This window comes from Nitrosovibrio sp. Nv6, from assembly GCF_900110495.1.
Lineage (GTDB): Bacteria > Pseudomonadota > Gammaproteobacteria > Burkholderiales > Nitrosomonadaceae > Nitrosospira.
The window spans coordinates 1,153,433-1,268,775 of sequence record NZ_FODX01000001.1; the positions used below are offsets into that span (position 1 = coordinate 1,153,433).

Here is a 115,343-nt window from a genome sequence, read left to right on the forward strand (position 1 = left end):
CGCTTGCGCTAATACGCTTTTTTCTCCTTTCAATGCATTTTTCACTTTTCAGAGTAGCGGTATCAACACGGCAATTTTCGCGCTCCTTTTAGCGCCGTTCGCCGGTCTGCTTCTGGGAATGATCTTTGGTGCGCTCGCATTCCCGCTGTACAGGTTACTGACCACTCATAGCCAATTCCTTGCTTCTCTTTCAGGCACATTTCAGGAAATACCGAATGGCCCAGCGAATGAGCCTGTTACTAACGACTAACCGTACTACACTGCAAAATCTGTCCAGTAAGGAGTTCCCATTGAAAGTTAAAGCGACCTTTGAAGAAGTATTTTCCCGCATCCCCGGTCCTGTTACCGTCGAATGGCCGATGGGGGAGCGTTTTGCGGTGGCTCTTGCTCACGGCACCATGTCGGTCGAATATTACGCCCCCATCGGCCACGATCCGCAAACTCCCCATGAACAGGATGAGGTTTATTTCATCCATCGGGGAACGGGCGAGCTTGTCATCAGCGGCAATCGACACTCGTTCAAGGCGGGTGACTGCCTTTTTGTTGGAGCTAACGTTGAACACCGGTTCGAGAATTTTTCCAGCGATTTTGGGACCTGGGTGGTATTCTGGGGACCGAAAGGTGGTGAAAATCGTGTTGAACGCTCGTAATTGACTGCTGATCCAATGAATTGCGACAGGCGAGGAAGTCATGAAGAATCTTCCACTTGATCAACTTGGTCCCCACGAGTCCGCGCCCGGCATGGTGGATTTCGGAATATTGCTGCCGTGGGTTTCGGCTACGCTGGGCAATCGACTGTTTGTAAAGATCATTCACGAGCGCGATCAGTTCATCCAGGCAATTCAGCCGCTATCTTTCGAGTTGCAGCACGGTATCAATGCCGATTATGGCGATATATGGTCGGTAAAGGTGGATTTCAACACCGTTCACGATTCTCAATCGGGTTCGCATTTTGGTTCACCCAGCCGGCACGTCTACCGCTTCGAACTGCATAATCCGAACGTTGGCATACTGGATTGGATTGTCGATCCTTTTGCGCGCGAATACGCTGCCGGTAAGCTGTCCGCGTTCACACTCGGCTATATTCCTTATGTCTGGAGCACTGAAGAGGAAAGCTGGAAAACACCCGCGCTGCACGACCTGATTCTGTATGAATTGAACCTCGCCGAATTTGGCGGCAGTTTGGAAGAGGCCATCGACCGACTGGCCTATCTCGCCGACCTTGGTGTGAACGCGTTATCGGTAATGCCCGTCAGCAATGTTTCGTTGGAGGTCGATTGGGGCTATCTGCCGCTGGGTTACTTTGGAGTCGATGAACGTTTCGGGCGAAGGGACGATTTTCAGCGCTTCGTCGACGAGGCGCATCGGCGTGGGCTGGCGGTAGTTGTTGATGTGGTTTACGGACATACCGGAGAAGACTTTCCTTACGCCGACCTCTACCGGCGCCTCCAATACCATGAAAATCCTTTCATGGGCTCGTTTACCAAGGACTATTTTGGTGTCAGCACTGATTTTAACCGTGACCTGACCCGCGATTTTTTCTATAGTGTCAACCGGCACTGGCTGGATACCTATCACGTCGACGGCTTCCGCTACGACTGCGTGCCGAACTATTGGGATGGCGCACTGGGCATAGGTTACGCCAACCTGGTTTTCCATACTTACGAATACGTAAGAGATTCGCTTGACGGTCTTACCCGGTTCGACGCACCGGAAGGCCCGCGGCTGATCCAGATCGCCGAGCAGTTGGAAGCGCCGGAACAGATTCTTGAGCAGAGCTATAGCAATACGACATGGCAAAATGCGACTTTTAGCGCGGCAACAGCCTGTGCTCGCGGCGCGGCGGGTGCGATAGAGAATCTCGGCCATCGGCTTGGCGCGCTGGGCTATATCGAACAGGCAACGCAGAATGGAGAAACCTTGGTCAAGGCTCCCCTGCAATATATCGAGAACCATGACCACAGCCGTTTTCTATGTGAATTTGGTCTCCATCATCGCGACTGGAATCCGTTATTTGCGGAAGGAAACCGGGCGAACTGGTATCGGCTCCAGCCTTACCTGATTGCGTTGCTAGCCGCAAAAGGCATCCCTATGTTGTGGCAGGGCCAGGAATTCGGGGAGAATTATTTCGTCCCGGATAGCGGCCTTGGTCGGGTATTGTTATTGCGGCCCTTGCGCTGGGATTACTTCTACGATGAGGCCGGTAAAAACCTGGTCAAACTGACCCGCAGTTTGGTAAGCCTGCGCAAGAATTGCACCGAACTGCGCCGGGGCGATCATTATTTCCATAATGATTACGACCGCTATCTATCGCGTGGGATTTTGCTTTTCCAGCGTGAAGATGCCGCTGCGGTGAGCCTGATCGCTGTGAATTTCACTGGTATCGAGCAGAGGGTGCCGTTCGTATTCACGCGCGCAGGCAACTACATCGAGCAACTTCACGGACAGGATAATTTTGCGGTCGAGGAAAGGCAGGAGCGTTGGTTGACTGTGCCGTCCAATTACGGCCGTGTTTGGCGAAGCGCGTAAATCTATCCGGTTAGCTGAAGCTCGCTGCCTCCACTTGGGGAGACACATTGAAACACAAAAATTGGCATTACTCTTGCTGGGGGGATACAATCTGAACGCCATGAACAAGCGTTGCCATACCTATTCCGTCATGCTTGTACTGTTCGTCTGTATGATGACGAATGCTTTTGGCTGGGCGTTTAATGGCGAAGTATTTGCTCACGAGCTCGATCATGAACATCATGTTCTCTCTCTCGATCCGGCGGCTCACCTTGAGGCTCATCAGCATGCGGTATTAAACGACGACGGTCATCTGGACGCTGCGACCCATATGTGCCTGCACGCAGCCGGACAATACCAGCCCTTTTTCTTCACGCCCCCCCTGATCGTACCTGCTTCCATCGGTATGGAAGTTCTGGCGGTATTTGTTTCTGTCGTCATTCCCGAGTCCATTCCGGATTCACCTCTGCATCCTCCCCGAAGCATTTTCTCAAGCTAGATTGTCGGTCACCTTTGACGTTGTTACCGGTGCAGTTCAGACGTGTGTGTCTATGAAGCCGGATCAAGCACGTTCCCGTCCATTTTGACAGACGGCAGGACGTTCTCATTATGACGCCATTGGCATAATCTGCGTGTAACTGAGCGTAATTAAGTGCGCAACTGAGTGTCTCACACAACACTTGCGGAGGATTTGAATGAACTTTGATCGGTTGTTCATGGCGCCAGGATATCTGGCGCCATGCGGATGGCTTGTTCTTGCGCTGAGTTGGCCCTCTTCAGCAATCGCCGAAAACAGCTTTGCGGGTGCCATCCCGGACAGAGAAGACAGAGACATGAGCTTCTCTATGGGGTCTCCGCTTGAAGCAAGGGGCGACCTGACCATGAAAAACGCGGTACGCCTCGCGCTACAGCACAATCCTGAACTGGCGGCTTTCGACAAGGAAATACGCGCTCTGGAAGGCGCAACGTTGCAAGCCGGTCTGCTGCGCAATCCGGACTTGTCGGTAAATGTCGACAATGTCGGAAATATGGGGATCAGTCAGAGGGGTGGCGCACCGATAGGCACGAGCATCAAGGAAAACGTCGAGCAGCAGGATTTGATTTTCCGCATCAGCCAACTCATCGAACTTGGCGGAAAACGCTCAGCCCGGGTTAATGCGGCATCGCTTGGCCAGGAATTGGCGGGCAAGGATTTTGAAACTAAACGGCTGGAACTCATCGCCCGTGTAGCAAACACATTCATGGAAGTGCTGGCCGGTCAGGAGCAGTTACGGTTAGCCGAAGAGAGTCTGCAACTGGCGCAGAGCGTGGTGGATACCGTAAAGAAACGTGTTCAGGCGGGAAAAGTACCTCCCATCGAGGAGACCAAAGCGGGAGTTGCTTTTTCCACCACACAGATTGCTCAGGGACAGGCACAGCGGGAACTGACGGCTGCCCGCAAGCGGCTGGCGCTGCTCTGGGGCGACACTTCGCCTCATTTCGTAAAGGTCCTTGGAAATCTGGAGTCTCTCACCGCTTTGCCAAACTTCGAGGCACTCACGGAAGGTGTTCTGGCAAGCCCGATGGCGGACCGTGCCAGGAAAGGGATAGAACATCGCAAGGCGCTGCTGGAAGTGGAGCAGACACGCCGCGTGCCAAACATCACCATCGGGGGCGGCATGATCAAACACTGGGAATCGGGCGGAACAACGGGCATTGTCGGACTCTCCATGCCACTGCAGTTTTTCGACCGGAATCAGGGAAATGTGCGGGAAGCCCATCAGCGCGTGAATAAGGCACTTGATGAACAGGCTGCCACCGACTTGCGCCTCAAAACCGAGCTAGTGCAGGCTTACGAGACGTTATCGGCGGTGCAGAACGAGATCACGATATTGCGCAGCGAGATATTGCCCGCTGCAAAAAGCGCTTTCGAAGTTACCAATAAGGGCTACGAACTCGGCAAATTCGGCTTTCTCGAGGTGCTCGATGCGCAGCGCACTCTATTCCAGAACCGGGTCATGTATGTGCGCGCGCTCGCGAACCACCACCGCCTGGTCAATGAGATCGAGCGCCTTACCGCGGCGCCGATTGACGACATTGCCAGTGCGTCGGACGATGGCCCCCCCGATCTGCAATATAAGGAGTAGACGGTGGAGAACAAAAAACGACTCGTTCCAATCATTGCCGTGATCGCCTCAGGAATTGCACTGGGCGGTTTGATTCTCACATTGGATAAATCGGCACAACCTACCTCAACAGAATCCGCCGCCGATGCCGAAGCTGATGCAACTGGCGTCCAGGAGCCTGTGGGTACGCGCGGATCGCCGGGTGGCGAAACCGGGTCTCAATATCGCGAGGGACCCAAAGGCGGCAAGCTGTTCTCAACCGATGGCTTTGGACTGGAAGTAACCATTTTCGAAAAGGGTGTTCCGCCACGATTCAGGCTTTATCTTTATGAAAATGGCAAACCGCTTCCACCTTCCGCCGCCAAGGTCACCCTTACGCTGTCACGGCTTGGCGCACCTGCCCAGGTTTACAAGTTCAAGCCTCAGGCCGATTACCTGGTGGCTGATCAGATAGTGGAGGAACCTCATTCGTTCGATGTTTCAATTGCCGCCGAGCGGAAGGACAAAACATTTCACTGGAAATATAGCCAGGTCGAAGCCAGGGTGAAAATGCCCGACGAAATGCTGAAAAGCATCGGCGTCGAAATACTTACCGCCGGACCCGCAATCATCAAGCCCACGCTCAAGCTGCCCGGCGAGATCATCTTCAACGAACACACCATCGTGCAGGTAGTGCCCCGTTTGCCGGGAATCGTCACGTCGGTGGAACGTCATCATGGCCAGCAGGTAAAGAGGGGAGAGGTTCTTGCGGTAATCGAGAGCCAGATGCTGGCTGAACTGCGCAGCCAATATCGGGTAGCCCGGAAGCGATTGGCACTGGCACGAAGTACCTATGAGCGAGAAAAGCGGCTCTGGGAAGAAAAGATTTCCGCAAAACAGGATTATCTCGTCGCACAGACGTTGTGGAGCGAAGCCGAGATCGCGCTGGATCTGGCTTCGGTAAAGCTGCGTGCGCTGGGGGTACAGCCCGAACCGGGCTCCCACGGAAACAACCTGGCGCGCTATGAAATCCGAGCGCCAATTTCGGGGCTCATCATCGAGAAATCCATAGCGCTGGGTCAAACGCTCAAGGAAGACGAGCGTATTTTCACTATTGCCGACGTATCGACAGTGTGGACGGCAATAACGGTTTACCCGAAAGATCTGGGCACGGTCAAGGTCGGTCAGAAGGCAATCGTCAAGGCGGCTGCATCCGATATCGAGGGAAAAGGAGCTGTCACCTACATAACCGCCCTCGTTGGGGGACAAACCCGCAGCGCCACCGCGCGAATCGAACTTGAGAACAAGGACGGGAGATGGCGTCCCGGCATGTTCGTAACCGCGGAACTGGTGACCGAAGAAATCCAGGTTCCCGTCGCGGTATCGACGACCGCTATTCAAACAGTCAATGACTGGACAGCGGTGTTCGGCCGCTACGGGCAATACTTCGAAGCGCGTCCGTTGGAACTGGGCCGCAGCGACGACAAAATGGTAGAGGTGCTGGAGGGACTTCGGTCAGGAGAACAATACGCGGGGGGCAACAGTTTTGCCATCAAGGCGGAGCTGGGCAAATCAGGCGCAACTCATGACCACTGATCAATCACTACCCGAGAATCTCACCTTTCCATGCGCGAAAAGACCCGCATGAACCCATATCATGATTGAACATATTTTACGAATATCGATCCAGCAGCGCGGCCTGGTCCTCATGGCGGTAACAGGAATGGCCATGCTTGGGTTCTACAGCTATCAGAAACTATCGATTGATGCGGTGCCGGATATTACCAATGTGCAGGTACAAATCAACACGCACGCACCAGGCTACTCTCCTGTCGAGGCGGAGCAGCGCGTAACCTTTCCGATCGAGATTATCATGGGCGGACTCCCCAATCTCGAGTATACGCGTTCGCTCTCACGCTACGAATTGTCGCAGGTCACCGTTATTTTCAAGGACGGGACCGATATCTATCTTGCTCGGCAGTTAGTGGGTCAACGAATTGAGGAAGCAAAAGACCGGCTACCCGCCGGCGTCGAGCCAACAATGGGCCCTATCTCGACAGGACTGGGCGAGATCTTCATGTGGTCCGTCGACGCCGAAAAGGGAGCGACCAGACCGGATGGCTCGGCATACACCCCGACCGATCTGCGTGAAATCCAGGACTGGATCATTCGGCCTCAACTACGCCTGGTGCCGGGCGTCACGGAAGTCAATTCCATTGGCGGTTATGTCAAGCAGTTTCACGTTGCCCCCTACCCCGAAAAACTGATCTCCCTGGGATTAACCCTGCAGGATGTGGTCACTGCTCTGGAACGCAACAACCTCAACGTTGGCGCCGGTTATATTGAAAAAAGCGGCGAACAGTATCTGGTTCGCTTGCCTGGGCAGGTAACTGATCTGGACGAGATCGGCAACATCACCCTCGGTTCCCGGCAGGGAATACCCATACGCATCCGGGATGTCGCAGACATACTGATAGGCAAGGAATTGCGCACCGGCGCCGCCACCCAGAACGGGAGAGAGGTGGTTCTCGGCACGGCGCATATGCTGATCGGCGAAAATAGCCGTGCCGTTGCTCAGGCAACGGCGGCAAAACTGGCGCATATCAACCGGACTCTGCCCAAAGGCGTAGTCGCTACTCCTGTCTATGACCGCACTATCCTGGTGGATAAAACCATCCGAACCGTCGCGACCAATCTGCTTGAAGGCGCCGTATTGGTAATCGTCGTGCTGTTCCTGTTTCTGGGTAATCTGCGGGCGGCGATCATTGCTTCGCTCGTCATCCCGCTTTCTATGCTGTTCACCTTCAGTGGCATGGTGGCAAGCGACGTCAGCGCCAATCTGATGAGTCTGGGCGCGCTTGATTTCGGCCTCATCGTGGACGGCGCCATCGTCATCGTCGAAAACAGTATGCGCCGCCTGGCTCATGAACAGATACGGCTCGGGCGGGAGCTCACGGCCACCGAGCGCATGGCCGCGGTATTTGACGCCACCAGGGAAGCACGGCGCGTGCTCATCTATGGCGAGCTTATTATCATGATCGTTTACTTTCCCATCTTCACGCTGTCGGGAGTGGAAGGAAAAATGTTTCATCCGATGGCCATCACAGTGGTAACAGCCCTGCTGGGTGCGATGATTCTTTCCGTAACATTCGTGCCGGCCGCGATCGCGCTCTTTCTCTCCGGCAAGGTGGCGGAAAAGGAGAGCCCTGCGGTCGTATGGGCGAAAAAAGTTTATGCGCCGGCTTTAGATGCGGCAATGCGCAACAAGGGCTTGACGGTGACGATAGCCGTGGTGATCGTGACGCTATCCGGCCTGCTGACGACAAGAATGGGTAGCGAATTCGTGCCCAGCCTCAACGAGGGAGATATCGCACTCCATGCGATCCGTATTCCCGGCACAAGCCTGACGACGGCTATCGAAATGCAAGATGAACTGGAGAAAACAATCAAGACGTTTCCCGAAGTGGAGCGGGTTTTCGCCAAGATAGGAACCGCCGAGATTGCGACCGACCCCATGCCGCCGAGTGTCGCAGATACTTTTATCATTCTGAGACCAGAATCGGAATGGCGTGAACAGTATCGGACAAAGGCGGAACTGGTTACCGCCCTGGAACAAGCGGTCCTGAAAGTGCCAGGCAACAACTACGAGTTCACCCAGCCCATACAGATGCGTTTTAACGAATTGCTGTCGGGCGTGCGCGCCGATGTCGCGGTAAAAGTGTTCGGTGATGATATGGACATGCTATTTGCCGTAGCAGGGCAGATAGAGAAGCTCCTGAAAACGGTTCCCGGGGCGGCTGACGTGAAAATCGAGCAACTTACCGGCTTGCCAGTGCTTACGGTTCAATCTGACCGTGCAAAACTGGCGCGCTACGGTTTGAATGTAGCCGACGTACAGGATGCGGTAGCCGTTGCGGTCGGCGGACAGAATGCCGGCACTATTTTCGAGGGGGACCGCCGCTTCGAGTTGCAGGTCCGGCTCCCGGAGCAACAACGCAGCGATATCGAGGCACTCAAGCGTTTGCCGATCGGCCTGCCCGCTCCAGGCGCGGGCAGCGCAGCAAATGTCCAAAATACGTCTTTAGCCGGCTCGCAAGCTTACGTTAGACTGGACGAGGTGGCCAGCCTCGAGGTTGTCCAGGAACCCAATCAGGTGAGCCGCGAAAATGGCAAGCGCAGAGCAGTCGTTACGGCAAATGTGCGTGGCCGCGACCTGGGCTCCTTCGTTGAGGAAGCGGAAAAGCTCGTCGGAGAAAAAGTGCAGGTTCCGCCAGGATATTGGCTGGCATGGGGCGGCCAATTCGAACAGATGATTTCCGCTGCCGAACGGCTACGAATAGCCATTCCCCTGGCGCTGGGACTGATCCTGATGCTGCTTTATGCCATGTTTGGAAATTTCCGCGATGGGTTGCTGATGTTTACCGGAGTTCCATTTGCTCTCAGCGGCGGGGTATTGGCATTGTGGTTGCGCGATATCCCATTGTCCATTTCCGCCGGCGTCGGATTCATCGCGCTATCCGGCGTAGCAGTGCTGAACGGTCTGGTCATGCTGTCGTTTATCCGGGATTTACGGGCACAGGGCCAACCCCTGGATGACGCCATTAAAAATGGAACGCTCGTCAGATTGCGCCCGGTATTGATGACGGCACTGGTGGCGGCCCTGGGGTTTGTTCCCATGGCCCTGGCCACGAGCATCGGCGCTGAAGTGCAACGGCCGCTGGCAACGGTAGTCATTGGAGGCATTCTCTCGTCCACCGCGCTGACCCTGCTGGTATTACCGGTCCTGTACCGGGTCGTCCATGGCCGGGACAAACTGAACACAACCGATGGTAGCCTGAGCCTTTCCTGATTTTATCCGTATGGGGTTCGGAGTTCACTCACTGTCCGGCCGATCTTGCGGCGAAGAAGCGCGCGCAGCGTGGTGCCATCCGCATAACCGACCTGAGCGGCAATAACATCCATGCCGTCGCTACTGGTCCTCAAGAGATGAACCGCCCGCTCAACACGAAGATCCTGAAAATATGAAAGTGGAGACTTGCCCAGTACCGCTCTAAGACGCCGGGAAAGCGTTCGCTCGCTCGTCCCCACGGCGCTGGCTGCTTCGCTGAGCGAAAAGCCTTCACCCAGTCTGCGTCGTGCCCAGCGCTCGAATCGCTCGACCAGCGGGTCCGTATGTGCAAGGTGATCAGGAATCGCAAAAACCGCCTGCGACGACCGCGGTTCGATCAACAGAAATCGAGCGGTCAATTCCGCGAGCGTCGGACTGCTGCGCCTTATCAGCCATAGCGCAAGATCAATATGTGCCAGCGCTGCCCCGGCGGTGACAAAACCGGATGAGCTTACCACCATGCGAGACTCTTCCAGTCTCACATGGGGATAACGCTCCCGGAACATAGGCGCAAGCCACCACGAGGTAGTGGCGCTTTGCCCATCAAGCAGCAAGGCGTCGGCGACAACAAACGTCCCGGTGCATGCGGCCCCTACCAGAACACCGTTGTCAGACCAGTTCCGCAAAACCGCGCCGGCGTCCGCCACGTCGGGCCGCTCAAGCGCCTTCCGCAGCGTTTCCGGCATTTTTGCCCCAAGTGCCGGGACCAATACCACATCTGGAGGTTCACATCTTGTCGCTGCCATCACGGGCACGGAAAATCCCTGGCTGGTGCGTACGCGGCGGCGAACACTAATCACAGTCACGTCGAAACGCGTCGAAGCCGCGCCGGCAGAATTTGTAAGGTCGTTCGCGACCGCCAAGGTATCGAGAAGAGTGGATAGCCCAGTGTCAAAAACCTCGTTAAGGGCAAGAATGTGAATACGCATGGCGAGAATTATATCAAATTTGTCGATCTTGCCACTTGGCAAGTGTTGATATGCCAGCTAAAGTCTTCCCTCCCGTTGTTCAACTTCAGAAAGGAAAATCAAAATGGTAAAAGTTGCTCTATTTGTACGATTACAGGCCAAGCCAGGAAGAGAAGCCGATGTAGCCAATTTCCTTGAACAGGGGCTTGCACTGGCAAATCAGGAAACCACTACTCCGGTCTGGTTTGCGCTGCGCCTGGGGCCGTCGACTTTCGGCATTTTTGACGCCTTCGCCGATGAGACAGGGCGATCAGCGCATCTCTCCGGTCCGATTGCCGAGGCATTGATGGCAAACGCAGCCGATCTATTGTCCGAGCCCCCACAAATTGAGCACGCAGACGTTCTTGGCGTCAAACTCCCAGGCTGAGATCACCGGTGGGAAAGTGAATTCGCCGGTTACCAACGATAAATTCGGAGCGAACACCCTTTGCTCCTCGCTTACCCGACTATTTCGCGTCTGCGAAAGACATGAATGCAGCTATCTGAGTATGGGGAAGGAATGCAGTAAGTCCAATAGGGCTTGGCTTGGGAATACGACTATGACATTTTTGCTATGTCAACGACATGGGAAGAAGGTGCCAGAGAATGGACCAATCACATGCTTAACCATGTACCTCCGTTTTGATACTACTCATTTAAGGTGAATTCTTACGTGTCGATAATGTCAATATCACGCGACCGCCTGAAGTGCGGCTGAGGTGCAGCTTTGGGCATCACAAATTCCTCAGCAGATTGGCTGCGTGTCAATTTTTCTGCCGAAACCATCTCGCTATTATTGGGATTGTGATTGGGGTTGGAACTAGAATCACCACGAAGTCGGTTGAAATCGTCGTATAACCTGGAGTATAAGATTCCTTTTTCATTGTATTGCCCAACGTTACAAAGGCACGAAGTTACGAACGAATAAACGCACCGTGGAAGCCAAATGGCACGTGCTGGGGAACACCTGCACGGGCAATTTCCGACAAGTCACGCGCATCGAGTAGCAGCAGGTACGAGTTGTTCGCAGCAGCATCCAGAACCACCGTCAGCAATATGCCATCGTCCTCGGATTGGGCGTCCGGCCGCCCCACATATACGGGCTCGCCAGGGTATTGACCGTCCTGCCGCCACTCCTTGACGTCGCCCGCCAAATCAAACTTGACGACAGTATCAAGGAAGGCGGATTCACCCTGTCTTGCGATGCCGTTTGCGTAAACATACTGGTAAGTTTTGCTGTTGTACTGCCCATAATTAATGCGCGGCAGTTCGGCTGAGCGGTCAATCAGTGTGCGGGAGCTAACGGTGCCGGCGGACACGTCGATAGCAAATCGCCGTAATTCGTTTTTGGGGTAGGCCTCATGGTTCGGCCTATTGAGCAATGAGTTCAGGTAGAAGTACTGCACCACATCGGCATTTGGATACACAATAATGTCGAGGTCTATTTTGCCGTCACGATCGACTGCATTAACGTGGTGAAAGCCGAACCAGGCTTCGTCAGTGTGCCCATATTTGACTTCGCCCGTGTAGCGGTCCACAAGCGAGAAGCGCGTCCCGCGCTGGGGCTCCCATGTGTAGTTTGCGATAAATGGCTTACCTCTCACCAACATGCTTATTGGATTCACCACTAACGGGAATTCCATCAAAATCACGTATTTTTGACTGAGCCCGAAGCTGTGCATATACGATGGTCTGTCTGTGCTGTAGCTGCCGATCAGTTGGCGCTTTTTGCTGCCATTGGGTAATGCGTAGATGTTGTATGTGGATTTACGGCCAAAACTGAGCAGATAATTAAACGCTTCGCGACTGTCTTGATCGTAATGCGGGTGAGCGGTTGTCAATTCGCCCTTTAGCTTGTCGCTATAGCTGGCAATACCGATAGTCTTCAGGGTGTCTTTATCGAATGCAACAGGCAGGGGAGTTTCGGTTTGAGCTACAAACTCTTCGGCAATCCTGCCGATTGATACATTAGCGTTGGCGCCAGATGTGGAACCTTTAAAGACTTGGGTAATGCGCTTAAACAAAGTGCGGCAGGGATCAGTGGCAAATTCTGCATATTTCATTTTTCCGTCTTTAGCCGCTCGAAGAGCGGGAGTGTCGAGAAATTTATTCGCGTAGCTGACATGGCCGTTGGCAATGTCGAACCTATGCAGCATCGCCAGGCCGTCGAACCAGTGGTTAAGTGTCTTGTCTTCCAGGCGGAAGCGGGCAGGACCGTTACGCACAAGAGTGCCGGATAGCCAGTCGGGAATAACACCCTCTACCGCTAGCGAAGGAACGATTATTTCTTTTGTTTGATCTGCAAACCCTTGTCTATAGTCACCTCTCATTTCGGTATCTCCTTTCACTCCTGCATTGAAACTCCTTAAAAAAGTTCAAATGCCTTTAACCTCATGATGCAGGTAGAAACCGGTCTGATTACATCCTTGGTCTGAAAAAATCCACTAGCCGGAAATAACGTGACATTTAAACTGCTAGTTTTTACTCTAGGACAGTTATGTTCAATTATGAATCTCATTCTACTACGTCAAACATTGCCCGGCCTCGTTCCAACCTGTCGAATTAGGTTAAAATATTTTTTTGATCCTAAAGGACGCCCACCTCATGAAAAAACTTCGCGTCCCTCATCGCATCAAGTCTCCGCGGGTGGTGCAGGAGCTTTCTCGGCTGGCGGCGGGTCTTGCTGCTTCCGGCAGCCGTATAGAAGACGCATTCTGGGAGAACCGGCTCGCGGTAAAGATCGCGGCCCAGTTGCGCACGGGCGATGATCAAAACCTGGAAGCCGCGCTGGATCAGCTTTATGACGCCGATCCCGCTGGTTATAGCGAGTTTATTTACGCCATAGAAGCGGCAATTGAATGCAGCATATTGACCCACGAGGACCGCCGCTATGATGTACTGATGTTCGCCGTGCCGGTACTGACCTGGTCGCGTTTTTCGATTCCTTCGGGACCTGTAACCGAAGCAGTGCTCGCGAAATTGCGGGTACAGCTGCAGACCCATGTGCTGGCCGCGAATGTACAGTTCGTGCTGGCCGATTGCCTGTTCAGTCCCGACCAATTGCCGCGCGGCTATCACCTTACGCATGAGTTGGCAGGCAAACTATGGGCAGCGGCGGTGGCGGGTGAACGTGACTTGCATATGAATCCACGCCAATTGGCCGAAACGGGACGCTTTCTTTCCGATACCCGTTATCTCCTCGGCGGCATTGCCGTGCCTCAGGGAAAGCCCATGTTCCGCTGGCAGGCCGACGGAACCGGTGAGACTAGAGGCGGCAGTTCACTCGTTCCGAAGTTTTCAAAAGAGGAAATAGTGCAGGCATGGCAGATTCACGGCGCGGAAGCTCTGCGGCCCCTATTCCAGGGTTGCGCGTTCGAATTGCTGATACCCGATGGCTTTTTTTCCGCATGGCGCATGGCGGATCGGCTGGCCCGGCCCTATTCCATGCACGCCACTGTCGATTTCCTGCAAACCACCCTGAATATACCGGCATCCAGGCTGCGTGCGGTGGTAGCGCCTTTTTATGACCAGTGGCTGGAGGAATATCGTATAAGTTTTACCCTCAAGGAGCGTGACGATGTGCTCTATGGGATAGTCTGGACATTGGTTGGCGATGAAGATGAGAACAGCGATATCGTGGGGCAAATCGAAGCCACTCTACGAGAATGCGGCATAACCAATACTACGCTGCTGCAAAACCGTTTCCTTCTTGACTATTGCGAAGAGTGCGGCGCCCCGCTGTTTCCAAGTCCGGAAGGCGAAGTGGTACATGCCGAATTTCCTGAAGAAGGTGAAGTGGCGCCAGTTCATCTACACTGAGATATACTCTTCAAGCACACCCTCGGAATACTACTTTCACGTTGCGTTAATTTTTGGAGGGAAAGGAGCTATGAGCGGCAAAATTGCAAAATCGGAACAGGAATGGAAAACGCAGCTTGCGCCTCAACAGTATCATATCTGTCGTGAAAAAGGCACGGAACCCGCTTTTACGGGCGAATACTGGAACTGCCACGACCAGGGGGTATACCGTTGCGCTTGCTGCGGTGCGGCATTATTCGGTTCGGATACCAAATTCGATTCCGGCACCGGTTGGCCTTCTTTCTGGCAGCCCATCGATCCGTCCAATGTTGCTGCCGAGGCAGATAACAGCCTTTTCATGCGACGAACGGAAGTTTTATGCGCTCGCTGCGACGCGCACCTGGGCCATGTGTTCGAGGATGGTCCCGCCCCCACTGGTTTGCGCTACTGTATCAATTCCGCGTCGCTCAAACTCGATCGCGGGTCTGATGGTCAGGAACGGGCCAATTAATAAAGTAGAGGCAATTCAGGGCTGCTCGTCTATGTCCAGCCTTCTTGAGCCTTCTAAACCAGGACGACATCAATGACAGATTATATTCATGGCCGTCAAAGCGTGTAGATCACGTGCCTATCGCTTTAACCAGCAGGAAATTCAATAGATTTTTCTCTTCGTAACCGCGATAATCAGCTCATCAGCCAACCGCTGGCGGCATCGTTCCAAATTATGAAATTTCTTTTTGATCTTTTTCCCGTAATCCTTTTTTTCATTACTTTCAAGGTCTACGGCATCTACGCTGCCACCGCTGTAGCCATTGCCGCCACTTTTGTCCAAATCGGCTGGGTTTGGTACCGCCACCGCAAGGTTGATACGATGCTGTGGGTAAGCCTGGTTCTCATTGTCATCTTCGGCAGTGCGACACTGATCCTGCAGGACGAGACTTTTATCAAATGGAAACCATCGGTGCTTTATTGGCTTTTCGCCGTCGCACTGCTGTTGGCCCATGCGATTTTCAAGAAGAATTTGATCCGTACGATGATGAAAGAACAGATCACGCTGCCAGACCCGGTGTGGAGCCGGCTGAATGCCAGTTGGGCGGCGTTTTTTGCATTGATGGGCGTAGCCAATCTCTACGTAGCGTTCAATTATTCCACGGAAACTTGGGTCAACTTCAAGCTGTTCGGGTTTATGGGTATGATGCTGGCTTTTGTCATATTACAGGGATTGATGCTGGGAAAATACGTTGAAAACGATGAGGATAAAGAGACATGATGCTCTACGCGATAAGCGGTGAAGATGTTTCTGACAGCCTTGAAAAACGGCTGGCAGCACGTCCCGCGCATCTGGAACGTATCAAGGCATTGCAGAAAGAGGGACGTCTCATCCTGGCGGGGCCATATCCTGCGATTGACAGCCCCCATCCCGGTCCCGCGGGATTTTCCGGCAGCCTGATCGTAGCTGAATTTGAATCGCTCGAAGCAGCGCGGGCCTGGGCCGAAAGCGATCCCTACGCCACTTCAGGCGTATATGCCAAATTGATAGTCAGGCCATTCAAGAAAATCTTGCCATCATAAATAGTAAACCGATGAGCACGCCCGAATTGATCAAGCAGAAGCTTTCCGTGCTTGAACCCGAAGAGGTGGAAATTGTGGATGATAGCTCGCGGCACGCCGGCCATGAGGGGGCCAAAGGCGGCGGCGGACATTATTTGCTCACCATTGTCTCCTCCAAATTTGCCGGCAAATCCGCATTGGAACGGCACCGTCTGGTCTATGCGGCGCTGCACGAGATGATGCACAAGAATATTCACGCGCTGAGTGTAAAAGCGTATACTCCTGAAGAAATTTAACTTTCCACTGACAAGGAAGCCTCTATGCAATTTATGAAACTTGCTCAACTAATATCACTCGGTATTTCCGGACTGATTGCCGTAACGGCTGTTCAGGCTCAATCCGGCTCAACCATGGCCAAGGTGAACGGTGTAGCAATTCCTCAGTCGCGCCTCGAATTCATTGTGAAAGCGCGTACCGCCCAAGGCCAGCCGGATAGCCCGGAATCCAGAAAGGCCTTGCGCGAAGATCTCATAACCGAAGAGGTAATAGCTCAGGAAGCCAAGAAACAGGGACTCGACAAAGATCCCGATTTCCAGACTCAACTCGATATGGCGCGCCAGACAGCTCTGGTCAGGGCATATCAGGTGGATTATATAAAGAAGCACCCGGTCAGCGATGAAGAGTTGCGAAAAGAATACGAAGCACTGAAAACTCAGATGGGCGATAAGGAATATAAAGCGCACCATGTTCTCGTTGCTACCGAGGAAGAAGCTAAAGATATCATCGCTCGTATCAAAAAAGGCACCAAGCTTGAGAAGATCGCCGAGGAAAAATCCCTTGATACGGGCAGCAAAAGCAAAGGTGGTGAACTCGACTGGAGCCCTGCTGCAAGCTATGTACAGCCCTTTGCGGAAGCCTTGACGAAATTGAAAGAAGGCCAGCTTACCCAGCAGCCGGTAAAAACCCCCTTTGGCTGGCACGTGATTCGCCTGGATAATGTGAGGCCGCTGAAAGTTCCGCCATTCGAGGAAGTAAAGCAGAACCTGGCCCAGCGTGTGCTGCAAAAACAGTTCGCGTCATCGGTCAATGATCTGCGTTCCAAAGCGAAAGTCGAATGAATCCCCGAAAGCCGAAACAAATAAAAAAGGCAGCCTCGGCTGCCTTTTTTATTGGGTTTACGTTACCTTCTGCATTCGCGGCGCCAAGGCACATAGCAGCTCATAACCCACTGTACCGGCTGATTGCGCAACCTCATCGACCGGCATGCCCTTTCCCCAGAGTGTAACCGGGCTGCCTACCCCGGCATCCTCTATATCGCTCAGATCCACGTGCAGCATGTCCATTGATACACGCCCGATGACACGAGTACGCTTGCCGTTCACCATTACAGGGGTGCCCGTCGGCGCATGACGAGGGTAGCCGTCGGCGTAACCTCCTGCAACAACGCCAACCCGCATCGGTTGGCCGGCGCGGAAAGTATGGCCATATCCGACGCCATCCCCCGCTTTAAGCGATTGCACCGCGATGATTTTGCTTGATACCGTCATTGCCGGATGCAGATCCAATTCTTCGGCAGTCGCGTCAGTAAATGGCGACGCTCCATAAAGCATGATGCCAGGGCGCACCCAATCGGCATGTGTTTCAGGAAAGCGCAGAATGGCGGCCGAATTGGCCATTGAGCGAGGCAGATATCGTCCTCCGGCAATTACGTTGAAACGTTGTAGCTGAGCCGCAATGTTTTCACTTCTGTGGGACTCGTCGGCGCGAGCAAAATGCGTCATGAGCGTAATGTGCTCCACGGCAGAATTAGCTTTGAGGGTTTCCAGCACGGCGGGAAATTCCTCAAGCGTGAATCCAAGGCGGTTCATGCCGGTATTGAGCTTTAGAAATACGTCCAGTCTCCGACGCACCTTGGATGCAGACAACATGGCAAGCTGCTCGCGGTGGTGAATTACCGTGCTTAAATGATACTGCTCGATCAAAGCCAATTCGTCTACATCAAAAAAACCTTCCAGCAGCAAAATGGTCTGGCGATAGCCCGCGTCCCGCAGCCGCACGGCGGCATCGAGCTCAAGCATGGCGAATCCATCTGCGCGCGCTAGCGCCTCGGCGGCGCGGAGCAGCCCATGACCATATGCGTCAGCCTTGATAACCGCCATTACGCGCGAGCGGGGCGCATGACGACGAACTACGGACAGGTTATGTTCGAGCGCAGAGAGATCAATCCGCGCCTGGATAGGGCGCGGCATCTCAGGAGCCAGGGACTTTGATCATTAGTGCGTGAATCCGGTGGATTCAATTGGGTGGCATGAGCGGTTTGATGATATAGCCTGGATGAGCATTGTATAATTCCGTGCCTGAGGATAAACAAGTTTCTGGAAGGAGAATAGTTTGAAACGCGGATTTTATACCATTATGGCAGCGCAGTTTTTTTCTTCACTGGCGGATAATGCACTGCTGGTGGTTGCGATTGCACTTCTGGTAGAACTGCATGCTCCCGCTTATCTCACCCCGATGCTCAAGTTTGTATTCGTTTTGTTCTATGTGGTTCTCGCCCCGTTTGTTGGGGCTTTCGCAGACTCGATGGCCAAGGGACGTGTGATGTTCATCAGCAATGCCATCAAGATCGTGGGCTGCAGTCTGCTTTTTCTGGCATCGCACCAGTATTTCGCCCTTGCCGCGTATGCGGTTGTCGGACTGGGCGCAGCCGCCTATTCTCCCGCGAAATACGGGATACTGACTGAACTTCTTCCCCCCGAAAAGCTGGTCATTGCCAATGGCTGGATCGAAGGCTTAACCGTTGCTTCTATCATATTGGGCACGGTATTGGGCGGGTTGCTGATCTCTCCCGCAATAGCCGCCATATTTCTGGCGTTTGATTTCCCCGTTATAGACACAGGCGTGGACACAATTCCGGAAGCCACCATACTTCTCATTGCCATATTTTATACCACTGCCGCGATCTTCAATCTGTACATTCCCAATACGGGGGTTGACCACCGTATTCTCAAGAAAAACCCGGTGTTCCTGGTGCATGAGTTCGCACATTGTTTGAGGCTGTTATGGAAAGACAAGCTCGGACAGATTTCGCTGGCCGTTACAACATTGTTCTGGGGCGCAGGTGCAACCCTGCAGTTTATTGTGTTGAAATGGGCCGATGCCGCGCTGGGTTACCCGTTAAGTAAAGCGGCACAGTTACAAGGCGTGGTCGCCGTCGGGATTGCGATAGGCGCGATTGTTGCGGCACGGGTGGTGTCGCTGCGTCAATCAGTGAAAGTCATTCCTCTTGGCATCGCGATGGGTGTTGTGGTTATGGCCATGATTCTGGCACAAGACCTGTGGATTGCGATCCCTCTTTTAATGCTGATCGGCGGATTGGCCGGATTTTTTGTCGTGCCGATGAATGCTTTGCTGCAACACCGAGGGCACATCCTGATGGGCGCAGGCCACTCTATTGCGGTACAGAATTTCAACGAAAATCTGAGTATTCTCACGATGCTGGCGCTGTACGCGATATTGGTGAGCTTCGATGTCCATGTTTATACGGTTATTGTTCTTTTCGGTCTATTCGTCGCCGTGATCATGGCGCTGATACGTCAGTGGCATCTGCGCAACCAGAGCATTGAAGATTCCCTTCATCTCATCGGTGCGCACAAAGGACATTGAGCGATCGTTACAGGATAACGGGCCTATCAGATAGCTCATTTTGCCCGCCTTCCCGCTCTGCCGGGAAATGTTCCCGTAAGTGATCGCCGATAGCCCGGATTCCTGCAATTACTCCTGCTTCGAACTGTCCCCGACGAAAAGCACCTTCCATTTCACGGCATATTTTTTCCCAATTGCCACCACCGACCCTGACGTCGATCCCCCGGTCGGCAATAATTTCAACGTCATGATCGGCCAGCAGCAAATAAATCAGCACGCCGTTATTATGTTCAGTGTCCCAGACCTTGAGTTGGGCAAACGCCTCTATCGCCCGCTCGCGTGCCGGCTGATTTGCAAGCAGAGGCAGCATATTCAGGGCTGGCTCCACGGCAAAACGGATCTCTCCGTCATGACCGGCTTCAGACTGTTTGATAGCTTGTTCGATTGCGATCAGGGCTGAACCGGGAAATAGTCGCCGTACCGCCAGAGGTCCGGTAAAAAGATGCCGCAGTATGCGTGAAAAATTCATTTACCATCTCCCCGATGCGCCGCCGCCGCCAAAGCCGCCACCACCCCCACGGAAGCCCCCGCCCCCAAATCCGCCGCCTCCAAAACCGCCTCTTCCTCCCATTCCGCCGAAGCCGCCCGGCCAACCGCCCCGCCCTCCTCTGGAAATTCCCCCGCCTGGGTTACCGAACAAGCTTATAAAAAACGCGCCGACAGCAACAACCAGGGCAACGATGATTGAAGAAAATACGAGCCAGCCTATGAAACCAGCCGCCGCGCTCATCAATGTGGCGCCTATAAAGCGTCCGACGAAGGACTGCAATATCCTGGCGATGATGATGAGTACAATAAAAACGAAAATAATATTATTCAGGAAAACATCCGCAGCCGCGCCGGTACTGTCGCCGCGCCTGATATTTCTGGTTTGAGGCGGCGGCAGCGGCTCACCTTCGATCACACGCGCTATCCGCTCGATACCCGCATCAATGCCGCCCGCAAAGTTTCCCTGTCTGAGTTCGGGAATGATTATCTCTTCGGTTATGCGCTTTGCAATAGCATCAGGCAGCACGCCTTCCAGACCATAACCCACTTCGATGCGCATTGTTCTGTCCTGCTTTGCAATCAGCAGCAGGATTCCATCGTCGATACCCTTGCGTCCCAGCTTCCAGGCCTCGGCAACACGAATGGAATATTGCTCGATGGTTTCAGGCTGGGTGGTGGGAACGATCAATACCGCAATCTGGCTACCTTTCCTGGCTTCAAACGCCGCCAGTTTCCGCTCCAGTTGCACAGTCTCATTCGCGGATAGCGTGCCGGCAAGATCAGTGACAGGGGATTTGAGGGGCGGAATCGTCACATCCGCCATCGATAAAGAGGCGGAAAAAAGCAGGGCAATGAATACAAGAGCTTTTCTTCCAGCTTGCATCATAAATAAATGTACCTATGAACCATTCCAGTTTGACGGCTATATAACCTGGGTAGCTGGGTAGGATGGGTGGAGCGCAGCGTAATCCATCAAGACGTACGACACATTAAACCAGGACCAAGAACCAGCGCGATTGCAGTTTGGTGAGATGTGGGAATAACCAAACGATGGTTGCGCTCGTTTCATCCATCCTACTGAAAAACGCACAGCCGCATATAAATAAAAGAAATAAAAGCTGACGTGCGGTTTAGGTTCCTTGGTCAGCTTAGGCGTAATCGTTAGCGAGATACACCAGCTACTACAGCTTATCTTCGAACAAATTTTTGGAACGGCCGTTTTCCCGTTATGGTTTGCTGAAATCCACATTGGGGGCAGTGGAAATTGCTTTCTCGTCTTCAACGGTGAGGCTAGGCTTCACCTGGAAGCCGAATACCATTGCCGTGAGATTGCTGGGGAACGAGCGCACCACGATGTTATATTCCTGAACTGCCTTGATATAACGATTTCGGGCAACGGTGATACGATTCTCCGTGCCTTCCAGTTGTGCCTGTAGATCGCGAAAATTAGCATCCGATTTCAGTTGGGGGTAATTCTCGGCCACTACAAGCAAGCGCGACAGAGCACTCGACAATTCTCCCTGGGCACGCTGGAATTTTTCGAGCGCCTCCGGATCGTTGATGAGCTCTGGTGTGGCCTGAATGCTTCCAACCCTGGAGCGGGCATTGGTCACTCCCAGCAGCACTTCTTTTTCCTGCGCGGCGAAACCTTTTACGACGTTGACCAGGTTGGGAACCAGGTCGGCGCGACGCTGATACTGATTCAGGACTTCTGCCCAGCTCGCTTTAATCTGTTCGTCCGTCGACTGTAAGGTATTGTAACCACAGCCGCTCAAGGTAAGGACAAGAAACAACGTCAGCGTCCGCATCAGGTTATGCATGAAATTCTTCCTGGAATAAAGTGTTGCCTCACATGGATGAGTAAATGGGGGCTGATTACCCGATTGCAAGGACCCTGAAGGAGCAATCCATGGAGCATCCATTGATCAAGCAGGTGGCAGAATCGAGATGATCAAAAGGCGCAATGTAGATCGTAGCTTAGTCTACGATGCCAGGGAATGCAAAGCGTCGAGCACTGATTCTGGGGTAACGCAAGGGATGACAAGAACTTATCCGGAGGTTCCCAAAGCCTCCATTGTGCTTCTGGCAAAGCATAAATCCTCCCACGCCTTGGCTTTGGCAGGCAGTGTGCGCAGCAGATAGGCCGGATGATAGGTGACAATAACAGGGATGCCGGAATGCTGGTGCAATCTGCCCCGAAGACTGCCTAGACTGGCATCGGTATGCAGAAGATTCTGCACGGCTGTCTTCCCCAATGCAATAATAAGCTTGGGTCTGATCAGCTCGATTTGGCGCGCAAGATACGGCTCGCAACACTGTGCCTCATCTGGACGGGGTTCCCGGTTGCCGGGTGGGCGGCATTTTACAATATTGGTGATAAAAACATTGCGGCCGCGCTTCAGGCCAATGGCGGTCAACATGTTGTCCAGCAGTTTCCCGGCCTGTCCGACAAATGGCTCTCCAGTGGCATCTTCCTGCGCACCCGGCCCTTCGCCTATGTACAGCCAGTCCGCACTTTGATCACCTACGCCAAATACTGTCCGCGTGCGAGAGTGGCATAACCGGCATGCGATGCAACCCGCTACGCTCGCCTCAAGTTCTTCCCAACCCATCTGCAGAATTTTCGAACGCCGGTCTTCCAGTGCACTCACTGCACCGACAGAGGAGTCGCTGCAAACCTGCTCTCCGGACTCGGCCTGCATCGCAGAAGCGGCGGGAAGCGGTGGGGGCAGTGGCGCCGCCTGGCGCTCCTGGGACAGTTCGGGCGGCTGGGGCATACTGGCCGGTCTAGCCGGTCTAGCCGGTCTAACATGCCACAAAGGCGTCAAACCCAGCTCTTTAAGTATCTCCCTGCGTCGTTTGCCCTTCTGTGCATTCCCCCCAGCAGTCATAAAACCAACTCCATCACCAAGGAATCCTCGCGACCTCCCATCGCAGGATAATAATCCCTGCGTCTGGCAATCTGTATGAATCCGATGCGTTCGTATAGCCGGGCAGCTGCATGGTTGGATTCCCGCACATCCAGAAACATCGTCAGCGCGCGCTGCTCCCTGGCGATATGAATGAAACGTCGCAGCAATTTTTCACCCCAGCCCTTGTGCTGCGCGCTTGCAGCAATGCTGAGAGTCAGCAAATGGGCTTCTTCCGCTCCGATCGACATAACGCCATAGCCAAAAATATCACCACCCTGCTCCAAAACCAGACAGTAATAGCCTGAATCGATAGAGTCGGAGAAATTGCCGCGTGTCCAGGGAAACAGAAAAACTTCCCGCTCTATGGCTACCACCGCATCCAGGTCTGCCGGAACCATTCGCCTGATTTGCGGCATATCCTGCAATTGGGCGCTCATCGCTCTTTCTCCTTCAGAGCTACTTTATTACGGACATAAAGCGGCGCGGCATCAGCAGGGCGGATACCCAACCCCTTTGCGAGTCTAGGCGCGGCCAGCCGAGCCATTGCACGCGCATTAGGCCGCAGGTCGCCGATAATGTGGCTGACGCGCCCGCCGTAGCGGTTGCGCAACACTTCATTGTAGATATCAAAGCCACTGCCGCAGCCCGTCCAACTGGATCCCGAGACGCCTGGCGCATTGAACGGTAAGCAAAGGGCCGGTTCGCTTACCTCTTGCCATCCGTCCACCGTTTTCTCATAGGCGGCGTGATAAATCTCCTTCATGCGGGCGTCAAGCGCCGCAATTACTCTATTTTCCCCGGCCTCCTGTGCCAGCGCTTCCAATGTGCATATTCCCACAACCGGCAGGTCCGCGCCAAAAGCCAGACCCTGGGTTATGCCGCATGCAATGCGCAGACCAGTAAAAGATCCAGGACCAGCACCGAAAGCGATACCGTCCAGTTGCACCAGCGCCAGTCCAGCTTCGCCTAGCGCCCGCTTTACCATCGGCAAAATCAGCTCGGAATGCCTCTGTCCGGCAAACACCTCCTGATCCAGTATTTCGCTATCCAGCAATATCGCGACCGAGCAGTACTCGGTAGATGTATCGAGAGCAAGAATTTTCAATGTAAAGTCGAGCGAATATCAGGCATCATATGATTCCAGGTAACCTCTGGCGGCGGAAACTTCCGCCGGGAATTCAATGTCCATTGTTGAGTAGCACCTACCTCGTTTTACTTTACCATTATCGCAGGGAGGAGTCATGAGCATCACGTGGATTCTCGTCGCAAACGCAAGCGCAGCATACCTTTACGCAAATTACGGACCAAAAAAAGGACTACAGAAAGTCAAGGAATTCAGACACGACGCCAGCAGGGAAAAACGGGTGGGCCTGGTTTCAGACCGTCCCGGCTATAACAAAAGCAACGGCAATGGCTGCGGCGCCTATGTACCGGCCACCGATCCCAAACAACACGAGGCGCACAATTTTGCGTGCAGATTAGCGAGGGAACTGGAACAGGGGCGCACGACCAATAGCTACCAGCGTTTGATCCTGGTTGTGTCAGCTCCGTTCATCGGTTTGATCAACAGCAGTTTGGGAAGCCACGTGCGTAACCTCGTAAGCGATACTTTCGAAAAGGATTACACCAGGGCGAGCGAGAAAAATCTGACCAGACATCTGGAAAGCTGCATTTACCTTTAAGTAGTCGGACTCAGGAATCCAAAGACCAGCGGCCAACAGGTACGTACACCGATCCGTCGCTGGTTTGTTCCGATTTAACCAGCGCCCACTCGCGCACACGCCATGCTATGGGTTCCATCAATTCAGGCAAAGTCTGGCACGAAGCATTTCTCATCAACGTTATGTGGGGCCTGTAAGCTCTCTGCTCCAATGAAAAGCCGGCATCGGACAGCCCATCCTGTAATGCGGCTACCAAATTCATCAGTTCTTGTGGAATTCTACCAATTTCCCCATAAACGATACCCTTGTGTTTCCAATAGCATATTTTTTCAACAACAAGATCGAAAGCATGCGCCCCGGAATCCCTGATTCCGCTGGCCACCCGGCATAGGATTTCCAACTTGTCGGGGTGCACTTCTCCCACGAACACTAGCGTGAGATGAATGTTTTCCGCTTTCGTTTTTCGTCCGCCGCAGAGCGTCTCCAATCGCAACCGCTTTACGAGCCCGCCAAGTTGCCTTTGCGCCTTGCTGTCGGGCCATATCGCAAAAAAAACCCGGACCGTTCGTCGCCCGATTTCGGTGTTGTCTTTAGTCCGCATCATCCATTCGCTTGATCAGGCATACCGCCTCCGCCTCTATTCCTTCCCCCCTGCCAACGGGGCCAAGACGTTCGGCCGTCTTGGCCTTGACATTGACATCTCCCGATCTCATCCGAAGATCCTGCGTGATGTTGATAACCATGGCGGGAATGTGCGGCGACATTTTAGGCGCCTGCGCCAGGATAGTGGCATCTATGTTCACTACCCTGTAATGATGCTCCGCCAGCAGGCGATAAACGTTATGCAGCAGTACGCGGCTGTCGATATTCTTGTAGCGCGGGTCGGTATCGGAAAAATGCCTGCCGATGTCGCCCAATGCCGCCGCCCCCAGAAGAGCATCACATATTGCATGCAACAACACATCCGCGTCGGAATGTCCGAGGAGGCCTTTTTCATAAGGAATGGTTACTCCGCCGATGACAAGTTTGCGGCCTTCCACCAGTTGATGTACATCAAAGCCTTGCCCGATTCTGAAATTACTCACGTTTCCTCTCTCAACTCTACTTGCAGCCACACTATATCCGCCCACTGCGGCACGTTATCATTTAAGGGTTTCCCAGTATCAGCTCCGCTAAAACCAGATCCTGTGGATATGTAACTTTCAGGTTGCGGGCATCGCTCAGAACAAGCTTGGGGCGGAGCCCAAGCGCCTCGATTGCGCCCGCATCATCGGTCATCGCCACGCCGCCGCTCATACTCAATGCTTCCATAAGCAACTTGTAACGAAACATCTGCGGCGTTTGCGCCTGCCATAAATTTTCCCTGGATTCTGTACGTTCAACCCGGCGGCCGGTATCGCCGCGCTTCAACGTGTCCGCCACTGGAACTGCGAGTAATCCGCCTACTTCGTCGTCCGCCAGCTCATCCGTCAATTTGTCGAGCTGCGCTGCCCCCAAACAGGGACGCGCAGCATCATGCACCAATATCCAGTCGTCACCCCTGACGGATGAGGCTTCCCATGCGGCCTTCAGGCCATTGAGCACACTCTCGGCGCGGGTTGCGCCGCCGCATTCCAGCACGACGAGCTTGCCCGAGAATTCTGACCAGTCATGCCGCGCCCATTCGCCATCATTTGGAGCAAGCACCACGAATACACTGACAATCCTCGGCGCATCGCACAGCGTCTTCAGAGCATGATAAATCATCGGCTTGCCAGCCAGCGTCAAATACTGTTTGGGAAGTTCGTCTCCCATGCGTGAACCGGAGCCCGCCGCGGGAATCAGCGCAAAAAAATTTGCCATAGGTGTGCAACTGGAGTTGGTCTAATTGATCTGGTAGAAAACGGGGATATTAAATTGAACAAGCTTTAACCAGGCAACATAGGCCAGTCACCGAGATCAGTTTGAAGGCTGCATGAGTCGGAAAATTAAAAGGATGCGCTAAAAAACCACAGGAACCTGCGTCGCAACAGGAAAGCCTAAAAGCAATTGTCGATTCCATTGAATCGGGATGCCTTCATAGCGTGCAGAAAGTCAATTCAAACTCTACATCTTCTTCATAAACTTTGGTTTTTTGTCTCGAGCCGGAGATGACGAAGCGAATGTTGAGCGCATATTTGTTGGCGCTGATTTCCGGCACGCAAGGCCGGCTGTCGTCCACCTTCAAGCACAGCATGTGCGCGATCCGTCCTGGCCCCATCTGCTGGAATACGCCACGCTGAGCAACATGCCGGAACGTTTTTCCGCTATTCCGCAACAGGTGCAAAACAATGCTGAATCCCCTTTCGATCGGCAACAGCGGCTCGAGCCACTCGTTGAGATCACTGCGGCGGACCGACGGATCCTGATGCAGCCAATAATGATAAGACGGCAAGTCAAATTCACATGCGCCTCCCGGTATCCCGACACGCTGCTTGATACTCATCAGCCACTCGTTCTCGCGCATGAGCTCCCCGATTTTCCCCGGCATACCCAGCATGCTCTGAGAGGCAACCTGTATATTACTTAACACCTGATTCAACGCGCCCTCGGAAATTTTCGGACTCCCCCGCAGTAACTCCAATGCTTGCTTCTGCCGCTCCAGTTCCTGCAGCAAATCGGACTTCATGTCCGCACGACCCGTTACATCGAGGATTTCAAATAATGTGACAAGCGCCGAGTGATGCTCGAAAGCATCTTCTCTTGCTGAGAAGAAAGCCACCTTGTCAAATAAATCCTCAAGCCGCAGCAGGGTGCGAATACGTTCGTTAAGTGGGTGCTCGTAACAAATCACGATAGGTTAAATTGAAAACTGGCCAAAAACAGGATAACTGATGGTGATATTGCGCTATAAATCGTCATTTTACAATCAAACGGGCACGTAATTAAATGGAAGTGCCAATAAGAAACTAATTCCCGCTGGCCAACGCTAGATATTTCTCATGTAACACGCCTACTTGCCGGGCCAGATGTGGCAAATCAGCATCATTGGTAATCACATCGTCCGCTTGTTGCAGTCGTTCCTCGCGTGAAAGTTGTGTGGCCATGATAGCGCGCACAGTTGATTCATCCAATCCGGTGCGAGCAGTGGCACGGGCAATCTGGTCACATTCGTCGCAATCCACCAGCAGGATGCGGTGGATCAACTCGCGGTACTGACCGGTTTCAAGCAGCAGCGGGACGACTACTATTCCGTAGGGGGCGGAGAACAACGCGGCGCGGCGCGACGCCTCATCTCGGATAAGCGGATGAAGAATCGTTTCAAGCTTGCGGCGTGAACCGCTATCGGAAAATACCAGCCGGCGCATTTCTTCTCTATTCAAGGCCCCCTCCGCCGTGATGAATCGATCGGTAAAAGTTTGTCGAATGGCATCAATCGCTGCCCCCTTTGGCTGGGTCAGTTCATGCGCAATCACATCGGTATCAACAATATCAATACCGAGAACGGAGAAGAAATTTGCAGCACTGGTTTTGCCGCTGCCAATTCCTCCGGTTAAGCCGATTATCAAGGTCATCCGGCTAAAGCCAACGCGAAATACGCGCTGTTGATCTGATTTCCCCAGAGCAATGCAAGCATGCCCCCACTGGCAAGATACGGCCCGAAGGGAATGGGAATATGGCGCTCGTGCTTTGCTACCAGTACCAGTCCGATTCCAGTCAGCGTGCCCACAACGGAAGAAAACACGATTACAAGCGGCAGCATTTGCCATCCGAACCAGGCTCCAATGACTGCAAGCAGTTTGAAGTCGCCTTGACCCATGCCTTCCTTGCCGGTGATGAGTTTGTAAGCCCGATATACCAACCACAATACAAGATAACCCGCAACCGCGCCTATAACGGCGGAATGGATATCAGTGAATATATCATCTAAATTGACCAATAATCCTGCCCATAAAAGCGGTAAGGTAATGTCGTTGGGAAGCAGTTGAGTATCCAGGTCGATAAATGCCAACGTAATCATCGCCCAGGCGAATGCCAAGGCGGCGAATGCCTCAAAACCATAGCCGAAATGCCAGGCAATAAAACCGCTGATGAAGCCGGTCAATGCCTCGATAGCGGGATAGCGCACGGAAATGGTTGCGCGGCATTGGGAGCAGCGACCCCTCAGAACCAGATAACTTATTAATGGAATATTTTCGAGTGCGGGTATTCTATGCCCACAATCGGGACAGGTGGAACGAGGCGCAACGATATTATATGGCGGCGGCGCCTCAACGGCTTCACCATGAAGCTCCGCACATTGCTCCCGCCATTCCCGCTCCATCATTTTCGGCAGGCGGTAAATAACCACATTCAGAAAACTGCCCACTGCCAGGCCAACGATAGAGCAGAAGAATATAAAAAAAGTCGCCGAATTCTGCAGCAGGTAAATAAATGACATCTAAGCTCGGGTGTCAGAATTACTGGCCTTTATACTCACTCGCCGGCTCCTGCTCAATTTGCGTTGAAGTGGCGAAGATTCGTACAACTTTGACCACCCGGTCCTGCGTCTGAATGATTTCCACCGGATAGCCGGCGATTTTAAGGCTGGTGCCTGCTTCAGGAATATCCTGAAAGTACTCCAGAACCAGGCCATTCAGGGTTTTTGGCCCGCCCAGGGGCAGTTGCAGGCCAAATTTGCGGTTGAGATCGCGCAGCAGGGTACTGCCTTCCACTATCAGGCTACCATCTTCCTGTTTCACGAACGTACCCGCTTGCGTCGGCGCGTGCGTAGTGAATTCGCCGATAATTTCCTCGATGATATCCTCCAGCGCTACCAGTCCCATCCATTCACCGTATTCATCTACTATGAGCCCAACTCGCTCGCGGTTTTCCTGAAATAGTTGCAGCTGCGAAAACAAGGGGGTACCCGATGGAATAAAGTATGGCTCGCGCATGATTTTCTCGAGTATCGCCGCCGTCACCTCTCCGCTTCTCATCTGGTTCAGCACTTTACGCACATGAATGATACCGATCACGTTATCGAGTGTTCCCCTGTATACCGGCAGGCGGGTGTGATGGCACGTGAGCAATTGATTGTGGATGGTTTCATCGTCCTCCTCCAGATCTATGGCTTCAATCTGGCCGCGAGGCACCATGACATCGTCAACGGTGATGGTTTCGAGATCGAACAGGTTGAGCAACATGCTCTGGTGTTTTTTCCGAATGAAATGCCCCGCTTCCAGGACCAGCGTTTTGAGTTCTTCCATGCTGATTTTTTGTGCGGCATTATCCGCTGCGGGCTTCAGGCGCAGAATAATAAGCAGCGCCTGTACAAACAGATTGACGAACCATACCACCGGATAAAAAAGCTTGAGTAATGGTGTCAGCACGTAACTCGAAGCCAGCGCGATAGGCTCCGCATACGCGGCCGCGATGACCTTGGGCGTAATTTCGCTGAAAATCAGAATGGCAAAAGTCACGGCCACCGTCCCGAAAAACAGGGCCAGATCGCTTTGACCGAAGGAAACGGAAACAATCACCGCCACCAGCGTCGCAGCAGCGGCATTCAGCAGATTATTACCTAGCAGGATTACGCCCAGAAGCCTGTCGGTATTCAATAGCAGCTGGGTGGTCAGCCGGGCGCCCCGATTTCCCTGTTTTGCAAGATGTTTCAACCTATAACGGTTGATCGCCATCATGCTGGTTTCAGAAAGGGAAAAAAATGCAGATAAAATCAACAGAGCAGCCAGCGCTATCAGCAGCACGTACAACGGCATGTCTTCCAAGAGAAACGCCTTTATGCAAGTAGAAAAAATTCAGGATCGGAAGACGGCGGCGTGCTTGCGATATGCTTCTGAATTGAACACGCTATCGCCTCAACCACATCCGTTTTCTGGCGCACAAATGTACCGCTAGCGCCGCAATATCACTTCCAGTACAAACTTGCTGCCAAGATAAGCCAACAGCAGAATGATGAATCCTGCCAGCGTCCAGCGGATGGCGATGCGTCCACGCCAGCCGTAGAGTTGCCTGCCCGCCAGCAGGGCGGCGAAAACGCCCCATGAAATGAAGCCGAACAGGGTCTTGTGAGTGAATTTTACCGGCTGACCAAACACTTCCTCCGAGAAAACAACTCCGCTGATGAGCGTTAGCGTAAGCAACACGAACCCTACCCAGATGACACGGAACAGCAATGTTTCCATCGCCAGAAGCGGAGGCAGGTTAGTCAGCACCGAAGGCATGGCCGGATGATGGAGGCGTCGCTCCACCACTGCCATCAGCAACGCGTGGAGCGCGGCAATGGTTAGCAGGCTGTATGCCAGCATCGCGATTGAAATATGTGCCTTGAAGGCGGGAAACTCCGTATTGGCCAGAGGGTGCAGGGAAGGAAACGCCAGCGGAAGCAGTACCGCCACGGCCGCCACCGGCGCAACCAGGATTTGCAAGCCTTCCAGGCGGTAGAAAAAGCCGGACAGCCAGTAAATCGTGGCTGTGAGCCAAACGATAGAGGAAACGGCGCTGCCCACGCCGAAGTTTAATCCGACGCCAGCGAATACGGACTCATAAAGCGTATAGCCGTGCAGCACCAGCGGTGCGAGAATGGCGTAGCGTTCCCATCCCGCAGCCATTGCTGCGCCGCCCGCGATATTTGGAGGCGCGTTCCATCTGGTGCGCCAGAAGTGCCAACCGATCAGCGCATACAGCAGGAAAGCAACGAGATAGGCTAGAATACCGGACATGACATTGCAGATTAAAACGGAACGTCCGTTTAGTCTACACCAATTTTTCCCGAGAGGCATTTTGCATGTTCGACAATCTTACCAACCGTCTGTCCGGGGTCATCAAGAACCTCCGAGGTGAAGCACGACTGACCGAAACGAATATACAGGAGGCGTTGCGCGAAGTGCGCATGGCGCTGCTGGAGGCCGATGTTGCCTTGCCGGTAGTTAAGGAATTCATTGCGCGCATCAAGGAAAAAGCTGTCGGCAAGGAAGTGATAGGCAGTCTTTCACCGGGGCAGGCACTGGTAGGGGTAGTGCATCAGGAACTGATTGCCCTTATGGGAGGGGAAAAAGCCGACATCAACCTGTCTACCGTGCCGCCAGCGGTCATCCTCATGGCAGGGCTGCAGGGAGCGGGCAAGACTACCAGCAGCGGCAAGCTGGCGAAGTGGTTGATGGAACAAAAAAAGAAAAAAGTGTTGCTTGTTTCCTGCGACACTTATCGCCCCGCGGCCATTCAGCAATTGGAACTGCTGGCCCGGCAAACGGGCGCGGAATTCTTTCCTGTTCAAGCAGGCCAACAGCCGAAAGAAATAGCTGCTGGCGCACTGAATTTCGCCCGCAGGCACTTCCACGATGTAATGATTGTGGATACCGCCGGGCGATTGGCAATCGACGAAGCCATGATGGCGGAAATCCGCGAACTTGAAACGCTGTTGAATCCCATCGAAACGCTGTTCGTCGTGGACGCAATGCAGGGACAGGACGCCGTCAATACCGCCAAAGCGTTCGCCGAAGCCTTGCCACTGACCGGCGTGATTCTTACAAAACTCGATGGCGATGCCCGGGGAGGCGCGGCGTTGTCAGTGCTTCACGTCACCGGCAAGCCGATAAAATTCGCGGGAGTAGCCGAAAAGCTGACTGGATTGGAGGCATTCCATCCGGACCGGATGGCCTCACGAATTCTGGGCATGGGTGATGTGCTGGGATTGATCGAGGAAGCCCAGCGGGGTGTGGATCAGCACGAAGCCGAAAAACTTGCCAAAAAGATGAAATCCGGCAAAAGCTTCGATCTGGACGATTTTAAAATGCAATTTCAACAGATGAGAAACATGGGCGGCATGAGCGCCATGATGGACAAACTGCCCAGCCAATTGAGTCAGGCGGCGCAGAACGTAAAAGTCGACGATAAAGTCATGGGCCGCACCGAAGGCATCATTAATGCCATGACACCTCAGGAACGCGCCAAACCCGAAATCCTGAAAGCATCACGCAAACGCCGTATCGCCGCTGGGGCGGGTGTCACTGTACAGGAAGTAAACCGCTTGCTGGCGCAATTCGAGCAAGCGCAGAAAATGATGAAGATGATGAGCAAGGGTGGGATGGCAAAAATGCTTCGAAGCATGAAAGGGATGCTTCCAGGCATGCGCTGAAGCGTCAGGAAGCGGGTAAGATTGGAGAAATCCCGCACCTGCGATTCCGGTTATTCCGCTGCGGGCACTTTCTCAAGTCCGGTGACCCTCTCACCCGGCTTCACCTTTCTTGCCGCAAACCACCCCCGGTTCACCTCCACCGCATATTTCGACGCGCCTGCAGAACGATGCCCCGTTGCCGTACGGGGCGCCATATCCTCAATGTTCAGAATCACGCCCTTCTCATCAAGAAAGGCGACACTCAGCGGTATGTCAGTATTCATCATCCACATGCTGTGGCGTCCGGGCTCGGAAAATACAAACAGCATCCCGTTGTTTTCACCCAGCGACTGCCGGTACATCAATCCCTGCGAACGGGTAGCTTGAGTATGCGCGACTTCGACAGAAAGCGGATGGCCTGAAATCCTGAGTTGGCGCACCGGCATTTCTGCACTCATTACGAAGCCCGCTGGCGAGGATAAAAGAAAAAACAGAAACACGGCAAGGGTACGCATCAGTGCTTACCCGTGCTGCCAAAGCCATTCGCTCCGCGATGGCTTTGCTCAAAGTCATTTACCACGTTGAAATCGACCTGAACTACCGGCACAACCACGAGCTGCGCAATACGCTCCAGCGGATTCAACAGAAAAGGAATCCGCCCTCGGTTCCAGCAGGACACAAAAATCTGACCCTGGTAATCGGAATCGATCAGCCCGACCAGGTTCCCCATCACGATACCGTGCTTATGCCCCAGGCCAGAGCGAGGAAGTACCATCGCGGCAAGTCCTGGATCGGCAAGATGAATGGCGATGCCAGTAGCAATGAGACTGGCTTCCCCCGGTTCTATGGTCATTACATGCTCGATGCAGGCACGCAAATCGAGGCCAGCGGAACCTGGAGTGGCATAAGCCGGCAACTGATTTTTAAGACGTGGGTCGAGAATTTTTACGTCGATTTTCAACATGACGATTACCTCAAGGCTTTTGCTGTTCAAGCAGTAAGGCGATATGTTTAATCAAACGCCGCGCCTGCTCGATTTTAGGCGCTTTCGATAAACGATGTCTGCCCGAATCATCAAACAGCGTCATCGCGCAGTCCTCGGCGCCAATTGCTTCCTGAGCGAGGTTAGCGGCAAGCAGCGGTAGCTTTTTTTTGCGCCGCTTGGCTTCGGCATTTTTCTCGAGATTTTCTGTCTCTGCGGCAAAGCCCACACAGAAGGGGGGGTTGGGCAGGCCCGCCACGAACTCCAGAATATCGGGGTTCGGAATAAGTTCGAGCTTAATATTATTATCGGTTTTCTTTGTTTTCTGTTTACTGGCACTTTTTATACGGTAGTCTGCTACTGCCGCGACACTTATAAAAACATCGGCATGCAAAAGCTCTTTTTTTACCGCCGCCAGCATATCCTCCGCACTGACCACGCCGACGAGCTTGGCGGCTGGAGGGGCTTCCAGACAAACAGGGCCCGAGATGAGGGCGGCCTCCGCCCCCGCTTCCAGCGCCGCACGTGTCACTGCATAACCCATTTTTCCCGAACTCAGGTTGGTGATCCCCCTGACTGCGTCAATCGCCTCGTAGGTAGGTCCGGCAGTGATGAGTACACGCTTGCCTTTCAACAGCTTGGGCTGAAAAAAGGCATGCATCGTTTCAGCGAGTTCATGTGCTTCCAGCATGCGCCCCATACCAGTTTCACCACACGCCTGGACGCCGCTTGCCGGACCAAGTATCAATACCCCATCACGCCGCAGCGCACTCAGGTTGCGCTGAGTCGCAGAGTTTTCCCACATTTGCCGGTTCATGGCCGGGGCGATCAGTAGCGGGCAATCGCGCGCAAGGCACAACGTCGAGAGAAGGTCATCAGCCAGGCCATTGGCGAGTTTGGCAATAAAGTCAGCGCTGGCAGGTGCAATAAGAATAGCGTCCACATGGCGCGAGAGATCAATATGGGCCATGCTGTTGGCAATGCTCGTATCCCATAAGTCGGTGAATACCGGCCTGCCGGTTAACGCCTGTAGCGTCGCCGTGCCAACGAAACGGCAGGCAGATTCGGTCATTACCGCCTGCACATCCATGCCGTCGTGTATTAAAAGACGCGCCAGCTCTGCGGCCTTGTACACCGCTACCCCGCCGGTCAGCCCCAAAAGCAGGCGCCTGGACATCGGTAGGGATGCTTCAGCCATAATCATAAAATCATTTTCTATAAAAACGGGAGTTTAACCTAAAAACTGGCGTTTCTTTACAGGAGTGGCGCACTTTGCCGTTAACCATGGTGAATCCTTACATTCAACTTTGATTCTTATCTCTTATCAATATTCCACATTCAACCATGGCGATCACAGACTGGCCCGAATCCGAGCGCCCGCGCGAAAAACTTTTAAAAAACGGAGCGGCGTATCTTTCCGATGCAGAACTTCTGGCGATATTCCTGCGCACAGGTATGGCGGGGAAAAGCGCAGTAGATTTGTCGCGGGAACTGCTGAAGCGTTTCAACGGCTTGACAGGACTGTTCGCTGCAGACCAGAACGCGTTTTGCGAAGTACCTGGAATGGGTCCGGCAAAATACGCGCAACTGCAGGCGGTATTGGAAATGGCGCGGCGCGCGCTGGAGGAAAAATTGAAAAGTGGCGATACCATGAGTTCACCAGGTTCAGTGCGCGACTATCTGCGCCTCAGCCTTCAGGGGAAAAAACACGAGATCTTCGTTGCCATTTTTCTCGACGCGCAGAACCGAACTATCACGACCGAAGAATTGTTCAACGGCACCCTCACCCAGACCAGCGTATATCCTCGCGAAGTGGTGAAAAGAGCATTGCATCATAATGCAGCGGCCATAATCTTCGCACACAACCACCCTTCCGGTATTGCGGAGCCGAGTCAAGCTGACGAAATTCTGACTCAATCTCTAAAACAGGCGCTTGCACTGGTGGATGTGAAAGTGCTGGACCATTTTATCGTTGGTAGCGGGGCGGCTATGTCGTTTGCCGAGCGGGGATTGATTTGATTTGAGGAATGCCCGAAGTCGGGATATAATATTCGTCTTTTGGATTTTGGAGTGGATGACCATGGCACGAGTATGTGAAATCACCGGAAAGAAACCGATGACCGGCCACCATGTTTCTCATGCTAACAACAAGACAAAAAGGCGCTTTCTGCCCAATTTGCAGCACCGCCGATTCTGGGTCGAAAGCGAGCGCCGCTGGATCAGCCTGCGCTTGTCTAACGCGGCACTGCGTACCATAGACAAGAATGGTATTGACGCGGTGCTGGCTGAAATGCGCGCACGCGGCGGCAGCATCTAACCGCCGGAAACGGTATTGGCTTGGAAACATAAGGACATATCATGAGAGAAAAAATTAAGCTCGAATCTTCGGCGGGAACGGGTCATTTCTACACCACCACCAAGAATAAGCGTATCACTCCGGAGAAAATTGAAATTCTGAAATTCGATCCGGTCGTACGTAAGCACGTCAAATACAAGGAAACCAAGCTCAAATAGAAACAGCAGCTTTGCAGCTATGCTATGTAGCCTCTGGAAGAGATGCAAAAAAGGAAACAAGTAGCCTGAAATACAAGACCCAAACAGAAAACCCGCCATCGGCGGGTTTTCTGTTTATTACATCTATTTATTCTTTCTCACGCGTAGCAGCGTAACCTGCGAGAGAAGTTTTCCAGTACTTCGATGCCGCTTTCCTCGGCACGATGACACCAGTCCTCCAACTGCTTGACCAGTTCATCTTTCGAAGTCGTCGAGCGTTGCCACACTGCCATGAGCTCTTCACGCATTTTATAGACCTTGTCGAGCCTACTGGTCTTGCTCAGCACCAGATTCAGTTTGGCGCGCTCGTCCTCTTGCAGAGTCTTGGAGTCAGCAAGTACCCAGCGCCTAAGGGTAGAGCGGTCTACGCCAAGATTTGTGGCCGATTCCTTCAGATGATCAATTTCCGTTGCCAGGGTATGCTTGAGAGATTGGGCGTATTTCGCCAGCACTTCGTAGCGATGGGAAATAACAGCTTGTAGCGTATCAAGATCACACTTTGTCTTGGCGGCATCCAAGCGCAATTTTGGCGCAACCTTCTTCACCTGGGCCAACCCCATCGATTTCAGAATGCATATGTACATCCAGCCGATGTCGAACTCATACCATTTGTTTGATAAACGTGCGGAAGTCGCATAAGCGTGATGATTGTTATGCAATTCCTCTCCGCCAATCAGAATCCCCCAGGGCGAAATATTGCGGCTGGCATCCTCTGCCTGGAAATTGCGATAACCCCAGTAGTGTCCAACGCCGTTGATGATACCGGCGGCCATGATGGGAGCCCATGCCATCTGTATTGCCCAGATCGTAAGCCCGATGGGGCCGAACAGAATAAGATTGATGATCAGCATCAGCGCAATGCCCTTGGCGCTATGCCTGGAGTAGACGTTGCGCTCCAACCAATCGTCCGGTGTACCATGGCCATATCTTTCCAGGGTCTCCAGATTCTTGGCTTCTTTGCGGTAAAGCTCGGACCCTTCTCTTAGCACCTTGCTGATTCCGAACACTTGCGGACTGTGGGGATCGTCGTGGGTTTCGCACTTGGCGTGATGCTTGCGGTGTATCGCCGTCCATTCCTTGGTGACCATGCCGGTAGTGAGCCACAGCCAGAGGCGGAAAAAATGGCTGGGCAAGGGATGCAGCTCCAGCGCGCGGTGAGCCTGATGGCGATGTAGATATATTGTGATACTGGCAATGGTAATATGGGTAAGCACCAGGATAACGGCGATATAACCCCACCAAGGTAAGTCGATAAGACCTAAAGTCATTTTTTGCGACCTTTTAGAATAAACACCGGAGAGAGAGGATACGGATTACCGGAGAGAAGGATACGGCAATTTAAAGCTAATCGAGCGTTTAGTCAAGAAATTATGTTCGTTTGAGGCAGCTTGCCGTACATACAAATATCAGGATATATGGTAAAGACTTCGCGCCTCCCGCGCTTCCGAATTATGGCGTACGTACGGGAACGTCCAGGGCAAAAAAATAGAGCCAAATAGAGCCGGCGCTTTTGTCGTCGCTTATTCTCGATCAAGCAAACGGTGTCCCGGGGTCAAGCGGGGCGCTTATTATTCTTTTCCTGCAATAATTGCTCGAAGTCGATCTCGATCGAGGATGTGGTGTCTGCCTTTAACGTCCGGCGCATCTGGGCAAGAGCGTCAGTATGCCTGCGTTTGGCTACCGCAGCACAGCAATCGGCCGGAACCAGAATTTCGAAGCCGCGGAGATATCCGTCATTTGCGGTAAAGAGGACACAGGAATCTGTGGTGAGACCGCAGAGTATCAATTTTTTTGTGTTCAGACTTTGAAGCAGAAGATCCAGAGGTGTTTGGAAAAAACCGGAATGCCTTGGTTTAAGGACAAAATAATCATCATGATGAGGTGCAAGCTCACGTGCTATGGGAGCTCCCGACACGCCGCTTCTTACACAACGTGTAACTAAATGCTTGAAATCCGACTGCCACTGTCCGAAATTATCATTCACGTACAGGCAGGGAACGCCCCTTTTTTTTGCTTCAAATTTAAGCCGTGCGATGTTCCCGGCCATGGGGATAGCGTACTCAAGAAGTTTTTCGCCTTCCTCAAATTCAAGATCATTGATCACGTCTATCAAAAGGAGCGCAACGGAACATTCGTGAAGTACGCAATTGTCGTTCATGGCGCCACAGATGATTTGCAGGCAGACCGTTGATACCCGCTCATGCCGGCTTCGCCACCATCAAATAAAACACAATGACAAGCGCAACGAATGCAGGAATACCAAGTGCAATCCATAGCCGGAAATAGCGCCAGTACAGGGCGGGCAACTCGCTCTCGCTTCTGCTGGCGTGTGACGCCAAATAGTGCATTCTTATTTGCAGCCATACTACCGGTACCCAGCAGGCTCCCGCGAGCAGATACAAGCCGGTCGACCACATTATCCACCGGCTTGTCAGAGGGATACCCGTTAGATAGACGAGATAAAAGCCTGTGAGGGGTTGGATAACCATTGTCGTTGCGGTGAAAGCCCAGTCAGCCGTAACAACGTTTCTCGCAACGGCGGCCATGATCGGCGGGTTTCTTGTCAGGCTGGCAAAAAAGAAGTAATAGGCCGTGCCTATGCCCGTACCGAAGAGCAGTGTTGAAGAAAGGATATGAAGCCACTTTGCGATAATATAATCCATTATCCCGAATCCGGCAGTTGGGCGGGATGGAGCGCGCGATTGTTTTTGCGGCGCAGGTTAGCTGCTGGATTCAGGATCATGCTTCTCCAACTCATACAATAATAAAATGACCGCGAGAATAGGCAGATTTTTTATCAGCGGGCCGAAAGGGTGCAGCCAGAACTCCGGAAGAAAAAAGGTAATGGCCACTGTATAAACGCCAATCAGGGTCACCTGCGCGATCCAGAGAAGCCTTCGGCGCCGCAGGAATAGCGTTCCCAGTCCGAAAGCGATATCGAGCGCAGCAGCGCCATAGAGCGCTACAGGCGCAAAGCTGCCGGTAATTCCTACGCGGGCAAGCAGATCATAGCTTTCGTCTACCGGATAAATCCCCATTGATACAATTCCCGCCACCAGCCACACCGTTGCGATCGCCATGCGCAGCACAAGCTGCAGCCAGCCCAGGAGCGCGGATATTCGTAACGCCTCCACACCCCATCGGGACGTGAACTCGCTCACCGGTCGAGGTTCGCGTCCTAAAAGCTCCCGGGTAGGTCCCGCATCCGCCGTATTTCCTCGCTGAAGCATTTGCCAGCTCTCCACGTCGAGCAAGCCCTTCCCCAACCGCTGACCGACCCGCGCGGTAATATCAATGAGAACCAGGGGGGTAGGTAGAAATATGCCGTCCCCCAACCCCATCAGTCGCCGCAGTTCGCCCAAGTACTCCCTCAAGGAGAGGGGTTTCGGACCGACAAGGGGAATACGTTGACCCAGATATCGATCAGTTTCGACTAATGCCGCTATGGCCTGGGTAAGATCATCGATGTGAATAGGCTGTATTTGCTGATCGCCGGGCCCGGGCAGAGGAATGATCGGCAAGCTTGCAATAAGGTTGAAAAGCCGCGCGCTCGCCCCGCCTGGCCCATACACGAGCGAGGGTTGAACCACTACTGCCTTGTTTGGCAAGGCAAGCAAGGCATCATCGGCGGCTTTTTTGCTGAGATGATACCGGCTGCGCGCCTCCTCATCCGCGCCGAGGGCGGATATTTGCACAACCTTGACGTCCGTCGCGGCACAAGCGGCAAAAAGTGCCTGAGGAGCACGAGTGTGAAGTGCGTCGAATGTTTGCCGCCCATGTTCCCGTAATATGCCTACCGCATTTATCACCACGTCTATACCGTCGAGTCGCGCCTTCCAGGTATCTATATCGAAGTCCCGGGTGTAGTCGACGCGGATAAAAGCAAACCGGCCCAGATTTCCCTGCGGTGAAGATTTCATTGCGCACACGATTTCATGTCCTGCGTCAGCCAGTACCGGGACCAGGTGGTTGCCGATAAACCCACTGGCGCCCGTAATCAATATGGTCGGCATATCAGACGGCTTGAATTCGCATGAATAGGGGATGAAGGAAACGAACCCGCCAGGATTTTTTTGAGCCGGACTGCATTGCAAGATCAAAATAAAGTATAGTTTCAGCCATGGCCCGCCCTCAAAAAACCTGGAGTCAAGCAGTTCGTAACGCTCTGATCTCGGGCGCCGTTGCGAGCGTTGCTTCAACCATTTCACTTTCGATTTTGGGTAAGGTCGAATTAGGCAAGTCGGCCGCCCCGGTTAATGGCCCGAGCCAATGGATATGGGGAAGGCACGCGCCCTACGAGAACCGCTTCAGTCTTAGATACACCATTGTCGGCTATGCGATACACCACGCAGCCTCCGTCTTTTGGGCAATCTGGTATGAGAAGCTTCGGCAACAACTCCCGTCTCCCGAAAGCGCTGCAACTGTACTGGCGCCTGCTGTTGCGGCTACCGCAGCAGCTTATGCCGTCGACTTTCACTTCACACCCAAACGACTGACACCCGGGTTCGAGAACCGTCTGTCCAAGCGTTCCCTGCTCATGGTTTATGGAACTTTCGCGCTCGGGTTAGCCGCCGCAGCTTTAGCGGACCGCTATCGCGCGCCCCGCGCCAAAACCAGGAAGATCATCAAAAAAATCGTTCCCCGCACGCTCGAAAACTGATCCACTGACTTACCTGATATCGCGTTTAGTAAAGCGGGTTTGACGCCTCCGCTGCGCGCAGCCAACTCACAGTCAACTGTATCAGCATATATTTCCCTTCAGTTACTCTACCCAAAGATAAAGACGTCCAACTGTGCGTTACCGTACTGAACGGATTTAACCAAATTCCTACTGTTCTTATGTTCAGCTTCCGCTGTCCCGATATAACCGCACCGCGATTAATCAAATGATCTTTCTCCGCTAATGCCAAGGCATGATTGACTGGTCCAAACTTTTCAGTTTTTCGGTAAATCCCGCCGAAATCGTTGTGCGAGGAACGGTCATCTACTGGTTCATATTTTTGCTGTTCAGATTCGTGCTTCGCCGCGACATTGGGGCTATCGGCGTTGCGGATGTGATGCTGCTCGTGCTCATTGCCGATGCGGCCAGCAACGGCATGTCCGGCGGATACGATTCGGTAACTGATGGCTGTATTCTTATTGCCACCATTGCCGGATGGAATTACTTCCTGGACTCGATGAGCTTTCATTCCGAGGTCGTCCGTTCATTGGTTCAACCACCTCCGCTGGCGCTTGTAAGAAAGGGCAAGCTGCAGCGTAAGGCCATGCGTCAGGAACTTATTACCCTGGAAGAATTACAGTCAAAGCTGCGCCAACAAGGCATCGAGAACATTGAAGAAATAAAAATTGCTTATCTTGAAGAAGATGGGGAAATAAGCGTGGTGCGCAATGATGGACAGGAACCCGAGCAGCCTCCTGGACAATCAGCAAAAAAAAAGGTTTTATAGCGGCACCGCACGGGTTGTTTTCGCTGGAACTGCAAGTCCGAGTAGAAGTCGCATGAGCGCGTAATATTGCGGAAACTTACTTCTTCCCGGCTGGCGCCAACGCTGAAAGCTTCCTTTTCCACGTTTCCGTGGCTTTGTACGTGCGATGCCGCACCGAAAATGAAAAAGCCACTGCGTAAAATTTCTGTTAATACGTTAACTCTTTTCGGGGTGACTATGAAACTCTCTTCAGTATTTACGGTTCAGTCTTTGGTAATCGCCGGTGCTTTTTTTCTGGGGCCCGGTTCGATTCATGCTCAAGTTACACCGGGACCAGGGGGCTCGATCGTCGGCCAACCTCCGGGACAAGGCAGCGCAGGACAAAGCGGCTCGGTCATCGGACAACCGCCGCCGGGACCAGGCAGTCCGGCACCGGGTCAACCTTTGCCCGGACAGGGCAGTTCCACGCCAGGTCAACCGGGATCCAGATCAACGATAGGAAACGATCCTGTGAGGGATAAACTGGACAGGACGAATAGAGAAGCCGCGGATCTCGACCGTGATGGCAGAATAAGTCCCGACGAAGCTTCCAGAATGCCGCCAGGGACGCCTCTGCCGAGATAGCGGCTGTCAGGTATCAGGTCCAGCGCTGCCTGGCTGGCTGGTTCCGGGAAGAAACGCTGCAAAGGAGAGTCCAGTGCGTGCACTGACCTATCATGGAAGCTACGATGTTCGCGTTGACACTGCACCGGATCCGATACTTCAGGATCCGGATGACATCGTTCTGAAAATCACCGCTACCGCGATCTGCGGTTCGGATCTGCATCTGTATCGAGGCAAAATCCCGGAACTCAAAGACGGGGACATCCTGGGCCATGAATTTATGGGCACAGTTGTGGATGCGGGCGCCGACGTTACGGCGCTACAAAAAGGCGATCGGGTAGTCGTGCCGTTTGTCATTGCCTGCGGCCAATGTTTCTTTTGCGAGAGGCAGTTATTTTCCTCGTGCGAAACAACAAACCCGGACCGTGGCGCAATCATGAACAAAAAGGGCGTACGTTCAGGCGCGGCGCTATTTGGCTATACTCACCTGTATGGAGGCGTGCCTGGTGGCCAGGCTGAATATGTCCGCGTGCCAAAAGCCAATGTAGGTCCGATCAAAATCCCGGAAACGCTTACCGACGAGCAGGTCCTGTTCTTGAGCGATATTTTGCCGACGGGATATCAAGCGGTAGTTAATGCGGATATCGGCCCGGGATCGGCCATTGCCATTTTCGGCGCCGGCCCTGTCGGTTTGATGACTGCCGCCTGCGCCCGCATGCTAGGCGCGGAAACAATTTTCATGGTAGACCATCATCCGTATCGGCTCGAATTCGCTCGTAAAACGTATGACGTTTTTCCCATCAATTTTGATGAAGTCGATCCGGCGGAAGTCATTATCGAAAATACGTCGTTCCGGGGTGTGGATGCCGCTATCGATGCAATAGGTTTTGAAGCTAAAGGCAGCGCACTTGAGACCGTAATGACCAACCTGAAGCTCGAAGGCAGCAGTGGTAAAGCCCTTCGCCAATGCATAGCCGCAGTTCGGCGGGGAGGTACTGTCAGCGTGCCGGGAGTTTACGCGGGATTCATACATGGGTTCCTCTTCGGGGACGCTTTTGAAAAAGGCCTGATATTCAAGATGGGCCAAACTCATGTGCAACGGTTCCTGCCCGAGCTGCTGGAACATATAGAATCCGGCAAGCTGCACCCTGATGTCATCATCACCCACCGTATGCCGCTTGCTGAAGCTGCCGCTGGCTATAGGATTTTCGACAAGAAAGAGGACGACTGCCGGAAGGTTGTTCTGACGCCGTAGCATCAACTGATACACGTCATCCCGTTCACACCGGAAATCAGCCTTGTCTGGGACTGCTAATCTCCCGCGGGCTTGCGGTTCACTCCCTGAATGCTCATTTCCGGCTAAGTAGAAGCCCGTACTTGGCCGGATGCGCGGCTGTCCGTTTTCTATTTGCTGCCGCCTGAGCTGCTGCCACCCGTTGTTCCACCTGTTCCCTTATGACCCGCTTTTGTATCAGTACTGCCGCCCAAAGTACTTTGCGAGCCGCTGCCCCCTTTATTCTCTCTAAGATTGCTGAAACCCTTATCTCCACTTGACCCACCTAAAGAACTGCCTTGTGGCGGCGTCGAACCGCTGGAACCACTAGCCGCCCCACTTCCCGAACTGCCGCTCCTGGTGCTGCCCAAGCTTTTTTCCGTACCGCCCCTTGTCGGATTGTCCATGGTTCCGGAGCCGGTCCCGTCGGATTCCGATCCTGATGCTCCCGATATATCCTGCCTTGGCGTGCCGCTTCCAGCATGAACAGCTCCCGTCAATCCAAGCGCTAATGCGGCAGCGGCCATACAACAGTTTTTTTTACTTGCTATCGATAGGATTCTCATTCCTGGCTCCTCGTGATCAATTAATGGAAATAAAAAAAGGATCCTGCCTCAGCTTCGGAAATTCCTGTTTTCATTTTGTTATCGTTAAAACAAAACCGGAGAACGACTGCATCCTAGGTGGCAAAACCGCTTCGCTCTGTTCGGAAGCATACATACATGGCGGAGGGGCCTTTCAACTAATGAAAACGTGGGGGTAACGGCCAGCGCATTTTCTTTTTAGCGAAACGAGACGAATCCCGGCACGGGAACGGGATGGCAAACGCCCCGGATTATGAGGGCATCCGACGAAATTCACATTCGTCATTTGCGGGCAGCCTTCAGCACGGCCGGCAGGAACGCAGCACGGACTTCCGAGGCGCCCCGCAGGCTCGGCTCGATCGTCCCAGTGAACCACGAGGGGTTGCCGCCGAGAAAATGGCGGTGCACATCGACGAGCTGCCCGTAACGGGGAGCAAGCTCCGCAATGATCGCGTTGATTCGGTTCAGGTTGGCGCGGGCAATGCGCGCATCGACAGCTAAAAAGTTGCGGGAATCATCACCGAATGTGGGGTCGTAAACGGTGCCGAGCAGAACCGGCCGCACCGGGAGTGTGTGCAGGAACGCTTCCAGTTGCTGTCGGAACCGCATAATTCCGCCACCTCGATCCGCTGCCAAGCCGACGAGGAGATCGTTGCCACCAATTGTTACCAATGCGACCGCCGGTCCAGTCACCCTGATCCCTCGTGCTTGCCGAGGTAGATCACCGACCAGGCCGCCGTCCCGGGCGCGATGATCGAGCTGCGCGGGAGTGAAGGATGACAGGTCGCGTCCCTTGAAATCGGGGAATAGGCAGTCATCATTGCGTACGATCAACTGCCCTGGATGTACGCCGTACTCGTTGTACCGGCCGCAGTCGAGGATCGAATCCCCCAACGTGAGGACTGTGAACACGCTGTTCGACGGCATAGAGTTTGATGCCCTAAATGCTCCCAAAGCCATTACCGCGGTGCCCGCCGCCAGCGTCTGCAGGCATCGGCGACGCGCGCCCGACTCAAGCCCATCGTTTCGTGCTGTCGTTGTCCCGAACAACACTCGCCCCTCCTATAGAGGACATGTTCCTGCAAAGAGCGCGCCACCACTCATCGGTTCCCGATTGTCCGCCCATCCACCCATCCGGGCAACTGCGACGATATATCGCGTGAAGTTCCAGGCAATCGAACGAACAAAGACCGGTCAACAAGGCAGCGGACTCGGCTTCCGAAGGGCGCAACGTTGGCCGCCCCCAAACGGTTGCGAATGTTCGTTATCGCACAGTAGCACCCCTTGAAAACCTTGATCATAGCAGTGCCGTCCGTTGTCAGCTCGGTAAGTAACAGCATACCCAGGTCAGCAACCGAAGCTCGAGACACGATCCGGAAGTTTCTACCGGAAAGCTTATTTAGATAACTGTTATTCAGATGAACGCGGCTTACAACAAAATATTTCGTTCTTATTGGCAGGCAGGTTACGAAGGTGCGGATCACATCAATATCTCAGGTGTGCCCATATCCATGAATAACGCTACGAAACATACGGATCTTGCGTATGACGATTATTTATTGCTGAAGGATTTTGAAATTGGAACCATACGCGAAAGCGTCGGCTGGCGATCGGTCGAAAAAGATGGACGTTTCGATTTTTCACCCATCCAAAAACGTGCCCGCGCGGCTCAAGAACTCGGGTTACAGGTCATATGGACGTTATGCCATTACGGCTGGCCAGATGATATTGATGTCTATTCGCCTGACTTTGTAGATCGGTTTGCGCTGTATTGTCATCGAGTCGTGGATTATCTGGAATCGTTTTCATCAGCTGATACTGTTTCTATCTATTCACCCATTAACGAGATTTCCTTTCTGAGTTGGGGCTGGGTCAAAAATCGCCTCATATCTTCGAATCCTGCTGCAAATGACGGCGTTGAACTGAAACGCCAACTGGTGCGCGCCACCTTGAAGAGCTGCGAAGTGATCTGGGAAATCAATCCTTCGGCACGCATTCTTCATTGCGATCCCTTGATACATGTTGTTGCGCCGCATGGCCGGCCCGAGCTTATAGATCAAGCAAGGGAGCATCGTGAGTCCCAGTTCGAAGCCTGGGACATGCTCTGCGGAAACCGGGATCCAGAATTGGGGGGTGCACCGCACTTCCTGGACCTGATCGGGCTTAACTACTATCACAGTAATCAATGGCAGATCGATCACACTGATCAGTGGCAGCTAGGCCGCAGCCTCTCGTGGCACCTGGATCATCCGCGCCGCGTCCCTTTATACAATCTCCTGAACGAGGTTTATCACCGCTACCGGCGGCCGATGATACTGTCTGAAACCAGCCATGTTGGAAGCGGTCGGGGCGCGTGGGTCAAAGAAGTGGCTCAACAAGCCGTGATGGCCCGGAAACTCGGCGTCGATCTGCACGGGATCTGTTTGTATCCGATTGTCGACCGCCCGGACTGGGACGACCCTCAGCGATGGCATAAAAGCGGCTTGTGGGAAGTTAATACTCAAGGGGAAAAAGAGAAACACTATCAGCGCATCTTGTCGGAACCCTATGCCGCTGGACTATATGACGCTCAGCGCCTGACGAAAAGCCTTTTTTCACATCATTTTTCAACTCAAGCCCCACCGACTATTCAAGGAGTTCCAATGACGACAATCATCGTTTTTTCCCACCTGCGGTGGGATTTTGTGTACCAACGGCCGCAACACCTTCTCTCCAGACTTGCCGAGAATTACAAGATTGTTTTCATTGAAGAGCCGATTTTTCATGAGCATGACAGTTTCCTTGAAACCTCCGAACCGGGGCCAAACGTAACCGTACTCAAGCCTCATACACCTGTCGCCGTGCCTGGTTTTCATGACGAGCAATTGCCGCATCTCATCAAGCTAATGCGACAATTCATTGCCTTGGAAGAAGAACATATCGCCTGGTTCTATACACCCATGGCATTACCGCTTTTGCAGGAATTGCAACCTGCACTGGTCATCTACGACTGCATGGATGAGCTCGCTGCCTTCAAAAACCCCCCAAAACAGATGCTTCAACGAGAAAACGCATTGCTGAAAGTCGCTGATCTTGTGTTTACCGGAGGCCCCAGCCTTTATCGCGCAAAGCGTGAGCGTCACCCGAATGTCCACTGCTTTCCCAGCAGTGTCGATATAGTACATTTCGAACAGGCGCTCGACCGAAGCAATGCTCATCCTGCGCACGAGGAAATACCCGGTCCCCGGCTCGGCTACTATGGCGTCATCGACGAGCGTATCGATATGGAACTTATTGCCCGTATTGCCGATACCCATCCGCGTTGGCAGGTCGTTCTGGTGGGCCCGATTGTAAAAATTGACCCCGCCTCGCTGCCGCACCGCCACAACATCCATTATCTGGGGCAGCAACCTTATAAAGCACTGCCCCATCTTCTCGCGGGTTGGAACGTTTGTCTGCTGCCCTTCGCGTTAAATGAAGCGACGCGCTTCATCAGCCCGACCAAAACGCTGGAATATATGGCAGCCGAACTGCCTATTGTCAGCACGCCCATTACTGACGTTGTCGACCTGTATGGTGAAGTGGTGTCAATTGCGGCGTCGCCCCAGGCTTTTATCAAAGCCTGCGAGGATTCATTATTGACGACTCCCGAGGAGCATAAACGAAACATTGTCAGGATGAGAGAACTGGTATCAGCAACATCCTGGAATATGACAGCAGAAAAAATGCACGAACTGATGCAACTCACAAGCGCCCAGAAAGAAGAGTCAATGAGTGCCGCACGGCCTCAGGCGGGGCAGAACGCCCCTATCCATCGCCCGGTTCAGCCTGTGCCGCCGGAAAACAAAAAGTGCGTCATTATCGGTGCGGGACCTACGGGACTTAGCGCAGCCTACCATCTTGATGATGATACGCTCTTGCTGGACAAGAACCCGACTGTCGGCGGATGGTGCCGCTCTATTCAGGATAAAGGCTTTACCTTCGATCACGCCGGTCACATCATGTTTTCAAACGACGCTTATGTTCAGCAGCTCTACAAAATTCTGCTTGGCAGCAATGTTCACTGGCAAAACCGCGAGGCCTGGGTCTACAGCAAAGGTGTACATACCCGTTATCCGTTTCAGGGCGCGCTTTACGGCCTACCGCCGAATGTCATCAGAGAGTGCATTGTCGGAGCAATAGAATCGCGCTATGGGATATCGAAAAATTTGGAATCCAGAACTGCGGGGACTTGCCAGGCGATAGACGGTGCAGCCGCGATTCTATCCGATTGTTGCGCTGACGGAACCGTGCCCGATTCCGGGAAAACACTTTCGTACGAAAACGCGACGGCAGCAAAAAACAGATCCGAAAATTTCGAAGAATTCATTTACAGGATGTGGGGCTCAGGCATAGCGAAGCATTTTGCAATACCCTATAACAAAAAACTCTGGACGGTGCCGCTGACGGAAATGGAAACATCCTGGCTTGGGGGCCGGGTGCCACTACCTGATCTGGAAGAAATCATTGATGGGGCACTTCAGCCCGTCGCCAAACCCATGGGTCCTAACGCACGCTTTGGCTACCCTTTGCGCGGCGGTTTTCAAGCGATGATGTCCGGTTTCATTCCCCATATCAAAGGCGCTATTGAACTGAATGCCGACGTTGCCCGCATATCGCCAGACCAGCATTTGATTACGCTTCGTGATGGACGGCGTTATCGGTATGAGAATTTGATCAGTACGATGCCCCTGCCCGAGTTGATCCGCCGTATGGGAGATGAAGCGCCTCCACTGATTAGAAAAGCGGCGGCAGCGCTACGTCACGTCTCGGTGCGCTGTGTCAATCTTGGTATCGGCCGGGAAAACATTTCGGACAAGCATTGGATTTACTATCCGGAAGATACGATCTTTCACCGCGTCTTTCTTCAAGGAAATGCAAGCCCTGGTTGCAATCCGCCGGGCGGGTTTGGCCTCACATGCGAGATATCCTACTCGCCGGCCAAGCCTCTTCCCGTAGATGGCCAGGATCTGATCGACCGGTGCGTAGAAGACTGCATCAGCGTCGGCCTATTGACCCGCGGCGACAAATTGATAACGGCGAATCTGGTGGATATGCCATATGCTTACGTCGTATATGACCACGTCAGGAAGCAAAACGTGGAAATCGTTAAAAGATGGCTCTCGGAACGAAATATTATCTTGTCCGGCCGCTACAGCGAATGGGAATATTACAATTCAGACCATGCTTTTCTAGCAGGGAAAAAGGCGGCGGACATGATTAAAAAATTGAAACCGAGAGAAAAAGTGTACGTAGCGGAATAAGTCGAAATCTGTCTCGATATGATAATAGACGCCCACATCCACTGCTCTGGGACGCTTGCCGGTGATTGCGACAAACGTCGGCGGCGTAATCGATATTGTTGTGAAGTAGGAGGTACCGGGTTGCTGAACGGTATCGGCGACTTGAAGGGGATGGCAAATAATATTGCCCCTTGAGATGTCAGATGAATCCATGATCCATGCGAACTGACATGGGAAAGGCGGTCCGAAAACGGGTTGAAGATAAGTTTGAACTTGACGATAGCCAGCCAAACATGGGGATTATCGAGAACCTTTGCCCAGGTTGGAAATTTGAGCGAGCGAAGTGTCGGGCAAAACTGAAGTTTAGTGGAAAAGGCCCGTCCGGCGGTCTTCGATTCCTACGTTTTCATTGCATCGCTTCTTCCTGGCTCAATCCCGGGTTGGCTTCTCGAGGGAGGACTTGCTCTTTCCTCGACCCATGGGCATGGGAATATACCCACGTAAATTCAACCCCGAGTAAAAATATCTGCGCGGAGTAATATACCCAAACCAGCACAACCACCAGTGAACCGGCAGCGCCAAATCCTGAGCTGATCGCACTTTTCCCAATATAAACACCGATCAGGATCTTGCCCACGGTAAACAGTAACGCGGTAACCGCGGCTCCCGCCCAGACATCCTCCCACTGAATCTTCACCCGTGGCATGAATTTGTAAAGCATTGCGAACACAGCAGTCATAAGCGCAAAGCTGACGATGAAATTTACCCCAGTGGCCAGTATTTCAAGATTTGAAAAGAACGGCCCCCACCATTTCCCGAGCGCAGCCACGGCGGCGCTGAGTACAAGAGATACAATCAGCAAAAAACCGATTCCCAGTATTATTCCAAACGACAGCAATCGCGACCTGATCAAACCCCATATCCCTTCTTTTTTATCTTTGCCAGGCACGCGCCAGATACGGTCGAACGCGTTTTGCAACTCGCCAAATACAGTTGTGGCGCCGATCAGCAACAAGACGGTTCCGATGACTGTGCCCGCCACGCCCTCTTCCTTGTCGCTTACGCTTTCAAGTAAGCCCTGCACTGCCAGCGCCCCCTCCTCACCCATCAAGCCCCGCAATTGGCCGAAAATTTCTCCGCGCACGGCTTCTTCCCCGAAGACCAGCCCAGCGGTTGAAATGACAATCAATAAAAGCGGCGCTATCGAAAACATGGTGTAGTAGGCGAGCGCTGCCCCCATGCTTGGCGCGTAATCATCGATCCAGGACGAAAAGGAAGCTTTCACCAGAGCCCATATTTGTCTCATATTCACATAGCTCCGGCTATGATGACTGCTGAAATGAATTTGAGCATTTTGCAGATACCTTGATCGTTTATGCTTAATGAATCAAGACGTGCTTCGGATCAGCAACGGCGGCCAGGACTAATAACGTCCAAACGGGTCCGGACCCGATCCCTCGCTGGTTTCCCTGGGATCTCGATCAATGATGGATCCAGCGCCGGGTTTATCCTCCCGTTTTTCCTGTTTTTTGCCGGAGCGATCCGGACCTTTCTTTGCAGCTTCGCTTTTGTGAGACTCACCCTTTTTGATAATGCCGTATTCCTGCCCTGAAGGCGTTTCCCCTGGGTCGTGTTCACCTGTCAGCGGGGGTGGCGATAGTGGCGAGGGTGTGGGCGTATTGTTCCCCATAGGGGTGCTCTGAGCATGGACGATACTGGATACAGAAAGAGCCAGAATCAGCCCTGCGACACTAAACGTCAGCCCGACGACGAGAGGCAAAGAATTCGACTGTGCCTTTCCTGATATTGGAGGATGGTTCATGCGGCTTTCCTGATCTGCGCAGCAATATTGCTGTGTGAAAAAGATACCCCAGGCCCATCGACTTTTCAGTGCGCTACCACACGGCGCGGACGCAAGAGCAAATAAAAGCTGGCAGCCTGTCGGACTTGAAGAATCGAAGCGGAAAAGTGACTGGCTGAGGACAGATTTTGAGGATTTTAAGGCCAATAGTTATTCTCTTGGCCGAAAAAGCGGCGAAATATGGGCCCGTCAGACGCTTTTGCGACCGATTTCCTTTAAGTCCGGCAGACTGCTAGGGCGGCGGTTCCTGGGTTTCTTCCTTGCACTTGATTTCCCAGGTAAGACGCGAGTGTATGACTTCATCAATCCGATTGAGGATCGGAACCGATTCCTCGGAGATAAGCGTATATTCAGACAGACACAGGTTTCGGGCATTGATGTCCAGCCATTCGGCCGCTCGTCCTCTTGCTCCACTGCTTCCGTCATATAAACTGGTAAGGGAGTAAACTGCGGAGCCGCCTTCTGTCCTGATGGGCTTGCTATCGGCCATCATCGAGCGGCACCCTGCAAGAAGGATAAGCACTAACAAAGCCAATGCGCTTTTCATCTATTTTTATTTTTCTGGTAGCGGACTATGCGCGGCCCCCCCCGAAAATTTTGTCAGGCTCTAACCGAAATACTATAGGCACCGGTCCCGCTTGGACTGTAATGCCTTACCCGCGCAAAGTACGTACCAGGTGCCAGGCTGACTGCGATTCTCGAGTTTGTCCCCGGACCGCTGTCGTCATCCTGGGCGATGAATGTGGCTGGATTATCGGGACCGGATAACGTAAGGAAGCAGTCCGTACTGCCAGCCGTTTCGATTATGTGCATGCCGGGCGTAGCGACTGTAAACGTGTACATGTCCTGCTCGTTGGCGGCATTAATGGTTCCCTGCACCGGCGGGCCGTTCACCTCGATGGTTTGAACACCCGGTTGTGTTGCCGATCCCCTCACCGAGATACTGTAGCTGCCTACCGATGAGTTGCTGTAGTGCCGCACCCGAACGTAATATGTGCCCGCCGACAGGTTCCTTGTAATCCGCGAATTCGTTCCCGGTCCGCTGTCATCGTCTTCGGTAATGAACGTCGCCATATTATTCGGCCCATAAAGGGACGCCACCACATCCGTTGAACCCTGGGTCTCAACAACATAGCTTCCCGGCGCGGTAACCTCAAAACTGAAAACGTCAACCTCACCTGCCTGTGCTATTGAAGCGGCTGCAGGAGCCGCATCAACGGTAAGTGCCACTACCTGCGGCGTTTCGGGCTCCTCGTTGTCATACGTGTAACCAAGCGCATGGTGATCGAGAACGCTTCTCGGCGTTGGCGGCGTCGCTTCGTCATCCCATGGGGGCATCGGATCGTCCAGGCCGTGACCGGCTACCACATTGGGGGTGCCACTGGCCGGCCTGTAGTCCTGGCCGGGGTTTTCCCTTTGCCATTCGGCCCACAGCCGGTCGATATTGCAATGATGCAGCCAGAACACAGGGTCATTGGGAGATGACATTGCCATCATCGATCCACCGACCCACATGTGTCCGGGATTGTGAATAACCCCTTCAAGCCGGTTTCGAAAACTCGTGTTCATGCTGCTACCGGAATTCCAGGGTGACGAATCGTATGGAACTACATTTTTGGCAGCATCCACCGCCGACTGGGTAGGAAGAGATCCCATGGCGCCGAACGCGCGGGTTAAGAAGGGCGTTGTATCACCCGGGTCCAGGACGGTAAGGTTCCATTCCCCGGTAGAAAAAGCGAAGGGACCGGTCATCACCCGTTGACTGCCGCCCGTTCCATTTCCCCCCATAAAGTCCGCATTCCAAATTGAGGCTGTAGCCGTCCTGTCGACTGTCCAGTCCCAATAGGGGATGGAAACATTGGGATCGATCTCCTGGAGCGCCCGTTCAAATCGCGCAAGATATTCACGGTGCCACGGCAGGAAGGCCGGTCCTCCATGAGCGGGATCGTTGGGACCGGCAAGAAAAGCAGCACGGTGCTGGGCAACGAATACATCGTAGTCGCCGCTTGCCTTCAATGCTTTTACCGCGGCAACGAATGCGGATTTCTCGGACGGCGTCAGACTGGACTGGTTCTTTCGAATTCCCATGTCGTTATTCCCCCACCGGTTTAGAGTCGATAATTTTTTTGGCTAAATCAATGGGTGAAGGTTGGGGATCGAAAGCAAGACCGGATGCAATAAAAGCACCAGCGGCATTCCGCACCATGAAAACCTTCTCTCCGTCGATGAATAGTTCGAGTCCTCCTGGACCTCGGCCTTCTGTCGCCGTTAAAGCATCTTCTCCTGATCGGACAATAATCTCACGGCCTCTATAATTTTCACGCTGCTCCGCCATTTTTTTCCTCGTAAATTTGATATTCCAGCCAGGTCAAATACCAGTGCGTTCGAATGAGCCAGCATTTTTAATATAGTCTATTTCATTAAAAATGCCAGACGTGCCATTAACGCTGATTTATCCAGAGGGCGAATTGTTGCGCGAACGGCAGATAGCAGATGTAGGGTATATGAATCTGCTGTATGAAAGATGAATAACCTGGTGAAATCGGATCAACAACATAACCTTTCATCATGCATGGCCGCATTGCTAACCTACCCCATTCGGCTCCGCCTTGACACGAACCAGACTCCCTTCCTGGCTAACGCTAAAGCGGACCGGCAGGAACTGCTCCAGTAACCAGATAGTAGTGGCAGCATGAGACGAAAGGCTTCTCGCGAGAAAGCAGGAAGCGCCTCCAGCCAGCGCGAGATAAATCAGCACCTGATCGGCAGCATGTATGTCGAGGGTCGCTCCTGATAAAATTTCTTCCCGCAGAAGCTGCCCCGCCGCAGATCCAAGCCGCTCGGCAGGCACTCCTCTCTCCGCTACGGCGGAAGCAGCCAGCCTGGTCTGTTCCATATATGCATTCAGGAGGATTGCTCCACCCATACCGATCGCTTTATCGACGCCTAATATGGCAAGGTCGATAGCTGGTGTGGGAAAAGCTGAAAGTTCCGCCAGGGCCGAACCCGCCATTCTCTGGACAATATGGGCCGGCATATTGGAGATATGCGCAAAGCCGCGAATTTGAGTAAGGCTTTCCGGCGCATTCAGGATCAAAGGTCGAAGGGACGGAGAGGGTTCCACCTCCACCGTCACATGCCCTCCTCCGCGCGGATAATATCCCCGCCGCAGCAAGTCAATTTTTGCCCTGACGCCCATACCGGATAGCAATGGCAGCAGCACATAGCGGAAATAATCCAGCGGCGGCGCAGCGCGGACATCTGTACCTCCGACGATATTCATCCGCAATGGCTCACCGCAAACCATGGCAACGGGGAGCGCTGCCTGAAGCACCAAAGTGATACTCCCCGCAGTGCCGATGGGAAAATCGTAATGGCCGCCGCGCAACGGACCGGGACGAAAACTGATTTCCCGGGACTTGACTTCCAGCCCTTCCGCCTCCGCCCCACAAAGCGCCGCTACTGCCCTGACTGCGGTAAGATGCTGCGGTGCAAGACCGGGATTGCCTCGTTTGGCCCGGATGTTGTACACATGGACTGATTGGCCGGTAATTGCCGCAAGCGCCACAGACGTGCGTAGCAGTTGCCCTCCGCCTTCCCCGTATGAACCGTCGATGTCTCGCATGCCGAGCCTCTTACCTGATATTGCGGCCAGAAAAAAACATGTTTTCGGGATCGAAGAATTTAATGTAGCATCAAATAATGAACGGGTCGGATAACAGTACGGTTTTTGGCCGATGGAGCAGTTGCGGGTTTGTGACAGGGTACGAGCATTTGAGTGATCGCATCGCGGATGTATGGCGAAGTGCCTGATCGAATGCAGTCCGGCGCGCCGTTATTGACGACCTGCACAAAAAAGATGGTGGCGATTCACGTGCGGAGGAGCTTTCATGATCCCCATTCAGGAATTACTCAATCGGATTCGCTGGGATGATTCATTCGCAAAAGGGGATTTTGTGATCGGATACTACGATCGTGTAGATGAGATAGTCATCCAGGTCCCGCTACACCAGATTCATTTTACTCCAGGGGACCATTTTTTCTTTCAGATCACGGATCGGGACGGCCGTATTCACGAGATTCCCTTCCATCGGGTCAGGGAGGTCTATAAGAATAAGGAGTTAATCTGGCATCGAGACCTTAAGGATCAGACGGATAACGACACTTGACGTTTGATCAGATAGGGATCTCGGGTCGGTCGTTTGGACGAGACCAATCCTGAAATCGTTCATGTCAACTACAGGTGGCCGCAGCCTGCCAGCTTATGACGTCCGTCGCGACACTAACACATATAAATATTCTGTACTGGACCTGTTCAACAAATCCTAATAACGGTAACCGGGGTTATATTTATCATTTCCATGTATTGCCGGCGCATTGGTGGCATAGGGATTGTTGGCGCTGTCATTGCTGTAGCGGCTTCCATATTGTCCTTGGGGATTATTGATGGAGTCCTGGCTGTGTTCGCTTCCGTAACGGCCATACGGATTACTTACCGAATTGGGGTCGTGAGGATTGGCGCTCAGGTTGCCCAGGTATTTGCCGGTTTGCCGATCTCTGAGTTGCGGCGGATCAGCTTGAGCGATTCCGGAAATTAGAACCACAAGCAGAGCCGGGACGATGAATTTCATAATACGCCTCCTTTTTAATTGTTGGTTGTAGCGTCTCACCAGAAAAAAGAGAATTTGGTGCGGGAACCAAGTCTGCCCATCCAATGTCTCCAGTGCGTCACCGAATCAAGAACCTCCGTCGATTTTGCGCGTCAGACAGCCGCTTCTTTCTCTTTCAGCCGGGTTTCTTTTCGCAGCTTTTCCATGGCATAGATCCGATCAGGCCAGGTATCTCCAGTCATCCCATCCAGCGAAGCCACCATTTCCTCCACTAACAGAGTATCCACATTGGGACGGCCGCCGAGGTTTGTCGCAAACGAATCCTTCACCCCCTTCGGGATCAAGTTAAGGCCCTGCAGAAGTCCGGAGGATTTGGTCAAGGATTCATGGATGCTTCGCTGCGACATCACATACAGAAATGCTTTGACCACGATTTTTTCGGGAAGCGATTGAGTATCCATGCCAATCACCAGCTCCAGCCAGTCTGTCAACCACGCACCGAGACCGATCTGGCGCAATTCGATGTAGGTCTTGGGCCACTCTGTCATGGGTGCAATGCGGAGCCATTCACTCAACCCCAGGGGAGTCAGTTCCGAGCCGGACCAATAGTGCCGCTTCGTGCGGTCAATGATGTGGTCGCGCTTGTGCTGCAACGCAGCGGTATCCGCATGAGTGCGGTATTCGAACGACAATGCATTCTGAGCTACCTTGATGCCGCACGCATCGACATCGCTCCAATCCAGGGAAACAGCTGATTGATATTCGGCAATGCCGGCCGCCAGGTAGGACCCACCGCGAGAGAACATCACTGACCCTGTCACTGACCCTGTGCCGCCCCACCCGGCAGGAACCATGTACCTGACCTTGTAAAAATCAGGCATGTCGGCTGGCTTTTGCTCTCCAGCTCGCTGATGCACCAGCAGGAAACTGGTCTGGTCAGTTACCAGTTGATAGGCCACCCCCAATTGCGTCGCCTCTGGTGTTACCCCGATCAGCGAATCCGTTTCAACCGATTGCAGCCTCACGGAAGCAGCCAACCTCGACAAGGTGTTATCAGGTTCCAGGACTGCCGCGAACGTGGCACAACCGATCTCTTCTGGTACGCCTGCCGCTGAACGAGTGCCCAGCAGGCGCACATCGCCACCCGGCAGTTGTGACACGCCACTGAAGAAGGCGAATACATTGACTGTGTCCCCGTCAAAAACCGCCGCATTGAGGCACGACACCCACTCGGGTTTTGAACCCCCGGGCCACACGACGGCCAAGTCCGTCAATCGTGGCGAGCGCAAGCGCGCGAACATTCGTGACACCGCAGGCTCCACTGCTTCACCCGCGGACACGAAGTCACAAGCGCCAAGGGTGGCTTCCGCCAGCCGATGCAAGTGGCTTTCCGCCGGACTGCTGCCAATACCGACCACAAACACCCGGTGGCCGGAGGCTTTAGCGGATTCAACCGCGCTGTCAATGGCACTGATCCCGCCATCTGTCACGATGAGGACGTCGCTGGGCACAGTTTGGGCAAGGCCAAACGTCGAACGCAGCGCCTCTTCCATTTCGGTGTCGCCCAAATTGGCTTGCAGGCCGACAACCCAGCGCTGAGCCGCCAACTGGGTGGTTTCTGTTACTGCCCAGAGACCGCGCGAGCGATGCTCAACAGTGCTGCCGAATCTTGAGAGCGAAAAACGATCACCTTTGTCCAATTGATGAATAATGGACTGCAAGGCCCCTTTGGCGGCCTGGATGCTGTCGCCTTCCATCGAGCCGGAGCAATCCACCAGAATCTTGACGGCAATAGCCGTCGAGTCCGATGCAGAAATATGCGGACAGAAGCTAGCCAGCGCCACCACGCCCTCCGGTTCAACGAAATCGCGAGCCAGGATCGCTGCGGAGTCCTGGGTCAGCTGGTCAATGACCAGTACGAAATCGCGATCAAGCGTCCCCCGACGCGCCAGTGATATCGTCAATATGGTATCCGCCCCGGTCGAACTGCGGGCAATACCGATGGAGTGGCTGGGTGACGCCACTTGCGCACGCGCCAGTTCGCCGTGCAGGCTCAATTCAATATCGAATGGGTATTCAGCCAATAAATCGTGTACTGGCGCCTGATGCGGTTGCATTCCGCCTTCAGTGACGGCGTCGCCGTACCGTGGCGCGATAACTGTCGGGATCAACAGGCGCAGGCCGCGCTGTTCAAATTGCAATGTCTGCGCGTAGCGCAGCTTGATGACACAATTCTCTCCCGCCGCCAGATTGCCGAGGTTCAGGCTGTAGCTGCAATCGCGGTTCTTCTCCAGCATGACTGCCGCGTTGCCCTCCGAGAGCATCTCCTCATAGCGGACTTCGGCCTGATTCTTTTCGATGATCGAACCAGCCAGGTGCTGATCTCCCAACTGGACATCAATGCCCAGCAGGACTGCGCCCCAGGGCAAGGGAAAACTGTAGACAATCTCGACGTTCTTGCCGCTGGAATTACGAAACCGCTGTTCCACGCTCATTTCCAGCATCAAGCCCCGCACTTCGCCTGTCGCTCGCACACCCTCGAGCATCATGGGTTCGCCATGTCTTGTTTCCAGACAGGGATAGCCGCACTGATCCATTTTCTTCTCCCTCTTGTTCTAGTTGTTGCTCTTGTCCCGCTCTAGTCTCACGCCGCCGCTGACCTGAGCAAATACCCCCATGATGCCTTTTACCAGCCCACGCACCTGCTCAGGCGATAAACCCGCCCGGCCCGGCTCGATCACCACTTCAATCCCATCCGCCACTGTCAGATGGCTACATACCTCGACCGATCCAACGGCCCGTGGACGAGGAGGAATCGGCGCCTGTTCCCCCCGGAGCAGTTCGCGAATGCGTTCCAGGGACACACCGGCGGCCGTCCACTTCTTGATCAGCAACAGTTGTTCGAGATGCCGCGGACCATAGCGGGCCGCGCGCGTCTCGCCCTCGGGCCGATCAACGAGACCGATCTGAACGTAGTAACGAACGGTCCTGGGAGGCAGATCCGAAAATACGCACAGTTCAGCCAGCGAATAGCTGGGTTTCGTTGAAGTTTTTTCTGATTTCATGCGACACATTGTGACATCAATACTGTACTAAAACAAGTGTCTTAATTTCAATGCTCAGCGCCTTTAACTTATATTCTTACCCAGCAAAAATGGCTCTCCGCTAGCTATAATTAACCGTCTCATGTTATTATTTCATCGGAATCGATCAACAATAAACCCAACAATGATTACTTGTCGACTTTCCACCATTCTTGGCACTCGGCGCATTAAAGTCGCCGACGTGTGCCGCGCGACCGGCATCGCTCGCGCCACCCTCGATCGCTATTATTACGACCGGGTAAACAGCTTTGATCGCGGCGTATTGGAAAAACTTTGCAAATTTTTACAAGTGCAGCCGGGCGAACTGCTGATGATGGTCGACCAGCAGGACCTGTTTGAACCATGGGGCATACGTGGTCCCGCTACCGGGTTATTGCTGGGCAAGAAAACATGATAGAGCGTGAAGTAAAACTTTTGCTCAATGCCAGCGCCGTAAAGCGGGTGCAGGTGCATTATGCAGTAATGTCCGAGGGCTATATGGTAGTGATCGATGGCCAGCCGCTGGAAACAGCAAGACGCGAAACCCGCGAATTCAAAACACTCGATGCGGCAGCCAGGTTGCTCTTCAAGATAGGCATCGCGGATTTTTCGGTTAAACTCAAGACCGGTTAATAACCAGTTCAGGGGCTTCTTTAGCGCACAGTGATCCAGAAAATAATTTCAGGTGGACAAACCGGCGCTGACCGCGCTGCGCTGGATTGGGCCATAGCCCATGATATACAGCATGGTGGCTGGTGTCCGGCTGGGCGGCGAGCAGAAGATGGGATAATTCCCGATTGCTATCGCTTGCAGGAAACGGTGGGACGCAACTACCAGCAGCGTACGAAATGGAACGTGCGCGACAGCGATGCCACGCTGATTGTTACGCTGGCGCCAGAGCTGACAGGGGGATCACTATTTACGCAGGAATGGGCAAGAAAAATCAATCGGCCATGCCTGCATGTTTATCCCTGCGATGAATGGCGTAAATGGATCAGCGCTTTCCTGAAAACAAACCGGATTCGGATACTGAATGTGGCAGGTCCGCGTAATTCAAGCGCGGCAGGCATTGAACGATTTGTTCATGAAGTATTGGATGAAGCATTCATGAAGACTTGATCAGGCGAAAGAAGCGCCTCATGGTTACGGTTACGAAATTAATCCAAAAAGAATAACAGCATGAGCATGTTCATCGGACGCGTTCAAGCGTCCAATGTCATCAGGCTGGCATTGCCCCCGGCGGCGGCCGTATTCACGCTCACTACGCGCTCTACCGTTAACCTATATAGGGGAAAATTTTTGCCCGCGGCTGATATCAACGGCACCCGCGCACCGTCGCGAGCCGCAAGTTCGTTTCTCAGCCGGTAGGCGTCGTCCGCAAAACCCACGTGCAGCACAACGTCGGGTGCGGCTTGCATCCAGTCCGGCTCAATCCGCAACTGCTCTCTTACCGCTGGCGGCAGCGTGTGGGCCAGCGCCCGTGGTATCGAGCCTTCCGCGAGCAGCACGCGGTTGCCGGCTGCCAGCGCGGCGGCAATCTGCTCAAGCAGCGTTTCCTCGTCATTCGCAAGGCAGGCTACTTCCCCGCGTGGCGCGAACACGAGCGTATTGCTCTCACCGGTTGGACCCGGCAGCGGGATGCGGTATCTGAGCGGCGTGCGCGCCCTGTAATCTTCGCAGAGTTCAGAGAGCGAAGCGCGCCCTGTCTGCTGCGCCCAATCGGCGAGAGCCCGCAGCGCCGCCAGCGCCTCCGGTTCACCCTGCTCGTTCCGTTCGCCGTTTTCATGTACGCCGCCGATGCGCTCGAGCGACACCGGCGCTTGCCGTAGTAGACGGTACAGATAGAGCGGCCCGCCTGCCTTGGGTCCGGTACCCGATTTACCTTCGCCGCCGAACGGCTGGACACCCACCACAGCCCCGATCATATTGCGATTCACGTAAATATTGCCGACATGCGCGCGAGTCACGGTGAAATCGATGGTCTCATCGATGCGGCTGTGAATGCCGAGCGTAAGCCCGTAGGCGGTCGCGTTGATACTGTTGACCAACCCGTCCAGCCGATCACGGGCAAAACGGACAACGTGCAGCACCGGACCAAACACCTCGCGCTCCAGCTCGCTGATATCGTTAATTTCGATCAGGGTCGGCGGTACAAAGGTACCATTTGCGCATACAGGCGGCAGTGGCAATTGGAACATCGCATGACCGGCGACGCGCATTTTCTCGATATGCGCGAGCAGTGCACCTTGCGCCTCGACGTCGATCACCGGGCCGACATCCGTAGCCAGCCGCCCTGGATTGCCGAGCGCAAGTTCCTGCATTGCGCCCTTCAGCATTTCCAGCGCGCGGTCGGCAATTTCTTCCTGCAAGCACAGTACGCGCAGCGAGGAGCAGCGCTGGCCCGCGCTGTCGAACGCGGACACCAGCACGTCCTGCACCACCTGCTCAAGCCGCGCGGACGAATCGACGATCATTGCGTTCTGTCCGCCGGTCTCGGCGATCAGCGTAACCTCGCCCTCGTGCGATCGCCCGGCGAGCGTGCGATGGATAAGCTGCGCGACCTCGGTCGAGCCGGTAAAGATCACGCCGCGCACTCGCCCATCGCCAATGAGGTGTGCCCCGACTGTTTCGCCGCGCCCCGGCAGAAGTTGCAGCGCCGCGCGCGGAATGCCGGCCTCATGCAGCAGCCTGACTGCGGCGGCTGCGATCAGCGGTGTCTGCTCGGCCGGCTTCGCAAGTACCGGGTTACCAGCGGCGAACGCGGCGCTCACCTCGCCAATGAATATCGCAAGCGGGAAATTCCATGGACTGATGCAGACCACCGGCCCCAGCGCTTCTGGCTTGCTACTGCCTGCAAACTGACTGCGAAGCTGCTGTGCGTAATAGCGGCAGAAGTCGACCGCCTCGCGCACCTCGGCGAGCCCATTCGGCAGGGACTTGCCGGATTCACGCACCGCGAGTCCGATCAGTTCTGACCGGTGCGCCTCAAGCGCGTCAGCTGCGTACTCAAGCAGCATCGCGCGGTACCCCGGCGGCGTCGCCTGCCATTCGGGCGCGAATGCCTGGGCGGCGGCAAGCGCTGCCTCTACATCGCTATCGCTCGCCTCAATCACGGTACCGACGCAATCAGTCCGATCGGCAGGATTCAAAACCGGCAGCCGCTCGCCGCCTTTACGGTCGCCGTCGGCGAGCATCGGCACGGCCGACCGGTCCGGAGTATCCTTCCCCGAAAATTCGGCGAGCTCGGCGGCCAGTCTGGCAAGCGCGTGCTCATCGCTGAAATCGATACCGGATGAGTTCCTGCGCTCGGCGCCGTAAAGCTCGCGCGGCAGTGGAATCGCTGGATGCGGCCGCGCACCTTCGCGCTCGACCTGGGCGAGCGGATCGGTGACCAGCTCGTCTATGCTTACGTCTTCATCGACGGTGCGGCTGACGAAGGACGAATTCGCGCCGTTCTCGAGCAAGCGCCGCACCAGGTAGGGAAGCAGCGTCTCGTAGTTGCCAACGGGCGCATAAATGCGGCAGGGCTTTGCGAGCTGGCCCGCCCCCACCACCTGGTCGTACAACGCCTCACCCATCCCGTGCAGGCACTGGAATTCGTAGTCGTCAATCCGCGCATCCTGCGCCATCTGGTAGACCGCCGACAGCGTATGCGCATTGTGCGTCGCGAACTGCGGGTAGATCGCATCCGGCGCGCAAAGCATCTTCTGTGCGCAGGCGAGGTAGCAAACGTCCGTATGCACCTTGCGTGTATAGACCGGATAGTCCTCCAATCCCTCGACCTGCGCACGCTTGATCTCCGCGTCCCAATACGCGCCCTTTACCAGCCGCACCATGATCCGGTGACTGCTGCGGCGCGCAAGGTCAATAATCCAGTCGATTACGGCTGGACAGCGCTTCTGATAGGCTTGAACGACGAACCCGATACCATCCCAGCCAGCCAATTCAGGGTCGAACGCGAGCGCTTCCAGCAGATCGAGCGAGAGCTCAAGCCGGTCGGCTTCCTCGGCATCAATGTCCAGCCCGATGTCATATTGCCTGGCGAGCGCCAGCAACGACTTAAGTCGAGGCAGCAGCTCGGCGATTACACGCTCGCGCTGGGCGCGCACGTAGCGCGGATGCAGCGCGGAAAGCTTGACGGAGATGCCGGCTCCCGCGTGGACACCCTGCCCGGCGGCTGCCTTGCCAATCGCGTGAATTGCGGCCTCGTACGATGCATAGTAGCGTTCGGCGTCGGCTGCGGTGAGAGCAGCTTCGCCCAGCATATCGTAGGAATAGCGGTAACCGCGCGCCTCATGCTCGCGGCTGCGATCTAGCGCCTTCTCGATCGTCTCGCCGATCACAAACTGATGACCCAGCATGCGCATCGCGAGATCCATGGCCCTGCGAATCAGCGGTTCGCCGCCCTTCTCGACCAGACGTGTCAACGTGGCCGTTAATCCGCCCTCGCTGTGGGTCGAGACCAGCTTGCGGGTAATCAGCAAGCCCCATGCCGCGGCGTTCACGAACAGCGATGGGCTGTGCCCGAGGTGCGCGCCCCATTCGCCCCTGCTGATCTTGTCCCGGATGAGGCGGTCGGCGGTTTCCCTGTCGGGGATGCGCAGCAGCGCCTCGGCGAGGCACATCAGCGCGATGCCTTCCTGGCTGGATAGCGAAAATTCATGCAACAGCGCATCGACCCCGCTGGCGTGGGCACGCTTGCCGCGCACCGCGGTGACGAGCCTGCGTGCGCGTTCCTGAACTTGGTAACGGCTTGCGGGCGGCAGATTGATCTGCCCCATCAGCTCATCCACGCTCTGTGCCTCGTCGCGGCGGCAGGCATCGATAATTGCGGCGCGTAATGACGATTGCGGAGTATGGAGTTCGAACTGGAGAGGAGTATTGCGGACCATAGTTGGAAATTAATGGCCAACTGCTTGCTTGCGGATATGACTTTGACGCATACGGCGACTGTTAACTGTTAATAATGCAACGTAACGACGAGTAACATTTTCCCGCCACTTGTTTCCAATCGCTTGAGCGGTTTTCTATTGTTCAACTCTTTTAAGGTCCAAAGTTACCTGCTAATCCCAGAGCTACCCAACCGGTTCAGTATATAAGGATAGAGTTATAACAAAATAATAAAAACTTTATCATGGCACATTCTTCCGAAGGTCCATCGAATGGCCATTATTCCCGTCTTTCTCTTTTAGGTCTGTGCGTCATGCCTCATAAATTTGAATGTCCCTTTCCTGCCTCGAATAGATAAAATCGAGTCATGTCCAACAATCTGCCCGCCGCGAATCTGTGATGGTCCGGTGGGGCAACGAGCGACTCGGAACTTCTGGCGTTCAACGTGAGGCGCACAGTCGAAATTCGGGTTGGATGACTGGAGAGATCAAGCCATGAAAACAGCAGAGTTGCTGACGCAGCGTTTGGAGCTCGTCTACCGATGGTACAAGGGCATGGTCAATCCGGATACCAGGATGCTCGAGTACCTCTACATCCCCCAGGACGACGAATTCATCCGCGAGAAATCCCCCATCCGGGATATCGCCTCCGTGTGGGACGTGCAAATGCTCAGCGATTTCCTGAAAAGGCATGAGCTTCGACCACTGGTCGAGAAGTCGTTGCGGCACTACGGCAATTACCTCGTGGAACGCGACGGGTACCTGATCCTCGACCCCCGCCGCCTGGAGGAGCCTTCGTCCATTGCCCACAGCGCCTTTATGATCCTGGCCCTGCTGCACGCCTCGCCGCCCCGCAGGACCCGGCAGATCGCTGCCCTCGCCGAGGGGATACTCCAGCAGCAGAGGCCAGACGGCTCCTACAAGGTGTACTTCCACGACCTGCCGGACCACGGAGAGGAACTGTACGCCGGCGAGGCCATGCTCGCTCTTCTGGAAACCTACCGGCAGTTACAGAACACCCGGTACCTGCACAGCGTGGAACGCGGCTTCTCCCATTATGATGTACAGTACTTCCGGCGCGCTCGTGTAGCGGAGGACGTGCTTGTCTTCTTCGCCAACTGGCAATCACAGGCCTGCCGCCTTTTGTTCGAGTGCACTCAGAGCGCTGGAATCAAGCAGGAAGTCGCGGACTACGTCTGCCGCATGCACGACCAGATCATTGAGCAGGGCTTCTACGAAAACGTCGAGGGCAACCCGGCTCAGCAGGTATCGGTGGAGGTGGCCTGCGCCTTGGAGGGGCTCAACGACGCCTACGCGGTCACACACACCTCAGACGATAAGCGTGCCAAACGCTACTACCAGTGCATCTGCACTGGGCTGGCATATCTGCTCAGGTTGCAATGCACCCGCAATGGAACAGAAAGGGAACGGGGCGGGTTCGGCCTGACCCCTGAAAATCGGACGCAGAGGATTGACATTACGGGCCATGCAGCCAACGCCTTCATGAAGAGCGTAGAGAATGGCATCGAATGCCAGCTGCCGTCCGCTGAACATTAACATTCCCGATGTTTCACGTGAAGATTTTAATTTGGCTTGTCATGATATGATCGGCCAAGCTTGGTCTGTTACCCCAGCCAAATCCGTTTCCTCGCTTTTGGCGACGAGGAGTCTCGGTGGACTTATCGGCAATCAGATTAGACTCCGCGTATGAGATTTATAATCAGGAAATACTTGAGGTGCCCACATCTCGAACAGTTGGAAGCCATACGCTGATTCTATCTGTCATAGGTAAACGCTACCATCCAGGTTTGCGCACATTTACAAACCCTCCCGAAGAAACTCCGATAATAACTTTCCTTACCCTTAGATTTTGTAACAGGTGATAGCACGAACAAACACCGCTGGGGTGGATACTTCACCGATCCGACTGGTGATTCACGGTGGCGCCGGTACTATCACGCGCAGCAAACTGACGGCGGAACTCGAACAGGCTTATACGCAGGTGCTTGCGCAATCGTTGACTGCCGGCCATTCAGTGCTTGAAGCGGGCGGCAGCAGCATTGACGCCGTGATTGCAGCGATCGTGGTCATGGAAGATTCGCCTTTGTTCAATGCGGGCAAGGGGGCGGTGTTCAGTAATGCCGGCGGCATTGAATTGGACGCATCTATTATGGACGGTTCCACGCTCATGGCAGGTTCTGTTGCCGCGGTTACGACAATACGCAACCCCATCCGCGCTGCGCACGCCGTGATGACAAATAGCGAGCATGTGATGCTTATGGGCCAGGGCGCCGATGCCTTTGCCGCCGAGAAGGGCCTGGAGATTGTTGATTCATCCTATTTCTATACCCAATTCCGGTGGAATCAGTTGCAAAAAGCCATTGCCGAAGAACGTCTGCTGCAGGACCATGACATGGTTCCCGATACGCCGCAGCCTGACGCGGATGAAAAGCGCGGAACGGTAGGTGCCGTGGCGCTGGATCGTCACGGCAATCTCGCCGCCGGCACATCGACTGGCGGGCTTACGAACAAGCGCTTCGGGCGCGTAGGGGATTCGTCCATCATCGGCGCGGGAACCTACGCGGACAATCGTTCGGTTGCGGTATCCGCGACTGGCACGGGAGAAATATTCATCCGCACAGTAGCTGCGTTCAACACGGCGGCGCAGGTACGGCTGCAGCACATTCCGCTTACCGAGGCGGCGGATAATACGCTGGCGGAAATCGCCGCCATCGGAGGGGATGGCGGCTTGATCGTGCTGGATGCAAAAGGCAATTATGCAATGCGTTTCAACACCAGAGGCATGTTCCGCGGCACTATCGGCAACGACGGCATCGTGCGGGTGGGCATTTTCTCCTGAGCTATAACCCAGGACGGCGTCCCTTTTTACATCGGCATGATTTCAAATCTGCCTTTATCTGCATGTACGAGGAATAGCTGGTCGAAGCCTTCCTCGATACTTGGCCGCTCCAAGCGCTTCAATGTGCCGAAAAGACCGGGAGAGGGAACGCGGTGCTTTTGGCTCCGGCCTTGGTTGCGTTCATACGAGGCTTTCGGGTCGGGCTCGAAGAAGTAACCGATCACGCGATACCGTGCGTTTCGTGCCGGTTCAATATAACGTGCACGATCTGCGCGAGTCGGGTTGGTATTGTCAATAACAAAGCGCTGCTGCGTTGCCAGACAGGTCTGCATGAAAATGCTTTCGCGATTGCGTGTTCGCAATAGATCCATACTGATGCGAACATGGGTTTCAAAAAAACGTTCGAGGTAAAAAGTAGTTTTGCCGGAAGCCTGAATGCCGATAAGAAGAATCATTTCCACGTGCGTGTCACCACCCAAGGCAATAGTCTTTTGGTCATGAAGCCATTCACCCTATTATTTTAATTGACCGGTTGTGGACAGCTCAACACAACGATAGCCGCCTCCAAGCGTTTTTTGTGCCTTCTCCGTTTCCCGTCGCGGACGGTAGCGGCGTCCATTCCCAGTTCACCCCGTGCAAATCCGCCTCAATATCAATACCGAAGGTGGGGGCACAAGAGCGCGGGGTGTGGCGAGTGTCCTTTATTCATAGTATGGATAATCGGTTCGCTCTCAAAGGATAATAGGGTCAGACACTGAGCTATCCCCATGAAATTCTTCAATATTACAGATAGTTATGATATATACTCAATCTAAAACAACGAGTGCATGAAACTTTTTCTTGAATATGACTTTTCAGGAGATCTCATGCACGCTGTCGCGGTATTACACAAACACCGTCAAAAAGCGGTTCCGTCAATCCACGGGACACGCCTGCAAGCGTTAATGGCCGCTGTGGGCTCGGTCTTATGCGGTGCTCAAATATCGATAACATCCTTAGTCCGAAGCCTTTCCAATGCAGCCTTCATCAAACACAAGATCAAGCGCATGGATCGTTTGATCGGCAACACCCGGCTCTATCAGGACCGATGTAGCCTTTATACTGCACTGACTCAATGGCTGGTACGGGGATTGCCACACCCCATTATTCTCATCGACTGGTCGCCCTTAAGCGGGGACCAAGAGCACTATGTATTGCGTGCGTCGTTACCGATGAAAGGGCGGGCATTAACGTTATATGAGGAAGTCCATCCCCATTCCCAGTTGGGTAATCGCAGCGTCCAACAGGACTTTTTAGCAACACTCAAAACCATGCTGCCACTGACGAGTCATCCGATCATCGTGGCGGATTCCGGGTTTCGCGTGCCGTTCTATCGTTACGTCGAACAGGCACTGGGCTGGCACTGGGTGGGGCGTATCCGGAACCGTGATTTTATCAGTTGGCAGAACCCCACCGATTCATGGTCTAGTGCAACGTCGCTGTATACGAAAGCCACCACCAAACCCGCTGATCTGGGCGCGGTTCAGTGGGTGCGGCGGCATCCGCTGCCTGCTTTTCTCGTTTTGGTGCGGCAACCCAAAAAAGGACGGCAACGATGCAACCAATCGGGTCAGCAGAGTCAGTCATGCCACAGTAAAAAACAAGCCAAGCGCGAAAAAGAGCCCTGGCTACTGGCAGCCTCCCTATCGTTACAATCGTTCACCGCCAAGCAGATCATGAAGCTGTATCAAGCGCGGATGCAAATCGAAGAAGGCTTTCGCGACAGCAAAAGTTATCGCTATGGCTTGGGCGTAGCCCGCGCCAATCGCATTGGTCAACAGCGTCGAGCGAACTTGCTGTTAATCGCTGCACTGGCTGCCTTCCTCCTTTGGTGTATCGGTGTTGCCGGAAAGAATCAGCCGATCGCTAAACAGGTGCGTGTCAATTCGTCCAGCAAACGAGATCCTTATTCGTTAATCTTTCTCGCGCGTTTGCTCCTGCGACAACCGGCGTTTCGATTATCACCCTGCCACATATGGCAATCGCTAACAACCATCAATCCTTATATCAAAAGCTTATTAGCTGCCTAAATTTGTGGGGATAGCTCAGGGTCAGACATGATTGTTGTAACCCAGTGGAGATTAGAAAGGTCTCAACTCGGGCCAAGCAAGTCCGTACCCCATGACACTGCGGTCCACCAATTAAAAAAGCCACCCGCTGGGGTGGCTTTTTTAATTGGGTGGAGGCGGCGGGAATCTACACCTTCACTAATGCACATCATAAGCGTTGAAGATCGGTAGCTTCGCTTAAGAAGATTTATTAGGCTCTTCCTCCCATATTTGTCGAATTCCATAAAGTACCGATACGATTGGGACGACAAAAAGAAACATCTGCAACCACTCCATAAATTCCATTTGATCTTAGTCCTCAAAAAAAGTATTCAGTCTTAAAAACTTTCCACTCTGCACCTATTCAACCATCCCACCTATAACGGCTCACTCTGCCTTTCCCGTAGGTATTTGTGAAACTTTTGTTATGTTTATGTGAAGAATATGTGAATAAATAACCTTTGTCAATTTATGGAGAACAGTTGAGATCAGTTCCTGATAGGCACAGTAGAGTTCAATAGGTCGGATTCGATTGATCGGAAAACAAAAGTATGGCGGGTGATCCATTTCCTCAGAAATGACAGAGACAAGATCAATCGAGTCTTGCCCATGGATTGCAGATTGGACCCATAGATTGCCCAGCTGAACGCTTTAGACAGTCCCGTGACGCGGACGCGCGTCTGACGTATTATGAAATGTTTTAAAGAGGAAGTTTTATGTCTACTGCGTCACCCGAGAATCTTTCTTCTCGCGTTTCGCCCGAAGTATTTGTGGCATTGCGCGAGTATATCAAGCGCAAAGAGAAGGGATATCCCCGTCAGCAGGTGGTGGCAGCCTTTGAAGATGCCTTCGGGAATTCGACTTGCTCTACCGTGAACTCGCGAAGTGAGTGAACGCAACTACCTCACAGTCGCGGAGGTGCTGGCAATAAATACATTCAGTACTGGTTCAGGACCGGATATTACAGGAATATAGTAGCGGAAGCAGCTGGCTCTTTGAGAGCCTTGCCATCAATCATCCCTTCGTCGACGGCCGATAAATAATTAGTAGAAAACCAATAGGATCCGGACCGCCCAGATATGATTGATCGAAAATTGAAGAAACAATAGACTTATGGCCAAGAGGCAAAAGTAGCGGTTCAGAACGACTGAATGTCAACCGAGCCTGAGTCGGGTCGATTACGGATGTACATGGAAATTAAAAAACCACCTCAAGGGTGGTCTTTTAATTGGGCGGCGTCAATTGAATAACACCTCGGAAGCCTTATCTGCTATAGCTTTGTATGGTTAGAGTCATCAAAGTTACCGCCACACGTCGGAGTTACCGATAGCAATTTAGGTTTTGCGTGTACCGGCGACCGAAATTAATCGTCCATGAAATCATCTTTCTTCTCTTGTTCAATTTGTTTGCGGACATTCTTGATGATATGTTCAACATACTGCTTGTGCTTGAGCAACGAAACAGTATCAAATAGAGGAATCAGAGTCTTCAGGTATTCGACGCGCCCGTGAAGCATGGGCACAGCACTTCCCGACCAAGAAGCACAATCCGGTTCGAGCGGCAGTTGCTCGAAATCATCGAAGCTACCATTGAGTTCGACAAATTTTGAGACAAACTGAGCTCTATTCGCTACGGAGAAATTGGAAACCAAGCTAAAAACAAATCGCATGAACTCTACATCATTAGGCTTACTTTCGATTAGGGCCATTAATAAACTTACCTGACGCGGATTGAGGTTTTGTGATTCTTGATCGCTTCGTTGCAATCCAAAGAAGACCTCAAAATATGAATAATAAGACGCTTCCTTTTCATATTTGAATATTCGCTCCGCCGCTCCAATCATGATTTCCTGGTAATCGTCACGATCCCATATAAACGAATAATCACGGTAGTCATCGTGTTTGCTTATCCATTTCTTTTTCCCATATAGGTAGTCAATGTATTCCACAATAAAATTAGAATCCAAATCTAATAAGCGGTTGAAATTTCTTCCGTCATGATCCCCATGCTCCGTTGTGTTCGCTTCCAAAAAATAAGCTCGTTTAAGCAAGTCCGTTTTTCCGGAAAAGTGATCCACAATCTCTTCGTTGACTTTTGTAAGAGGATTAAAGAGATTGAATAGCGAGCGAGCATAGCTGGCGTCGTTTTCTGCTTTAACAAGCAGAAGCTCAGTTATCTTAGAAATTATCCGTGGCTCAATTGTGCGGTAGCTCAGAAGGTAATCCCAATCAACTGGAAGCTCGTCCCATTCACTTATTTGGTATAAATTAAGGAGTTGATTAAGCCGTTTCTTGGAAATCTCAGCTTGAGGCAAAAAACAATAAAAGCTGCATAGCCACGCTCGTTGTGTTGGGTAAACGGCTTCGTTTAAAATGGAGTAGGCTTTTTGCGCTCCGCAAACTTCGATCAAGTTTTTTACCAAAGGATAACAGTTGAGACGAAACGGATCGTTCTGCTCAAGATAGTATTTCAGAACCTCAGAGTAAAGTTTGGGGTTTTTTCCGGCTAGAATAGTAAGTGCTAAAACAACACTTACCTTAAACTGGTACTCCTGATGCGATTCAGCCATTGACGCATTTACCTCAGCGCACTGAGCTACGAACTGTTTGTAATCTTCCAGGTTGTAGTGAAAAATATGCTTTCCAATCTTACTGTTTTTGTGTGCTTTATATTCATCGTAAGTGAGACCTAGGGTATGCATCTCCGATATATCTGTGGCTAATAACTTATAGAGATAATAAGTCTCACTCGCAAATTTTTTTTTCAGCATATTGTCAAATCGCACATTACACTGCCCCAATTTTTCCAGATAAGTTTGAACTAAGAGGCAATGTTTGAATTTTAACGGAGATAATTCTCGTTCCAAAAATGGCACAACCTCTACTGCATCGTATGCAACAACCTCTCTATTTGATGTGTCATAGCGGGATACACTGTAATGGTGTAATACTTTAAGCACTTCATCTTCAAAATTCTTCACCTTGTACAGGTGTAAGAGCCCTTCCCACATTGATTTGCGTAGCTTGGTCAACTCAATGCTAGATAAAACCTCAAAATTAATAATGTTTATGGCATTGTTGCCTTTGTTCTCGGAATAATTAAATTTTGTGCGGAGATATTTTTTCGTTACTGCCATAAATACCTTAGAAAAAAGATGGTCAGCACCTTGTTGAGCCCGCTCCCAGATGACATCGACTACGGCGTGCTGGACGTCGTATCCATACATGTAAGAAGTGCGACGAAAACTGAACTGTTCAATAAATAGGCTGAGAATTTGTGGAAGTGCCGTTGGGCACCTTTCTAGATAATCGCAAAGAAGGTTTAGCGCAACTCGAAAAGTCTTATTGCTGGTATGTTGAAATGAGCGAAGAATGCCGAGAATTGATGGATTTGATATTTCTGATTTAGCCTCAAAATCAAGGCTAGCCAAGTCCACCCGCACTATTGGCATAGCTGTAATTTGATCCTGCACGTAAACGAGGGCGTCGGTTTGTTTCAGAAACCAAAAGACATCGATAAGTTGGAGAAGATATATTTCATTTTCTGCGCGAATTTGCTTTTCCCAAAACCGATCTACATGCGGGCGAATTGTCTCCAGCAGTGCCTTGCGATCGAAAGCCTGCATGACGGGGTTGAGGGCGTCTATCAGCCTCTGACGATGCTTAGGAAAAAATGCGTCTAACAGTTTGCCAAATTCAAGTACCAACTCCTTGAAGAAAGCAAGATAAAAAAGGTAAGTCGCAAGGACTTGATCGGACACCTTTGCGGCTTCATCCTCGTAAATATCAACCATTTCCATGTTATGAAGTCGATTTATAGACTCCCACATGATTTCGGGAGATATGCCGAACGCTTCCTCAACGGCATCCATAATCTTCTCGTTGGTTCGATCTATGACCCTAAAAAAAGCAACTATCCCAGCCACCTTTAGTAGATTCACGTTGCCGAACTCGCCCAGGTCTCGCCGTATTGACGCAAAATAGCTGTCGTAGAGACCGGAGACGTCATTAATGCTATCGAGTGTATCTTTCTCCTTTGCCACCTCTGCTACCATGATTGCAAGCCGAGGATTGCCCTTCGCAATGTTGGCAATTCGATCAAGGTAGAGGTTGTTGCATATGCCGTACTCTTTCTCGACTAATTCTTTGATTTGCTCTTCTGTAAGCGGCAGGATATTTATTTCTTGCATCTCACCATAGGTTCGAGACGCGTCGCGAATCTTCTCAGCTGCGTAGTCGCGAACGGTGGCTATAACTTTGATTCGTCGGTCTCGTCGTTGTTCTTGGAGTAATTGGATGAAATATTCAAAGTTACTCATGCGGTTGGCATCATCTACCAAAATAAGGAAGGCTCCCCGCTCCCCAAAATGAATGCGCAAATCCTCGAAAATATCTGGCCCGCGATTATATATACAAAGAGTTTTATACTCTGGATGCAGTTCACCAAACCTCGTACAGCACTCTAGCGCGAGTCTGGTTTTTCCCACCCCAGCCCTACCCAAGACAACCACCAAGTCGTGATTATCGAGGGCTGTTCCAATTTTCTGAAGCTCATCTTCCCTAAAGTGAAAAGCCGTATCGAGTCTGGTAGCAACTTTATTTTTGCCGTAGAAGGCTACAAATTCCTCTGTTGAAATGATTTGACCTGTATCAACCTCGATTCCCAGATAATCTCTAGCGAGCCCTCGGTAATTTTCTAGCAGGTCATATGAGATTGAACCGATATCACTAATATTTAAATTAACCCCGTGTGTTTCGCATATCTCTCGTAAGTCGTTAAATTCTGTAGTCGAAAGTGTAGATGTGTGGCAAAAAACTATTTCCTGAATCCTCGCCACGGGAATACCGGTTTTTTCCTCATCAAAGCATTTATCGAGATCATCCTTAAGCTTTGCAAAAAGTCCAGTTTGTTGTGTTGTGTATTCTGCAAAAACATATCTTCCATTGGGAAATATCGCTAATGTATCTGGAGTACCCGTCTTTACTTTATTTTTCCCAATGACAGAACCCAAGGGAACAAGATGATCATAACCTCTTTTTTTTAGGTAGAAGTCGGCTAGTTTTTGAAACGCGCCCCCATCCAATTCTCTGAGGGCGGTCTGGATTTGATTTATTTTTGACATTCTGTAACGTTTAAGAATGAAGAAATAGCAACCCCAGTTATGGGGCTACCGTTAAAGAACACGTCGCGATAGACAATTACTGTCAAGTTACTTTCAAAGGATTTTTACATTTATTGTGTAGCAGTGGAAGCAATCTGACATGGTGCAGTCAGTAACATCTAGTTCGCCCATCGGTAACAGCGGTAACAACTGGTATAAGGCCCTCGAAACGCCCAATTCATATGGCATTCCTCGTTACCGCAATGCATCACTTGGGGTGAATATATCCGGTAACGGCGGTAACAACCTTCGCTTAAGTTAGGCTACGAAAAATAAGAGGATAATAGGGTCAAACATGATTGTCATAACCAGAGTGGAGATTAGAAAAGTCCCAACTCGGACCCAACAGACACCAATTAAAAAGCCACCCTAAGGGTGGCTTTTTAATTGGTGGAGGCGGCGGGAATCGAACCCGCGTCCGCAAGTCCTCTACAGGCAGTTCTACATACTTAGCCATGTTATTTGATTTAACCTGGAATCCGTCAACTGGCGGACTGATGACAGGCGAGTCACCTATTTTTTAGCGCTCTATAAAGTGACCCTATAGAGCGCGATCCTCGTTAATGGCTCCGCTGTCTGTTGTCAGACCCGACGTTGAGGCCCATCGGTGCGGAGTCCAGCCGGATTTAAGCGGCTAGAGCGTAACGTTCGTCGTTTGCGACTATTGGTTTCCAGATGTATTTACGAGGTAACTGGTCCTCGGTATGCCCTGCTTTGCTTTGCAACCCACGTCGAAGCCAGGTCGCCCCCGGCATTCTGTAAGTAAAGATTAGATGTGAATTAGCCGGAAGAGTTCAATTCCCCCTTTCAAGCATCCAGCCACAGGTTCACTATAACAGAAACCAACGGGTAACTACAGATAACCAAGCAGTTCCTGCGGCTGATCTATGAGGTACCTTGCACCCCAGGCTTCAGGTGCCCCCACGTTCCCGAGATAACCGTATCTGGCAATGATGGGCTCCATGCCGGCAGCCAGACTGGCTTGGACATCGCGCAGGTCGTCGCCCAGGTAGATGCAGTCGTCCGGCGCAACATCCAATGCTCTGCTCGCCGCCAGCAGCGGCTCCGGATGGGGCTTGGAATGAGTTGTATCGCCCCCGCTGACGAGGCATGCAACGCGGTTGCTCAAGCGCAGCGCCTGCATCAAGGGTATCGAGAAACGCGCGGGTTTGTTGGTCACGATTCCCCAGGGAAGGCCGCGAGCATCGAGCTGATCGAGCAGTTCAGCCACGCCTTGAAACAGACACGTTTCCTGGCATAGCCGTTCGGCGTAAAAGTCGAGAAATTCAATACGCATTGCGTCGTAATCCTGATCACCGGGTCTGATATTAAACCCTAGACCCAGCAGGCCGCGTGCGCCGGCTGAGGCTTCGATACGAATGAGCTCTATCGGCAGGGCTGAGAGGCCACGGGCTATGCGTTGCCGATTGAGAGCGTAGCCCAGATCGGGCGCAGTATCGGCGAGGGTACCGTCAAGATCGAAGAGAACGGCTTTAATCATGGATGAGCTATCGAATATGTCGTGGGGTGAGACGCGAACCAGCCTTGGATTCGGGTAGACATAGGCATCACGGCGTCGCAGGGGACTGCAGGTGGTATAGGGGTTTAAAGCAAATTGGCTGGCTTCATGATTCAGGCACGAAATACCATGATGTAGTTGACATCCGAATCCGCTTCCAGGGCGTAGACTTTAGTGATGGGGTTGTACGTCATGCCAATGATCTCTTCCACATCAAGTCCTGCGGCACGCGCCATGCGTGCGAGTTCGGACGGCTTGATGAATTTTGCGTAATCGTGCGTACCGCGCGGCAGCAGATTCAGCACGTATTCCGCGCCTATCACGGCAAACAGATATGATTTCGGGTTGCGGTTGATGGTTGAGAAAAAAACCCAGCCGCCAGGCTTGGCAAGTTGAGCGCAAGCCCTTACGGTGCTCGCGGGATTTGGCACGTGCTCCAGCATTTCCATGCAGGTGACCACATCGTAATGATGAGGCTGCTCGACGGCGAGTTCTTCCACTGCAATCTTGCGGTAATTCACTTGCTTGCCGCTTTCCAGCAAATGCAATTTAGCCACCTTCAGGGCTTTATCGCCAAGATCGATACCAGTGACCTCTGCGCCGCGCTCGGCCATGCTTTCCGACAGGATGCCGCCGCCGCAGCCGACATCCAGTACGGTCTTGCCTGCCAGCTGGGCAAAGCGGTCAATATAATTTAACCGTAATGGATTGATTTCATGCAGCGGCTTGAATTCACTGTTGGGGTCCCACCAGCGGTGCGCAAGCTGGCTGAATTTATCCAGCTCGAGCGGATCGACATTTACATTATTGCTTTCCATTTTTTTTACTCAATATTTTGAGGCCCGGTTGTCATTCGTTCCCGCCAGAATTCTGCCCTGAGCAATAATTCCCGCTCGTCCAGCGTGGTCAATTCTCCATCATTAAGCAGGAGTTTACCATTTACCCACACATGGCTCACATGTTCGCGTCCGGCGACGTAGACGAGATGCGAAAGAGGGTCATAACACGGCGCAAGTTCCAGGCTGGAAAAATCCACAGCGGTGATGTCGGCTGCCTTGCCCGCTACCAGCGAGCCGGTAACCGCGCCCAGGCCAAGCGCCTGGGCACCATTGAGCGTCGCCATTTGCAGCACCTGCCAGGCTGGCAGCATATCCGCTTTGCCGCTTTGCGCTTTTGCAAGTAGTGCCGTAAACCGCATTTCCTCGAACATATCAATGCGATTATTGCTGGCGGCGCCGTCCGTCCCAAGGCCGACGTTAACTCCTGCGCTCAGCAGCGTTGCAACAGGCGCCAGCCCGTTAGCAAGCTTGAGGTTGGAAGAAGGGCAATTTGCCACGGTACAGCCCTGCTGCGCCATGAGTCCGATTTCATCACTGTTCAGATGGACCATGTGCACCGCGATCAGATTGGGGCCGAGCAGGCCGAGCTTGTGCAAGCGGTCTATCGGACGCACGCCATGACTTTTCAGGCTATTCCTGATTTCGTCCTCGGTTTCATGCAGGTGAATATGAACAGGAAGATCAAGCTGCTCGGCATAAGTGAGAATGCTGCCGAACACCCTGTCGCTCACCGTATAAGGCGCATGGGGTGCGAAACAGAACGATAGCAGCGGATGCTGGTTATAATCGTCGCGCAGAGCGAGGCCTTTTGCCAAATAATCGTCAGCATCGCTGGCGTAAGCGGTGGGGAAATCAATTGCGATCATGCCAATGCTGGCACGCATGCCGGATGCAACCGCTGCCCTCACCGATGCTTCGGGAAAAAAATACATGTCGTTAAAGCAGGTGATCCCGCCTCTCAGCATCTCTGCGCAGGCAAGCCGGGTTCCATCGAACACAAAACCGGAATCGACATGCCGGGTTTCCGCAGGCCAGATATGATTGCTGAGCCACTCCATTAACGGCAGATCGTCCGCAATTCCGCGCATTAGCGACATCGCCGCGTGCGTGTGGAGATTGACCAGACCCGGCATCACCGCATGGTTGCCAAGAACGATACGCTCGCGAGGAGCGAATTGTTCTTGTGCCTCTACACTGGGCACTATTGCCCGGATCGTACCCCGGTCAATTGCAACGGCGTGATCGCGCAATACTATCCCGGCAGGTTCCACCGGAATAACCCAGCGCGCCTCCAGTAATGTATCGATTTTTTCGGGATAGACCATTTAGTGGAAAGCTTAGCAAAAAAAAACCCTGCGCGCGGCAGGGTTTGAATTTTTGTGTTTAAAAGAATTACTGTACTGTTGCCTTCGTGCCGGCTACTTCGACTTCAACGCGGCGGTCAGGTTGCAGGCATGCGATCAATGCCTTGGTTTTCTTGTTGCCTTTGCATGAATCGCCGGTCACGGGATTGGCTTCGCCTTTGCCATCAGTAAAGATCTTGTCCGCCGGTATCCCTTTTTCCTTGACCAGATAGGCCTTGACAGATTCTGCGCGGCGCATGGAAAGCTTCTTGTTGTAGTCGTCGGAACCGATACGGTCGGCATAACCGATTGCAACCACGGTGTCGTATTTGACATCCCCAAGTTTTGATACAAGGTCATCCAGCGCCTGTTTCCCCTCAGGTTTCAGGACGGCCTTATCGAAATCGAATAACTGGTCGGCGGAGAGCGATATTTTTTCAGGTTCGGTGTAAACAGGAGCAGGAGCGGGAGCAGGTTCAGCGGGTGCTTCGACAACTTTTTCAGGTTTTGGCATCAGTTCAGGGTCGCATTCGTACGTTGCCATGGCAGGTGTCCAATACCCCGTGCGCCAACAGTCGCCCGAGGAGTCTCTGGCGACCTCGCCACGGCTGTCCGCCGCGTATGCTTCGGGTCTTTCCTCAGCCATGGCCGCTCCCGAAAACAGCACTGGCAAGACAACCGCCCCAAGCAAGAGTTTTTTCGCTACTGAATTTTTCATGCTATTGCCCCTTTTTTCAGAAAAACTTCAATTCAAAATCAAATCATCCCTTTAGTCATGCAAATAACAAGCGCAGCCATTGGATTTGGCTATGGCTCATTATTGCATATCCGCGTATCGATTATCTATTTATATATCTGTTCTTGTCAAACATGTTGTTGCATACGGCATGAAAACCCGAAAGCGCGGGTGACTTCAATACGGCCGGCATGCTAAAATCAAAAGCTTTATGTATAGCTATCCGAGACGGCATCCGGTACAGAATACATACTATAACTCGTTGTCTCACCTGAAAAATTGGTAATGGATCAATTCGCTAAAGAAACTCTGCCCATCAGCCTCGAAGAGGAGATGCGGCGCTCCTACCTTGACTACGCCATGAGCGTAATTGTGGGGCGGGCATTGCCGGACGTCCGGGATGGTTTGAAGCCGGTGCACCGCCGGGCGCTATTCGCCATGCACGAGCTGTCCAACGACTGGAATCGACCGTACAAAAAATCCGCGCGTATTGTCGGCGACGTCATCGGTAAATACCATCCGCACGGCGATACTGCGGTATATGACACCATCGTGCGCATGGCCCAGAACTTTTCGCTGCGTTACATGCTCGTGGACGGCCAGGGAAACTTCGGTTCGGTAGACGGCGATAATGCGGCGGCAATGCGGTATACCGAAATCCGGATGTCGCGCATCGCGCATGAGCTATTGGCGGATCTCGACAAGGAAACGGTGGATTTCGGCCCGAACTACGACGGATCGGAAAGAGAACCCCTGATTCTGCCCGCAAAAATCCCCAATCTGCTTATCAATGGTTCTTCCGGAATCGCGGTCGGCATGGCGACCAATATTCCGCCGCATAATCTGAACGAAGTGGTGGACGCCTGTCTCGCCCTGCTGAAAGACCCTGAAATCGGTATTGAAGAGTTGATTGAAATCATTCCTGCGCCGGATTTTCCGACCGCCGGCATCATCTACGGCGTCGCTGGCGTGAAAGAAGGCTATCGCACCGGGCGCGGACGCGTAGTCATGCGCGCACGAACTCACTTTGAGGATATGGAAAAGGGGGGCGGCCGCCAGAGCATCGTTATCGACGAACTGCCCTATCAGGTGAACAAGGCCAATTTACTGGTCCGCATCGGAGAATTGGTACGGGACAAGAAAATCGAGGGCATTTCCGATTTGCGCGATGAATCGGACAAATCCGGCATGCGTGTGGTCATTGAACTCCGGCGCGCAGAGGTGCCGGAAGTGGTGCTGAACAACCTGTATAAAGAAACACAGATGCAGGACACCTTCGGCATGAACATGGTTGCCCTGCTGGATGGACAGCCGCGGCTCCTGAATTTGAAGCAAATGCTGGATGCCTTCCTGCGTCACCGCCGCGAAGTGGTGACGCGGCGCACGGTTTTCGAACTGAAGAAAGCGCGAGAACGCGGCCATCTGCTGGAGGGCCTGGCGGTGGCGCTATCAAACGTGGACGAAGTGATCGCGTTGATCAAGGCGGCCCCGACCCCCGCAGTAGCGAAAGATGGTTTGATGTCCAGAATGTGGCATTCCACCCTGGTGGAGGAAATGCTTGCTCGCGCCTCAGTTGATGCGAAGGCATTCCGTCCTGATGGATTAGCGCCGGAATTCGGCTTGTCTCAGGAAGGATATCGCCTGTCCGACGCGCAGGCGCAGGCAATTCTGGAATTACGCCTGCAACGGCTGACCGGGCTTGAGCAGGACAAGATCGTTGGTGAGTATAAGGAGATAATGGAAAAGATTGCCGATCTTATCGATGTCCTTTCCAAACCGGAACGTATCACGGCCGTCATCACCGGGGAGCTTGCTGCTATCCAGCAACAGTTTGGTGATAAACGGCGCAGCGAAATCGTCATCAATACACAGGACTTGAGTATGGAGGACCTGATCGCATCTGCGGATGTGGTCGTGACCCTATCACATAGCGGCTATATCAAATCGCAACCGCTGGACGACTACCGGGCACAAAAGCGGGGCGGACGTGGCAAGCAGGCGACCGGCACTAAAGAAGATGATTTCATCGATAATCTGTTCATCGCCAATACTCATGATTACATTCTCTGCTTTTCCAGCCGGGGACGGGTTTACTGGATCAAGGTGTATTCAGTGCCGCAGGGCGGCCGGGCGTCGCGCGGCAAGCCCATCGTCAATCTGGTGCAACTGGAGCAAGGCGAAAAGATCAATGCGGTTCTTCCTGTAAAGGTGTTCGACGAGAATCGCTATATATTTATGGCGACCTCCTTCGGCACAGTGAAGAAAACGCCGCTTTCGGAGTTTTCCCGCCCTCGTGCCAGCGGCATTATCGCGGTGGGCCTGGACGAAGACGACTTTCTGATCGGTGTCGCACTGACGGAAGGAAAGCATGATGTAATGCTTTTCTCGGACGGCGGAAAAGCAGTGCGTTTCGATGAGAACGACGTGCGACCGATGGGCCGGGGTGCGCGTGGAGTACGCGGGATGAAGCTGGGCAAGAATCAAAAGGTTATTTCATTGCTGGTGGCCGAGAGCGAGGAACTGGCGGTCCTGACGGCAACGGAAAACGGCTATGGTAAACGCACGCCCATAGGCGAATATACCCGCCATGGCCGCGGCAGCCAGGGCATGATTGCAATCAAGACCGGACAGCGAAACGGAAAAGTCGTTGCGGCAAAGCTTGTCAGGGAGGATGATGAAATCATGCTTATCACCACTGGCGGCGTGCTGATCCGCACCCGCGTCAAGGAAGTTCGCGAGATGAGCCGCGTTACTCAGGGTGTAACATTGATTAACCTGGATGAGGGTGAGAAACTCGCCGGACTGGAAAGAGTGGTTGAGACCGACGAGGAATAGGAATCGATTCAGGGCACTTCTAAAAATCCGAGGTTGCGGGTAAGCTCATTTGCCGGGAAAAAAAGGCTAACCAGAATTTTGGCCCGGATACACTTTGATGTGGATGAAACCATTTTTTGAGTACGAATTTTTTCGGGAGCAGGAAGCATTTGCAAGAGAAGACAAGGAAGATAAGCCAGGAATCTGCAAGGCAACCATGCAAGACATGGCAAGCTTCGCTTTTAAAGGATCAAAGGCGTCCCGTAGAGATAAGGAACTTTAATGGAACATATATACAACTTTAGCGCGGGCCCGGCGGTATTGCCCGCGGAAGTGCTGCAACAGGCGCGCGAAGAGATGCTCGACTGGCATGGCAGCGGCATGTCGGTTATGGAGATGAGCCATCGCGGCAAGGAATTCATGTCCATTGCGGCCAGGGCCGAAGCGGACTTGCGTGAATTGGCGGGTATTCCCGAAAGCTACAAAGTGCTCTTTCTGTCGGGCGGCGCTTCCAGTCAGTTTGCCATGGTCCCGATGAATCTGCTGTGCGGCAAGAAAAGCGCCAACTACATCAACACCGGCGAGTGGTCCAAAAAAGCTATCAAGGAAGCGAAGAGATATTGCTCCGTCAATGTCGCCGCTTCATCCGAGGATGCGAATTTCACTTACGCCCCCCCGCAGGACACATGGAATATCGATCCCGACGCTGCTTATCTGCATTACACACCCAATGAGACCATCGGTGGCGTGGAGTTCAACTGGACGCCGGCCCTGCCGCAGGCGAACGTCATGCCGCTGGTCGCAGACATGTCCTCAAGCTTTATGTCACGCCCGCTGGATGTGTCCCGGTTCGGGTTGATATACGCCGGAGCGCAGAAAAACGTGGGTCCCGCCGGATTATGCATCGTCATCGTCCGAGAGGATTTGCTGGGTACAACAGTACCCGGCACCCCGACCATGTTCGATTATAAAATCCATGCCGATAATGACTCCATGTATAACACGCCGCCGACCTACGCAATGTATATTACCGGCCTGGTGCTGGAGTGGCTGAAAAAAAGAGGCGGACTGGAGGCAATGGAGAAAACCAACATTGCGAAAGCCAACCTGTTGTACAGCTTTCTGGATACCACCGATTTTTATCACTGTCCCGTAGCCAGATCCGACCGTTCGCGCATGAATATACCGTTCACGTTAAAAAATAAAAGCCTCGACGAAGAGTTTCTGAAACAGGCGCAGACACGTGGCCTGATCCAGTTGAAGGGGCATCGTTCAGTTGGAGGAATGCGGGCTTCGATTTACAACGCCATGCCCCTCGAAGGGGTAAGGGTCCTGGTGGAATTCATGAAAGAATTTGCGAGCAATCATGCCTGAACGCGCACATAAAGTTTTCCGGATACTTACACTCAACCAGATTTCCCCACTCGGGCTGAAGCTTTTCGATGCCGGTCATTACAAGGTCGGCAGCGATATATCCGAACCGGATGCAATCCTGGTACGTTCGCACAACATGCTGCAAATGGATATCCCGGCCAGCGTAAAAGCGATAGGCCGCGCGGGTGCGGGCACGAATAATGTCCCGGTGAAAGAGATGAATGTCCGCGGCGTGCCTGTCTTCAACACACCCGGCGCAAACGCCAATGCGGTGAAAGAGCTGGTGCTGGCCGGGTTGCTGATGGCATCGCGCAATCTCATCCCCGCGATTCGCTTCACTGACAGTTTACAGGGGGACAACGCGACGTTGCACAAGCTGGCGGAAGAAAGCAAGAAGCAATTCGCAGGAATTGAATTGCCGGGACGTACTCTCGGCATCATAGGCCTGGGTGCTGTCGGACGGCTGGTAGCGGATGCAGCCCTCCGGCTCGGCATGAAAGTGATGGGGTACGATCCGAATATAACGGTAGATGCTGCCTGGAATCTTTCTTCGGAAGTTAAACGAGCGGAAAGCATCGAAGATCTGCTGCGTAACAGTGAGTTTGTAACTTTGCACGTGCCCCTGCTGGACACCACGCGCCATCTGATTAATCATGAGCTCGTGCGGAATATGAAAAACGGCACGATCCTGCTCAACTTCTCCCGCGATGGCATAGTCGACGAGAATGCGGTACTTGAGGGAATCGAGTCCGGTAAAATAAAATATTACGTTTGCGATTTTCCCAGCCAGCTATTGCAGCATCATGACGCCGTGATCACGCTGCCGCACCTGGGCGCTTCGACGCTGGAAGCGGAAGAAAATTGTGCAGTAATGGTAGCGAACCAGATGATAGATTATCTGGAGCACGGCAACATCATCAATGCGGTCAATTTCCCCAATATAACAATGGAACGAGGATCCCCCTACCGGCTGGCGGTTGCCAACGCCAACGTGCCCAACATGCTGGGACAGATTTCCACCGGCATGGCTAAAGCAGGTCTTAATATTCACAACATGGGTAATAAATCCCGCGGCGAGATGGCCTACACGCTGGTCGACGTCGATAGCCCGGTACCCCAAAAAACGATAGACGAGATTGCGGCAATCAACGGCGTATTGATGGTGCGCTACTTGCCAATACTGGCGGGGCAGTAAAAGCCATATAAAAACTCATTCTCGATGACCGGCCAACTCAAACAGCTACGCGACAAGATAGATGCGATTGACAGCGAATTGCTCAAATTGATGAGCACTCGCGCTACGCTTGCCCGGGATATTGGGCAGATCAAAAACGGCATGGCATATCGCCCCGAGCGCGAAGCCCAGGTGCTGGCCCGGCTGTGCGAACTGAATCCCGGCCCGCTGGCAAATGAACACGTTGTACGACTATTTACCGAAATCATGTCCTTGTGTCGATCCATGGAAGAGCCTTTAACAGTAGCATACCTGGGCCCGCAAGGGACTTTTTCAGAAGAAGCCGCGTTAAAGCGCTTCGGTGCCGTAGTAACAACTCTCGCATGTAGCTCCATAGATGACGTATTCCGCAAAGTGGAGTCGTGTGAAGCCGGCTACGGCGTTGTACCGGTGGAGAATTCTACCGAAGGGGCGGTCGGTAGAACCCTGGATCTGTTGCTGCAAACCACATTAAAGGTATGCGGTGAAGTAGCATTGCCCATACATCAGCTTCTGCTCGCGCACCATCCAGATCTTGCGCGCATCAAAAAAATCTACTCCCATCCTCAGTCATTTTCCCAGTGCCACGAGTGGCTCAGTGTCAATCTGCCTCATTTGACGGGCTCGGCGCGGATCAGCGCAGCCAGCAATGCAGATGCAGCACGATTGGCTGCAGAAGATGAGAACGCCGCTGCGGTAGCTGGCAAAAAGGCTGGAGAAGTATTCGGGCTCACTGTCTGCGCCGAGAATATCGAGGATGATCCCAACAATACCACTCGTTTTCTGGTAATCGGCGCGCAGGAAGTCGCTCCCTCCGGCAGAGACAAGACGTCGCTGGTAATGTCGACTATGAACCGTCCTGGGGCGGTACATGAATTACTGGCTCCGCTGGCGGACCATGGGGTGAGCATGAGCCGTCTGGAGTCCCGTCCTTCCCGCGCCGGTTTATGGGAATACGTGTTTTTTGTGGACATCGAGGGCCATCAGCAGGATGCAAAAATCGCCAAGGCGCTGCAGGAACTGCGGGATAAAGCCGCGTTCCTGAAAGTGCTTGGATCGTATCCCGCAGGGTGACCTTCTTTTCGAGTTATTGAGTTTTCACGCATGAGCATCCCGGTACTGTCCTAGTCCATTTTTCCCGTTTCGACTTTTTCTCTATGCCTCCGTAATTTACGAGCCCTTGACCCATGAATCTTTGCGACCTCGCTCCTGTATATATCCGCGCCATCAGTCCTTATCAACCCGGCAAACCTATTTCTGAACTGGCGCGCGAGATGGATATGGATGAACGCGCCATCATCAAGCTTGCTTCCAATGAAAATCCGCTAGGGCCAAGTCCGCTGGCATTGGAGGCGATGAGCAAGGCATTGAATGCGGTAGCGCTTTATCCGGATGGAAGCGGCTTTGAGTTGAAATCGGCGTTGTCGGAACGTTATGGCGTTAGCAGCGACCAGATTGTGCTGGGCAATGGCTCCAATGATGTTCTGGAGCTGGCGGCCCGGGTATTCCTGAAACCGGGCGCATCTGCTGTTTATTCGCAACACGCCTTTGCCGTTTATCCGCTGGTCACGCAGGCGGTTGGCGCAAGCGGCATAACAGTTCGCGCCAGAAACTATGGCCACGACCTTGACGCCATGCTGCATGCCGTCATGCCAGAAACTCGCATGGTATTCATCGCCAACCCCAATAATCCTACCGGCACATTGCTGGCGGCTCACGACGTACTCCGTTTTCTGGAACGGGTATCGCCGGATGTATTGGTAGTGCTTGATGAAGCTTATAATGAGTATTTGCCTACCGCCGTCAAGGCTGACAGCATCGCATGGCTAGAACGTTTTCCCAATCTGCTGATCACCCGCACTTTTTCCAAAGCGTATGGCATGGCAGGTGTACGCGTAGGCTTTGGACTGGCCCATCCGGACGTGAGCGGCCTGATGAACCGGGTACGCCAGCCGTTCAATGTAAACAGCATTGGTCTTGCCGGCGCAGTGGCCGCCCTGAATGACGAGGAATTTGTGAAACGTTCTTATGCGCTCAACCAGGCCGGTATGCTTCAGATTACTACCGGATTGCGGCAACTGGGCATCGAGTACATTCCATCGTATGGCAATTTTTTGAGTTTCCGCGTACCGGGCAGCGCCCGGGCGGTAAATGAAAACCTCCTGAAGCAGGGCGTTATCGTGCGCCCTATCGGTATTTACGAAATGCCCGAGCATCTTCGAGTGACCGTCGGGCTCGAATCCGAAAATCAGAAATTCCTGAAATCCCTGGAAATAGCGCTTGGTACGACTCGGGGCATCCCCGAGATAGCCCCCATTCAGGCAGAAATGGTACGGGGAGAATCCGTTTGATCATCGTCATGAACAACGGCGCCACCGACGAGCAAATCGGCACGGTAATAGCCAAAATCCAAAGCTTCGGCCTGGATGCAAACGTCTCACGGGGCACCGAACGCACAATTATCGGCGCGATTGGCGATGAGCGAAAACTCGATCCGGAAATGTTCGATTCCCTGAGCGGGGTCGAATATTCCATGCACATCGTCAAACAGTACAAGATCGTATCGCGCGAATCTCATAAGCGCGATTCGATAATAGATGTGGGTGGAGTGGCGGTTGGCGGCACGCAGGTGCAGGTGATCGGCGGCCCGTGCTCCGTGGAAACGCAAGGCCAGATGGATTTAGCGGCGCAGCATGTCGCCACGGCAGGCTGCAAGCTGATGCGCGGCGGCGCCTTCAAGCCTCGCACCAGCCCTTATACGTTTCAGGGGAATGGTGAAGAAGGGCTGAAAATGTTCCGCCAGGCGGCGGATAAATACAACCTGCGCATCGTCACCGAGCTGATGGATGCGCGCATGCTCGAAACCTTCCTCAAGTATGACGTGGATGTGATCCAGATAGGCACTCGCAGCATGCAGAACTTCGAATTACTGAAGGAAGTGGGCCGCATCAACAAGCCGGTGATACTCAAGCGCGGCATGTCAGCGACGATTTCCGAGTGGCTCATGGCGGCGGAATACATCGCAGCTGGTGGCAACCACAACATCATTTTCTGCGAGCGCGGCATACGCACCTTTGAAACAGCATATCGCAATGTGCTGGATGTGACCTGTATCCCTGTGCTGAAAAAAGAAACCCATTTGCCAGTTATCGTCGATCCGTCTCATGCTGGAGGCAAGACCTGGATGGTCCCCGCGCTGGCACGTGCGGCGATCGCGGCGGGCGCGGATGGCCTGCTGGTGGAAATGCACCCAAATCCGTGCGAAGCCTGGTGCGATGCGGACCAGGCGTTGAATCCCCAGGAATTCGAGACCCTCATGGGCTCGCTGAAAGGAATAGCGGAAGTAATTGGACGAAGTCTGTAATCAGTCGCAATCTGATCGGACATCAATCGCGGGCACTTAACTGTTTCAAGATAGCGAAGGTGGCGAACGTCGTGATCAACAAGCTGGTGATTATCGGTGTCGGCCTGATCGGCGGTTCATTCGGGCTGGCGCTACGCAAGGCAGCTCTGGTGAAGCATATCACCGGCGTGGGACGCAGCCAGGAAAATATGCAGCGAGCGCTAAAGCTGGGGGCGATAGACGAAATCGCCGCCGACCTTCCCTCAGCGCTGAAAAATGCGGATATCGTATTCCTTGCCATACCGGTCGGGCAAACCGCGGAAATCATGGCGCAGATATCTCCATATCTCGAAGCTGACACGATCGTAACTGACGCTGGCAGCACTAAACGCGACGTAATTACGGCGGCGCGTTCTCACTTGGCTGGACACCTGAAAAATTTTGTTCCCGGGCATCCCGTTGCCGGGGCCGAACAAAGCGGGGCAGGAGCCGCCCATGCCAACCTGTTCCGCGGCAAGAAAGTGGTATTGACCCCTCTGGAAGAAACCTCTACCAAGGCGATAAAACGAATGACAGAATTTTGGGAGGCTTGTGGCGCGCAAGTCTTTCGAATGGACGCTCGCCAGCACGATAAAATCCTGGCATCGATCAGCCATCTTCCCCACGTGCTTGCATTCACGCTAATGAATCATGTCTCTGCGGTCCATCCGGAAGATCTGCCGGGCTCAAACGATCCACTGCGCTCCAGCGACCCGCTGAATTTTGCCGGTACTGGTTTCCGCGATTTTACCCGCATTGCGGGGAGCTCCCCCGAGATGTGGCGCGACATATGCCTCGCCAACCGTGAAGCGCTATCCAGCCAAATCGATGCTTACCAACGCGAACTTGCAGACATTCGAGAAATGCTGGCGCGCGGTGATGGAAAAGCGCTTGAAAGGGCGTTCGCGAACGCACGTGAAGCGCGGCGGCAGTGGCTGAAAAACGTGTCTTGAAGGATTGATCGGAGCAATAGCAGCATGACAATCACTGTCCGCTCCATACCTGAGACTCATGCTGAATGAATAGCTGGAATGCGAGCCTATGTATCATGAGCGATAGGCTTGTCCCTGAACAAATATTCTTTCATTTCCCTGGAAAACACCGGGTCCCTGCGTCGAATCCATTCCAGAACCATGGCGGCGTGCTCTTTCTCCTCATCCCGATTGTGCGCAAGAATTGCCTTGAGTTCCTCATCCTTGCACGCATCCACACGCTGGTTGTACCAGTCCACCGCCTCCAACTCTTCCATTAGAGAAACGATTGCTCTATGCATATCCCGCGTTTCATCGGACAGCTCCTCAATGGGTTCATGATAACCAACACTTGACATGCTTTCTCCTTATTCGTTCTGCGTATTCGTAGTGACCCGCAGGCTCCACTATCTTTCGCCCGCGAGTCCTTCTGTATCGGCGAAAATTCGCTTGGCAATGTTCTCCAGCTCAAATGGACCATCGCGGCCGTAGGTGACGCACTTTTCGTATTCCGCCACCACGAAACAGATGCTGGTGCTTCCCGCGTCTGTCATGCGTAATGCGGACGTCCCGACAATTCCGTCATCTTTCAGGAAGATCGAATATCGGGTAGTGTACTTCTCGGGTAGATCGAAAAAACGAATTCTGTAAAGCTCATTCAGGAGGACCAGCAGATCCTTGGTTGCATAGGGGAATTGCACAGGCTGACCATCACTCTCCAGTGAAGCGCTGCCGGTGCCGGAAAGGCTGACCCGCCGGATGGGGAAGGCGGAATTGCCGGGGTAGCGTGTCAGACGGAGCGTGACCTCATCAATGCGATAGGCGAGCGGCGGGCCGTTTGGCCCCAAAGTACGGTCCGCAGCCATCGATACTGCCTCCGTAAAACATAGCATGAAAATTACGAGGCCGCTACTTAGAAAAGAGCTGTGTGCTTGCATTGCCCGATACGCCTGATACGCCGGATCATGAAACCGGACGCCCTTTGGATGCCAATAAGCAAGAGGGTTATAACGTCAGACCCGGCGACGCTGCGAAAACCAGCTGAGCAAGCCCAGGCCCGCCAGCATCATCGCATAAATCTCAGGCTCCGGCACGACGGCCGCATAGCCGAGATCTTGGAGGATGCCAACTTCGATCGCACTATAGTCGCGAGCGTAAGGGCCTGTATCCGATGCCGCAAGCATCATCATTCCAGCTAAAGACAGGTTCTCATCGTCGAGGTGGGAGACACTGCTGCCCTCCTCCCATATCTCGGGCGTATACAAACCAACCGGGTTGCCGCCGTTAGCGGCCACTGCATTGCTGCCGCTGAAGAACAGACCTTCAGCCGGACTGGCGCCGCCTACGCTACCCCCGTCCCAAACCGCCTGATTCAGCGCAAAGTTTGCCGGATTGATAATGCTGACGCCGCTCTTGTCAACAATAAGGCGATCAAAAGCGTTCCAGCTTCCTGCGGCTCGCGTTCCGAAAAAAGGGTCGCCTGATTGCTCAACAAATGAAGCGAAACCAAGCGTATGCGTGAATTCGTGAAACATTGTGGAGTAGAAGTCGTATCTGGTATTCGAGGTCGGCGCATTGAAGTTCAATTCCCACGCGTTTCCGAAGTTGACATCCAGCGAACCATCGACATCGTTTCCGTTCAGGTCTACACCGGTTTGCAGTTTCGTGCGCACAACCTCGCCAAGGTTGAATCCGGCCACTCCCGGATCGACAAGTTGGCTACCCGCCGCTGCCAGTGTTGTATCGTGGGGATCGTCGGTGGCGCTGGCCTCCAACACAATCGTGCCCGAATTGCTGAAGTGGCGGCCGAACATGCTGGAGAATGTGCTGGCCGCAGTGTTCAGGGCAGCTTGACGGCTTGTGCCGTCCGCCGGATCAAGAAATCCGGTACCTGGTTGATCAATATATTGGAACTGGAAAGTAACCGCCGCCTGGGCAGCAAGCCCGAACGACAGGCAACCTGCCAGCAGTATCCCCTTTATCATTCCCTTCGCGCACGCGGACCGCTCGGTCCCTTTCTGTTCCTTGTTCTTCATATGAAAGCCTCACTATGGATAATTGGTTAGCGGATTCTATACCTCAGCAACAGAACAGCACAATTCAACCCCTGAAGAAGCCCGAGGTTGCGCAAAAGAAACGACAGGAAACGCTGACCAACATTAACGAATAACAAAACCCGGGTATGTTACACCGAAAAAGGCTGCATTTATGCGTTCTGATTTTACGTGACGCTGGGATATACAAAGGACTCAACTGGGCGATGAGGCAAATAATCCGGTGCCTTATGCAGAAAGATATTTGCAAACAGAGCCACAGAACTGGAGATTGATTTTATCGCCTCTTTATCCGGACTGGAATTCCACCTTTGGGTCGCAGGGTTACCGCCATTTCGATCTCGACTTCATCAGTATTAAGCAACTGTAAATCATAATGCTGAACTATCATGCTTATCAATAGCAGGCTTTCCAGTAATGCAAAATGACTACCGATACAAATGCGCTCGCCTGTCCCGAATGGCATAAACGAAAACCTGCGATTTTGGGGTATTAAAAACCGTTCAGGGTCGAACTGCTCCGGTTGCGGCCAAAAGTCAGGATGATGATGAAGATTGAAAATGCTGAATATCGCAAGCCTGCCAGCCTTTAAAAAATAACCATCGACCTCGGTATCTTTATTGACTCTACGCAGGATAAAGGCAGCAGGTGGACGAAAGCGCATCGATTCATTTAGTACCGCTCTCGTATAAACAAGCTGCTGCAAATCTTCGGCGTCCGGTATTTTTCCTTGCAGCAGGCCGTCAAGTTCCTGACGCAGCTTGGCGAGTACATCCGGATGCCGGGCCAGTAAATATAAAGTCCAGCTCAATAAATTTGCGGTGGTTTCATGGCCTGCACCAAAAATGGTAATGACTTCATCACGAATCTGTTTGTCAGTCATCTTTTCACCGCTGTTGTCATCGCTTGCTTTTAACAACTTATCCAATAAGTCGTTATGTGCACATGATGTGGTGCGGCGTTGATCGATGATTCCGTAAATGACACCATCGATTATTCCCAGCGCCTGCTTGAATTTTTGATTGGCTGGAGTGGGTACATACAACGGGAGCGTCAAAGGATTCACGATGGTTTTAGAGGCATACCTGAGCAAGGTATCCAGAGATGGAGATATTTGTTCTATTTTGTCGAGGACACTGGTGCTGAACATGGTCTGGGTGATCACCTCCAGCGTCAACTGCATCATTTCCCGGGATAGGTTAATCTCCGCACCTTCACCTAATTTCCGCCACCTATCCAGCATATTGCTGCCAGCGGTGGCGATTTGCGGCAACAGTGCAGTTATATTGCTTCTCTGAAAAACCGGCTGCATCAACTGCCGTTGCCTTTGCCATAAATCACCCTGGCTTGTTACTAATCCCTGACCCAACACCAATGCCAGGCCGGTCGGTTTTCCAGCATCGTGGATTTTTACAAAAACATCACCTTGCTTGATAAGGGCTTGTTCAAACAGTTTCGGATGACCGAATAGATAAAACTGGCGGCTAGCCAGTCTGAAGCTGACCAGGCCGCCGTAATCTCGCTGCCAGTCGCAAAGGGCTTGAAACGGATTCGCGCTCATCGGGCCTAAATTGCCCAGCAGAAAATTGCCTTTGACCTGTGGAATTGCTTTGTTAGGCGTCATCGTCAATGCAGTTAGAAGTTTCAATGACGGCTTTCATTCTCGCTGCGCTCATCTTTCGGCTTGCGCTCGGGACCACGAAAGGCTTGTTCTTTGCCAACTTTGCCAAGTTGCCCTGCCACTTATATAAACTGGTTGTGGGCGATCCCCAGTTCCAATACAAGCTCAGCGGCAGCTTCTGTCCAAGCTCCAAAAGCCTGATCGCTTTCAGTTTGAACTCCTTGCTGAATCGCTCTCGCTTGCGCTCAGGATTCTGCTTGCCATTGCTCTTCTCTATTTGACACCTCCGTCACATTGTCTAACTTCTAATGTGTCCGGGGAAAGCCGGGCTAGCTCAGTCTAACCCCCTTTTTTCCTGCCGCTCCCTCATCCAAGAGTCCCTCATGAATGTGTTGAAATCATTGCAAAACCACCCCAATTCAACAATGAGGTGACATAGTTTCTGATTGGGCCGGCGGGGATAATCTCGTCAAGCCTCTTCTGAGTCAGAATTGGCCCAAACCCAGAAAGCAACATATCTATATTTGTGCGGTTAATGTGTCCGATCACAGCATCGGCCAGCAACATAGCTTCAGGCGTCTGGAACTGATTCAAGTCTTCGCTAAATTTCTCGCCCCATTGGCTGTGGGTTAAAGCATTTTCCACCTCAAGCAATGGCCTCACTTGCCAATTGAACGCCTTTGTTACTGTCATTTCCTTCGAGAAACGATCGTATATTTGATCAAGATTTTCAACGCCAATATGTCCATCAATATAAACGTACCTTCTAATTGGGTCTTTCTCGTCTTTTGGATTACAGTTTAAGTAATTTATATCCCCGCACTCTATTCCGTGGAAGCCCCTGCCGCCGGAAATGGTCACCCTATTGATTTCGGATATCAGCCCGTCTTTATTGCGAAACTCTACGTGCCCAAATGTATCCATGGAAAATACAAAATCAAATGAATCATCGGGAAAAGGGAGTCCCTGGATGAAGTCGCATTGAATGGCCTTATCATAGCCATTTTCTAAACTTTCTTCGGTGCAAGCTTTGCTCATATCAACGCCAGTGAGACGGCAGTTTGGAAACACACTTTTAATGTAAGCACCAAATCGCCCCGAGCCGCAGCCAATGTCGAGTACAGAAAATCCAGGAGTCTGGCTGTGTAGAACTCCGGCAATTTCCTCAGCAAGAAATTCAAACTTTTGAAAACCTATTGCCCGCCTGCAGATAGGTCGAAGTGCCATGGGTTCAAATTTTCCACCGCCACTTGAAAAGCGGGTCGAATAAAAGGAAACCGGATCGATCTCAAAAAGATCGTAAGTAATATCAATTAGAGTTTTCATGTATTAAAACGCGCCTAGCTAATGATTTCTGAATATTAAAAATGCGCAAAATTGCAATAGCCTCTATGGAAAACCAGCTGAAGATTTTTCAAAATCGGTGGGCACAGTAAGCAAGCTGCCTTAAATATCAAAACGCTGTCTGCTAGTTGCCATTGGATGAAATGGCAACTTAAACACGTAGTTCCGCGACTTGAGTGCTCCGGATTCTCGGCCTCGACACCGCGATGGCAGGGCTGCAACGCTGGCCGCAGCTGGCGTTGCGCTATGAGTTACGCCAGCGGGAATGCCGGCAGGCCTTTTCCGGAATTGTCAAACATGTGTTAAAGGGGCCGTTTTGTTCCTGGCGCAGGATGCCACTGAATTCCCTTGAATGTGGTCAGCTAGAGTGTTTTTAGTGATTTGCATAACGCTTGAACCGCACTGGGCTGCTCTATTGGCGGGGCGGTGACATTCATATTATTCCATGAAAGCCGCGTCATACCTAAGTTTCTTGATTGACATATATTATAGTTACCACGTTTGTTACCACGAATAGAACTTCGATACCCCTTGTTGCAGCCAGGCAAGGCTGGCCTTAATAAGAGCCGACCTGGCATCATTCATTGCCATCAGGCAGGCTTCACGCTGGAGAAAGGTAGCAGGAATTTTTCTTGCCGTTGAGGCAGTATAGTAGCAGGAAAAATTTCCCGCTACTTCTCCAAGTACAGCAGGCGCGTTTTTCAAGAAATCCGAGTGTGCCAATACAACCTCTCCGGATTGTGCTGACTGTTGATGAATTCAACCAGTTCAAGTTGGTCAATTTACTCGTCGCGCCCCTCTTTCTGCAAAATTTCTTCTAAAAGCCGGATATCGATTTCATCCATTCGCAACAAGCCGGGGCCTTCGTGGCGAGGGCATTCCGATTCGTGGTGGTCCAGGTATTCTGTAAGCGCCAGGCCTGCCAGCTCATTGAGTGATAAGCGGTTACGCTTCAGGTATACGTCCGTACGGGCCCTGATGTGCTTCGGTAGCCTGATGGTGGTCGTCTGAGTTTTTTTGGCTGCCATAGTTTATTGTAACAATTTCTTGTTATGGACTAACCAACGCGGATCCTTCCCTGATCCCGCACAGATATCTGTTACGTTTTATAACCGTTTGTTTTACGGCTTGATTTAACGAAGATCAGGCAGTAATCTACACGTAACATCGGAGTGATTGATGGAAAAGAATTGATCAGAACTACATGAAGAAGTTACAGCCGCCACACCTCGAGCCATATGGCCTATTTACCAGATAGGCAGGACTTCAAAATATTTGCCGAAGCAATATTTCGGGGGCGAACAAGCGGATTTGATGGGACGCTACGCGCGGCGCCGGAGCGGAGCACAAGAAGCTAAAGACTTGGCGGAGGCCAACATGCTGCACAACCAAAGCAAGCTCCTGTACAACGCCCTGAGCGGCGCGGTCAGGACCGTAGGTTAAAGGAGAAAACGATGGCTGGACCACTTGCACCATTCCTGATAGCAGCGGCCGTTGCGTCTGCACTTGCTTCTGCTGGCGGCACCATCGCATCGATGAGCGCGCAGAGTTCCATCAGGAAGAAACAGGCTGCGGCGCGCAACGCTGAAGCCGTCCGCCAGCGTGACATTGACCGTCGGCGCGATATCGAGATGCAAAAGGCATTGCCCGAGCATGATGTTCAGTCTCAGGAAGAGAAGCAACAAGGGATAGCTGACGAGTTGTACAAGTACATGACGCCAACAGTGGACACTTCGACTGAATACATGGCTGACAACATGAATGCACCGCAAATAATCAAGGACACGATGCAGCGGCAGCTTGTGGGCGCGTTGCAGAAAGGGAAGAACTACGCGCGGAACTTGTCGCAAGTGTCGTCACTTGGTCGCCTCAATCTGGATAACAAGTTGGGAATGAACCGCCTGGGCGAGCGTGTCGGCATGCTTAACAATGAGTCGGCACGGTCAAGCGGGATTCTGCCTATGGAGTTGGACGACGCGAATCTTGCGGGCTTGGGAGCCGAGAATGCTGCTGGCATCTTGAACGGTGTTGGAGGCATCGCTGACGCCATTGGACAGTATCAGATTTTGGATAAAGGAGGGATAAAGAATGCCCTCGGGCTAGGAGCAAAGCCAACTGCGAAAGGTTCCCCCCTGCCGCTTAACTCGCACGTCGGTTAAATACAGGACTTCACGCATGCATAAGATTGGACTATTCGCTTTTAACCAGCTGTGCCGCACCAATTACCGAGGATGGCCTACAAGTGCGCCAACTCCAGCATAGGTTGTCAGAAGGCTGTGAATTTATCGGGATCGTGCAGACAGAAGGCGGACTCTTTTATTCCAGCAAGCCGGAAGCAAGCCGGGACATGCTGAACAAGGTTCGCAACGAAACTGCTAGCCTGGGTGGAAACGCATTCACGATTACCACCGTAGAAATCGAGCGCGGATTCAGCCTGCCATTCGCTCAGGCCGACGCTTATATCTGCCCCCACTTGATTGGCTCTGGTCGCTGGGCGGATCGATTGTAGGGGCCCCTGCAGATGCTCCTGAGTGTGGAAGGTCCGCTCCGCGCCAAGTGTCACTTCCAAGAAGGTACGCGACCCGCAAACGTCTAGAGCGCTCGGCGCGCAGTCTGATAGCGGCGTGGCCGAAACTGCCGTAGTAATCGGCCGAGCGCCGACTCAACGCACCAGCCGAAGTTTGGCCGAGCGGGACGTCGACACGACATTTGCTTCACCTGTTTCATGCCCTCTAACACTGGACAGAGTAAGCATGAACGTCAATGCATTTAGATCATCCAGTGTCAGAGACAACTCGTTTGCAATCTCCACCCTTCCAATCCCTTCTCTGCGTAACCTGTCGAAAACCTTGCCTAGCATCTGCGAGGTTTCCTGGAGCATCGGATTTGGCTCCGTGGTGCGGTAGCCTTTCTTGGCAATTTCGATACACAGCGTTCGATATGTCCATTCGGTCACCAACCCAAGGCTGTTCATTCGATAGGCTAGCGCTGCCAGTGATACTCCCCAATAACTCTTCAGTTTTATCAGCTGAGGGACTGTGACTAATAAGGGGCGACGTGCTACGACATCATCATGAGGCATCAAAAATGCTGAAGCGAAAGCATTCGCCTCGCGCTCCTTTTCAGGACTGTGCACCCTGCTGTGCAGCATACTGTATCTGTCGCGCACCAAATGGCCTAGTTCGTGACCGGCGTCGAAGCGACTGTGCTCGGCACTCTTGAAGGTGTTCAGGAACACAAATGGAGTGTTCTCATGCCATACACTGAATGCATCCACCTCACGCGCCTCAATGGCGAGCGAATAGACCCGGATCCCTTTCGATTCCAGTAGATGAATCATGTTGCTAATGGGCGCTTGACCAAGTCCCCACATACGCCGAAGCGTTGCCGCTGCATCCTCCGGACTGAGGTCGCTTAAATCCGGCAACTCCGCTTGGGGTAAGCTGAATCGCGATTCGATCCAGTGGTTCAAAACAAATGCAAGCGATCCTGCATTCAAGGCGCTGTCTCTAAGCGCAGCGGACATCTTCGACATTGAGCGGAAACTGGCCGTATGCTCGGAAATTTTCGGCAGATCTGGGCCGAAAAAAAACGATATCGGGAAGCGGAGAAGTTCCGCGAGTTCCGCGAGCCGCTCTGGTTCCGGCTCATACTCTCCAGCTTCATAGCCTTGGATTGTTCGACTCCGAACGCCCAGCTCTTCGGCGAGACGTACTTTCGTCCAGCGCCGGCGCGTTCTCGCAAACTCGATTCTTGAGGGATTAAGCATCACGGTCCCAACCCACGCGCATCATGTCCCGGCCTTGCGCTCGACAGATACATCGAATGGAGTTGTCGGCAATGCTGCCACCATAGGTACCATCGGCTCACCCTTCAGTGAACGGAGAATGATCCGCTCCGACCAATCTACAATCTTCCTGTGCTGGAAGTCTGACGGCAGCGAGAGCTCGGTTCGGATTTCCTTCAATCCGTTCGTGCCAACTTCGACGTGGTAAAGCAGAACCCAGAATTGAGTCCCACCATCGCCCTTCTTTCGTAGTTTCGTGATTAGCCTGTTCTCGAAAAGCTGGTACTGCACGTTGCGCTGAACCGCCTTGTCCAGAACCGCTCCCTTGTCGGCTTGGTTCGTGGGATGGCCATATGGTTTGCCGGTGTCACTATTGCCCGTCATTACCCCAATAGCCAGGGATTTGTCTGGCGAAATCACAAGCGGACAATTCTGCTCGTCCCGGATGATCCAGCCCTGCACACGTAATGCGACTCGCAACTGGGCAACAAAGGTATGCCAATGGTAGGTTCCAGCCGCGGTCGGGGCGTGAGCGGGCGTTGCCTCCAGCCGGGCTTCATAGCCACGCTGGTTCGCCTCCAAGAGTAATTCCTGATGCAATGCAGAATCAATCTCGAACAGGCGGGCATCTACTTCTGCAGGCTCAGAAATGATTCGTGTGGGTTGTGGTGTGTTCGAATGAGTGAGCAAGAAGGATCTCCGTTTTTTACTTCCGGTTATCTTACCACTTAATGAGGTATGAAAACCAGAAGTTGTAGCAGCGCCGGGCAATGATGAGCATGCCAAGCATTTCGCAGAAAGGGCGTTTACTACCAGGCTAGGCATGTACCAGTCTGACCGGTCAGTCGGCACCACTCCCGATCCTCGCCGCTTCCTGGTCCCGCCCTTCGCCCCGGCCTTGAGGCGGAGGCGATCCCCCACCCCGCCACCCCCGCCGCGCACGCGTGAAACTCCGTTGAGGTACCTCTCCAAAAATTTTCAATTTTCCGAAAAAATCAGAGGTATGAGATTGATTAAACAATTCCTGATGGATGTGAGTACCAAACGCTGATCAGCTTGAGATAAACTATTGCTCCTTGTTCTCACCGAAAAACCCTATTTCCGCAGCCTTGTTCGGCATAAAAAAAACCGATGTACCCTCTCCGCGTCTATCTTGACAGCAGCGACTTCTCGGTATTATCTGATCCTCGGCGCCGCATTGAATTTGCCCCCATACTAAAGCAGCTCCGTCACTGGGCGGCTAATGAGCAGATCACGTGTCTGTTCTCCGGAACCCATCTCAGCGAAATGGCCCCAACTGATGCCGGTTTCGCAGATGCTGCCCAACGCCGGGCGGATCTCTTGGTCGAACTATGTGGCAGAAACGCATTGATTTCTCAAGATCGTCTCTTTACGGGAGAGCTTAGGTTTGCGTTGCATTTGGCTGAGGACCCTCCAGCCGTGCACTCTTCTATCGGCGAGTGGTACCCGGATGCCTTTGCAGATGTGCTTCCAGTTGGCCCCTTCGATATACCAACTGCGAATATCAAAAATATTATCAACAACTCAGGTATGAGCAGAAAGATCCGCCGAATGGCAGAGCGCAAGGCATTTAAGCACGGCAAGCCGAAGGCCCAACTACACGCAGCAGTTGTCGAAACCGCACGGACTGACAGTTTGGACGAGCTCCTTCAGAAATACCCGATGCGACCACAGGATGCACGTGTTCTCAGTCGCTACTTTGTGGGCGATGCCTCCAGCGCGGATGCGATCGCTGCGTTTCAAGAGAGCCTTCGCGATCCTCGATGGATGATGCAGTGGTTCAGCATGCACCACAAACAACTCAGCCCCTTCATTGAGTGGACACGCGGCCCGGCGGCTCTGTTGCTAACCAGTATAAATGAGATGGCTGCACATGCTGCGTCCGTGCGAAAGATCGACGCTGAACTAGGCACCTCGCTGACAGATACTCTTTATTCCTCCTCGAAATGGATGCAATTGCAGGAGGATATGCTCCTCGGGATCGCCACCCGACTATCGGAGAAATTCTCTGATCAAGTGTCCCGCACACTCACGCCATCCTTGATAGATAATGGTTGCCCAGGTTTATCGGTAGGTGTTAAATCGCTTTATAAGGCGTGGTGGACCGTAACTGGACACATGCCTCGGCGAGCTAAGCTAAGCGATTTTCCAGACGCTCTACACGCGATGTATGCTCCATACGTAAATGTTTTTCGAGCTGATTCCTTCATGGCTCCCCATATTAAACAATACGCACAAAAATTTGGGACACAAATAGTCCCCAAACTCACAGCCCTTATACCCACAATACACAAGGCATTACAAGGTGAGACGTAGATCCACAGAACGCGTTATCTACCTTTAATGTCGCGCGCCGTAGCACGGGTCTTGCCCGCCTTCCTCGGCGCATACTCCGTCCAAAAAATGTGATGCACTTCCCATCCCGCCATGCCTCAGTGCAACGTCCTTCTTTTCTTGCTGCTGGCCAGTCCGCCCGCTTGCCCCTGAATCTGAACTTTCATGCAGCCATCCATGAGCAGCAGTTGCTCGACGATATCAAGGGCCGGGATAGGTGCATCATCCAAGCGCCGGGAAACTCGCTTGGGCCCGGTCGACACGTCCCCGCGCTCTTTGCGTTCGCGCCGGCATCGCTGCGGCTGTTCCCCCTCGTACAGTTTCAGCAGCTTCGGCGATAGCTTTACCTGCTCGCCCAACATTCCCGTTTGATTGCAGTATTGCGTAGTCAAGTTTCAGCAGCTTCGGCGATAGCTTTACCTGCTCGCCCGTATCCGCATAGGTTAGATCAACACGTGCGCAATCATCGCGGCGCGACTCTTCCCAATATCTGTTTACCTTGGCAATGTGGCCAGATGGTGTTACTACCAGATCACCGTTTTTGAAGTCGCTCATGATGCCTTCCAGCTTCATCGTATCGTGGAAAATATTGAAGCGCTACAGCGCGCATCGGAGGAAGAACTTGCCTACATCGAAAACGCCAGCACTCGACAAGTTGACGCCAGAGAAACGGAAGAAGGTTCTCGACCTGGCGGCGGAGATGACGGTGCTGAACCACGTCAAGAAGCTGGTGGAAGATATGCGAGTCGAGGCGACGAACTCGAATTCCAGCTCGAGCGAGCGTAGGACGGAATCATAATCTACCCAGCTTGCTTGTGTGGTGGTCAGGACTTATACAATCTCCTCAGCCGCTCGGTCATCTTTTCGTCATACTCAAGGCGACCCTCGATAGTCGCAAGGAATTGATCAGTTAGCCGTCTCCAAGTGGGCCAGCGCATCCATAGCGGCTTTCCTTCCGGCTGGCTTGAGTCTTCACTACCTCGGCGCTCATAAGCTCGTTTAAAGCGGCGAAATGCACGCTCGGACTCCCCCTCATTTTCAACAGGATGAGCCAAGTTCAGGCATTTCTTGCACCCGTACTGATCCGAAGGCATCTCCCCCTTTGGGAAGCGGTAAAGGATGCAACAGCGTCCCAGGCAGCGTGGGCAGCAAAAATAAACGCGGTACCCGCCCAGATGGCATTGCCGCCATTCCAGATCCACCGTTACACTGCCAGCAAGGATAAAGGCCTCACTGTTCGGGCGAAGACAATATTCACGCGCCAGCTTCCGCACGTCCACCGAGAAGAAGTCATCGGTAAAAGCCTTGTCTCCGCGGCGCCAAAAACTTCGGATATCTAATTCATCCATGACAATGACTGAAAGAAAACAAGTTCGACCAAAGTTAGAAAAAATTATTGGGAAATGTTGCCATGGTTCGAATCATACTTTATCAACTCATCACACCGAAACGCATCAGCTTCCCCATTCCCCAAACCCATTCCCATCCCCCCTAAAGGGGGGATTGGGGAAGATTGGGGACTAAATTGGGGAAAATGGGGACTTTGGGGACGTTTTGGGGACTTTTTTGGGGACGTTTTGGGGACTCTAAATCTCAGTTTGGGGACGTTTTGGGGAAAATGGCACTTTTCGCCTATTTTTTAATCAGTAGATTGGGGACTTTTGGGGACTATTCAAGAGTTCTTGATACCATTGTCATGCTATCGAATCCATATCCAGCCTTCTCGCAGTATTAGGCAACCGGCATTTACCAATCCTGTCACAGCAATCCTCACCCGTTCCGGCACTCGATCATTTTCAACAGCCAGGCGACCACGGCAGGCCTCGATTAATTCATCCACGCGAGTGCAAGGACGCCCGTTAGGCGCGCCACCCCTAGCAAAATCTTTTGATGCCCGAAGCAGTTCGCCGGCCACGTCATATACCACTTTCTGATTTCCGCCCTTAGGGAGCTTCACGCGTCGCACAGAATCGGCGGTGCGTTCTTCTGGAGTGATGATGCACGAGGTTATCGAATCCCCATCGTTATCCGTGCCCACCTCCACAGACGAAAGCCGGAACGCATGTTCTTCCCCATCAACTCCGTCTTTTGATTTCGCCAGCCGCCAGGACCGCCGGTCATCCTCACGCCTTACTTCGATCACCGCATCACTGGCGGCGAGCAGGCTACTATGCCCTCGCATACCCCTGGATGCGTCTTTTCCACTGTGATGGATAGGAATAACAACGCAATCGCACTCCTCCCCAATGCGATGGAGAGTGTCTACAATTCTTCCCATATCTGGACTCGAATTTTCATCTGCCCCGGCTGCCGCAGCGCTCAAAGTGTCAATCATGATGACACCCGGGCAGTAGTTATCAGAGTGAAGATTATTCACCTTTTCAATAAAGACTTCGACATCATGCGGGCTGAAAAGCGAGAAGGAGCCTTTAACAAACTGTACGGTCCGCTCAATAGCCTCATCCCGATAGTATTCATAATAAGCCCGGACACGCTGTGCTAGACCGCCTTGACCCTCCAGGCATAAATAAACCGCATCACGCTGTAAAGTTCGGTGGCCATAAAATGGCCTGCCTTCCGAAATGGCAAAGGCCAGTTCAAGCGCCAGAAAAGATTTTCCACTGCTAGGCGGCCCGAAGATAGGGACCAGCCCATTTTGCGGAAGGATGCCTTTTACCAAATATTGCGCGGGTGGCATCGCTAGCAGATCCGCTGCCGTTTGAAATTCGAGGCGTTCAGGCTCCCGCCCCGTGACCGTATCTTGCTGGCTGTGCCATTTGACGCGCTTTCCGTTGACAACGAGTCTCGGCATCTCGATTAATTCCAGACCAGCGCAGCCCTCAAGGCCTCGGGGTATGTAATCCGGAATACATTTTTTCTGCTCAGCTTCGCTCAGCTTGCGCCATTCCTGGGATGATATTATTTTGCCTGCTGCATTCATTTGAGGGCTCTCCTCTGGCAATCTTGGCTTCTCTTCCACCAGTCTTCCACCTGTTCAGTCTTAGCAGCCTTGAGCGCTCGGGCTGCCGCTGGATCTCGGCGCTTGAGTAAGTAGTATTCCCATAACTCGGTGCCCGACCACGTTTCACCCCCACCCGCGTACATCTTCTCGGCGTTTCTCGGCGCGAGATTTCCGGATAGCAGAGCAGTGGAATGTATGGGAAACGTTCCCGCCGCACTCATTGCAAGGTCTCACTGGATGCGTGACGCTTGACGGTCTCGCGGATATCTTCCACTCGCCACGCCGTCACGCGCTTGCCAAGAGTGCGCACGGGTTGCGGGAAACGGCCTGACTTCACTCCGTCCCACCAACAGGTTTTTTTTACGGGAATTATCGGGGGAATCGGCGGTTCCGCTTTGGGATCACCGATAATTTGGTACAAACGAAGAAACCCGGTTTCGGGAAGTTTATGCATTTCGGTCGCCTCTTGTTCGTTAAAGGACGCTGAAATACTACAAACTCCGTTAATGTCCGTCACGACAAGAATTGTTCGGTTAATGTCGCAAGAAATTGCGAGGAAAGCTAACTCTTCTTAGTGAGGGAATTCCTTGTGCTGGTTTCTGCTACCGTTACTTCGAGCGGATATTTTTTACATACTCGTTGTACCGTCCGTATGTCCATGTCAAAAACCTCTGCGGCCTTCTTTTTGGCGTCGGCTTCATCTTTAGCCCTTGCAGTTGCGTCGGTGGTTCGATTGCCAGCACCTAGATTTCTGCCGACTGTGTAAGCAATCTCTATATCTCGCTGTTCTATCTCTTTTGATTCGGGGCGATTAGGGTCACGGGAAGAGCCAAACGCCGCAAGCTTAGCCGTTTCATCTCCCAACAGATATTTTATCGGTTGAATAAGGGATGCCAATGCAATACGGTCTAGCGATGTTTCCGTGTCGAGGTTGATTTCGGCGCTCAATGCCTGGGCAATTTGCAACAGTTCGGTCATTGCCCCAACGTCGCCATCCTCTGCAGCAAAGCAGAGCCTCCGCCTTACTGCGCAGAGTCCGAACTGGTGATCATTCGGATCTACGCCAATCATTTTTCCATCTACCGGGAAATCCTCAAGCGACGGTTCTTTATCGTTTTCCATTTTTTGGCTTCCTGGCAATTGGTGCCCCGATAGGTAAAGGCGAGCTATTGCTCTTGGGGCTCGTCCCTTGCTGGCCGATAGGTAGAGGTGATCCTGTACGAACTGATTGGCGTTCCCTCGATTCCTTTTCGCCATCTACTTTCTTGTTCACCATCCCTGTTTCTACCCAGTCACGATATCCCTCAATGCTGATTAAAATGCGTCCGTCAGGTGCTTTTCGCCATACACGGTTTTGAAGCCATGCCCCACGCTTGATTTTGGTGCGAACTGCGTCCTCCGTATACCCAGTGAGCTCACAGAACTTCCAAATTTGCACGTAACCAGTCATGTTCTAGAATTTTCTTCCTGTTTGAGGCGCACTAAAAAGGGGCCGAAGCCCCTTCCTGCCAGGCACTAGGCCATCCGTTCATCTCCTATCTTTCCGCACAACTTGATCAAAAGCTCGATCGCGGATCGCTTAATTGGAGCCACAAACACATAATGCTTGCTGTCCCATCTGAACCCGGCTTCCATCAAGCGGTTAAAAAGATTCTCGCTAACGTCTAGGTCGGGGGCAGGCGTAAAAAAACGCAGCTTTCTGTCAGCGGGGGAATATGTTGCTTCGAGGTAAACGGAATCTATTTCTGATGACACGGACGTGCCGGCGGATTTAGGCATGGTATTTCTCCTTGTTAAGTTATTTAAGTTTTTCCGCCTCCCACTGTCAAATGGGTGGGCGGACACGTGCGGGTTGACAGACCGGAACAAGGACCGGCAGGGATCTCTCCCTCCCACACGAGCCACCCGTAAAGCGCATGTTCATGTTTAACGGGCGTAAAAAAACCGCTTGATGGCGGTTGTCCGCCTTGTTTCCCGAGCTGTCAAACCCGGTCCCTGAATTTGCAGAGGCAAGAACAGTATTGCTCCTATAAATAGGATTGTCAACAACTAAGCAACCTTGCCATGCAGCGGCAATACGTTCGCACCATGCGCCAATCCATCCAGGTAATCCGCCCAATGCTGCATCATGCGCTTACGCTCGGGCAGATACTCCGCCCGATTATAGGCGCCTCTCACCTCGTTGCGTTCGCAGTGGGCTAGCTGGCGCTCGATCACATCAGGATTAAAGCCGGTTTCATTAAGAATGGTCGATGCTACCGCCCTGAATCCATGTCCAGTCATCTTGCCCTTGTAGCCCAGGCGGTACAGGGCAAATAGCATTGTGTTATTGCTGATGGGCTTGTCGCGGTTACGCCCGGGGAATACGAAGCGGCTGCCGCTAGATATCTCCTTAAGTTCTGCCAGTATTGCAAGCGCCTGCAGCGATAGCGGAACAACATGCTCGGCTTTCATCTTCATGCGCCCGGCTGGGATAACCCACAAGGCGTTGTCCAGATCGAACTCTACCCACTCCGCTCCTATAAGTTCATTGGTGCGGACGAAGGTTTGCGCAAGCAGCTGCAGGGCAAGGCGTGTTTGCTTGTCGCCGGTTTCGTCATAGCCAGCAATCGCTCTTAACAGTTCCGGCAACTCCTCGGAACGAACCGCGGCTTGATGCTGTTTCTTATGAGGGGTCAATGCGCCGCGCAAATCGGTTGAGAGGTTACGGGAGCAGCGTCCGGTAGCAATTCCATAGCGGAACACCTGCCCACACACCTGCAACACCCGATGCGCCAGATCGTACGCCCCACGGGTTTCTATCTTGCGGATAGTTTGAAGCAGTTCCGGTGCTTCGATCTGGTCGATGGGACGCTTGCCCAGGGTGGGGAAGATATTGCTCTCCAGACGGCGCTTTACATCGCTGGCATGATGCGGTACCCAAGTATGCACTTGCTTGCCGTACCACTCGCGAGCCACAGCTTCAAAAGAGTTTTCCGCCGCCAATTTTTTTCGCAGGTTTGCAGCTTTGCGCTCGGCGGAGGGGTCCAGGTCGGCTTGCAACTGCTGGCGCAACTCATCCCGCCTCTTGCGCGCATCGCTCAAGCTGACCTTTGGATATACACCGAAGGAAAGGGATTTTTCCTTGCCTGCCTGCCAGTAGCGCATCCTCCAGTACTTACGGCCGTCCTGGTAAACCCATAAATAGAGACCGCCGCCATCGTGTAGCTTGCGGATCCCAGTGCCATTGCTGGTGGCATTCTTGCACTCGGCAGCAGATAACAGATTGGTAGCCATTCGTGGTAACCCCCTTGTCGTGGTAATTTTTCACCGTGGTAAGTTTGTTACCACGGAAATTACCACGGTTTCAGCTCGGACTCAAGCGGATGTTACCGGACTGTTGCGGACTATAAAACGGGGAAAGTCTACTGAAATTCAGGTACTTCTGAACGTTGGCGGATGGATTCGGATGTCATTCTGGCGGAGGCGGTGAGATTCGAACTCACGGTAGAGTTGCCCCTACGGCAGTTTTCAAGACTGCTGCCTTAAACCGCTCGGCCACGCCTCCTAACGCTGAGGCGAAGAATAATACCTTTTTGAGCCTTACTTTGCCAGTAAAGGACGCGCCCGGAATGTTACGATTGCAACTTTCCCTAAACATGAGTAGTCTTACACACGTATCAGTTCGTCAACCAAGGAGACGTCATGCAACCTGAACTACGATATTCCAGCCGAACCGCGCAAACGGGACTTGCTCTCGGCCGCAACAAGGTTCTGCGCAATACTTACTGGATGCTTGGCTTGACCATGATTCCGACGCTGTTCGGCGCCATGATTGGGATGAGCACCAATTTCGCTTTCCTCGCACAAGCGCCGATCATGGGTCCGCTGGTAATGCTGGCGGTCATGATGGGTCTGCTGTTTGGGGTGAGCGCCACACGCAACAGCATGATGGGGATCGCGCTGCTGTTTTTGTTCACTTTCGTCGCTGGCTGGTGGTTAGGCCCGATGCTGCAATATGCTCTTCATTTCAAGAACGGTGCGCAAATTATCGGAACCGCTGCCGCAGGGACCGGAATGATCTTCTTCACGCTGGCAGGGATAGCCACGGTGACTAAGAAGGATTTCGGCTTTATGCAGAACTTCCTGTTTGTGGGGCTTGTGCTGCTGATCATCGCTTCCGTTGCCAACCTGTTCTTCGCCGTACCGGCAGCCTCACTCGCCATCTCGGCAGTTGCCGTGCTGCTGTTTTCCGGCTTTATTCTGTTTGACGTAAGTCGGATCGTTAACGGTGGGGAGACCAATTACGTGATGGCGACGATGGGTATCTATCTCAGCCTGTACAACCTTTTCACCAGCTTGCTGCACCTGTTGTTGGCTTTCTCAGGTGAAAGAGACTGACGCTGGAAACATTTGCTAAGCAGGATAAGGGCGGCTGACAACAGCCGCCCTTTTTCATTTGTGCTCTCTTGTTTCAACAGTTTCTTTCTCAAACAGCGCAATGGACTCAACATGTGCGGTATGAGGAAACATGTTTACGATGCCTGCAGCCTTCAATGAATATCCGTTTCGGTGCACCAGTACACCTGCATCACGAGCCAGCGTGGCCGGATTGCAGGATACATAAACGATCCGCCGGGGCCTGATCTCTTCTTCTGCAAGGGAAGTAACCACAGCGATTGCACCTTCCCGTGGCGGGTCGATCAGCATCTTGTCGAAATACCCCTGCTTTTGCATCCAGGTTTCATCTATATCAAACAGGTTGGTTTCGATGAATTGCGTATTTCGCCCAAGCCCATTGCGTTTCGAATTTTCGCTGGCGCGGCGAACCATGGCCGCGCCTCCCTCAAAACCTACTACGTCCGCGCCGCGCCGTGCGATCGGGAGAGTGAAATTTCCCAATCCGCAAAATAAATCCGCGATGCGCTCCGCCGGTTGAGGATCGAGCAGATTCAGCGCGCGCCTTACCAGTACCCGATTCATGGAAGGATTCACCTGGGTAAATTCGGTAGGATTAAACGGCATAACGATATCGAATTCCGGCAGGGTATAATTCAGTTCAGCCGCGTCTTTCGGATAAAAAGGATAGGCAGTCTCGGGACCGCCGGGCTGCAAGAAAAACTGAATGTGATGCTGATCGGCAAAGTCCTTGAGTAATGCTTCGTCTTGCGGAGTCAACGGTTCGAGAATGCGCAAAACCAGCACGTCTACATCCTCGCCCAGCGACACTTCAATCTGAGGGAGACGTTGACGGATAGACAGCCTTTCCACCAGCTTCCGCAAAGGCATGATAAGCTTTGAAATGCGCGAAGGCATGATTTCGCAAGCTTGCATGTCGACCACGAAACTGCTGCGCTTTTCGCGAAAGCCCACCAGCACCGCATTTTTTTTGGCGACATAGCGCACCGATAATCGTGCGCGGTATCGATAGCCCCAGGCCGATCCATATACAGCCGGCAATATCAGTTCCGGCTCGACCTTGCCGATATGCCTGAGATTATCTTCCAGAACGCGCTGCTTCGCCGCCACCTGCGAACGAACGTCCATATGCTGCAGGCTGCATCCGCCGCATATGTCGAAATAGCGGCATTGTGGCGCTACCCGTGCAAATCCCGACTTGAGGATTCGCCCAACCTGTGCCAGTTCAAAGCTTGATTTCTTTCGATATGCGTTATAGGTAACCAGTTCACCCGGCAGCGCGCCCTCGATAAAAATGACTTTGCCTTCCACATGGGCAACGCCACGGCCTTCCTGATCAAGGGATTCGATGACAACGGGGACAGGCATATTTGCGGTAGACCGTTCCTGAAGTCGGGAACAAGCGTAAATCGGCTATTGATCCGACGGGCAGACAATACAAACGTCATACCAGCGGAAGCTGGTATCCAGCGGCCAGCGGAAACCGGCATCCAATGGCGTGCAATGCATACCACTGTTGGTTCGGACTGGATTCCGGGTAAAGTCGTTCAAAGTATTTTCTCGCCGGACAAATAGGACCACTGGCCGAGGAATTCCTGCCAGTGAGGTTCGGTAGACTTGCTCAAGGTGAGCCGCACCAACTCGCATTCGCGCTGATACTGTTCGTTGTCAAAAACTCCTCGCATGAGCTGGAAGCGCAAAAATACAAGATAGGTATTCACCACATCCGTTTCACAATAGTTGCGGATAGCGGCGATCTCGCCATTCTGGAACGCGCTCCATACCTGAGAACCGTCCATCCCGAGCTTTCCGGGAAAGCCCATCAATTTCACCAACTCGTCCAGCGGCACGTTGGCGCGCGGCTGATACAGCGCGAGTATATCCATCAGGTCGAGATGGCGCGTATGGTAGCGGCTAAGATAGTTGTTCCATTTGAAGTCGCGGTCATCATCACCCATATCCCAGTAGCGGCGCGCCTGAAGGCCATGGATCAGGCTGCGATAATGAAGCACCGGCAGATCGAAGCCGCCGCCATTCCAGGAAACCAGCTGAGGAGTGTATTTCTCTATCCCTTCGAAGAAGCGGCGGATGAGTTCCGCTTCTGAATCCAAGGGATTCCCCAAGGACCACACGCGAAAATCATTTTTGTCGCGCAGCACGCATGAAATTGCCACAATCCTCTGTATATGCAATTGGAGAAAATCATTGCCGATAGCCTGGCGGCGGGACTGAAACGCCATCTCGGCAATATCGGCCGGCGCAAGCTGCGGAGGGAGATTGTAAAGCCTGCGCAATCCCTCAATATCGGGAACGGTTTCGATATCGAAAACCAGTATGGGTATCACGAGAGGGGCTTCAAAGGGAATTTGTGAGCGATGAGTTTACAAGGCTGTAGGATGCGGGCCTATTTCCTGACCCAGGAGCCGCTTGCGTTCTGATACCACCACCCTGACCGGGCCAATTCAATCCAGCGCTGGCCGAAAGTGGAGCGAATATCCGCTTCCCATTCAGGATGGCTGTTGGCGCGGGCGATTTCACGGTAAAGCGCGTTTCTGTCCTGGTTTTCAGCGGCGATCAAGGCGCTGACGGGTTGGCGCGCCGATAATGGCAACGCAGTGGCGTCGTGCATGGCGATAAGCCCATCACGCGTGAGTCCTATCGCGCCTTTCGCATAATAAGGCTCGAGCTGGTTGTGGCGCTGCTGCATGCTCTGCTTGAGACTCGCAATCGCCGGGGTATCGATTTCGATGTTTGCCTGGGTATAGCCAGGAAGCGGCATCAATGACAGCAGGATCAGCAGCATCAAACGGAAGAGAACGACTGGGTTAGCCATGATATTCGCCTTTACTGTTGCGGTTGCTGCGGCTGTATAGCGGGTTGGGAAGACGGTTCGGAAGGCGCGGATTTATCCATCCCTCCACTCTCTCCGGGTTTCTTCAGTTGCCACACTTCTTCGATTATCTTGTCCGCTGCTTTTTCGGCAGCCGCCGCAGGAAAATAAATATTAATGGTGACGCATCCCGCTAGCAACGAACCGGCCAATGTGAGCAAGCCCACGTGAAAAAAATTATTCTTCATATTTACCCTACTGAAAGACAGGCTTTGCGTCTGCGTGAGTGATCCGCTGCAGGCGGTTCACCAATTCCCACCAGTCCACCTCGCGATTATAGCCTATCACCGTAATAGCCGGAATTCCGCCACCCTTGACGATAAGGTAACCATGCTGCAAGGGCTCCGACTCTATCCCGCCCATGCGGCAGATCCCGTTGCGCAATGAGCAGCTCCAGCCAATTTTCGAGTAACCGAAATCATCAAAAAAATGCAGGAAACTGCGCTGGATTGCGGCTGCAGCTCCAAACCCTCCCAGAGAGGAGATATTCTGCACTGCGGCCTGGCTGATGCGGCGTGGATAATTGCCTGGACTGCTCATGAGGCTTGCATCAAACTTTACCGGTTTCCAGTTAAAAAGCTCAAGATCATGCACTGCCACATCCACGCGTCCCTGAATTTTGCCGAACGAAAACGTACCCGTAAGCAGATTGAGATCGAGATTGCGCATATCCACATCTGCCATGAGTGATGCCGCAGGTCCAAAGGGGTCCAGCACCTTCAGATTCCATAACAATGCCGTGCCGTCAAATACCTTGAAAAGCAAGGCGCCCTGCACTTCGACGGTTGAGCCATTGTAGCTTACCATGGGTATTTCGCCGGACAACGTGCCTTGCATTGGCTGGGCGCCGAGTGCTTCGGTCAACTTTTGCATGGATACGGGCGCAAGCCCTCCACTGAATTGCCATCGCCAGCCCTGTAGCTTACCGTCGGCTTGCGGCGATGCGCTGAAGTTCTCAAGAGTAAGTTCCCCGTCAAGCACAGGCATCGTCAATCGCGGGATACTGAAATTCAACCCGTCCATTACCAGCGGAATATGCAGTTGGCCTATTGGTATCCGGCCTAGCTCGCCGCTCTGGATATGGATATCCGCTTTCGTCGGCTCGTGGATCTTGTCCGCTCCCTGAACCTCCCACGGTATACGGGCATTAACGCCGCGAAATGCGAAGCGCCCGCGCTCATCTTCCACCGATACATCGTGCAAATTGATATGAAGCAATTCGTGGGCGCTGTTTCGGTAACGCCATTTGATTCCCGCGTGTCCGGCAGCTTTCAATTCGGCAAATGGAGTATTCACGAAGAACGGTTTCAGCACTTGGCTGAACAGCATGGATAACTTCAGGTTGTCAGCACTCAAATCGAAATCACGCACCGTGTTCGCTGGCCGCTCTATCACACCCGATAAATCCACCTCGCCGATACCCGAGAGCAAAAGTTTACCGTCGAGAATGCGGATGATGTTTTCATTCAGTTCGCCACTCGCACTCAGACGCTGACCCTGGCCCGCGAAATAAAGCGGCTGCCAGAACACTTCGCCGCGCGGCCAACTCGCATCCGCCTGCCATTTCCATAAATGAGCCTTCTCGCTGGCATCGCGCTGGGCCTTCACATTGATTTGGCCGCTGATATCCTCGCCGGCATGCAAACCGCTGGCATCGCTGAATGTCAGCCCATCCACCGCCAGATCTGCTTCAATTCCAGCAAGGCCGTCCGCATCGCCGTGCAGCTTGACGGCGCCATTGATTTTTCCCTTTCCCGTGACGGGAGTGGATAAAATTTCTTTTTCACCAATCGGCACAAATTCCGCAATACGCGCGGCATTCCCGTTTGCAATGGTCAGCATGCCCTCCCAAATGGGCTTTCCCCACTGCACAGATAGCCTCCAGTCCTCGCTGCCCTCATTGGATGCGGTTCGGATTTTTATGTCGAGAGTCTTATGGCGGGAAGAAAACCGGAATGACACAGGCAATGGTGCCGAGCTGGCAAGCCTCAGCACGCCCTCATCACAACGGATCAAACCGTCGGCAACCTGAAACTTGTGGCAGGAAAAGCGCAAATCACGCCAAACTTTTCCCTGTACCGCGACCTCGCCCAACTGCACTTCCAGCAATGATGCTTTTGGACCTGTCAGGCTGGCTTGAATCCCTTTTGCATTTAAAAAGGGACTTCGAACGTCATCGACGGAAAGGGTAATTGCAGGATCGGCATGTGCGGAAAAGGTAGCAGCAAGGAACGCTGGCAATATGATGACGAGCAGCTTTATCATGATTGGCTCGGCTAAACACGGCTCGGGCAGCTCGCATAGCGCTCCTGGCAGTGCGCAGTATTCGGGTCATACAGCTGTCGAGCGAGTTATGGCCATTTTCCCACCGTGGACCGAAGTGAGGTCGCCGGCTCTATGATCAGGCCGGGAAAACCCCTGTGGAAAGGTAACGATCGCCACGATCGCAAACGATTGAGACAATCGTCGAATTTTCCACTTCGTCCGAAATTTTGAGCGCCGCCGCCAGCGCACCTCCTGACGAAATCCCGGCAAAAATTCCTTCCTCGCTCGCCAATCGCCGGGTCATCTCCTCGGCTTCAGCCTGAGAAACGAGCATAATGGCGTCTACCCGATTAGCATCGTAGATTTTTGGCAGATAGGCTTCCGGCCATTTGCGGATGCCCGGAATCTGCGCACCTTCTTCCGGCTGCACACCGATAATCTGAACTGCCGGATTTTTTTCCTTGAAATACCTGGAGCAACCCATAATGGTGCCGGTGGTACCCATGCTGCTCACCAGATGGGTAATTTCCCCCCCGGTATCTCGCCAGATTTCGGGAGCCGTACCTTCGTAATGGGCTCGCGGGTTATCTGGACTGGCAAACTGATCAAGAATGATCCCCCGCCCCTCATCACGCATGCGCTCGGCTACATCCCGCGCTTCTTCCATGCTCCCCTCTTTTGAGGTCAGTATGATTTCCGCACCGAACGCCTTCATCGATTGCCGCCGTTCTATGCTCAGGTGCTCAGGCATTACCAGCACAATGTGATAACCCATTACCGCCGCGGCCATCGCAAGTGCGATGCCCGTGTTGCCGCTGGTAGCCTCTATCAGCGTATCACCCGGCTTGATATCCCCGCGTTCTTGCGCGCGCGTAATCATGGACAACGCCGGACGGTCTTTCACCGAACCCGCGGGATTGTTACCCTCCAGCTTGACAAGGATGACATTGCTGGTATTCCCCGGCAAGTGCTTGAGTTTTACCAGCGGCGTGTTGCCGACAAAATCTTCTATGGTTTTGTACATGACGACGTAATTTGCAGAGGATTATGCCGGATTATCGCACACGTTCCGGCTTGAGCGACGTCTACGATGGGATTAGCAGGATGAGAGGAGCGAAGCGCAACCCATCGATCCCTGATACGATGGATTGCAGATTGCAGATCGCGGCTTGCGGTCTCCATCCATTCTACCAATGCATTTGGTCGTTACCTGGGAACGGGCTTATTTTCCTTCTTGACCGCTGTGGTCCCACCAACGGCAATATCCTTGCGAAGCCGTTTCATTGTTGCCGGACCAATGCCCTTGACATTTTCCAGATCGCCTGGTGACTTGAACGATCCTTTTTTCTTGCGATGATCGATTATGGCCTTCGCTTTAGCCGGGCCGATCCCCTGAAGTGTTTCAAGCTCGGCTTGCGTTGCAGTATTGATATTGACAGCCGCATAAGCTGCGCCGGTAAATGCGAACAGCGTGACAAGAAGCAGCAGCAGATTCTTCATGTCTTTCCTGAGAGATGACAGTTTGATTGGGTTAATCTTGATGGCTGTCACGCTTGGTAAAGAAAGCGTTCAGCGGAAAAAAAGTATATCAACGTTTTTACGACCGATTCCCCAATAACTATACAAGCCAGAGAGCTAATGGGGAATATCACTTCGTAACAAGCTATTCCTGCTCATCCAAAGACAATGCAATTAGACGCTGAGTTTTCCGTTGGGCGTGAGTCATATCAAAACGGAATATCATCATCCATGTCATCAAACCCACTGCTGCTTCTGGCAGGCGCTTTACTGGCAGACGGGCTCGGTGCAAAACCGCCCTCGTCCCTATCCGCTCCTTCATAACTGCCGCTGCCGGGTTTGCTGCCCAGCATTTTCATATCGGTGGCAATAACGTCGGTGGTGTAACGCTCAACGCCCGCCTTGTCGGTCCATTTACGCGTTTCCAGCCGTCCCTCGACGTAAACCGGGCGGCCTTTTTTAAGGTATTCGCCGGCTATTTCCGCGAGTTTGCGATAAAAAGTGACGCGATGCCATTCGGTTTTTTCCTGCTTTTCGCCGTTTTTGTCTTTCCACGTTTCCGTGGTAGCCAGAGTGATGTTTGTCACCGCATCGCCGTTTGGCATATAACGAGTCTCGGGGTCTTTGCCGAGGTTGCCGATGAGTATTACCTTGTTGACTGATGCCATTTAAGCTTCTCCCCCCAATAATTGAACAACGCCTTGTTCATCAAAACCGCTCATGTCCACTTTCAAGTACGCCACGCCTTCGCTCGCGAGCACCAAGGCCTCATGCACACCGGGCAGCGCGGCCAACTGGCGGGATAATCCCGTGGCCTTACCCGTGTCCATTTCCTGCACATGATACATTCTGGTACGCACCGCGGCCGGCGCTTTCATGGTGAGCGCAAACATCAGCCATAATGCCAAAAGGATGCCACAGAAAGCAAACAGCGCGGTGCCGCCATGGTGCTGATACAGGTAGCCGCCCGCGGTTGCACCGACAAATGCACCAAGAAATTGAACACTGCTATAGACGCCGATGGCCGTGCCTTTTGCCCCAACCGGTGCAATCTTGGAGATGAGCGACGGCAACGTGGCTTCCAGCAGGTTGAAGGCGGCAAAGAACACCAGCAGTGCCGTTGCTGTGCCCCATAATGAATCGGATGTATACGCCAGCAATACCTGGCTCACCAGCAGGACGGCAATCGAAATGACGAATACTTGTTTGAGTTTTGCCTTCTTTTCGCCATAAATGATGACTGGGATAATCAGTATCATGGAGATGAGCAGTACCGGGAGATATACCTGCCAGTGATGGTCTGCCGCCAGACCAGCCGTACGCAACGACAACGGGACCACCAGCCACAGCGCCATCAAGACCGCATGCAAAGCAAAGACACCGAAATCCAGGCGCAGCAGTTGGGGGTCACGCAATACATTATGGAATCGCCCGGCGGATGCTTCGGTATCGGAATGAAAGCGGCTGATCACCGGATCGGGAACGATTCTGGAAACCACTGCCATCGCCAGTAGCGCCAGCACCCCTGTCATGACAAAAATGCCTGGTACCCCGATTAAACGATTTAGCGCCGGCGCGACAATTAAGGAGACTGCAAAGGTCGCACCTATGGTCATCCCGATCGCAGCCATTGCCTTGGTGCGATGCTCCTCACGAGTAAGGTCGGCGGCAAGAGCCATCACCGCGGCTGAAATCGCGCCCGCTCCTTGAATGATGCGGCCAAAAATTACACCGTAGATATCAGTGGCGGATGCAGCGATAAAACTGCCGATGGCGAACAGAATCAGGCCAACGTATATAACGGGCTTGCGCCCGAACCGATCCGATAGCCAGCCGAAAGGAATTTGCAGTATCGCCTGAGTCAACCCATACGCCCCAAGCGCAATACCCACCAGCGTATAGTTGCTGCCGCCCGGCAGATGCTCGGCATAAAACGCGAAGACGGGCAGAATGATGAACATCCCCAACATACGCAACCCATAGATACCGGCGAGACCAGCGGTCGCGCGCAACTCTATCGGTGACATTTTCTCGTGCGGAAGGGAGGACGACATGAATCAGATTGGGGAAACGCGGAAAGTTGCGTATATTAACAGGTTTGACCGGTT

The 115,343-nt window shown here is 53.0% G+C and carries 111 protein-coding genes, 1 tRNA gene and 1 other RNA gene; 46 read left to right on the forward strand and 67 right to left on the reverse strand.

The genetic code is table 11. From position 1 onward, the window contains the following. The first annotated feature begins 290 nt into the window (after nt 1-290). From BMX66_RS05630 to BMX66_RS05655, 6 genes are all read left to right on the forward strand, one after another. Entirely contained in the window at nt 291-650 is a 360-nt protein-coding gene (locus BMX66_RS05630) for a cupin domain-containing protein (RefSeq protein WP_090879147.1), read from the forward strand. A gap of 40 nt (nt 651-690) precedes the next feature. Continuing rightward, on the forward strand, nt 691-2,529 hold the full coding sequence (locus tag BMX66_RS05635) for an alpha-amylase family glycosyl hydrolase (protein ID WP_090879149.1): 1,839 nt from the start codon (nt 691-693) through the stop codon (nt 2,527-2,529). Nucleotides 2,530-2,590: 61 nt separating this feature from the next. Next, a complete protein-coding gene (locus BMX66_RS05640) occupies nt 2,591-3,007 on the forward strand; it encodes a hypothetical protein (protein ID WP_255398821.1) in 417 nt (138 codons plus the stop codon). A gap of 196 nt (nt 3,008-3,203) precedes the next feature. Then, on the forward strand, nt 3,204-4,634 hold the full coding sequence (locus BMX66_RS05645) for a TolC family protein (RefSeq protein ID WP_090879151.1): 1,431 nt from the start codon (nt 3,204-3,206) through the stop codon (nt 4,632-4,634). A 3-nt stretch (nt 4,635-4,637) separates the two neighbouring features. After that, nucleotides 4,638-6,188, forward strand: coding sequence for an efflux RND transporter periplasmic adaptor subunit (locus BMX66_RS05650; RefSeq protein WP_090879153.1), 1,551 nt, complete (start codon nt 4,638-4,640; stop codon nt 6,186-6,188). A gap of 61 nt (nt 6,189-6,249) precedes the next feature. Beyond that, nucleotides 6,250-9,441, forward strand: a complete 3,192-nt coding sequence (locus BMX66_RS05655; RefSeq protein ID WP_090879155.1) for an efflux RND transporter permease subunit — start codon at nt 6,250-6,252, stop codon at nt 9,439-9,441. A 2-nt stretch (nt 9,442-9,443) separates the two neighbouring features. Here BMX66_RS05655 and BMX66_RS05660 read toward each other — a convergent pair whose 3' ends face one another. Next, on the reverse strand, nt 9,444-10,409 hold the full coding sequence (locus tag BMX66_RS05660; protein ID WP_090879932.1) for a GlxA family transcriptional regulator: 966 nt from the start codon (nt 10,407-10,409) through the stop codon (nt 9,444-9,446). 103 nt (nt 10,410-10,512) lie between these two features. On the opposite strand from BMX66_RS05660, the gene BMX66_RS05665 reads away from it, so the two are divergent. Continuing rightward, nucleotides 10,513-10,815 (forward strand): putative quinol monooxygenase, encoded by a 303-nt coding sequence (locus tag BMX66_RS05665; RefSeq protein ID WP_090879157.1) that lies wholly within the window; start codon nt 10,513-10,515, stop codon nt 10,813-10,815. A gap of 526 nt (nt 10,816-11,341) precedes the next feature. Here the strand turns inward: BMX66_RS05665 and BMX66_RS05670 are convergent. Beyond that, nucleotides 11,342-12,757, reverse strand: a complete 1,416-nt coding sequence (locus tag BMX66_RS05670; protein ID WP_090879159.1) for a carotenoid oxygenase family protein — start codon at nt 12,755-12,757, stop codon at nt 11,342-11,344. Nucleotides 12,758-13,031: 274 nt separating this feature from the next. On the opposite strand from BMX66_RS05670, the gene BMX66_RS05675 reads away from it, so the two are divergent. The 6 genes from BMX66_RS05675 (at nt 13,032) to BMX66_RS05700 (ending at nt 16,894) form a co-directional block, all read left to right on the forward strand. Beyond that, a complete protein-coding gene (locus BMX66_RS05675; RefSeq protein WP_090879162.1) occupies nt 13,032-14,246 on the forward strand; it encodes a DUF2863 family protein in 1,215 nt (404 codons plus the stop codon). Between the two features lie 70 nt (nt 14,247-14,316). Then, nucleotides 14,317-14,736, forward strand: a complete 420-nt coding sequence (gene msrB, locus BMX66_RS05680; RefSeq protein ID WP_090879164.1) for a peptide-methionine (R)-S-oxide reductase MsrB — start codon at nt 14,317-14,319, stop codon at nt 14,734-14,736. A gap of 213 nt (nt 14,737-14,949) precedes the next feature. Further along, nucleotides 14,950-15,495 carry a septation protein A gene (locus BMX66_RS05685; protein WP_090879166.1) on the forward strand — a complete coding sequence of 182 codons (546 nt, stop codon included), beginning with the start codon at nt 14,950-14,952 and terminating at the stop codon, nt 15,493-15,495. Next, nucleotides 15,495-15,797: a YciI family protein gene (locus BMX66_RS05690; RefSeq protein WP_090879935.1), complete on the forward strand. Its 303-nt coding sequence runs from the start codon at nt 15,495-15,497 to the stop codon at nt 15,795-15,797. The genes BMX66_RS05685 and BMX66_RS05690 overlap by 1 nt, the downstream gene beginning before the upstream one ends. An 11-nt stretch (nt 15,798-15,808) precedes the next feature. Beyond that, entirely contained in the window at nt 15,809-16,072 is a 264-nt protein-coding gene (locus BMX66_RS05695) for a BolA family protein (protein ID WP_090879168.1), read from the forward strand. A gap of 24 nt (nt 16,073-16,096) precedes the next feature. Then, nucleotides 16,097-16,894: a peptidylprolyl isomerase gene (locus BMX66_RS05700; RefSeq protein ID WP_177168730.1), complete on the forward strand. Its 798-nt coding sequence runs from the start codon at nt 16,097-16,099 to the stop codon at nt 16,892-16,894. Between the two features lie 57 nt (nt 16,895-16,951). Here BMX66_RS05700 and alr read toward each other — a convergent pair whose 3' ends face one another. Beyond that, nucleotides 16,952-18,025, reverse strand: coding sequence for an alanine racemase (alr, locus tag BMX66_RS05705; protein WP_090879170.1), 1,074 nt, complete (start codon nt 18,023-18,025; stop codon nt 16,952-16,954). A gap of 142 nt (nt 18,026-18,167) precedes the next feature. Here alr and lplT point away from each other — a divergent pair, with 142 nt between their 5' ends. Then, nucleotides 18,168-19,442: a lysophospholipid transporter LplT gene (lplT, locus tag BMX66_RS05710; protein WP_090879171.1), complete on the forward strand. Its 1,275-nt coding sequence runs from the start codon at nt 18,168-18,170 to the stop codon at nt 19,440-19,442. 7 nt (nt 19,443-19,449) lie between these two features. Here the strand turns inward: lplT and BMX66_RS05715 are convergent, their stop codons facing one another. The 6 genes from BMX66_RS05715 to tsaB form a co-directional block, all read right to left on the reverse strand. Further along, nucleotides 19,450-19,950, reverse strand: coding sequence for a TPM domain-containing protein (locus tag BMX66_RS05715; protein ID WP_090879173.1), 501 nt, complete (start codon nt 19,948-19,950; stop codon nt 19,450-19,452). Then, the gene (locus tag BMX66_RS05720) at nt 19,951-20,856 is read right to left on the reverse strand and encodes a TPM domain-containing protein (protein ID WP_369826956.1); all 906 of its coding nucleotides are present in this window, start codon (nt 20,854-20,856) and stop codon (nt 19,951-19,953) included. It lies immediately after the preceding gene. A gap of 340 nt (nt 20,857-21,196) precedes the next feature. After that, nucleotides 21,197-21,790, reverse strand: a complete 594-nt coding sequence (locus tag BMX66_RS05725; RefSeq protein ID WP_090879175.1) for a LemA family protein — start codon at nt 21,788-21,790, stop codon at nt 21,197-21,199. Between the two features lie 228 nt (nt 21,791-22,018). After that, entirely contained in the window at nt 22,019-22,861 is an 843-nt protein-coding gene (locus tag BMX66_RS05730; RefSeq protein ID WP_090879177.1) for a uracil-DNA glycosylase, read from the reverse strand. Continuing rightward, nucleotides 22,858-23,319, reverse strand: coding sequence for a ribosomal protein S18-alanine N-acetyltransferase (gene rimI / locus BMX66_RS05735; protein ID WP_090879179.1), 462 nt, complete (start codon nt 23,317-23,319; stop codon nt 22,858-22,860). Before rimI ends, BMX66_RS05730 begins: the two co-directional genes overlap by 4 nt. Beyond that, nucleotides 23,316-23,987 carry a tRNA (adenosine(37)-N6)-threonylcarbamoyltransferase complex dimerization subunit type 1 TsaB gene (gene tsaB / locus BMX66_RS05740; RefSeq protein ID WP_090879181.1) on the reverse strand — a complete coding sequence of 224 codons (672 nt, stop codon included), beginning with the start codon at nt 23,985-23,987 and terminating at the stop codon, nt 23,316-23,318. Before tsaB ends, rimI begins: the two co-directional genes overlap by 4 nt. 136 nt (nt 23,988-24,123) lie before the next feature. On the opposite strand from tsaB, the gene BMX66_RS05745 reads away from it, so the two are divergent. Continuing rightward, nucleotides 24,124-24,564, forward strand: a complete 441-nt coding sequence (locus BMX66_RS05745; RefSeq protein ID WP_090879183.1) for a host attachment protein — start codon at nt 24,124-24,126, stop codon at nt 24,562-24,564. Between the two features lie 10 nt (nt 24,565-24,574). Here the strand turns inward: BMX66_RS05745 and thpR are convergent, their stop codons facing one another. The 8 genes from thpR to BMX66_RS05785 all read right to left on the reverse strand — a co-directional run bounded on the left by thpR (nt 24,575) and on the right by BMX66_RS05785 (nt 31,223). Then, nucleotides 24,575-25,147 (reverse strand): RNA 2',3'-cyclic phosphodiesterase, encoded by a 573-nt coding sequence (thpR, locus tag BMX66_RS05750; RefSeq protein WP_090879186.1) that lies wholly within the window; start codon nt 25,145-25,147, stop codon nt 24,575-24,577. Continuing rightward, nucleotides 25,134-25,628 carry a 2-C-methyl-D-erythritol 2,4-cyclodiphosphate synthase gene (gene ispF / locus BMX66_RS05755; RefSeq protein ID WP_090879188.1) on the reverse strand — a complete coding sequence of 165 codons (495 nt, stop codon included), beginning with the start codon at nt 25,626-25,628 and terminating at the stop codon, nt 25,134-25,136. Before ispF ends, thpR begins: the two co-directional genes overlap by 14 nt. A gap of 61 nt (nt 25,629-25,689) precedes the next feature. Beyond that, complete coding sequence (gene ispD / locus BMX66_RS05760) at nt 25,690-26,385, reverse strand: 2-C-methyl-D-erythritol 4-phosphate cytidylyltransferase (RefSeq protein WP_090879190.1); 696 nt, start codon at nt 26,383-26,385, stop codon at nt 25,690-25,692. 214 nt (nt 26,386-26,599) lie between these two features. Further along, on the reverse strand, nt 26,600-27,355 hold the full coding sequence (gene zapD / locus BMX66_RS05765) for a cell division protein ZapD (RefSeq protein WP_090879192.1): 756 nt from the start codon (nt 27,353-27,355) through the stop codon (nt 26,600-26,602). A 115-nt stretch (nt 27,356-27,470) separates the two neighbouring features. Then, nucleotides 27,471-28,076 carry a dephospho-CoA kinase gene (coaE, locus tag BMX66_RS05770; RefSeq protein WP_090879194.1) on the reverse strand — a complete coding sequence of 202 codons (606 nt, stop codon included), beginning with the start codon at nt 28,074-28,076 and terminating at the stop codon, nt 27,471-27,473. Beyond that, complete coding sequence (locus BMX66_RS05775; protein WP_090879197.1) at nt 28,073-28,942, reverse strand: prepilin peptidase; 870 nt, start codon at nt 28,940-28,942, stop codon at nt 28,073-28,075. Before BMX66_RS05775 ends, coaE begins: the two co-directional genes overlap by 4 nt. 19 nt (nt 28,943-28,961) lie before the next feature. Beyond that, nucleotides 28,962-30,260, reverse strand: a complete 1,299-nt coding sequence (locus BMX66_RS05780; RefSeq protein WP_177168748.1) for an HlyC/CorC family transporter — start codon at nt 30,258-30,260, stop codon at nt 28,962-28,964. 135 nt (nt 30,261-30,395) lie between these two features. After that, complete coding sequence (locus tag BMX66_RS05785; RefSeq protein ID WP_090879201.1) at nt 30,396-31,223, reverse strand: cytochrome C assembly family protein; 828 nt, start codon at nt 31,221-31,223, stop codon at nt 30,396-30,398. Nucleotides 31,224-31,288: 65 nt separating this feature from the next. Between BMX66_RS05785 and ffh the strand changes: the two genes are divergently transcribed. Then, entirely contained in the window at nt 31,289-32,638 is a 1,350-nt protein-coding gene (gene ffh, locus BMX66_RS05790; protein WP_090879203.1) for a signal recognition particle protein, read from the forward strand. Nucleotides 32,639-32,688: 50 nt separating this feature from the next. On the opposite strand, the gene BMX66_RS05795 is transcribed toward ffh, so the two are convergent. From BMX66_RS05795 to coaBC, 3 genes are read right to left on the reverse strand one after another with little or no spacing between them, the layout of a single operon-like run. Further along, nucleotides 32,689-33,132, reverse strand: coding sequence for a DUF192 domain-containing protein (locus BMX66_RS05795; protein ID WP_255398822.1), 444 nt, complete (start codon nt 33,130-33,132; stop codon nt 32,689-32,691). After that, the gene (gene dut, locus BMX66_RS05800) at nt 33,132-33,581 is read right to left on the reverse strand and encodes a dUTP diphosphatase (protein WP_199679275.1); all 450 of its coding nucleotides are present in this window, start codon (nt 33,579-33,581) and stop codon (nt 33,132-33,134) included. Before dut ends, BMX66_RS05795 begins: the two co-directional genes overlap by 1 nt. Nucleotides 33,582-33,591: 10 nt before the next feature. Then, nucleotides 33,592-34,797 carry a bifunctional phosphopantothenoylcysteine decarboxylase/phosphopantothenate--cysteine ligase CoaBC gene (gene coaBC / locus BMX66_RS05805; RefSeq protein WP_090879952.1) on the reverse strand — a complete coding sequence of 402 codons (1,206 nt, stop codon included), beginning with the start codon at nt 34,795-34,797 and terminating at the stop codon, nt 33,592-33,594. Nucleotides 34,798-34,943: 146 nt separating this feature from the next. On the opposite strand from coaBC, the gene radC reads away from it, so the two are divergent. The 3 genes from radC (at nt 34,944) to rpmG (ending at nt 36,113) form a co-directional block, all read left to right on the forward strand. Further along, nucleotides 34,944-35,618, forward strand: a complete 675-nt coding sequence (gene radC, locus BMX66_RS05810) for a RadC family protein (protein ID WP_090879205.1) — start codon at nt 34,944-34,946, stop codon at nt 35,616-35,618. Between the two features lie 61 nt (nt 35,619-35,679). Then, nucleotides 35,680-35,916 (forward strand): 50S ribosomal protein L28, encoded by a 237-nt coding sequence (rpmB, locus tag BMX66_RS05815; RefSeq protein ID WP_090879955.1) that lies wholly within the window; start codon nt 35,680-35,682, stop codon nt 35,914-35,916. A 41-nt stretch (nt 35,917-35,957) separates the two neighbouring features. Further along, nucleotides 35,958-36,113, forward strand: coding sequence for a 50S ribosomal protein L33 (gene rpmG, locus BMX66_RS05820; RefSeq protein ID WP_090879207.1), 156 nt, complete (start codon nt 35,958-35,960; stop codon nt 36,111-36,113). Between the two features lie 137 nt (nt 36,114-36,250). On the opposite strand, the gene BMX66_RS05825 is transcribed toward rpmG, so the two are convergent. The 4 genes from BMX66_RS05825 to BMX66_RS05840 form a co-directional block, all read right to left on the reverse strand. Beyond that, the gene (locus BMX66_RS05825) at nt 36,251-37,420 is read right to left on the reverse strand and encodes a DesA family fatty acid desaturase (RefSeq protein ID WP_090879209.1); all 1,170 of its coding nucleotides are present in this window, start codon (nt 37,418-37,420) and stop codon (nt 36,251-36,253) included. A 284-nt stretch (nt 37,421-37,704) separates the two neighbouring features. Beyond that, nucleotides 37,705-38,310, reverse strand: a complete 606-nt coding sequence (locus BMX66_RS05830; protein WP_090879211.1) for a cysteine hydrolase family protein — start codon at nt 38,308-38,310, stop codon at nt 37,705-37,707. 40 nt (nt 38,311-38,350) lie between these two features. Next, nucleotides 38,351-38,815, reverse strand: coding sequence for a DUF2269 family protein (locus tag BMX66_RS05835; protein ID WP_090879214.1), 465 nt, complete (start codon nt 38,813-38,815; stop codon nt 38,351-38,353). Between the two features lie 57 nt (nt 38,816-38,872). After that, nucleotides 38,873-40,165 (reverse strand): NAD(P)H-binding protein, encoded by a 1,293-nt coding sequence (locus BMX66_RS05840; protein ID WP_090879216.1) that lies wholly within the window; start codon nt 40,163-40,165, stop codon nt 38,873-38,875. A 107-nt stretch (nt 40,166-40,272) separates the two neighbouring features. On the opposite strand from BMX66_RS05840, the gene BMX66_RS05845 reads away from it, so the two are divergent. The 4 genes from BMX66_RS05845 to BMX66_RS05855 all read left to right on the forward strand — a co-directional run bounded on the left by BMX66_RS05845 (nt 40,273) and on the right by BMX66_RS05855 (nt 43,436). After that, nucleotides 40,273-40,812 carry a hypothetical protein gene (locus tag BMX66_RS05845; RefSeq protein WP_199679276.1) on the forward strand — a complete coding sequence of 180 codons (540 nt, stop codon included), beginning with the start codon at nt 40,273-40,275 and terminating at the stop codon, nt 40,810-40,812. A gap of 397 nt (nt 40,813-41,209) precedes the next feature. After that, entirely contained in the window at nt 41,210-41,599 is a 390-nt protein-coding gene (locus BMX66_RS05850; protein ID WP_255398843.1) for a DUF421 domain-containing protein, read from the forward strand. A 216-nt stretch (nt 41,600-41,815) separates the two neighbouring features. Beyond that, the gene (locus BMX66_RS15305; RefSeq protein WP_143058206.1) at nt 41,816-42,202 is read left to right on the forward strand and encodes a hypothetical protein; all 387 of its coding nucleotides are present in this window, start codon (nt 41,816-41,818) and stop codon (nt 42,200-42,202) included. Between the two features lie 73 nt (nt 42,203-42,275). Then, nucleotides 42,276-43,436: a zinc-dependent alcohol dehydrogenase gene (locus tag BMX66_RS05855; RefSeq protein WP_090879220.1), complete on the forward strand. Its 1,161-nt coding sequence runs from the start codon at nt 42,276-42,278 to the stop codon at nt 43,434-43,436. A 149-nt stretch (nt 43,437-43,585) separates the two neighbouring features. Here the strand turns inward: BMX66_RS05855 and BMX66_RS05860 are convergent, their stop codons facing one another. Both BMX66_RS05860 and BMX66_RS05865 read right to left on the reverse strand, forming a co-directional pair. After that, complete coding sequence (locus BMX66_RS05860; RefSeq protein ID WP_143058207.1) at nt 43,586-44,020, reverse strand: hypothetical protein; 435 nt, start codon at nt 44,018-44,020, stop codon at nt 43,586-43,588. Nucleotides 44,021-44,320: 300 nt separating this feature from the next. Continuing rightward, complete coding sequence (locus BMX66_RS05865; protein ID WP_255398823.1) at nt 44,321-45,091, reverse strand: SGNH/GDSL hydrolase family protein; 771 nt, start codon at nt 45,089-45,091, stop codon at nt 44,321-44,323. Between the two features lie 458 nt (nt 45,092-45,549). Between BMX66_RS05865 and BMX66_RS05870 the strand changes: the two genes are divergently transcribed. Then, nucleotides 45,550-49,320 (forward strand): NAD(P)-binding protein, encoded by a 3,771-nt coding sequence (locus BMX66_RS05870; protein ID WP_255398824.1) that lies wholly within the window; start codon nt 45,550-45,552, stop codon nt 49,318-49,320. Between the two features lie 385 nt (nt 49,321-49,705). On the opposite strand, the gene BMX66_RS05875 is transcribed toward BMX66_RS05870, so the two are convergent. From BMX66_RS05875 to rtcA, 6 genes are all read right to left on the reverse strand, one after another. Beyond that, nucleotides 49,706-50,605: a YihY/virulence factor BrkB family protein gene (locus tag BMX66_RS05875; RefSeq protein WP_177168731.1), complete on the reverse strand. Its 900-nt coding sequence runs from the start codon at nt 50,603-50,605 to the stop codon at nt 49,706-49,708. Between the two features lie 117 nt (nt 50,606-50,722). Next, the gene (locus BMX66_RS05880; RefSeq protein ID WP_090879228.1) at nt 50,723-51,121 is read right to left on the reverse strand and encodes a hypothetical protein; all 399 of its coding nucleotides are present in this window, start codon (nt 51,119-51,121) and stop codon (nt 50,723-50,725) included. Between the two features lie 271 nt (nt 51,122-51,392). Further along, entirely contained in the window at nt 51,393-51,707 is a 315-nt protein-coding gene (locus BMX66_RS05885) for a hypothetical protein (RefSeq protein ID WP_090879230.1), read from the reverse strand. Nucleotides 51,708-51,760: 53 nt separating this feature from the next. After that, the gene (locus BMX66_RS05890) at nt 51,761-53,248 is read right to left on the reverse strand and encodes a DVUA0089 family protein (RefSeq protein WP_090879232.1); all 1,488 of its coding nucleotides are present in this window, start codon (nt 53,246-53,248) and stop codon (nt 51,761-51,763) included. A gap of 4 nt (nt 53,249-53,252) precedes the next feature. Beyond that, nucleotides 53,253-53,495 (reverse strand): tyrosinase family oxidase copper chaperone, encoded by a 243-nt coding sequence (locus tag BMX66_RS05895; RefSeq protein WP_090879234.1) that lies wholly within the window; start codon nt 53,493-53,495, stop codon nt 53,253-53,255. A gap of 249 nt (nt 53,496-53,744) precedes the next feature. Continuing rightward, nucleotides 53,745-54,785 carry an RNA 3'-terminal phosphate cyclase gene (gene rtcA / locus BMX66_RS05900; protein WP_090879236.1) on the reverse strand — a complete coding sequence of 347 codons (1,041 nt, stop codon included), beginning with the start codon at nt 54,783-54,785 and terminating at the stop codon, nt 53,745-53,747. A 265-nt stretch (nt 54,786-55,050) separates the two neighbouring features. Here rtcA and BMX66_RS05905 point away from each other — a divergent pair, with 265 nt between their 5' ends. After that, the gene (locus tag BMX66_RS05905) at nt 55,051-55,329 is read left to right on the forward strand and encodes a DUF504 domain-containing protein (RefSeq protein ID WP_090879238.1); all 279 of its coding nucleotides are present in this window, start codon (nt 55,051-55,053) and stop codon (nt 55,327-55,329) included. Nucleotides 55,330-55,485: 156 nt separating this feature from the next. On the opposite strand, the gene BMX66_RS05910 is transcribed toward BMX66_RS05905, so the two are convergent. The 3 genes from BMX66_RS05910 to BMX66_RS05920 all read right to left on the reverse strand — a co-directional run bounded on the left by BMX66_RS05910 (nt 55,486) and on the right by BMX66_RS05920 (nt 58,835). Further along, a complete protein-coding gene (locus BMX66_RS05910; RefSeq protein WP_090879240.1) occupies nt 55,486-55,791 on the reverse strand; it encodes a hypothetical protein in 306 nt (101 codons plus the stop codon). A gap of 131 nt (nt 55,792-55,922) precedes the next feature. Then, complete coding sequence (locus tag BMX66_RS05915) at nt 55,923-58,367, reverse strand: VIT domain-containing protein (RefSeq protein ID WP_090879242.1); 2,445 nt, start codon at nt 58,365-58,367, stop codon at nt 55,923-55,925. Nucleotides 58,368-58,385: 18 nt separating this feature from the next. After that, nucleotides 58,386-58,835 carry a helix-turn-helix domain-containing protein gene (locus BMX66_RS05920; RefSeq protein ID WP_090879960.1) on the reverse strand — a complete coding sequence of 150 codons (450 nt, stop codon included), beginning with the start codon at nt 58,833-58,835 and terminating at the stop codon, nt 58,386-58,388. A 163-nt stretch (nt 58,836-58,998) separates the two neighbouring features. Between BMX66_RS05920 and BMX66_RS05925 the strand changes: the two genes are divergently transcribed. Genes BMX66_RS05925 through BMX66_RS05935 form a run of 3 tightly spaced genes read left to right on the forward strand, consistent with a single transcriptional unit; the run spans nt 58,999 to nt 59,972 of the window. Then, nucleotides 58,999-59,268, forward strand: coding sequence for a helix-turn-helix domain-containing protein (locus BMX66_RS05925; protein ID WP_090879244.1), 270 nt, complete (start codon nt 58,999-59,001; stop codon nt 59,266-59,268). Further along, entirely contained in the window at nt 59,265-59,486 is a 222-nt protein-coding gene (locus BMX66_RS05930) for a hypothetical protein (protein WP_090879246.1), read from the forward strand. Before BMX66_RS05925 ends, BMX66_RS05930 begins: the two co-directional genes overlap by 4 nt. Nucleotides 59,487-59,516: 30 nt before the next feature. Next, nucleotides 59,517-59,972, forward strand: coding sequence for a putative molybdenum carrier protein (locus BMX66_RS05935; RefSeq protein WP_090879248.1), 456 nt, complete (start codon nt 59,517-59,519; stop codon nt 59,970-59,972). 83 nt (nt 59,973-60,055) lie between these two features. On the opposite strand, the gene putA is transcribed toward BMX66_RS05935, so the two are convergent. Next, nucleotides 60,056-63,745 carry a trifunctional transcriptional regulator/proline dehydrogenase/L-glutamate gamma-semialdehyde dehydrogenase gene (gene putA, locus BMX66_RS05940; protein ID WP_090879251.1) on the reverse strand — a complete coding sequence of 1,230 codons (3,690 nt, stop codon included), beginning with the start codon at nt 63,743-63,745 and terminating at the stop codon, nt 60,056-60,058. A 492-nt stretch (nt 63,746-64,237) separates the two neighbouring features. Here putA and BMX66_RS05945 point away from each other — a divergent pair, with 492 nt between their 5' ends. Beyond that, nucleotides 64,238-65,299 carry a hypothetical protein gene (locus tag BMX66_RS05945; protein ID WP_090879253.1) on the forward strand — a complete coding sequence of 354 codons (1,062 nt, stop codon included), beginning with the start codon at nt 64,238-64,240 and terminating at the stop codon, nt 65,297-65,299. A 322-nt stretch (nt 65,300-65,621) separates the two neighbouring features. Continuing rightward, nucleotides 65,622-66,602, forward strand: coding sequence for an isoaspartyl peptidase/L-asparaginase family protein (locus tag BMX66_RS05950; RefSeq protein ID WP_255398825.1), 981 nt, complete (start codon nt 65,622-65,624; stop codon nt 66,600-66,602). A gap of 26 nt (nt 66,603-66,628) precedes the next feature. Here the strand turns inward: BMX66_RS05950 and BMX66_RS05955 are convergent, their stop codons facing one another. Continuing rightward, nucleotides 66,629-67,057: an AAA family ATPase gene (locus BMX66_RS05955; RefSeq protein ID WP_255398844.1), complete on the reverse strand. Its 429-nt coding sequence runs from the start codon at nt 67,055-67,057 to the stop codon at nt 66,629-66,631. Nucleotides 67,058-67,468: 411 nt separating this feature from the next. Between BMX66_RS05955 and BMX66_RS05960 the strand changes: the two genes are divergently transcribed. Beyond that, nucleotides 67,469-68,671 carry an IS4 family transposase gene (locus tag BMX66_RS05960; RefSeq protein WP_158593389.1) on the forward strand — a complete coding sequence of 401 codons (1,203 nt, stop codon included), beginning with the start codon at nt 67,469-67,471 and terminating at the stop codon, nt 68,669-68,671. A 734-nt stretch (nt 68,672-69,405) separates the two neighbouring features. Continuing rightward, nucleotides 69,406-69,582 (forward strand): hypothetical protein, encoded by a 177-nt coding sequence (locus BMX66_RS15600; RefSeq protein ID WP_158593390.1) that lies wholly within the window; start codon nt 69,406-69,408, stop codon nt 69,580-69,582. 470 nt (nt 69,583-70,052) lie between these two features. Here BMX66_RS15600 and BMX66_RS05965 read toward each other — a convergent pair whose 3' ends face one another. From BMX66_RS05965 to BMX66_RS05990, 6 genes are all read right to left on the reverse strand, one after another. Beyond that, entirely contained in the window at nt 70,053-73,811 is a 3,759-nt protein-coding gene (locus tag BMX66_RS05965) for a hypothetical protein (protein WP_090879259.1), read from the reverse strand. A 427-nt stretch (nt 73,812-74,238) separates the two neighbouring features. Next, nucleotides 74,239-74,600: a transfer-messenger RNA gene (gene ssrA, locus BMX66_RS05970) on the reverse strand. Between the two features lie 103 nt (nt 74,601-74,703). Further along, complete coding sequence (locus BMX66_RS05975) at nt 74,704-75,351, reverse strand: HAD-IA family hydrolase (RefSeq protein ID WP_090879260.1); 648 nt, start codon at nt 75,349-75,351, stop codon at nt 74,704-74,706. Nucleotides 75,352-75,482: 131 nt separating this feature from the next. Then, nucleotides 75,483-76,187 carry a bifunctional 2-polyprenyl-6-hydroxyphenol methylase/3-demethylubiquinol 3-O-methyltransferase UbiG gene (gene ubiG, locus BMX66_RS05980; protein ID WP_090879262.1) on the reverse strand — a complete coding sequence of 235 codons (705 nt, stop codon included), beginning with the start codon at nt 76,185-76,187 and terminating at the stop codon, nt 75,483-75,485. Between the two features lie 5 nt (nt 76,188-76,192). After that, nucleotides 76,193-77,533: a TRZ/ATZ family hydrolase gene (locus BMX66_RS05985; RefSeq protein ID WP_090879264.1), complete on the reverse strand. Its 1,341-nt coding sequence runs from the start codon at nt 77,531-77,533 to the stop codon at nt 76,193-76,195. Nucleotides 77,534-77,600: 67 nt separating this feature from the next. After that, nucleotides 77,601-78,269 (reverse strand): OmpA family protein, encoded by a 669-nt coding sequence (locus BMX66_RS05990; RefSeq protein WP_090879266.1) that lies wholly within the window; start codon nt 78,267-78,269, stop codon nt 77,601-77,603. A gap of 303 nt (nt 78,270-78,572) precedes the next feature. On the opposite strand from BMX66_RS05990, the gene gyrA reads away from it, so the two are divergent. From gyrA to BMX66_RS06025, 7 genes are all read left to right on the forward strand, one after another. Continuing rightward, on the forward strand, nt 78,573-81,122 hold the full coding sequence (gyrA, locus tag BMX66_RS05995; protein ID WP_090879268.1) for a DNA gyrase subunit A: 2,550 nt from the start codon (nt 78,573-78,575) through the stop codon (nt 81,120-81,122). A 261-nt stretch (nt 81,123-81,383) separates the two neighbouring features. Beyond that, nucleotides 81,384-82,475, forward strand: coding sequence for a 3-phosphoserine/phosphohydroxythreonine transaminase (gene serC / locus BMX66_RS06000; RefSeq protein ID WP_090879270.1), 1,092 nt, complete (start codon nt 81,384-81,386; stop codon nt 82,473-82,475). Further along, complete coding sequence (locus BMX66_RS06005) at nt 82,468-83,670, forward strand: phosphoglycerate dehydrogenase (RefSeq protein ID WP_090879272.1); 1,203 nt, start codon at nt 82,468-82,470, stop codon at nt 83,668-83,670. The genes serC and BMX66_RS06005 overlap by 8 nt, the downstream gene beginning before the upstream one ends. Before the next feature lie 24 nt (nt 83,671-83,694). After that, nucleotides 83,695-84,762, forward strand: a complete 1,068-nt coding sequence (gene pheA / locus BMX66_RS06010) for a prephenate dehydratase (protein WP_090879274.1) — start codon at nt 83,695-83,697, stop codon at nt 84,760-84,762. Nucleotides 84,763-84,875: 113 nt separating this feature from the next. Then, nucleotides 84,876-86,039 carry a histidinol-phosphate transaminase gene (hisC, locus tag BMX66_RS06015; protein ID WP_090879276.1) on the forward strand — a complete coding sequence of 388 codons (1,164 nt, stop codon included), beginning with the start codon at nt 84,876-84,878 and terminating at the stop codon, nt 86,037-86,039. Beyond that, a complete protein-coding gene (gene aroF, locus BMX66_RS06020; protein ID WP_090879278.1) occupies nt 86,036-87,052 on the forward strand; it encodes a 3-deoxy-7-phosphoheptulonate synthase in 1,017 nt (338 codons plus the stop codon). Before hisC ends, aroF begins: the two co-directional genes overlap by 4 nt. A gap of 71 nt (nt 87,053-87,123) precedes the next feature. Further along, nucleotides 87,124-88,023 carry a prephenate dehydrogenase gene (locus BMX66_RS06025; protein WP_090879280.1) on the forward strand — a complete coding sequence of 300 codons (900 nt, stop codon included), beginning with the start codon at nt 87,124-87,126 and terminating at the stop codon, nt 88,021-88,023. Nucleotides 88,024-88,109: 86 nt separating this feature from the next. On the opposite strand, the gene BMX66_RS06030 is transcribed toward BMX66_RS06025, so the two are convergent. The 7 genes from BMX66_RS06030 to BMX66_RS06065 form a co-directional block, all read right to left on the reverse strand. Then, entirely contained in the window at nt 88,110-88,400 is a 291-nt protein-coding gene (locus tag BMX66_RS06030; RefSeq protein ID WP_090879282.1) for an encapsulin-associated ferritin-like protein, read from the reverse strand. 48 nt (nt 88,401-88,448) lie between these two features. Beyond that, nucleotides 88,449-88,907 carry a hypothetical protein gene (locus BMX66_RS06035; RefSeq protein WP_090879285.1) on the reverse strand — a complete coding sequence of 153 codons (459 nt, stop codon included), beginning with the start codon at nt 88,905-88,907 and terminating at the stop codon, nt 88,449-88,451. 147 nt (nt 88,908-89,054) lie between these two features. Then, nucleotides 89,055-90,077, reverse strand: coding sequence for a PEP-CTERM sorting domain-containing protein (locus BMX66_RS06040; RefSeq protein WP_090879287.1), 1,023 nt, complete (start codon nt 90,075-90,077; stop codon nt 89,055-89,057). Between the two features lie 295 nt (nt 90,078-90,372). Next, nucleotides 90,373-91,719, reverse strand: a complete 1,347-nt coding sequence (locus BMX66_RS06045; protein ID WP_090879289.1) for a cytochrome P450 — start codon at nt 91,717-91,719, stop codon at nt 90,373-90,375. Nucleotides 91,720-92,097: 378 nt separating this feature from the next. Next, a complete protein-coding gene (locus BMX66_RS06055; RefSeq protein ID WP_090879293.1) occupies nt 92,098-93,042 on the reverse strand; it encodes a class I SAM-dependent methyltransferase in 945 nt (314 codons plus the stop codon). Between the two features lie 522 nt (nt 93,043-93,564). Further along, nucleotides 93,565-93,765 (reverse strand): hypothetical protein, encoded by a 201-nt coding sequence (locus BMX66_RS15605; RefSeq protein WP_147432042.1) that lies wholly within the window; start codon nt 93,763-93,765, stop codon nt 93,565-93,567. 77 nt (nt 93,766-93,842) lie between these two features. Next, nucleotides 93,843-94,088, reverse strand: coding sequence for a hypothetical protein (locus tag BMX66_RS06065; RefSeq protein WP_090879297.1), 246 nt, complete (start codon nt 94,086-94,088; stop codon nt 93,843-93,845). 247 nt (nt 94,089-94,335) lie between these two features. Here BMX66_RS06065 and BMX66_RS15610 point away from each other — a divergent pair, with 247 nt between their 5' ends. The 3 genes from BMX66_RS15610 to BMX66_RS06075 all read left to right on the forward strand — a co-directional run bounded on the left by BMX66_RS15610 (nt 94,336) and on the right by BMX66_RS06075 (nt 95,569). Beyond that, nucleotides 94,336-94,503 carry a hypothetical protein gene (locus BMX66_RS15610; protein ID WP_158593391.1) on the forward strand — a complete coding sequence of 56 codons (168 nt, stop codon included), beginning with the start codon at nt 94,336-94,338 and terminating at the stop codon, nt 94,501-94,503. Nucleotides 94,504-94,514: 11 nt separating this feature from the next. Further along, nucleotides 94,515-95,219 (forward strand): hypothetical protein, encoded by a 705-nt coding sequence (locus tag BMX66_RS06070; RefSeq protein WP_090879299.1) that lies wholly within the window; start codon nt 94,515-94,517, stop codon nt 95,217-95,219. Nucleotides 95,220-95,302: 83 nt separating this feature from the next. Then, nucleotides 95,303-95,569 carry a DUF4156 domain-containing protein gene (locus BMX66_RS06075; protein ID WP_158593392.1) on the forward strand — a complete coding sequence of 89 codons (267 nt, stop codon included), beginning with the start codon at nt 95,303-95,305 and terminating at the stop codon, nt 95,567-95,569. 153 nt (nt 95,570-95,722) lie between these two features. On the opposite strand, the gene BMX66_RS06080 is transcribed toward BMX66_RS06075, so the two are convergent. Beyond that, a complete protein-coding gene (locus BMX66_RS06080) occupies nt 95,723-96,829 on the reverse strand; it encodes an XRE family transcriptional regulator (RefSeq protein WP_090879303.1) in 1,107 nt (368 codons plus the stop codon). Between the two features lie 21 nt (nt 96,830-96,850). Continuing rightward, the gene (locus BMX66_RS06085; RefSeq protein ID WP_090879305.1) at nt 96,851-97,537 is read right to left on the reverse strand and encodes a hypothetical protein; all 687 of its coding nucleotides are present in this window, start codon (nt 97,535-97,537) and stop codon (nt 96,851-96,853) included. Between the two features lie 441 nt (nt 97,538-97,978). Here BMX66_RS06085 and BMX66_RS06090 point away from each other — a divergent pair, with 441 nt between their 5' ends. After that, complete coding sequence (locus tag BMX66_RS06090; protein WP_090879307.1) at nt 97,979-99,184, forward strand: hypothetical protein; 1,206 nt, start codon at nt 97,979-97,981, stop codon at nt 99,182-99,184. A 116-nt stretch (nt 99,185-99,300) separates the two neighbouring features. Here BMX66_RS06090 and BMX66_RS06095 read toward each other — a convergent pair whose 3' ends face one another. After that, the gene (locus tag BMX66_RS06095; protein WP_143058209.1) at nt 99,301-99,594 is read right to left on the reverse strand and encodes a hypothetical protein; all 294 of its coding nucleotides are present in this window, start codon (nt 99,592-99,594) and stop codon (nt 99,301-99,303) included. A 115-nt stretch (nt 99,595-99,709) separates the two neighbouring features. On the opposite strand from BMX66_RS06095, the gene BMX66_RS06100 reads away from it, so the two are divergent. Next, entirely contained in the window at nt 99,710-99,988 is a 279-nt protein-coding gene (locus BMX66_RS06100; protein WP_143058210.1) for a hypothetical protein, read from the forward strand. A gap of 260 nt (nt 99,989-100,248) precedes the next feature. Then, nucleotides 100,249-100,542 carry a hypothetical protein gene (locus tag BMX66_RS06105; RefSeq protein ID WP_090879313.1) on the forward strand — a complete coding sequence of 98 codons (294 nt, stop codon included), beginning with the start codon at nt 100,249-100,251 and terminating at the stop codon, nt 100,540-100,542. A gap of 359 nt (nt 100,543-100,901) precedes the next feature. Here the strand turns inward: BMX66_RS06105 and BMX66_RS06110 are convergent, their stop codons facing one another. From BMX66_RS06110 to BMX66_RS06145, 5 genes are all read right to left on the reverse strand, one after another. Next, nucleotides 100,902-102,143, reverse strand: coding sequence for an AAA family ATPase (locus BMX66_RS06110; RefSeq protein ID WP_090879315.1), 1,242 nt, complete (start codon nt 102,141-102,143; stop codon nt 100,902-100,904). A 238-nt stretch (nt 102,144-102,381) separates the two neighbouring features. Next, a complete protein-coding gene (locus BMX66_RS06120) occupies nt 102,382-102,618 on the reverse strand; it encodes a helix-turn-helix transcriptional regulator (RefSeq protein ID WP_090879320.1) in 237 nt (78 codons plus the stop codon). A gap of 107 nt (nt 102,619-102,725) precedes the next feature. After that, nucleotides 102,726-103,286, reverse strand: coding sequence for a hypothetical protein (locus BMX66_RS06125; RefSeq protein WP_090879322.1), 561 nt, complete (start codon nt 103,284-103,286; stop codon nt 102,726-102,728). A gap of 927 nt (nt 103,287-104,213) precedes the next feature. Beyond that, a complete protein-coding gene (locus tag BMX66_RS06140; protein ID WP_090879326.1) occupies nt 104,214-105,440 on the reverse strand; it encodes a tyrosine-type recombinase/integrase in 1,227 nt (408 codons plus the stop codon). Nucleotides 105,441-105,621: 181 nt separating this feature from the next. Further along, nucleotides 105,622-105,711, reverse strand: a tRNA-Ser gene (locus BMX66_RS06145). Nucleotides 105,712-105,848: 137 nt separating this feature from the next. Here BMX66_RS06145 and BMX66_RS06150 point away from each other — a divergent pair. Next, the gene (locus tag BMX66_RS06150) at nt 105,849-106,544 is read left to right on the forward strand and encodes a Bax inhibitor-1/YccA family protein (protein WP_090879328.1); all 696 of its coding nucleotides are present in this window, start codon (nt 105,849-105,851) and stop codon (nt 106,542-106,544) included. Between the two features lie 54 nt (nt 106,545-106,598). Here BMX66_RS06150 and rlmD read toward each other — a convergent pair whose 3' ends face one another. From rlmD to BMX66_RS06195, 9 genes are all read right to left on the reverse strand, one after another. After that, nucleotides 106,599-107,972, reverse strand: coding sequence for a 23S rRNA (uracil(1939)-C(5))-methyltransferase RlmD (rlmD, locus tag BMX66_RS06155; RefSeq protein ID WP_255398845.1), 1,374 nt, complete (start codon nt 107,970-107,972; stop codon nt 106,599-106,601). Nucleotides 107,973-108,109: 137 nt separating this feature from the next. Continuing rightward, nucleotides 108,110-108,907 (reverse strand): 3'-5' exonuclease, encoded by a 798-nt coding sequence (locus BMX66_RS06160; protein ID WP_090879332.1) that lies wholly within the window; start codon nt 108,905-108,907, stop codon nt 108,110-108,112. 59 nt (nt 108,908-108,966) lie between these two features. Next, nucleotides 108,967-109,395, reverse strand: a complete 429-nt coding sequence (locus BMX66_RS06165; RefSeq protein WP_090879334.1) for a YdbL family probable chaperone protein — start codon at nt 109,393-109,395, stop codon at nt 108,967-108,969. Nucleotides 109,396-109,406: 11 nt separating this feature from the next. Beyond that, on the reverse strand, nt 109,407-109,640 hold the full coding sequence (locus BMX66_RS06170) for a hypothetical protein (protein ID WP_090879336.1): 234 nt from the start codon (nt 109,638-109,640) through the stop codon (nt 109,407-109,409). Nucleotides 109,641-109,647: 7 nt separating this feature from the next. Beyond that, a complete protein-coding gene (locus BMX66_RS06175) occupies nt 109,648-111,717 on the reverse strand; it encodes a translocation/assembly module TamB domain-containing protein (protein ID WP_090879338.1) in 2,070 nt (689 codons plus the stop codon). Nucleotides 111,718-111,853: 136 nt separating this feature from the next. Then, a complete protein-coding gene (cysM, locus tag BMX66_RS06180; RefSeq protein WP_090879340.1) occupies nt 111,854-112,741 on the reverse strand; it encodes a cysteine synthase CysM in 888 nt (295 codons plus the stop codon). 182 nt (nt 112,742-112,923) lie between these two features. Continuing rightward, nucleotides 112,924-113,217: a ComEA family DNA-binding protein gene (locus BMX66_RS06185; RefSeq protein ID WP_090879342.1), complete on the reverse strand. Its 294-nt coding sequence runs from the start codon at nt 113,215-113,217 to the stop codon at nt 112,924-112,926. Nucleotides 113,218-113,444: 227 nt separating this feature from the next. Next, the gene (gene ssb / locus BMX66_RS06190) at nt 113,445-113,903 is read right to left on the reverse strand and encodes a single-stranded DNA-binding protein (protein WP_090879344.1); all 459 of its coding nucleotides are present in this window, start codon (nt 113,901-113,903) and stop codon (nt 113,445-113,447) included. Further along, the gene (locus BMX66_RS06195) at nt 113,904-115,262 is read right to left on the reverse strand and encodes an MFS transporter (protein WP_090879346.1); all 1,359 of its coding nucleotides are present in this window, start codon (nt 115,260-115,262) and stop codon (nt 113,904-113,906) included. Nucleotides 115,263-115,343 lie beyond the last annotated feature (81 nt).

Excerpts from the sequence above, each read along its gene's own strand:
- BMX66_RS05635 (WP_090879149.1), top strand. The coding sequence starts at position 691 with ATGAAGAATCTTCCACTTGATCAACTTGGTCCCCACGAGTCCGCGCCC.
- BMX66_RS05645 (WP_090879151.1), top strand. The coding sequence starts at position 3,204 with ATGAACTTTGATCGGTTGTTCATGGCGCCAGGATATCTGGCGCCATGC.
- BMX66_RS05655 (WP_090879155.1), top strand. The coding sequence starts at position 6,250 with ATGATTGAACATATTTTACGAATATCGATCCAGCAGCGCGGCCTGGTC.
- BMX66_RS05660 (WP_090879932.1), bottom strand. The coding sequence starts at position 10,409 with ATGCGTATTCACATTCTTGCCCTTAACGAGGTTTTTGACACTGGGCTA.
- BMX66_RS05665 (WP_090879157.1), top strand. The coding sequence starts at position 10,513 with ATGGTAAAAGTTGCTCTATTTGTACGATTACAGGCCAAGCCAGGAAGA.
- BMX66_RS05670 (WP_090879159.1), bottom strand. The coding sequence starts at position 12,757 with ATGAGAGGTGACTATAGACAAGGGTTTGCAGATCAAACAAAAGAAATA.
- BMX66_RS05675 (WP_090879162.1), top strand. The coding sequence starts at position 13,032 with ATGAAAAAACTTCGCGTCCCTCATCGCATCAAGTCTCCGCGGGTGGTG.
- msrB (WP_090879164.1), top strand. The coding sequence starts at position 14,317 with ATGAGCGGCAAAATTGCAAAATCGGAACAGGAATGGAAAACGCAGCTT.
- BMX66_RS05685 (WP_090879166.1), top strand. The coding sequence starts at position 14,950 with ATGAAATTTCTTTTTGATCTTTTTCCCGTAATCCTTTTTTTCATTACT.
- BMX66_RS05690 (WP_090879935.1), top strand. The coding sequence starts at position 15,495 with ATGCTCTACGCGATAAGCGGTGAAGATGTTTCTGACAGCCTTGAAAAA.
- BMX66_RS05695 (WP_090879168.1), top strand. The coding sequence starts at position 15,809 with ATGAGCACGCCCGAATTGATCAAGCAGAAGCTTTCCGTGCTTGAACCC.
- BMX66_RS05700 (WP_177168730.1), top strand. The coding sequence starts at position 16,097 with ATGCAATTTATGAAACTTGCTCAACTAATATCACTCGGTATTTCCGGA.
- alr (WP_090879170.1), bottom strand. The coding sequence starts at position 18,025 with ATGCCGCGCCCTATCCAGGCGCGGATTGATCTCTCTGCGCTCGAACAT.
- BMX66_RS05715 (WP_090879173.1), bottom strand. The coding sequence starts at position 19,950 with ATGAATTTTTCACGCATACTGCGGCATCTTTTTACCGGACCTCTGGCG.
- BMX66_RS05720 (WP_369826956.1), bottom strand. The coding sequence starts at position 20,856 with ATGATGCAAGCTGGAAGAAAAGCTCTTGTATTCATTGCCCTGCTTTTT.
- BMX66_RS05725 (WP_090879175.1), bottom strand. The coding sequence starts at position 21,790 with ATGCATAACCTGATGCGGACGCTGACGTTGTTTCTTGTCCTTACCTTG.
- BMX66_RS05730 (WP_090879177.1), bottom strand. The coding sequence starts at position 22,861 with ATGACTGCTGGGGGGAATGCACAGAAGGGCAAACGACGCAGGGAGATA.
- rimI (WP_090879179.1), bottom strand. The coding sequence starts at position 23,319 with ATGAGCGCCCAATTGCAGGATATGCCGCAAATCAGGCGAATGGTTCCG.
- BMX66_RS05745 (WP_090879183.1), top strand. The coding sequence starts at position 24,124 with ATGAGCATCACGTGGATTCTCGTCGCAAACGCAAGCGCAGCATACCTT.
- thpR (WP_090879186.1), bottom strand. The coding sequence starts at position 25,147 with ATGATGCGGACTAAAGACAACACCGAAATCGGGCGACGAACGGTCCGG.
- ispD (WP_090879190.1), bottom strand. The coding sequence starts at position 26,385 with ATGGCAAATTTTTTTGCGCTGATTCCCGCGGCGGGCTCCGGTTCACGC.
- coaE (WP_090879194.1), bottom strand. The coding sequence starts at position 28,076 with ATGACCTTGATAATCGGCTTAACCGGAGGAATTGGCAGCGGCAAAACC.
- BMX66_RS05775 (WP_090879197.1), bottom strand. The coding sequence starts at position 28,942 with ATGTCATTTATTTACCTGCTGCAGAATTCGGCGACTTTTTTTATATTC.
- BMX66_RS05780 (WP_177168748.1), bottom strand. The coding sequence starts at position 30,260 with ATGCCGTTGTACGTGCTGCTGATAGCGCTGGCTGCTCTGTTGATTTTA.
- BMX66_RS05785 (WP_090879201.1), bottom strand. The coding sequence starts at position 31,223 with ATGTCCGGTATTCTAGCCTATCTCGTTGCTTTCCTGCTGTATGCGCTG.
- ffh (WP_090879203.1), top strand. The coding sequence starts at position 31,289 with ATGTTCGACAATCTTACCAACCGTCTGTCCGGGGTCATCAAGAACCTC.
- BMX66_RS05795 (WP_255398822.1), bottom strand. The coding sequence starts at position 33,132 with ATGCGTACCCTTGCCGTGTTTCTGTTTTTTCTTTTATCCTCGCCAGCG.
- dut (WP_199679275.1), bottom strand. The coding sequence starts at position 33,581 with ATGTTGAAAATCGACGTAAAAATTCTCGACCCACGTCTTAAAAATCAG.
- coaBC (WP_090879952.1), bottom strand. The coding sequence starts at position 34,797 with ATGGCTGAAGCATCCCTACCGATGTCCAGGCGCCTGCTTTTGGGGCTG.
- radC (WP_090879205.1), top strand. The coding sequence starts at position 34,944 with ATGGCGATCACAGACTGGCCCGAATCCGAGCGCCCGCGCGAAAAACTT.
- rpmB (WP_090879955.1), top strand. The coding sequence starts at position 35,680 with ATGGCACGAGTATGTGAAATCACCGGAAAGAAACCGATGACCGGCCAC.
- rpmG (WP_090879207.1), top strand. The coding sequence starts at position 35,958 with ATGAGAGAAAAAATTAAGCTCGAATCTTCGGCGGGAACGGGTCATTTC.
- BMX66_RS05825 (WP_090879209.1), bottom strand. The coding sequence starts at position 37,420 with ATGACTTTAGGTCTTATCGACTTACCTTGGTGGGGTTATATCGCCGTT.
- BMX66_RS05830 (WP_090879211.1), bottom strand. The coding sequence starts at position 38,310 with ATGAACGACAATTGCGTACTTCACGAATGTTCCGTTGCGCTCCTTTTG.
- BMX66_RS05835 (WP_090879214.1), bottom strand. The coding sequence starts at position 38,815 with ATGGATTATATTATCGCAAAGTGGCTTCATATCCTTTCTTCAACACTG.
- BMX66_RS05840 (WP_090879216.1), bottom strand. The coding sequence starts at position 40,165 with ATGCCGACCATATTGATTACGGGCGCCAGTGGGTTTATCGGCAACCAC.
- BMX66_RS05845 (WP_199679276.1), top strand. The coding sequence starts at position 40,273 with ATGGCCCGCCCTCAAAAAACCTGGAGTCAAGCAGTTCGTAACGCTCTG.
- BMX66_RS05850 (WP_255398843.1), top strand. The coding sequence starts at position 41,210 with ATGCTGCTCGTGCTCATTGCCGATGCGGCCAGCAACGGCATGTCCGGC.
- BMX66_RS15305 (WP_143058206.1), top strand. The coding sequence starts at position 41,816 with ATGAAACTCTCTTCAGTATTTACGGTTCAGTCTTTGGTAATCGCCGGT.
- BMX66_RS05860 (WP_143058207.1), bottom strand. The coding sequence starts at position 44,020 with ATGAGAATCCTATCGATAGCAAGTAAAAAAAACTGTTGTATGGCCGCT.
- BMX66_RS05870 (WP_255398824.1), top strand. The coding sequence starts at position 45,550 with ATGAATAACGCTACGAAACATACGGATCTTGCGTATGACGATTATTTA.
- BMX66_RS05875 (WP_177168731.1), bottom strand. The coding sequence starts at position 50,605 with ATGAGACAAATATGGGCTCTGGTGAAAGCTTCCTTTTCGTCCTGGATC.
- BMX66_RS05880 (WP_090879228.1), bottom strand. The coding sequence starts at position 51,121 with ATGAACCATCCTCCAATATCAGGAAAGGCACAGTCGAATTCTTTGCCT.
- BMX66_RS05885 (WP_090879230.1), bottom strand. The coding sequence starts at position 51,707 with ATGAAAAGCGCATTGGCTTTGTTAGTGCTTATCCTTCTTGCAGGGTGC.
- BMX66_RS05890 (WP_090879232.1), bottom strand. The coding sequence starts at position 53,248 with ATGGGAATTCGAAAGAACCAGTCCAGTCTGACGCCGTCCGAGAAATCC.
- BMX66_RS05895 (WP_090879234.1), bottom strand. The coding sequence starts at position 53,495 with ATGGCGGAGCAGCGTGAAAATTATAGAGGCCGTGAGATTATTGTCCGA.
- rtcA (WP_090879236.1), bottom strand. The coding sequence starts at position 54,785 with ATGCGAGACATCGACGGTTCATACGGGGAAGGCGGAGGGCAACTGCTA.
- BMX66_RS05905 (WP_090879238.1), top strand. The coding sequence starts at position 55,051 with ATGATCCCCATTCAGGAATTACTCAATCGGATTCGCTGGGATGATTCA.
- BMX66_RS05910 (WP_090879240.1), bottom strand. The coding sequence starts at position 55,791 with ATGAAATTCATCGTCCCGGCTCTGCTTGTGGTTCTAATTTCCGGAATC.
- BMX66_RS05915 (WP_090879242.1), bottom strand. The coding sequence starts at position 58,367 with ATGGATCAGTGCGGCTATCCCTGTCTGGAAACAAGACATGGCGAACCC.
- BMX66_RS05920 (WP_090879960.1), bottom strand. The coding sequence starts at position 58,835 with ATGAAATCAGAAAAAACTTCAACGAAACCCAGCTATTCGCTGGCTGAA.
- BMX66_RS05925 (WP_090879244.1), top strand. The coding sequence starts at position 58,999 with ATGATTACTTGTCGACTTTCCACCATTCTTGGCACTCGGCGCATTAAA.
- BMX66_RS05930 (WP_090879246.1), top strand. The coding sequence starts at position 59,265 with ATGATAGAGCGTGAAGTAAAACTTTTGCTCAATGCCAGCGCCGTAAAG.
- putA (WP_090879251.1), bottom strand. The coding sequence starts at position 63,745 with ATGGTCCGCAATACTCCTCTCCAGTTCGAACTCCATACTCCGCAATCG.
- BMX66_RS05945 (WP_090879253.1), top strand. The coding sequence starts at position 64,238 with ATGAAAACAGCAGAGTTGCTGACGCAGCGTTTGGAGCTCGTCTACCGA.
- BMX66_RS05955 (WP_255398844.1), bottom strand. The coding sequence starts at position 67,057 with ATGATTCTTCTTATCGGCATTCAGGCTTCCGGCAAAACTACTTTTTAC.
- BMX66_RS05960 (WP_158593389.1), top strand. The coding sequence starts at position 67,469 with ATGCACGCTGTCGCGGTATTACACAAACACCGTCAAAAAGCGGTTCCG.
- BMX66_RS15600 (WP_158593390.1), top strand. The coding sequence starts at position 69,406 with ATGTCTACTGCGTCACCCGAGAATCTTTCTTCTCGCGTTTCGCCCGAA.
- BMX66_RS05965 (WP_090879259.1), bottom strand. The coding sequence starts at position 73,811 with ATGTCAAAAATAAATCAAATCCAGACCGCCCTCAGAGAATTGGATGGG.
- BMX66_RS05975 (WP_090879260.1), bottom strand. The coding sequence starts at position 75,351 with ATGATTAAAGCCGTTCTCTTCGATCTTGACGGTACCCTCGCCGATACT.
- ubiG (WP_090879262.1), bottom strand. The coding sequence starts at position 76,187 with ATGGAAAGCAATAATGTAAATGTCGATCCGCTCGAGCTGGATAAATTC.
- BMX66_RS05985 (WP_090879264.1), bottom strand. The coding sequence starts at position 77,533 with ATGGTCTATCCCGAAAAAATCGATACATTACTGGAGGCGCGCTGGGTT.
- BMX66_RS05990 (WP_090879266.1), bottom strand. The coding sequence starts at position 78,269 with ATGAAAAATTCAGTAGCGAAAAAACTCTTGCTTGGGGCGGTTGTCTTG.
- gyrA (WP_090879268.1), top strand. The coding sequence starts at position 78,573 with ATGGATCAATTCGCTAAAGAAACTCTGCCCATCAGCCTCGAAGAGGAG.
- serC (WP_090879270.1), top strand. The coding sequence starts at position 81,384 with ATGGAACATATATACAACTTTAGCGCGGGCCCGGCGGTATTGCCCGCG.
- BMX66_RS06005 (WP_090879272.1), top strand. The coding sequence starts at position 82,468 with ATGCCTGAACGCGCACATAAAGTTTTCCGGATACTTACACTCAACCAG.
- pheA (WP_090879274.1), top strand. The coding sequence starts at position 83,695 with ATGACCGGCCAACTCAAACAGCTACGCGACAAGATAGATGCGATTGAC.
- hisC (WP_090879276.1), top strand. The coding sequence starts at position 84,876 with ATGAATCTTTGCGACCTCGCTCCTGTATATATCCGCGCCATCAGTCCT.
- BMX66_RS06030 (WP_090879282.1), bottom strand. The coding sequence starts at position 88,400 with ATGTCAAGTGTTGGTTATCATGAACCCATTGAGGAGCTGTCCGATGAA.
- BMX66_RS06035 (WP_090879285.1), bottom strand. The coding sequence starts at position 88,907 with ATGGCTGCGGACCGTACTTTGGGGCCAAACGGCCCGCCGCTCGCCTAT.
- BMX66_RS06040 (WP_090879287.1), bottom strand. The coding sequence starts at position 90,077 with ATGAAGAACAAGGAACAGAAAGGGACCGAGCGGTCCGCGTGCGCGAAG.
- BMX66_RS06045 (WP_090879289.1), bottom strand. The coding sequence starts at position 91,719 with ATGACGCCTAACAAAGCAATTCCACAGGTCAAAGGCAATTTTCTGCTG.
- BMX66_RS06055 (WP_090879293.1), bottom strand. The coding sequence starts at position 93,042 with ATGAAAACTCTAATTGATATTACTTACGATCTTTTTGAGATCGATCCG.
- BMX66_RS06065 (WP_090879297.1), bottom strand. The coding sequence starts at position 94,088 with ATGGCAGCCAAAAAAACTCAGACGACCACCATCAGGCTACCGAAGCAC.
- BMX66_RS06070 (WP_090879299.1), top strand. The coding sequence starts at position 94,515 with ATGGCTGGACCACTTGCACCATTCCTGATAGCAGCGGCCGTTGCGTCT.
- BMX66_RS06080 (WP_090879303.1), bottom strand. The coding sequence starts at position 96,829 with ATGCTTAATCCCTCAAGAATCGAGTTTGCGAGAACGCGCCGGCGCTGG.
- BMX66_RS06090 (WP_090879307.1), top strand. The coding sequence starts at position 97,979 with ATGTACCCTCTCCGCGTCTATCTTGACAGCAGCGACTTCTCGGTATTA.
- BMX66_RS06105 (WP_090879313.1), top strand. The coding sequence starts at position 100,249 with ATGAGCCAAGTTCAGGCATTTCTTGCACCCGTACTGATCCGAAGGCAT.
- BMX66_RS06110 (WP_090879315.1), bottom strand. The coding sequence starts at position 102,143 with ATGAATGCAGCAGGCAAAATAATATCATCCCAGGAATGGCGCAAGCTG.
- BMX66_RS06120 (WP_090879320.1), bottom strand. The coding sequence starts at position 102,618 with ATGCATAAACTTCCCGAAACCGGGTTTCTTCGTTTGTACCAAATTATC.
- BMX66_RS06125 (WP_090879322.1), bottom strand. The coding sequence starts at position 103,286 with ATGGAAAACGATAAAGAACCGTCGCTTGAGGATTTCCCGGTAGATGGA.
- BMX66_RS06140 (WP_090879326.1), bottom strand. The coding sequence starts at position 105,440 with ATGGCTACCAATCTGTTATCTGCTGCCGAGTGCAAGAATGCCACCAGC.
- BMX66_RS06150 (WP_090879328.1), top strand. The coding sequence starts at position 105,849 with ATGCAACCTGAACTACGATATTCCAGCCGAACCGCGCAAACGGGACTT.
- BMX66_RS06165 (WP_090879334.1), bottom strand. The coding sequence starts at position 109,395 with ATGGCTAACCCAGTCGTTCTCTTCCGTTTGATGCTGCTGATCCTGCTG.
- BMX66_RS06170 (WP_090879336.1), bottom strand. The coding sequence starts at position 109,640 with ATGAAGAATAATTTTTTTCACGTGGGCTTGCTCACATTGGCCGGTTCG.
- BMX66_RS06175 (WP_090879338.1), bottom strand. The coding sequence starts at position 111,717 with ATGATAAAGCTGCTCGTCATCATATTGCCAGCGTTCCTTGCTGCTACC.
- cysM (WP_090879340.1), bottom strand. The coding sequence starts at position 112,741 with ATGTACAAAACCATAGAAGATTTTGTCGGCAACACGCCGCTGGTAAAA.
- BMX66_RS06185 (WP_090879342.1), bottom strand. The coding sequence starts at position 113,217 with ATGAAGAATCTGCTGCTGCTTCTTGTCACGCTGTTCGCATTTACCGGC.
- ssb (WP_090879344.1), bottom strand. The coding sequence starts at position 113,903 with ATGGCATCAGTCAACAAGGTAATACTCATCGGCAACCTCGGCAAAGAC.
- BMX66_RS06195 (WP_090879346.1), bottom strand. The coding sequence starts at position 115,262 with ATGTCACCGATAGAGTTGCGCGCGACCGCTGGTCTCGCCGGTATCTAT.